95 protein-coding genes, 17 tRNA genes and 2 rRNA genes (1 of these 114 cut by a window edge) are annotated in these 98800 nt (G+C 39.7%); 85 read left to right on the top strand and 29 right to left on the bottom strand.

Going from position 1 to position 98800, the window contains the following annotated elements:
- The first annotated feature begins 2 nt into the window (after window positions 1-2).
- The 19 genes from MHH44_RS18245 (at window position 3) to nagB (ending at window position 5836) form a co-directional block, all read left to right on the top strand.
- A 23S ribosomal RNA gene (locus MHH44_RS18245) occupies window positions 3-2931 on the top strand.
- Window positions 2932-3051: 120 nt separating this feature from the next.
- A 5S ribosomal RNA gene (gene rrf, locus MHH44_RS18240) occupies window positions 3052-3167 on the top strand.
- Window positions 3168-3181: 14 nt separating this feature from the next.
- Window positions 3182-3257, top strand: a tRNA-Asn gene (locus MHH44_RS18235).
- A gap of 9 nt (window positions 3258-3266) precedes the next feature.
- Window positions 3267-3358 (top strand) — tRNA-Ser (locus tag MHH44_RS18230).
- A 17-nt stretch (window positions 3359-3375) separates the two neighbouring features.
- Window positions 3376-3450: transfer RNA gene (locus MHH44_RS18225), tRNA-Glu, on the top strand.
- Window positions 3451-3477: 27 nt separating this feature from the next.
- Window positions 3478-3553 (top strand) — tRNA-Val (locus MHH44_RS18220).
- 18 nt (window positions 3554-3571) lie between these two features.
- Window positions 3572-3646 (top strand) — tRNA-Met (locus MHH44_RS18215).
- Between the two features lie 3 nt (window positions 3647-3649).
- Window positions 3650-3725 (top strand) — tRNA-Asp (locus MHH44_RS18210).
- A gap of 22 nt (window positions 3726-3747) precedes the next feature.
- A tRNA-Phe gene (locus MHH44_RS18205) sits at window positions 3748-3823 on the top strand.
- A gap of 7 nt (window positions 3824-3830) precedes the next feature.
- Window positions 3831-3906 (top strand) — tRNA-Thr (locus MHH44_RS18200).
- Between the two features lie 6 nt (window positions 3907-3912).
- Window positions 3913-3996: transfer RNA gene (locus tag MHH44_RS18195), tRNA-Tyr, on the top strand.
- A gap of 10 nt (window positions 3997-4006) precedes the next feature.
- A tRNA-Trp gene (locus MHH44_RS18190) sits at window positions 4007-4080 on the top strand.
- A gap of 32 nt (window positions 4081-4112) precedes the next feature.
- Window positions 4113-4188 (top strand) — tRNA-His (locus MHH44_RS18185).
- A 39-nt stretch (window positions 4189-4227) separates the two neighbouring features.
- Window positions 4228-4303: transfer RNA gene (locus MHH44_RS18180), tRNA-His, on the top strand.
- 23 nt (window positions 4304-4326) lie between these two features.
- Window positions 4327-4401, top strand: a tRNA-Gln gene (locus MHH44_RS18175).
- A gap of 12 nt (window positions 4402-4413) precedes the next feature.
- Window positions 4414-4488, top strand: a tRNA-Gly gene (locus MHH44_RS18170).
- 5 nt (window positions 4489-4493) lie between these two features.
- Window positions 4494-4567 (top strand) — tRNA-Cys (locus tag MHH44_RS18165).
- A 44-nt stretch (window positions 4568-4611) separates the two neighbouring features.
- Window positions 4612-4692: transfer RNA gene (locus MHH44_RS18160), tRNA-Leu, on the top strand.
- 412 nt (window positions 4693-5104) lie between these two features.
- Entirely contained in the window at window positions 5105-5836 is a 732-nt protein-coding gene (nagB, locus tag MHH44_RS18155) for a glucosamine-6-phosphate deaminase (RefSeq protein ID WP_008406509.1), read from the top strand.
- Between the two features lie 30 nt (window positions 5837-5866).
- Here nagB and MHH44_RS18150 read toward each other — a convergent pair whose 3' ends face one another.
- Window positions 5867-6745 carry a DMT family transporter gene (locus MHH44_RS18150; RefSeq protein WP_008406508.1) on the bottom strand — a complete coding sequence of 293 codons (879 nt, stop codon included), beginning with the start codon at window positions 6743-6745 and terminating at the stop codon, window positions 5867-5869.
- Window positions 6746-6872: 127 nt separating this feature from the next.
- Between MHH44_RS18150 and MHH44_RS18145 the strand changes: the two genes are divergently transcribed.
- Complete coding sequence (locus MHH44_RS18145) at window positions 6873-7784, top strand: S66 peptidase family protein (protein ID WP_008406507.1); 912 nt, start codon at window positions 6873-6875, stop codon at window positions 7782-7784.
- Between the two features lie 234 nt (window positions 7785-8018).
- On the opposite strand, the gene MHH44_RS18140 is transcribed toward MHH44_RS18145, so the two are convergent.
- Both MHH44_RS18140 and MHH44_RS18135 read right to left on the bottom strand, forming a co-directional pair.
- Complete coding sequence (locus MHH44_RS18140) at window positions 8019-8528, bottom strand: DIP1984 family protein (protein ID WP_339263219.1); 510 nt, start codon at window positions 8526-8528, stop codon at window positions 8019-8021.
- 13 nt (window positions 8529-8541) lie between these two features.
- Window positions 8542-9231: a B3/B4 domain-containing protein gene (locus MHH44_RS18135; RefSeq protein WP_340799278.1), complete on the bottom strand. Its 690-nt coding sequence runs from the start codon at window positions 9229-9231 to the stop codon at window positions 8542-8544.
- A gap of 99 nt (window positions 9232-9330) precedes the next feature.
- Between MHH44_RS18135 and queG the strand changes: the two genes are divergently transcribed.
- Together queG and trmL are read left to right on the top strand one after the other, a co-directional pair.
- The gene (gene queG / locus MHH44_RS18130) at window positions 9331-10464 is read left to right on the top strand and encodes a tRNA epoxyqueuosine(34) reductase QueG (protein ID WP_340799277.1); all 1134 of its coding nucleotides are present in this window, start codon (window positions 9331-9333) and stop codon (window positions 10462-10464) included.
- A 16-nt stretch (window positions 10465-10480) separates the two neighbouring features.
- Complete coding sequence (gene trmL, locus MHH44_RS18125; protein ID WP_251690440.1) at window positions 10481-10954, top strand: tRNA (uridine(34)/cytosine(34)/5-carboxymethylaminomethyluridine(34)-2'-O)-methyltransferase TrmL; 474 nt, start codon at window positions 10481-10483, stop codon at window positions 10952-10954.
- Between the two features lie 38 nt (window positions 10955-10992).
- Here the strand turns inward: trmL and MHH44_RS18120 are convergent, their stop codons facing one another.
- Both MHH44_RS18120 and MHH44_RS18115 read right to left on the bottom strand, forming a co-directional pair.
- A complete protein-coding gene (locus tag MHH44_RS18120) occupies window positions 10993-11760 on the bottom strand; it encodes a sporulation protein (RefSeq protein WP_340799276.1) in 768 nt (255 codons plus the stop codon).
- Between the two features lie 113 nt (window positions 11761-11873).
- Window positions 11874-12761, bottom strand: a complete 888-nt coding sequence (locus MHH44_RS18115) for a VOC family protein (protein WP_340799275.1) — start codon at window positions 12759-12761, stop codon at window positions 11874-11876.
- A 368-nt stretch (window positions 12762-13129) separates the two neighbouring features.
- Between MHH44_RS18115 and MHH44_RS18110 the strand changes: the two genes are divergently transcribed.
- Window positions 13130-13306, top strand: coding sequence for a hypothetical protein (locus MHH44_RS18110; RefSeq protein WP_008406499.1), 177 nt, complete (start codon window positions 13130-13132; stop codon window positions 13304-13306).
- Window positions 13307-13641: 335 nt separating this feature from the next.
- On the opposite strand, the gene MHH44_RS18105 is transcribed toward MHH44_RS18110, so the two are convergent.
- Window positions 13642-15255 carry a long-chain fatty acid--CoA ligase gene (locus MHH44_RS18105; protein WP_340799274.1) on the bottom strand — a complete coding sequence of 538 codons (1614 nt, stop codon included), beginning with the start codon at window positions 15253-15255 and terminating at the stop codon, window positions 13642-13644.
- A 189-nt stretch (window positions 15256-15444) separates the two neighbouring features.
- Here MHH44_RS18105 and MHH44_RS18100 point away from each other — a divergent pair, with 189 nt between their 5' ends.
- Entirely contained in the window at window positions 15445-16275 is an 831-nt protein-coding gene (locus MHH44_RS18100) for an aldo/keto reductase (RefSeq protein ID WP_340799273.1), read from the top strand.
- Window positions 16276-16304: 29 nt separating this feature from the next.
- Window positions 16305-16853, top strand: a complete 549-nt coding sequence (locus MHH44_RS18095; RefSeq protein ID WP_340799272.1) for an acyl dehydratase — start codon at window positions 16305-16307, stop codon at window positions 16851-16853.
- Between the two features lie 40 nt (window positions 16854-16893).
- Here the strand turns inward: MHH44_RS18095 and MHH44_RS18090 are convergent, their stop codons facing one another.
- Genes MHH44_RS18090 through MHH44_RS18080 form a run of 3 tightly spaced genes read right to left on the bottom strand, consistent with a single transcriptional unit; the run spans window position 16894 to window position 18678 of the window.
- Window positions 16894-17727, bottom strand: a complete 834-nt coding sequence (locus MHH44_RS18090; protein ID WP_008406495.1) for an RluA family pseudouridine synthase — start codon at window positions 17725-17727, stop codon at window positions 16894-16896.
- 56 nt (window positions 17728-17783) lie between these two features.
- Window positions 17784-18251 (bottom strand): thioredoxin family protein, encoded by a 468-nt coding sequence (locus MHH44_RS18085; protein WP_008406494.1) that lies wholly within the window; start codon window positions 18249-18251, stop codon window positions 17784-17786.
- A 1-nt stretch (window position 18252) separates the two neighbouring features.
- Window positions 18253-18678: a disulfide oxidoreductase gene (locus tag MHH44_RS18080; protein ID WP_008406493.1), complete on the bottom strand. Its 426-nt coding sequence runs from the start codon at window positions 18676-18678 to the stop codon at window positions 18253-18255.
- A 153-nt stretch (window positions 18679-18831) separates the two neighbouring features.
- Here MHH44_RS18080 and MHH44_RS18075 point away from each other — a divergent pair, with 153 nt between their 5' ends.
- From MHH44_RS18075 to MHH44_RS18060, 4 genes are all read left to right on the top strand, one after another.
- Window positions 18832-20373, top strand: a complete 1542-nt coding sequence (locus MHH44_RS18075; RefSeq protein WP_008406492.1) for a bifunctional GNAT family N-acetyltransferase/carbon-nitrogen hydrolase family protein — start codon at window positions 18832-18834, stop codon at window positions 20371-20373.
- A gap of 133 nt (window positions 20374-20506) precedes the next feature.
- Window positions 20507-21619 carry a GAF domain-containing sensor histidine kinase gene (locus MHH44_RS18070; protein WP_008406491.1) on the top strand — a complete coding sequence of 371 codons (1113 nt, stop codon included), beginning with the start codon at window positions 20507-20509 and terminating at the stop codon, window positions 21617-21619.
- Between the two features lie 11 nt (window positions 21620-21630).
- Window positions 21631-22278, top strand: coding sequence for a response regulator transcription factor (locus tag MHH44_RS18065; protein ID WP_008406490.1), 648 nt, complete (start codon window positions 21631-21633; stop codon window positions 22276-22278).
- A gap of 106 nt (window positions 22279-22384) precedes the next feature.
- Window positions 22385-23739, top strand: a protein-coding gene (locus MHH44_RS18060; RefSeq protein ID WP_221712469.1) for an IS3 family transposase whose coding sequence is annotated in 2 segments (ribosomal slippage) — window positions 22385-22838 and window positions 22838-23739 — 1356 coding nt in all. Because the reading frame shifts where the segments join, the coding sequence is not laid out codon by codon here.
- 62 nt (window positions 23740-23801) lie between these two features.
- Here MHH44_RS18060 and MHH44_RS18055 read toward each other — a convergent pair.
- Window positions 23802-25112: a hemolysin family protein gene (locus tag MHH44_RS18055; protein WP_173364530.1), complete on the bottom strand. Its 1311-nt coding sequence runs from the start codon at window positions 25110-25112 to the stop codon at window positions 23802-23804.
- Between the two features lie 437 nt (window positions 25113-25549).
- On the bottom strand, window positions 25550-25759 hold the full coding sequence (locus MHH44_RS18050; protein WP_008406488.1) for a YheE family protein: 210 nt from the start codon (window positions 25757-25759) through the stop codon (window positions 25550-25552).
- A gap of 108 nt (window positions 25760-25867) precedes the next feature.
- Between MHH44_RS18050 and MHH44_RS18045 the strand changes: the two genes are divergently transcribed.
- The 6 genes from MHH44_RS18045 (at window position 25868) to MHH44_RS18020 (ending at window position 30949) form a co-directional block, all read left to right on the top strand.
- Entirely contained in the window at window positions 25868-27013 is a 1146-nt protein-coding gene (locus tag MHH44_RS18045; RefSeq protein WP_340799271.1) for a DUF445 domain-containing protein, read from the top strand.
- A gap of 22 nt (window positions 27014-27035) precedes the next feature.
- Entirely contained in the window at window positions 27036-27380 is a 345-nt protein-coding gene (locus tag MHH44_RS18040) for a YlbF family regulator (protein ID WP_008406486.1), read from the top strand.
- A gap of 165 nt (window positions 27381-27545) precedes the next feature.
- Window positions 27546-29048, top strand: coding sequence for a coproporphyrinogen III oxidase (locus tag MHH44_RS18035; protein ID WP_014822733.1), 1503 nt, complete (start codon window positions 27546-27548; stop codon window positions 29046-29048).
- Between the two features lie 260 nt (window positions 29049-29308).
- The gene (locus tag MHH44_RS18030; RefSeq protein WP_008406484.1) at window positions 29309-29554 is read left to right on the top strand and encodes a DUF3006 domain-containing protein; all 246 of its coding nucleotides are present in this window, start codon (window positions 29309-29311) and stop codon (window positions 29552-29554) included.
- 125 nt (window positions 29555-29679) lie between these two features.
- Window positions 29680-30468 (top strand): HAD family hydrolase, encoded by a 789-nt coding sequence (locus tag MHH44_RS18025; RefSeq protein ID WP_340799270.1) that lies wholly within the window; start codon window positions 29680-29682, stop codon window positions 30466-30468.
- Window positions 30469-30574: 106 nt separating this feature from the next.
- Window positions 30575-30949, top strand: coding sequence for a DNA polymerase III subunit delta (locus MHH44_RS18020; RefSeq protein WP_340799269.1), 375 nt, complete (start codon window positions 30575-30577; stop codon window positions 30947-30949).
- Between the two features lie 38 nt (window positions 30950-30987).
- On the opposite strand, the gene MHH44_RS18015 is transcribed toward MHH44_RS18020, so the two are convergent.
- Both MHH44_RS18015 and serA read right to left on the bottom strand, forming a co-directional pair.
- Window positions 30988-32250 carry a polysaccharide deacetylase family protein gene (locus tag MHH44_RS18015; protein ID WP_340799268.1) on the bottom strand — a complete coding sequence of 421 codons (1263 nt, stop codon included), beginning with the start codon at window positions 32248-32250 and terminating at the stop codon, window positions 30988-30990.
- 224 nt (window positions 32251-32474) lie between these two features.
- The gene (serA, locus tag MHH44_RS18010; RefSeq protein WP_008406480.1) at window positions 32475-34100 is read right to left on the bottom strand and encodes a phosphoglycerate dehydrogenase; all 1626 of its coding nucleotides are present in this window, start codon (window positions 34098-34100) and stop codon (window positions 32475-32477) included.
- A 695-nt stretch (window positions 34101-34795) separates the two neighbouring features.
- Between serA and MHH44_RS18005 the strand changes: the two genes are divergently transcribed.
- From MHH44_RS18005 to MHH44_RS17995, 3 genes are all read left to right on the top strand, one after another.
- On the top strand, window positions 34796-36481 hold the full coding sequence (locus MHH44_RS18005; protein WP_340799267.1) for an FAD-binding dehydrogenase: 1686 nt from the start codon (window positions 34796-34798) through the stop codon (window positions 36479-36481).
- Window positions 36482-36548: 67 nt separating this feature from the next.
- The gene (locus tag MHH44_RS18000; protein ID WP_008406477.1) at window positions 36549-37331 is read left to right on the top strand and encodes an enoyl-CoA hydratase; all 783 of its coding nucleotides are present in this window, start codon (window positions 36549-36551) and stop codon (window positions 37329-37331) included.
- 127 nt (window positions 37332-37458) lie between these two features.
- Window positions 37459-38628, top strand: coding sequence for a hypothetical protein (locus MHH44_RS17995; RefSeq protein WP_008406476.1), 1170 nt, complete (start codon window positions 37459-37461; stop codon window positions 38626-38628).
- A 135-nt stretch (window positions 38629-38763) separates the two neighbouring features.
- Here MHH44_RS17995 and MHH44_RS17990 read toward each other — a convergent pair whose 3' ends face one another.
- Window positions 38764-38949, bottom strand: coding sequence for a YhzD family protein (locus tag MHH44_RS17990; protein ID WP_008406474.1), 186 nt, complete (start codon window positions 38947-38949; stop codon window positions 38764-38766).
- 281 nt (window positions 38950-39230) lie between these two features.
- Between MHH44_RS17990 and yhaM the strand changes: the two genes are divergently transcribed.
- On the top strand, window positions 39231-40166 hold the full coding sequence (gene yhaM, locus MHH44_RS17985; RefSeq protein ID WP_008406472.1) for a 3'-5' exoribonuclease YhaM: 936 nt from the start codon (window positions 39231-39233) through the stop codon (window positions 40164-40166).
- 192 nt (window positions 40167-40358) lie between these two features.
- On the opposite strand, the gene serC is transcribed toward yhaM, so the two are convergent.
- Window positions 40359-41456, bottom strand: a complete 1098-nt coding sequence (gene serC / locus MHH44_RS17980) for a 3-phosphoserine/phosphohydroxythreonine transaminase (RefSeq protein ID WP_014822741.1) — start codon at window positions 41454-41456, stop codon at window positions 40359-40361.
- 250 nt (window positions 41457-41706) lie between these two features.
- Here serC and MHH44_RS17975 point away from each other — a divergent pair, with 250 nt between their 5' ends.
- Window positions 41707-42042, top strand: a complete 336-nt coding sequence (locus tag MHH44_RS17975; protein ID WP_008406469.1) for a zinc ribbon domain-containing protein YjdM — start codon at window positions 41707-41709, stop codon at window positions 42040-42042.
- 195 nt (window positions 42043-42237) lie between these two features.
- On the opposite strand, the gene MHH44_RS17970 is transcribed toward MHH44_RS17975, so the two are convergent.
- On the bottom strand, window positions 42238-43086 hold the full coding sequence (locus MHH44_RS17970; RefSeq protein ID WP_008406468.1) for a peptidylprolyl isomerase: 849 nt from the start codon (window positions 43084-43086) through the stop codon (window positions 42238-42240).
- 147 nt (window positions 43087-43233) lie between these two features.
- On the opposite strand from MHH44_RS17970, the gene MHH44_RS17965 reads away from it, so the two are divergent.
- Entirely contained in the window at window positions 43234-43344 is a 111-nt protein-coding gene (locus MHH44_RS17965; protein ID WP_008406467.1) for a YjcZ family sporulation protein, read from the top strand.
- 96 nt (window positions 43345-43440) lie between these two features.
- Here MHH44_RS17965 and MHH44_RS17960 read toward each other — a convergent pair whose 3' ends face one another.
- From MHH44_RS17960 to MHH44_RS17940, 5 genes are all read right to left on the bottom strand, one after another.
- The gene (locus MHH44_RS17960) at window positions 43441-43626 is read right to left on the bottom strand and encodes a hypothetical protein (RefSeq protein ID WP_008406465.1); all 186 of its coding nucleotides are present in this window, start codon (window positions 43624-43626) and stop codon (window positions 43441-43443) included.
- Between the two features lie 33 nt (window positions 43627-43659).
- On the bottom strand, window positions 43660-44199 hold the full coding sequence (locus tag MHH44_RS17955) for a DUF3267 domain-containing protein (RefSeq protein WP_008406463.1): 540 nt from the start codon (window positions 44197-44199) through the stop codon (window positions 43660-43662).
- A 139-nt stretch (window positions 44200-44338) separates the two neighbouring features.
- The gene (locus MHH44_RS17950; protein WP_173364531.1) at window positions 44339-44902 is read right to left on the bottom strand and encodes an HTH-type transcriptional regulator Hpr; all 564 of its coding nucleotides are present in this window, start codon (window positions 44900-44902) and stop codon (window positions 44339-44341) included.
- A 184-nt stretch (window positions 44903-45086) separates the two neighbouring features.
- Entirely contained in the window at window positions 45087-45455 is a 369-nt protein-coding gene (locus MHH44_RS17945) for a YtxH domain-containing protein (RefSeq protein WP_008406460.1), read from the bottom strand.
- 180 nt (window positions 45456-45635) lie between these two features.
- Window positions 45636-46055 carry an HIT family protein gene (locus MHH44_RS17940; RefSeq protein ID WP_008406458.1) on the bottom strand — a complete coding sequence of 140 codons (420 nt, stop codon included), beginning with the start codon at window positions 46053-46055 and terminating at the stop codon, window positions 45636-45638.
- A 396-nt stretch (window positions 46056-46451) separates the two neighbouring features.
- Here MHH44_RS17940 and MHH44_RS17935 point away from each other — a divergent pair, with 396 nt between their 5' ends.
- Together MHH44_RS17935 and MHH44_RS17930 are read left to right on the top strand one after the other, a co-directional pair.
- On the top strand, window positions 46452-47201 hold the full coding sequence (locus MHH44_RS17935) for an ABC transporter ATP-binding protein (RefSeq protein ID WP_340799266.1): 750 nt from the start codon (window positions 46452-46454) through the stop codon (window positions 47199-47201).
- A complete protein-coding gene (locus tag MHH44_RS17930) occupies window positions 47185-48363 on the top strand; it encodes an ABC transporter permease (protein WP_340799265.1) in 1179 nt (392 codons plus the stop codon). Before MHH44_RS17935 ends, MHH44_RS17930 begins: the two co-directional genes overlap by 17 nt.
- 55 nt (window positions 48364-48418) lie before the next feature.
- Here MHH44_RS17930 and MHH44_RS17925 read toward each other — a convergent pair whose 3' ends face one another.
- Both MHH44_RS17925 and MHH44_RS17920 read right to left on the bottom strand, forming a co-directional pair.
- A complete protein-coding gene (locus tag MHH44_RS17925) occupies window positions 48419-49729 on the bottom strand; it encodes an SLC13 family permease (RefSeq protein ID WP_340799264.1) in 1311 nt (436 codons plus the stop codon).
- A gap of 11 nt (window positions 49730-49740) precedes the next feature.
- The gene (locus MHH44_RS17920) at window positions 49741-50961 is read right to left on the bottom strand and encodes a CaiB/BaiF CoA transferase family protein (protein ID WP_065216711.1); all 1221 of its coding nucleotides are present in this window, start codon (window positions 50959-50961) and stop codon (window positions 49741-49743) included.
- 347 nt (window positions 50962-51308) lie between these two features.
- Between MHH44_RS17920 and yyaC the strand changes: the two genes are divergently transcribed.
- The 3 genes from yyaC to MHH44_RS17905 all read left to right on the top strand — a co-directional run bounded on the left by yyaC (window position 51309) and on the right by MHH44_RS17905 (window position 54228).
- On the top strand, window positions 51309-51887 hold the full coding sequence (gene yyaC, locus MHH44_RS17915; protein WP_082990860.1) for a spore protease YyaC: 579 nt from the start codon (window positions 51309-51311) through the stop codon (window positions 51885-51887).
- Window positions 51888-52042: 155 nt separating this feature from the next.
- Complete coding sequence (locus MHH44_RS17910) at window positions 52043-52708, top strand: GntR family transcriptional regulator (protein ID WP_340799263.1); 666 nt, start codon at window positions 52043-52045, stop codon at window positions 52706-52708.
- A 536-nt stretch (window positions 52709-53244) separates the two neighbouring features.
- Window positions 53245-54228 carry a quinone oxidoreductase family protein gene (locus MHH44_RS17905; protein ID WP_340799262.1) on the top strand — a complete coding sequence of 328 codons (984 nt, stop codon included), beginning with the start codon at window positions 53245-53247 and terminating at the stop codon, window positions 54226-54228.
- Window positions 54229-54313: 85 nt separating this feature from the next.
- Here the strand turns inward: MHH44_RS17905 and MHH44_RS17900 are convergent, their stop codons facing one another.
- The 3 genes from MHH44_RS17900 to MHH44_RS17890 all read right to left on the bottom strand — a co-directional run bounded on the left by MHH44_RS17900 (window position 54314) and on the right by MHH44_RS17890 (window position 56015).
- Window positions 54314-54841 (bottom strand): chromate transporter, encoded by a 528-nt coding sequence (locus MHH44_RS17900; protein ID WP_340799261.1) that lies wholly within the window; start codon window positions 54839-54841, stop codon window positions 54314-54316.
- Entirely contained in the window at window positions 54838-55389 is a 552-nt protein-coding gene (locus MHH44_RS17895) for a chromate transporter (RefSeq protein ID WP_340799260.1), read from the bottom strand. The genes MHH44_RS17900 and MHH44_RS17895 overlap by 4 nt, the downstream gene beginning before the upstream one ends.
- Window positions 55390-55508: 119 nt before the next feature.
- Window positions 55509-56015, bottom strand: a complete 507-nt coding sequence (locus MHH44_RS17890; protein ID WP_065216716.1) for a Target of RNAIII-activating protein — start codon at window positions 56013-56015, stop codon at window positions 55509-55511.
- A 211-nt stretch (window positions 56016-56226) separates the two neighbouring features.
- On the opposite strand from MHH44_RS17890, the gene hemE reads away from it, so the two are divergent.
- The 6 genes from hemE to MHH44_RS17860 all read left to right on the top strand — a co-directional run bounded on the left by hemE (window position 56227) and on the right by MHH44_RS17860 (window position 63563).
- The gene (gene hemE, locus MHH44_RS17885) at window positions 56227-57279 is read left to right on the top strand and encodes a uroporphyrinogen decarboxylase (protein ID WP_008406449.1); all 1053 of its coding nucleotides are present in this window, start codon (window positions 56227-56229) and stop codon (window positions 57277-57279) included.
- Window positions 57280-57564: 285 nt separating this feature from the next.
- The gene (gene hemH / locus MHH44_RS17880) at window positions 57565-58497 is read left to right on the top strand and encodes a ferrochelatase (protein ID WP_008406448.1); all 933 of its coding nucleotides are present in this window, start codon (window positions 57565-57567) and stop codon (window positions 58495-58497) included.
- Window positions 58498-58509: 12 nt separating this feature from the next.
- Window positions 58510-59943 (top strand): protoporphyrinogen oxidase, encoded by a 1434-nt coding sequence (gene hemY / locus MHH44_RS17875; RefSeq protein WP_008406446.1) that lies wholly within the window; start codon window positions 58510-58512, stop codon window positions 59941-59943.
- 203 nt (window positions 59944-60146) lie between these two features.
- Window positions 60147-60626, top strand: a complete 480-nt coding sequence (locus MHH44_RS17870; protein ID WP_340799259.1) for a FixH family protein — start codon at window positions 60147-60149, stop codon at window positions 60624-60626.
- 85 nt (window positions 60627-60711) lie between these two features.
- Window positions 60712-61287 carry a TetR/AcrR family transcriptional regulator gene (locus MHH44_RS17865; protein WP_014822752.1) on the top strand — a complete coding sequence of 192 codons (576 nt, stop codon included), beginning with the start codon at window positions 60712-60714 and terminating at the stop codon, window positions 61285-61287.
- An 89-nt stretch (window positions 61288-61376) separates the two neighbouring features.
- On the top strand, window positions 61377-63563 hold the full coding sequence (locus MHH44_RS17860; RefSeq protein ID WP_340799258.1) for a YhgE/Pip domain-containing protein: 2187 nt from the start codon (window positions 61377-61379) through the stop codon (window positions 63561-63563).
- 302 nt (window positions 63564-63865) lie between these two features.
- On the opposite strand, the gene yhfH is transcribed toward MHH44_RS17860, so the two are convergent.
- Window positions 63866-63991 carry a protein YhfH gene (gene yhfH, locus MHH44_RS17855; RefSeq protein ID WP_008406441.1) on the bottom strand — a complete coding sequence of 42 codons (126 nt, stop codon included), beginning with the start codon at window positions 63989-63991 and terminating at the stop codon, window positions 63866-63868.
- Between the two features lie 139 nt (window positions 63992-64130).
- On the opposite strand from yhfH, the gene MHH44_RS17850 reads away from it, so the two are divergent.
- The 7 genes from MHH44_RS17850 to MHH44_RS17820 all read left to right on the top strand — a co-directional run bounded on the left by MHH44_RS17850 (window position 64131) and on the right by MHH44_RS17820 (window position 74079).
- Window positions 64131-65123 carry a lipoate--protein ligase gene (locus MHH44_RS17850; RefSeq protein ID WP_008406440.1) on the top strand — a complete coding sequence of 331 codons (993 nt, stop codon included), beginning with the start codon at window positions 64131-64133 and terminating at the stop codon, window positions 65121-65123.
- A gap of 157 nt (window positions 65124-65280) precedes the next feature.
- Complete coding sequence (locus MHH44_RS17845) at window positions 65281-65985, top strand: response regulator transcription factor (RefSeq protein ID WP_340799257.1); 705 nt, start codon at window positions 65281-65283, stop codon at window positions 65983-65985.
- Window positions 65985-66968 (top strand): sensor histidine kinase, encoded by a 984-nt coding sequence (locus tag MHH44_RS17840; protein ID WP_340799256.1) that lies wholly within the window; start codon window positions 65985-65987, stop codon window positions 66966-66968. Before MHH44_RS17845 ends, MHH44_RS17840 begins: the two co-directional genes overlap by 1 nt.
- 48 nt (window positions 66969-67016) lie before the next feature.
- Entirely contained in the window at window positions 67017-67790 is a 774-nt protein-coding gene (locus MHH44_RS17835; RefSeq protein ID WP_014822755.1) for an ABC transporter ATP-binding protein, read from the top strand.
- Window positions 67762-69696, top strand: coding sequence for an FtsX-like permease family protein (locus tag MHH44_RS17830; RefSeq protein ID WP_014822756.1), 1935 nt, complete (start codon window positions 67762-67764; stop codon window positions 69694-69696). Before MHH44_RS17835 ends, MHH44_RS17830 begins: the two co-directional genes overlap by 29 nt.
- Window positions 69697-69834: 138 nt before the next feature.
- Complete coding sequence (locus tag MHH44_RS17825; protein ID WP_008406433.1) at window positions 69835-71385, top strand: fatty acid--CoA ligase family protein; 1551 nt, start codon at window positions 69835-69837, stop codon at window positions 71383-71385.
- Window positions 71386-72105: 720 nt separating this feature from the next.
- Complete coding sequence (locus MHH44_RS17820; protein WP_340799255.1) at window positions 72106-74079, top strand: S9 family peptidase; 1974 nt, start codon at window positions 72106-72108, stop codon at window positions 74077-74079.
- Between the two features lie 50 nt (window positions 74080-74129).
- On the opposite strand, the gene MHH44_RS17815 is transcribed toward MHH44_RS17820, so the two are convergent.
- Window positions 74130-74906, bottom strand: a complete 777-nt coding sequence (locus MHH44_RS17815; protein ID WP_014822759.1) for an enoyl-CoA hydratase-related protein — start codon at window positions 74904-74906, stop codon at window positions 74130-74132.
- A gap of 119 nt (window positions 74907-75025) precedes the next feature.
- On the opposite strand from MHH44_RS17815, the gene MHH44_RS17810 reads away from it, so the two are divergent.
- The 21 genes from MHH44_RS17810 (at window position 75026) to MHH44_RS17710 (ending at window position 94056) form a co-directional block, all read left to right on the top strand.
- Window positions 75026-76264: an EAL and HDOD domain-containing protein gene (locus MHH44_RS17810; protein WP_340799254.1), complete on the top strand. Its 1239-nt coding sequence runs from the start codon at window positions 75026-75028 to the stop codon at window positions 76262-76264.
- Window positions 76265-76381: 117 nt separating this feature from the next.
- On the top strand, window positions 76382-77236 hold the full coding sequence (locus MHH44_RS17805; protein ID WP_008406428.1) for a YitT family protein: 855 nt from the start codon (window positions 76382-76384) through the stop codon (window positions 77234-77236).
- A gap of 51 nt (window positions 77237-77287) precedes the next feature.
- The gene (cccB, locus tag MHH44_RS17800) at window positions 77288-77599 is read left to right on the top strand and encodes a cytochrome c551 (protein ID WP_014822762.1); all 312 of its coding nucleotides are present in this window, start codon (window positions 77288-77290) and stop codon (window positions 77597-77599) included.
- A gap of 172 nt (window positions 77600-77771) precedes the next feature.
- On the top strand, window positions 77772-78710 hold the full coding sequence (gene hprK / locus MHH44_RS17795; protein WP_008406426.1) for an HPr(Ser) kinase/phosphatase: 939 nt from the start codon (window positions 77772-77774) through the stop codon (window positions 78708-78710).
- Window positions 78711-78733: 23 nt separating this feature from the next.
- A complete protein-coding gene (gene lgt / locus MHH44_RS17790) occupies window positions 78734-79615 on the top strand; it encodes a prolipoprotein diacylglyceryl transferase (RefSeq protein WP_065216724.1) in 882 nt (293 codons plus the stop codon).
- A 183-nt stretch (window positions 79616-79798) separates the two neighbouring features.
- Window positions 79799-80440, top strand: coding sequence for a pyrophosphatase PpaX (gene ppaX, locus MHH44_RS17785; protein ID WP_340799253.1), 642 nt, complete (start codon window positions 79799-79801; stop codon window positions 80438-80440).
- A gap of 2 nt (window positions 80441-80442) precedes the next feature.
- On the top strand, window positions 80443-80973 hold the full coding sequence (locus MHH44_RS17780) for an acyltransferase (RefSeq protein WP_008406423.1): 531 nt from the start codon (window positions 80443-80445) through the stop codon (window positions 80971-80973).
- A 608-nt stretch (window positions 80974-81581) separates the two neighbouring features.
- The gene (locus tag MHH44_RS17775) at window positions 81582-82742 is read left to right on the top strand and encodes an ATP phosphoribosyltransferase regulatory subunit (RefSeq protein WP_340735698.1); all 1161 of its coding nucleotides are present in this window, start codon (window positions 81582-81584) and stop codon (window positions 82740-82742) included.
- 4 nt (window positions 82743-82746) lie between these two features.
- Entirely contained in the window at window positions 82747-83370 is a 624-nt protein-coding gene (gene hisG / locus MHH44_RS17770; protein ID WP_008406420.1) for an ATP phosphoribosyltransferase, read from the top strand.
- A 14-nt stretch (window positions 83371-83384) separates the two neighbouring features.
- Complete coding sequence (hisD, locus tag MHH44_RS17765; RefSeq protein WP_340799252.1) at window positions 83385-84665, top strand: histidinol dehydrogenase; 1281 nt, start codon at window positions 83385-83387, stop codon at window positions 84663-84665.
- On the top strand, window positions 84665-85258 hold the full coding sequence (gene hisB, locus MHH44_RS17760) for an imidazoleglycerol-phosphate dehydratase HisB (protein WP_008406417.1): 594 nt from the start codon (window positions 84665-84667) through the stop codon (window positions 85256-85258). The genes hisD and hisB overlap by 1 nt, the downstream gene beginning before the upstream one ends.
- Window positions 85255-85875 (top strand): imidazole glycerol phosphate synthase subunit HisH, encoded by a 621-nt coding sequence (gene hisH / locus MHH44_RS17755; protein WP_340799251.1) that lies wholly within the window; start codon window positions 85255-85257, stop codon window positions 85873-85875. Before hisB ends, hisH begins: the two co-directional genes overlap by 4 nt.
- A complete protein-coding gene (gene hisF, locus MHH44_RS17750) occupies window positions 85869-86627 on the top strand; it encodes an imidazole glycerol phosphate synthase subunit HisF (RefSeq protein ID WP_065216730.1) in 759 nt (252 codons plus the stop codon). Before hisH ends, hisF begins: the two co-directional genes overlap by 7 nt.
- Entirely contained in the window at window positions 86624-87241 is a 618-nt protein-coding gene (gene hisIE, locus MHH44_RS17745) for a bifunctional phosphoribosyl-AMP cyclohydrolase/phosphoribosyl-ATP diphosphatase HisIE (RefSeq protein ID WP_008406412.1), read from the top strand. Before hisF ends, hisIE begins: the two co-directional genes overlap by 4 nt.
- Window positions 87242-87426: 185 nt before the next feature.
- Entirely contained in the window at window positions 87427-88953 is a 1527-nt protein-coding gene (locus MHH44_RS17740) for a tetratricopeptide repeat protein (RefSeq protein WP_340799250.1), read from the top strand.
- Window positions 88954-89029: 76 nt separating this feature from the next.
- Window positions 89030-89974: a thioredoxin-disulfide reductase gene (gene trxB, locus MHH44_RS17735; protein ID WP_008406407.1), complete on the top strand. Its 945-nt coding sequence runs from the start codon at window positions 89030-89032 to the stop codon at window positions 89972-89974.
- 329 nt (window positions 89975-90303) lie between these two features.
- A complete protein-coding gene (locus MHH44_RS17730; RefSeq protein WP_008406405.1) occupies window positions 90304-90774 on the top strand; it encodes an 8-oxo-dGTP diphosphatase in 471 nt (156 codons plus the stop codon).
- Window positions 90775-90788: 14 nt separating this feature from the next.
- A complete protein-coding gene (gene rapZ / locus MHH44_RS17725; RefSeq protein WP_008406403.1) occupies window positions 90789-91670 on the top strand; it encodes an RNase adapter RapZ in 882 nt (293 codons plus the stop codon).
- A gap of 4 nt (window positions 91671-91674) precedes the next feature.
- Window positions 91675-92652: a gluconeogenesis factor YvcK family protein gene (locus MHH44_RS17720; RefSeq protein ID WP_008406401.1), complete on the top strand. Its 978-nt coding sequence runs from the start codon at window positions 91675-91677 to the stop codon at window positions 92650-92652.
- 50 nt (window positions 92653-92702) lie between these two features.
- Complete coding sequence (gene whiA, locus MHH44_RS17715) at window positions 92703-93644, top strand: DNA-binding protein WhiA (protein WP_008406400.1); 942 nt, start codon at window positions 92703-92705, stop codon at window positions 93642-93644.
- Window positions 93645-93798: 154 nt separating this feature from the next.
- Window positions 93799-94056, top strand: a complete 258-nt coding sequence (locus MHH44_RS17710; RefSeq protein ID WP_008406398.1) for an HPr family phosphocarrier protein — start codon at window positions 93799-93801, stop codon at window positions 94054-94056.
- 282 nt (window positions 94057-94338) lie between these two features.
- Here the strand turns inward: MHH44_RS17710 and clpP are convergent, their stop codons facing one another.
- Window positions 94339-94929, bottom strand: a complete 591-nt coding sequence (clpP, locus tag MHH44_RS17705; RefSeq protein WP_008406397.1) for an ATP-dependent Clp endopeptidase proteolytic subunit ClpP — start codon at window positions 94927-94929, stop codon at window positions 94339-94341.
- Window positions 94930-95113: 184 nt separating this feature from the next.
- On the opposite strand from clpP, the gene MHH44_RS17700 reads away from it, so the two are divergent.
- The 5 genes from MHH44_RS17700 to MHH44_RS17680 form a co-directional block, all read left to right on the top strand.
- Window positions 95114-95185: transfer RNA gene (locus MHH44_RS17700), tRNA-Arg, on the top strand.
- A 743-nt stretch (window positions 95186-95928) separates the two neighbouring features.
- The gene (locus tag MHH44_RS17695; protein WP_065216733.1) at window positions 95929-96708 is read left to right on the top strand and encodes a basic amino acid ABC transporter substrate-binding protein; all 780 of its coding nucleotides are present in this window, start codon (window positions 95929-95931) and stop codon (window positions 96706-96708) included.
- Between the two features lie 30 nt (window positions 96709-96738).
- A complete protein-coding gene (locus MHH44_RS17690) occupies window positions 96739-97440 on the top strand; it encodes an amino acid ABC transporter permease (protein WP_008406394.1) in 702 nt (233 codons plus the stop codon).
- A complete protein-coding gene (locus MHH44_RS17685; RefSeq protein WP_008406392.1) occupies window positions 97441-98163 on the top strand; it encodes an amino acid ABC transporter ATP-binding protein in 723 nt (240 codons plus the stop codon). It begins immediately after the preceding gene.
- A gap of 202 nt (window positions 98164-98365) precedes the next feature.
- Window positions 98366-98800, top strand: partial view of a basic amino acid ABC transporter substrate-binding protein gene (locus MHH44_RS17680; protein ID WP_340799249.1) — the 5' portion only. The gene runs 360 nt beyond the window's last position; the window shows 435 of its 795 coding nt (coding positions 1-435); it begins with the start codon at window positions 98366-98368; its stop codon lies beyond the right edge, outside the window.

Genomic DNA, 98800 nt, shown 5'->3' with positions numbered 1-98800 from the left:
TTGGTTAAGTTAATAAGGGCGCACGGTGGATGCCTTGGCACTAGGAGTCGATGAAGGACGGCACTAACACCGATATGCCTCGGGGAGCTGTAAGTAAGCTTTGATCCGGGGATTTCCGAATGGGGGAACCCACTATCTTTAATCGGATAGTATCTTCACGTGAATTCATAGCGTGTTGAAGACAGACGCAGGGAACTGAAACATCTAAGTACCTGCAGGAACAGAAAGAAAATTCGATTCCCTGAGTAGCGGCGAGCGAAACGGGAAGAGCCCAAACCAAAGAGCTTGCTCTTTGGGGTTGTAGGACACTCTATACGGAGTTACAAAAGAATGAATTAGACGAAGCGACTTGGAAAGGTCCGCGAAACAAGGTAAAAGCCCTGTAGTCAAAAGTTCATTCCCTCCAGAGTGGATCCTGAGTACGGCGGAACACGTGAAATTCCGTCGGAATCCGGGAGGACCATCTCCCAAGGCTAAATACTACCTAGTGACCGATAGTGAACCAGTACCGTGAGGGAAAGGTGAAAAGCACCCCGGAAGGGGAGTGAAATAGATCCTGAAACCGTGTGCCTACAAGTAGTTAGAGCCCGTTAATGGGTGATAGCGTGCCTTTTGTAGAATGAACCGGCGAGTTACGATTACGTGCGAGGTTAAGTTGAGAAGACGGAGCCGCAGCGAAAGCGAGTCTGAATAGGGCGAATTAGTACGTGGTCGTAGACCCGAAACCAGGTGATCTACCCATGTCCAGGGTGAAGGTGAGGTAACACTCACTGGAGGCCCGAACCCACGCACGTTGAAAAGTGCGGGGATGAGGTGTGGGTAGCGGAGAAATTCCAATCGAACCTGGAGATAGCTGGTTCTCTCCGAAATAGCTTTAGGGCTAGCCTCGTGATTGAGAATACCGGAGGTAGAGCACTGTTTGGACTAGGGGGGCATCTCGCTTTACCGAATTCAGACAAACTCCGAATGCCGGATATTTATACACGGGAGTCAGACTGCGAGTGATAAGATCCGTAGTCAAGAGGGAAACAGCCCAGACCACCAGCTAAGGTCCCCAAGTAATCGTTAAGTGGAAAAGGATGTGGCGTTGCTTAGACAACCAGGATGTTGGCTTAGAAGCAGCCATCATTTAAAGAGTGCGTAATAGCTCACTGGTCGAGTGACGCTGCGCCGAAAATGTATCGGGGCTAAACGATTCACCGAAGCTGTGGATGCATACTTAGAGTATGCGTGGTAGGAGAGCGTTCTAACAGCGTTGAAGTCAGACCGGAAGGACTGGTGGAGCGGTTAGAAGTGAGAATGCCGGTATGAGTAGCGAAACATGGGTGAGAATCCCATGCACCGTATGACTAAGGTTTCCTGAGGAAGGCTCGTCCGCTCAGGGTTAGTCGGGACCTAAGCCGAGGCCGATAGGCGTAGGCGATGGACAACAGGTTGATATTCCTGTACCACCTCCTCACCGTTTGAGAAATGGGGGGACGCAGTAGGATAGGGTAAGCACGCCGTTGGTTGCGCGTGTTCAAGCAGTAAGGCGTGTATGTAGGCAAATCCGCATACTTTAACGTTGAGCTGTGATGACGAGCTCGTATGAGCGAAGTTCCTGATTTCACACTGCCAAGAAAAGCCTCTATCGAGGTGAGAGGTGCCCGTACCGCAAACCGACACAGGTAGTCGAGGAGAGAATCCTAAGGTGTGCGAGAGAACTCTCGTTAAGGAACTCGGCAAAATGACCCCGTAACTTCGGGAGAAGGGGTGCTTCTTTGGGTGCATAGCCTAGAGAAGCCGCAGTGAATAGGCCCAGGCGACTGTTTAGCAAAAACACAGGTCTCTGCAAAACCGTAAGGTGACGTATAGGGGCTGACGCCTGCCCGGTGCTGGAAGGTTAAGAGGAGCGGTTAGCGCAAGCGAAGCTGTGAATTGAAGCCCCAGTAAACGGCGGCCGTAACTATAACGGTCCTAAGGTAGCGAAATTCCTTGTCGGGTAAGTTCCGACCCGCACGAAAGGCGTAACGATCTGGGCACTGTCTCAACGAGAGACTCGGTGAAATTATAGTACCTGTGAAGATGCAGGTTACCCGCGACAGGACGGAAAGACCCCGTGGAGCTTTACTGTAGCCTGATATTGAATTTTGGTACAACTTGTACAGGATAGGTAGGAGCCAGAGATCTCGGAGCGCCAGCTTCGAAGGAGGCGTCGGTGGGATACTACCCTGGTTGTATTGAACTTCTAACCCATGCCCCTTAGCGGGGTAGGAGACAGTGTCAGGCGGACAGTTTGACTGGGGCGGTCGCCTCCTAAAGAGTAACGGAGGCGCCCAAAGGTTCCCTCAGAATGGTTGGAAATCATTCGTAGAGTGTAAAGGCATAAGGGAGCTTGACTGCGAGACCTACAAGTCGAGCAGGGTCGAAAGACGGGCTTAGTGATCCGGTGGTTCCGCATGGAAGGGCCATCGCTCAACGGATAAAAGCTACCCCGGGGATAACAGGCTTATCTCCCCCAAGAGTCCACATCGACGGGGAGGTTTGGCACCTCGATGTCGGCTCATCGCATCCTGGGGCTGTAGTCGGTCCCAAGGGTTGGGCTGTTCGCCCATTAAAGCGGTACGCGAGCTGGGTTCAGAACGTCGTGAGACAGTTCGGTCCCTATCCGTCGTGGGCGTAGGAAATTTGAGAGGAGCTGTCCTTAGTACGAGAGGACCGGGATGGACATACCGCTGGTGTACCAGTTGTCTTGCCAAAGGCATCGCTGGGTAGCTATGTATGGACGGGATAAGTGCTGAAAGCATCTAAGCATGAAGCCCCCCTCAAGATGAGATTTCCCATTACGCAAGTAAGTAAGACCCCTGAAAGACGATCAGGTAGATAGGTTCGAGGTGGAAGTGCGGTGACGCATGCAGCTGACGAATACTAATCGGTCGAGGACTTAACCACATTTTATTGCTCAATTCAATGAAACGTTTATCCAGTTTTGAAAGAATGAAAAATTATTATATAAATACTTGACAAATAAGAAAAGTATGATACAATAAATAATGTCTTTCGATTAAATAGTCTAGTGATGATGGCAAAGAGGTCACACCCGTTCCCATACCGAACACGGAAGTTAAGCTCTTTAGCGCCGATGGTAGTTGGGGGCTTCCCCCTGTGAGAGTAGGACGTCGCTAGGCTGTTATAGAATTATTCCGAAGTAGCTCAGTTGGTAGAGCATCCGGCTGTTAACCGGCAGGTCGCAGGTTCGAGTCCTGCCTTCGGAGCCATTAAATCTTGGAGAGTTGTCCGAGTGGCCGAAGGAGCACGATTGGAAATCGTGTATGCGGGTAACCCTGCATCAAGGGTTCAAATCCCTTACTCTCCGCCAGGCTTAATTTATAAAGAGGCCCGTTGGTCAAGTGGTTAAGACACCGCCCTTTCACGGCGGTAACACGGGTTCGAATCCCGTACGGGTCACCAAAAGATACATAAGTAGTATCCAGCATTGGAGGATTAGCTCAGCTGGGAGAGCACCTGCCTTACAAGCAGGGGGTCGGCGGTTCGAGCCCGTCATCCTCCACCATTAAACAAATAGTATTATCGCGGGGTGGAGCAGTGGTAGCTCGTCGGGCTCATAACCCGAAGGTCGCAGGTTCAAGTCCTGCCCCCGCAACCAAATGGTCCCGTGGTGTAGCGGTTAACATGCCTGCCTGTCACGCAGGAGATCGCCGGTTCGATCCCGGTCGGGACCGCCATTTTTTTAAAAAATTAATTTGTGGGTTTGTAGCTCAGTTGGTAGAGCATTAGATTGAAGCTCTAAGTGTCGGCGGTTCGATTCCGTCCAAACCCACCATATTTTTGCCGGTGTAGCTCAGTTGGTAGAGCAACTGACTTGTAATCAGTAGGTCGAGGGTTCGACTCCTTTCGCCGGCACCATTACCTGGAGGGGTAGCGAAGTGGCTAAACGCGGCGGACTGTAAATCCGCTCCTTAGGGTTCGGCGGTTCGAATCCGTCCCCCTCCACCATCCTTTTGATAGGGGCATAGTTTAAAGGTAGAACTACGGTCTCCAAAACCGTCAGTGTGGGTTCGATTCCTACTGCCCCTGCCAAATAACTTAAAAATACTTAAAATAATATAGTGGCGGTTGTGGCGAAGTGGTTAACGCACCTGATTGTGGTTCAGGCATTCGTGGGTTCGATTCCCATCAGTCGCCCCATTTTTATTTAGGTTTAAGTGTTAAAATTATAATATAGTGGCGGTTGTGGCGAAGTGGTTAACGCACCTGATTGTGGTTCAGGCATTCGTGGGTTCGATTCCCATCAGTCGCCCCATTCTATATCATAATTTAAATATTTGGGGTATAGCCAAGCGGTAAGGCAACGGATTTTGATTCCGTCATGCCCTGGTTCGAATCCAGGTACCCCAGCCATTTTTTTATTTTGCGGAAGTAGTTCAGTGGTAGAACACCACCTTGCCAAGGTGGGGGTCGCGAGTTCGAACCTCGTCTTCCGCTCCAAATATGGCGGCATAGCCAAGTGGTAAGGCACAGGTCTGCAACACCTTTATCACCGGTTCAAATCCGGTTGCCGCCTCCATATTTTATTTAATCGGAGAAACCGATTTTTTTTTACCTTATTTTGCCGAGTTGGTGGAATGGCAGACACGACGGACTCAAAATCCGTTGCCGCGAGGCGTGTGGGTTCAAGTCCCACACTCGGTATCTGAAAAAAAGACTTCACAGTTCATACTGTGAGGTCTTTTTTTATTTTTATAATCGATATATAAAGTCCCATAATCTTTTTAGAGAGCATAGAATAGATTATAGAATCCGACTTCAACAGTGGTATTTATAAGTGAAATTAGGAAAGAATAGATTCATCGATTCTTTTATATGATAATGAGAAAAATAAAGTCTGCGTACGGAATATTGGGAAATTAGTATGGGAGAATATCATATTATATACAAAGGAAATTAGTATGTTTTCCAGAAAATCCTGCACGTTTTTTCTGGCGTATTAAAATTATTTACTATAAAATTAACATAGTGATGTTAGGAATGAATTTTAAAAAAACGCATTTTATTTAAGTGATATAAATTATGGAATATAGCGAGGAAGTAGGGAATTAAACAAATGAATGTAGCAACAAATTTTAAGTGGATTGAAGCGGCAAACTATGGTGAGTTGAGTAAAATTGCTGCAACAATTTTTATAGATCAATTAAAAAAGGATAGTTCAACGGTATTTGGAATGGCTACAGGAGGTACCCCGGAAGGCTTTTATAAAAAGCTTGTAGCTGCGTATAAGGCAGGCGAAGTATCTTTTAAACAAGCCAAGTCTTTCAACTTGGATGAATATATCGGTATTAATCCGGCAAATGAAGCGAGCTACCATTATTATATGGACTATAACCTGTTTAATCATATCGATATGAAACGGGAAAATATTTATTTACCAGCTGGTAATAAGTCGAATTTAGAAAAAGCTGCCGCTGAATATGATGCATTGATTAATGCGGCGGGAAATATTGATATACAGCTTTTAGGAATTGGTGTAAATGGACATATCGGTTTTAATGAACCTGGAACTCCTTTTGATTTAGGTACAAATATTGTAGAGCTTGCACAGTCTACACGTGAAGCGAATCAAGTCTATTTTGATTCAATTGATGATGTGCCGACACATGCCATTACAATGGGAATCAAAACGATTTTAAGTTCTAAAAAGATTGTATTATTAATTTCAGGTGCATCAAAACAGGAGGCATTTGAACGTTTACGCAGCGGTGTCGTAACAGAAGATTTCCCTGCGAGCGCACTGCACAACCATCCAGATGTGACGGTTATTTATACAGATGTAAAATAAGGTAAAGGAGTGCATACATTGTGCACTCCATTATTTGATCGATGAAATAAATACTCCTGTAATTACCGCAATGCCTCCGATTACTTGAGCGATGAGGAGTTGCTCATTTAAAAACAGTACAGCAAAGATTGTGGCAAATAGAGGAATGAAGTTTAAATAGATTCCTGCTTTGTTTGCTCCTAATGAGACAACGCCATTGTTCCAGCTTAAAAAGGCAACTATCGAAGCAATGATCCCTACATAAAAAATCGCCCCAATTGTCGAAGCGTTCCATACGATTGCTTGTGATGTTGTTAGTAGTTCATATACTGCGAACGGAAGTAACATAATAGCTCCGATTGCAATCGTCACTAAAAACGTTGAATAACCCGGCAGCTTACCTGCGTACTTTTTAATGAGTAATGAATAGAAACTCCAGCACACTACCGCAATCAAAACGATTAAGTCCCCTTTGTTGAATGAAAATGAAAGCAGGCTTTGTAATGAGCCTCCGGATATAATAAAGAGCACTCCGGCTAAAGAAAGCAGTGTGCCGATCATTTGGAACTTCGTTAACCGTTCTTTTAAAAAGATAAAGCTCAGTATGTATATAATAATCGGTGTTGATGAATTCATTAAAGATGCATTAATGGATGTTGTATCATGCAAGCCGATGTAGACGAGTGTATTGAATGCGGCAACTCCTGTTATTGCTAAAATGATGACAGCACCCCAATGCTGTTTCAGCGCAGGCCATTCTTTTTTCGTCCGGTTGTAAGCGATTGGGAAAAATACTAGAAAGGCGACAATCCAACGTAAAAAGGCAAGTGTAATCGGAGGAATATCTCCTGAAACAGCTCGTCCAATTACAAAGTTGCCACCCCACAATAAAGTAGCCAAAATGAGCAGTAGCTGTGGTGGAAATTTCATTATTGAGCATCTCCTTATATTGGAAATTGATTTTATCTATTATAGGGACAACCACATGGAATTTGCAATGCGCTTTACATAAAACGCTATGATACAATAACGACAGAAGCAAAAGGAGGTCATTGGCATGAAAATTCGACCAGCAAGGTTACAGCATGGCGATACAGTAGGATTAGTTAATTTAAGTAGTCCGCTTAATATAGAATCATTAGGGGATAAATTAGCGTTTTTAGAGGAATTAGGTTTAAAGTATAAGCTTGGTAATACGGTACAGGCATACGAAGGCTATTTGGCAGGTTCCGACGAGGAGCGGATTAAAGACTTCCACCAAATGATTGTTGATCCGGAAGTGAAGGCAGTCTTTTTAGTGAAGGGCGGCTACGGAATCTCAAGAATCATCGATAAGATAAGCTATCCATTAATCGAGGACAATCCGAAAATAATTTGGGGCTTTTCCGATGTGACGACTTTACATACACAAGTAAACGAGTTTGCAAATTTAGTGACATTCCATGGTCCGATGCTGTCTAGTCCAAAAGGGGAACTGGACCCTCTTTCTAAAAAAATGTTCCAGCAGCTATTCCAGCCGATTGAAATTCAGTATACAGAAAGCATTTCACCTCTTACGACAATTATACCGGGAGCTGTACGCGGCGAATTGACAGGCGGAAATTTAAACCGTATTGTCAGCACACTTGGAACTAAATTTGAAATTGATGTGCGCAATAAAATTTTACTACTTGAAGATTTAGGTGAAACAATTGAGCAAATTGATTTAATGCTGAATCAGCTGCGTCTTTCAAGAAAGCTGGAGCTTGCAGCAGGCTTTGTAATAGCAGACTTTAATATGCCGGATGATACATACAGCTATGAAGATGTGCTGAAGGTAATAGAAGGGTATTTGAAGCCGTTTAACAAACCGGCAGTAGCAGGGTTTAAAATTGGCCACTGCGAGCCTAATATTGCGATTCCATTAGGTGTGGACGTATTATTAGATGCAGATGAAAAGACATTAAGCATTTTACCGGGTGTAGAGTAGGATTTAGCTGAAATAAAAAGCAAAGACACCTTTTCACGTGTAAGTGAGCAGGTGTCTTTTAATAACGGGCGAGCAAAAATACTCAATTACGATTGTGTTAGCTTTTACTATAGTTGGTTATGTGTGAAAGGTAACAGTGTAAACGGTAAAGGGTCATCGGTTTGACCATTAGTTGGGGATGCCGAAGCAAAAATCGCCCGTTATTACCTAGTTTGGAGTCTCACCGCCCTAGGTTTAGAAATAGTTACTGTCATCAAATTCAATTTCAACTTGATAGTTTTTGGCATTAATTAAATTGGAAAGGCGATGTGCTTCCTTTTCAAGCTCATTTGCACGGTTTCGGTATGTCATTGGATCATACAATGCTACACGGTAAAGTATGGCATCACCGGAATTATGGTAGAAAGCCTCTTTTTCCTCAGAACCAAGGTTTTTGCAAAATTGTGCTTCTGCACGTAATTGACTCGCAAGTTCAATCGCCTCTACAATAGGCATTTCCTCATCTTTAAACACAATAGTATTGTCGATATTAGCCCGGTAGATCAGGGCATCAAGTTTACGTGAATCATAACGAAGCTCTTTTAACTCGGCTTCAAGCATTTCGAGTGTATAATCAGGTGTTTTCGGCTGTTCGCCTTTTTCAATGATAGCATGTGTTAATGAATGCACTTGTATTGTTCGTTCCTGGATTCTTTTCGTAATGATACTTTTTAGTTTTACTGCCTCAGCTAAGTTTATAGTCAAACGATTTCACTCCTTAAATATGAACTTTTGGATTTTCCCTTGAAAGAATATGTACTTCATATTCGCCACCGCTAATTTGTGTAAACATGTTTCCTGCACTGCCTAGTATTTCAGCAGCTTCCTTTCCACTGAGGGAAGGGCGTAAATAAAAGATTTGCAGCGCATTTGTCGTAGCTTCTGTCACTGCCGTTCTTTTTGAATCAACAAAGGGGCTGCCGAATGGACCGGTTGCATCTTTGGCGTGGATGATGTTATCCAATGAATTAAAGCGTCCATTAATTCCTTCATAGCCTGTCGATGCATTGCCGACATTGATTTCCACATTACCATCAATACTTTCTGCATCATAAATGCCAACAGGAATTTCGTATTGCAGGGAGAAGAAGTTATTTAAATCAACAGCCGAATGGAACGGTGCTAAATATTGCTGTTTGGCGATACGGCGCATTAAGCTTTCCGCAGAGTGACGGTACCGGTTCGGGTCCCCGCCAAAAGCCTTCCAAAGCTGGCGCCACTCTTTAATACCAGGACGTTCTGTCACAGGTGTTTCCTGTAATTCCAAATATAGATTTTCCTGATAAAGTTGTGTGCGACCTTTAATCATTTGAGGAGATTCTTCAACGATAATTTTGCTATAATGGATAAGGCCAATTTTTAATTGCTCATTGACAGAAAAAAGAGCTTCATTTATTGAAATATTCATGAGAACACCTTCTTACATTGTTTTTAATGGGAGAAATACTAAAATATGTAATACGAAATAAGTTTATAATTATTGTATCATTTGAAAGGAGTATGTGAAATGAAAGTTCATCAACTTCAAGAAGATTTAGTGAAATACGCAGCATCTATTGGTGTTGATAAAATCGGATTTACGACCGCTGCTCCGTTTCATGAATTGAAAAACCGTCTGCGTCGTCAGCAACAATTAGCATACCAATCAGGCTTTGAAGAAGCAAATATAGAGCTGCGTACAGAGCCTTTAAAATTATTAGATGAAGCAGAAAGTATTATTGCGATCGCGATTGCCTATCCTTCACGCATGCAAGATGCCCCGCAAGGAAAAAAAGGGGAGCGCCGCGGTATTTTTTGCCGTGCTTCATGGGGGATTGACTATCATACAGCTGTTCGTGAACGTCTGCAGCTCATTGAAGCATGGCTGCATGAACGTGTGCCAAATGTAAAGGTGAAATCGATGGTCGATACTGGGGAACTAGTAGATCGTGCAGTTGCAGAACGGGCAGGTATCGGTTGGAGCGCAAAAAATTGTTCGATCATTACACCGGAGTTTGGTTCGTACGTCTATTTAGGCGAGATCATCACAAATATCCCGTTTGCCCCTGACACACCGATGGAGGATGAATGCGGAGACTGTACATTATGTATTGATGTATGTCCAACTGGAGCGATCGTTGCACCTGGGCAGCTGAATTCACAGCGATGCATTGCCTTTTTAACTCAAACGAAAGGATTTTTGCCCGATGAATTTCGTGCCAAAATCGGAAACCGGTTGTATGGTTGTGATACATGCCAGACAGTGTGTCCGAAAAATAAAGGAAAGCTAAACTGGATTCATGATGAATTCACGCCGGATCCTGAAATCGCAAAACCGTTACTTCAGCCGCTTTTATCGATTTCCAATAAGGAATTTAAAGCAAAGTTTGGACATGTATCCGGCTCATGGCGCGGCAAAAAGCCGATTCAGCGCAATGCCATTTTAGCGCTTGCCCACTTTAAAGAAGAAGCGGCAATGCCTGACTTAGTTCAAGTATTGCAAGAAGATGAACGCCCTGTATTAAGAGGGACGGCTGCATGGGCAATCGGAAAAATTGGAACAGATGGGGCAGAGGACATTTTATTGGCTGCCAGAAAAACAGAGCAGGATGAAGAAGTGCTGGCCGAGATTGAAAAAGGGCTGGCAATGTTAAATCATTAAGAGAGAAGGATCAGAAGTGCCAAACCATATTGTATTATATCAACCAGAAATCCCAGCAAATACAGGCAACATTGCCCGCACTTGTGCTGGAACGAATACATCATTACATTTAATCCGTCCATTAGGTTTTTCAACAGATGACAAAATGTTAAAGCGTGCTGGATTGGATTATTGGGAACATGTGAATGTCGTATACCATGATTCTTTAGAAGATTTTATCGAGTACAGTAAAGATGGCGATGTTTATTTAATTGAAACATATAGTGATGAGCCATTTACGACACATGATTTCAGAAATTCAGAACGTGACCTGTACTTTATGTTCGGAAGAGAAACGACAGGCTTGCCGAAAGAATTTGCAAAAGAACGTGCCGATATGTGTCTGCGCATACCGCAAAGCGACCATATCCGCTCCCTGAATTTATCAAATACAGCGGCAATTGTGATTTACGAAGTACTAAGACAACAAAACTATCCAGGTTTAAAATAAAACAAGGCAAGAAGCGACTGATGCTTCTTGCCTTGTTATTATTTCTTCTTCGTTTTTATCACTTGCTCAAGCTTTGCCTGGATATTGTCGTGTTCGGATAATGTGAGGCGGATGAAGCTTTCATCCATATCGAATGCTTCGGATAAAAAACCTCCAAGTCCGCGTGCACGTCGATCTACCTGCAATAAAATTTCGACTGAGTTTGGTGATTGATGTAAAAAGACAACTTCAAGTTCGTCTAGATACCGGCGATACGTGTTGTTTGTCGGTGTAAACTCAAATTCCTGGACAATCGGTGTTTGGCGGCGTAAATAAGAAGGGGCTTGTTCGTTATCTACTTTACGCAACCGGAAACCCATGTTTTGAATCGCTGTTAACACACCATTCGCAAGACGAGTCGGCTGAATCTCGATAAAGTCTTTATCTTTAGGGTCTACCGCATTTTTAATATCTAAGCCGGTTTGAATCCATACACGCGAGTTGCCCGTCGTTACCGGAACAACAGGGGGCAGGGCGAATGAAAATGGGATTTGGCGTTTTTCTTCTGCCTGAATTGTAAATGGCTCATTTAATTTGTATTTGTGCAGCACCGCTACATCTTTAATCTTTTTATCATCAATTTCGCGGATAAAGTTTGTATGAAGTGTTAGATAGATTGCATCAACCTGCTGTTCCGTGCTACCCCCGATGATTTCGACAACACCTGAAATATTTTCATTTAACGTGTAAGTTGATTTGTGCAATTTTGTATCAACTTTTGCAGCTCCTATACCAACACTTGCTAAAACTTTATTAAATAGTGACAAATGAATTCCTCCGTTAATTGTAATTAATTATGTATACGTTGGATAGAAAAGAAAGTTTCAAAAAAGAGCCCGAAAAATTTTTCGGGCTCGTGCTTTAGGTTATTTTCATCGCCTTATTCACCATCTAATGTAAAGATGATGCGTAAACCGTTTGGATCCACTGTTGAGAATAGCTGAGTACCCCCGTGTGCTGGTGCTTCTGCAAAGTTTTCAACGATGAAGCCGTTAGTTGTCAGGCTTTGTTTTACTTCTTCTGCATACTGCGCATTTTTTAACACGACCGTAAAGGATTTTAAACCGACCATATCGTTTGTTGGAGCATGGCCGTTGTTGCTGTTCCAAGTATTTAAGCCGAAATGGTGATGATATTTACCTGTTGATACGAACAGCGCCTGTGCACCGTAACGAGTCACGACATTATAATCCAATACATTTGTATAAAACTGCTCCGATTTGTCCAGATTTACTACGGATAAGTGTACATGCCCCATAACAGTGTCAGCAGGCAAGCCGTTCCAATTGCCGTCTGCAGCTGCTAAAATCGGCTGGAAATTCAGCTGTTCTGTCACCATATGGACTTGTTCGTCCTGATTCCAAGTCCATTCCGATTCATGACGGTCGATATAAATTTCAATACCATTTCCATCTGGATCGTTTAAGTAAAGTGCTTCTGAAACATCATGATCTGCTGCCCCAATACGAACATTCAGATTAATAAAATGCTGTACGATGTTTCCTAAGTCCTTGCGAGAGGGTAATAGTAATGCTAAGTGGTATAAACCTGCAAAGCCTTGTTTAAGTGGCTGAGCATTTTGTACTTCGACTAGTGATACTAAGCTTGTTTGTCCGTCTGCTGTCAAGTATGCTTCCGTTTCTGTTTGCTGTAATACTTTAAAGCCGATAACTGTTGTGTAGTATTCGATCGAACGTACTAAGTCAGAAACTTTTAATTGAACATGAGCAGGATAAAGATTTGGTTTTTTATGAAAATGTGTAGCCATAATATATGATCTCCCTTGATGGTTATTTTTTATAATCAACTTACTTTATGTAACTAATATAAAATATGCAACAATAAAAGTCAAATGAAAAAGACAACCGCTAATTAACGATTGTCCTTTACTGGAAAGCTAGTGGAATTATCTTTCTTTTGAGAATGGTTTGCTATCATAGCCAGCTGTGAAAATAGCGATTAAAAATGATATGCTGACACCAAGAATTAAAAGTAATTTCATGGAAGAATCCTCCTCATGTTTTAATTATCTCTTTTTTCAGTATAGCATAAATTATTTGAATGAATACTTTATTTATGACAGAAATCAGTCAAAATTGGAAAAAAATAATACTAAATTAATTTGGAGGGATTTATATGAAAAGAGAAGAAATCGTTAATGGAAATATGGCTAATACGATGGATGAGCTGAAAATTCTCGGGAAGCAAATGGAGAACTTGCGAGACGGTGGACAATTGGAAGAAGCGGAACGCATTTCAGATCCGCAGCAGTTTGATGATGAAGAGGATGAACAGCAGGAAGAGGGAAAATAAAAAAGTTAGTTTGGGACATAATCCAAAGACGCCACTTTTCTCAAAGAAAAGTGGCGTCTTTTTGCTATGCATAATAATTGATTTCCATTCCGGAACGCTTTCCGCGGGCAAGGCCTGAGCCTGTAGTCTCAGGCGTCGGTGCTCCTGCCGCTTCGCTTTCGTCGCAAAATAAATTTTGCTCATCCCGCAGGAAGCTTGCTTGTAGCGAAAGGCGTAGCCGTCAGCTAATGTTTTCACAGTGCGAAAGGTGAAACCGTCAGCACGAACACTCGCCCTTCATTTCAATCAATTTTATAAAATATCCGTTTCTTACTAAGATTTTATACTTTTTCTAGTTAAATTTGAACCTCGTAGTCTTTTAATTGTTCCCGCAAAGTTGCTTTTAGAAATTTGCCGACAGAAGTTTTTGGGATTTCGTTTAAAAATACAACATCATCCGGAAGCCACCACTTTGCAAACTCCAGTTCAATTGACTCGATGAGCTCTTCTTTAGATGCCGTTGCACCTTCTTTTAAAACGACACATGCCAACGGACGCTCCTGCCACTTTGGATGGGGGACCGCAATTACGGCTGCTTCGAATACAGCAGGATGTGACATGAGGGCATTTTCAAGATCAACGGACGAAATCCATTCACCGCCCGATTTAATAAGGTCCTTTGTGCGGTCGGTAATTTTGATATAGCCTTCTTTTGTATATACCGCAATGTCACCTGTATAAAGCCAGCCATCTCGGAATGCTTCTTTTGTCCGCTCATCATTATAATATTCTGAGGCAATCCATGGACCGCGGACACGTAGTTCACCCATTGTTTTGCCATCCCATGGAACCGGACCGTTTTCGTTCACGACCTCTGTTTCAATTAGCGAAACCGTCAATCCTTGGGATACACGAATGTTTAACTGTTCATCATCTGTATAGTCGTTCATCTCACTTATAAGATGCGACATACTTACAAGCGGTGAAGTTTCCGTCATACCGTAAGCGTTGATATACGGAACACCGAGTTTTTCATTGTAAGCTTGAATTAAACCTTTCGGGGAAGCGGAACCACCCGAAATGATTAAACGGACAGAAGAGAGATCGCGGGGCTGTTTTTCCTGTTCGGAAAGTGCACCAAGCCAAATTGTTGGAACACCAGCTGTAATCGTTACTCTCTCTTGTTCAATCAGATCCAAAACTAAGCCAGGTGTCATCATCGGTCCCGGTAAAATAATATTTGAGCCGAAATTCAATGCAGCAAACGGGAAGCCCCATGCATTTGCATGGAACATCGGTACAATCGGCAGGGCAGTATCGCTTTCTTTAATGGCAAAGGATTCAGCAAGACCTAGTGCCAAGCTATGCAGTACGATGCTTCGATGTGTATAAACGACACCTTTTGGCATACCCGTCGTTGCTGAAGTGTAGCACATCCCAGCCGGCAAATTTTCATCCAGATCTGTCGGAAACTCGAAATTTTCATCCGCTTCCTGAAGAAGCTGTTCATAGCTATATACATTCGGAAAACTGGATTGTGGAGCGCTCAATTCATCCCCCATGACAATAATATGCTTGACCGTTTTCAAGTGGCCTAGTGCAGGCTCGACTAATGGGAATAAGTCGCTATCAATCAATAAAATTTCATCTTCGGCATGATTAATAATATAAACAATATGTTCTGGGGCAAGTCGGATGTTAATCGTGTGTAAAACTGCACCACTGCTCGGAATCGCAAAATACGCTTCGAGATGACGATGATGATTCCAGGCAAATGTACCGACTTTTGTGCCGCGCTTCATCCCAAGCTTTGTTAGGGCATCCGCTAATCGATGTGTTCTTTTTACATAGTCATTGAATGTAATACGATGTGTCTTAGTGGGGCTTGTACGTGAGATAATTTGTTTGTTCGGGAAATACCGTTGTGCACGCTTCAAAAATCCAGTCAAAACTAGTTGTGTATCCATCATAGTTTTTCAGCTCCTCCAAGAGAATATATTATAATATATACTCCTGTATCTGGAAGATTATTCTGGTAATGGGAATATAGTAGATAATAAGTTTACTGGCCAGTAAGCATTAACAATTGATAGCGATTAATAAACGGCAAATAATTAGAATGTTATAATAAGTACAATCAAATTTAAGAGGTGAACAAAATGAATTTACACTCAACGAAAAAATTAGCCAATGGCGCAGAAATGCCTTATTTAGGATTAGGCGTTTATAAAATGACAGACCGTGATGAAACACTTGAGGCGATTGAAACAGCGCTTGATCTAGGTTACCGTGCAATCGACACAGCAGCGCTTTATTACAATGAAGAAGAAGTAGGGGAAGCCATTCGCCATTCTTCTGTACCGCGCGAGGATCTCTTTGTTACAACAAAAGTTTGGAATAGCGACCAAGGCTATGACAATACTTTACGTGCATTCGAAACATCATTGAAAAAGCTTGATATGGATTATGTGGATCTTTATTTAACACATTGGCCGGTCGAACATAAATATGTAGATACGTACCGTGCAATTGAACGCTTGTATGATGAAAAACTCATCCGTGTAACGGGAGTATCAAACCATCATGAACATCATTTAAAGACAATTTTGGCAACTTGCAACGTCGCGCCAATGGTTAACCAAATCGAAGCCCACCCGTATTTAACCCAAGAACCACTACGTGCATTTTGTGAACAGCAGCAAATTGCGGTAACAGCATGGTCACCGCTTGGACGCGGAAAAGTTTTAAACGATGAAACGATTATTCGTATTGCAGATGAATATAATGTATCACCAGCTCAAATCATCTTACGTTGGCATTTGCAAAACGATGTCATCATTATTCCGAAATCTGTTACAGCTTCACGCATAAAAGAAAATAGTGAACTATATCATTTCGAATTAACGAATGAAACGATGCAGCAGTTAAATGCATTGAACCGTAATGAACGTTTTGGACAAAATCCTGATAATTTCAAGTTTGATTTCTAACATCGTTTTTACTTAGGGGGAGTGAAACTGTGTTTAAAAACTTTTCACCGAGTTTGTTTTTCTCGATGGCTGCAGTAACGATTGTAGTTCTTGCACCTTTTATTATGATTTTCCATCCGATTTTTCAGATGGAGTTTTTCCAGTATAATAACACAGCCGCTACGTTTATTCCGAATCCAATTAATTTAAGACTAGTTCTGGTGGCGTGTTTTGTTGCGATAGTGATGCTGTGGATTTTAGCGTACAGGCGTAATATAAAAGTTTATTTGATTGGACTATTACTCTTTATATTGAGTGTTGGCATTGGGTACTTATCGACTCAAAATTATTTGTTGATTAGCCAGGAACAATTGGAGCGACATCATTTATTTGAGGAACAACAATATCGGTGGGAAGATTTCGATGAAGTTGTTTATGAATATGTAGTAGGCAGTAACAAGGGAGATATCACATTTACAACAAAAACAGGGGATCAGTTTGTCATTAAAGAAAAAGAATTGCACTCAACCGGTAGAAGCTTGATTTATCAATTTTCAAGAGCGAATGAAGTAACTTATATTGAGCGTGAAAAAAGATAGGAAAAAGGGCGTCCGTATTTTAATTACGAACGCCTCTTTTTTAGTTATCTTTCACGATGATCTGCTCGTCTAAAAACGGGTGCATAAATGCTAGCTGAATGGCGTGCAATGCATAATCACCTGACGCGGTTTCACGTGCACCGTACATTGTATCACCAACAATCGGGTGGCCCAGATGCGCCATATGCACACGAATCTGGTGTGTACGTCCTGTCTCAAGAACAACATGGACAACACAAGTACCTTTATAGCGATTCACTACCTCGTAATGTGTCACTGCATGCTGGCCGGTAGGTGATACGACACGGCGAGTATTATGATGGCGGTCTTTACCAATACCAGCGTTGATCGTACCGCTGTCTGTACGAAGGTTGCCCTGAACTTCTGCGGCATACGTACGCACGATTGTTTTTTCTTCGATCATACGGTCGAAAATAGACTTTGCAACCGGATGCTTTGCGACAAGCAGTAAGCCGTTTGTTCCTTGATCTAAACGGTGAACATGCTCCGCATAATGCCCGCCGTTATCCATAATATAACGCATGACATGATTCATGCATGTGTCGTTGTCAGTTGGCTCGTTTGGATGTGTCGCCATTCCTTTAGGCTTTGAAACAATAAGGCAGTGCTCGTCTTCATAGCGGATTTTTACATCGCAGCTGTCCGTTGGAGTATAGTTCGAAGCGGGAATATCAAATGCAAATTCGATTTTTGTCCCTTTTTCAAACGGCTCCTTCCACATAATGGGCTCTCCATCAATTGTTACTGCTTTAGCCATACGTAATTCGTGAACTAGCTTTTTGCCTAACCGCCATTTATCGCGCAGCAGGTCTTCTACGGTTTGTCCGTTTTCGTGAATGATATATGTGAACATTAATTTTCCTCCAAATGAAAAATCGTGCTCGTAAAGAACACGATTTAAATATAGTCTTATTTTAACACAACATCGTTAAAGAATTGACGCGTTGTTTCATCTGGTGCGTCACCTTCCAGACGGGCAACCTCTTTGCCGTCTTCGAAGTAGATAAGTGTTGGTGTTGATGTAATATTATAAGTATTCCATTCATCAAACTCAAGAATGTTTAATTGATCGACTTGAACATCAAGTTCGTCGGCAATCGGCATAAGTTTTGGAGTGTAGTTTTGGCAGTGAGAACATTCTGGACTGAAGAAATAGCCGACAACGCCTTCACCTGACTCGATTTTTTCTGCCAATGCATCTGGTAAAATGATATTTTGATAGTTTTCATCGTCCAATAAGTCGATTGTTGATTGTTTTAAGTTGTCTGTACCGTACGGATTGTTTTCTAGTTTTTCATTGTTTTTCATGTTTGTCAGGACGATAATTGCTGCGAATAATAACACAATTACTGCACCGACAATCGCTAACTTCTTCAAATTATTTCTCCCCCTTTAAAACTTTTAACATATAAAAACTAACTGCCGCAATAATAATAAAGGCAGTAAGCGCCAAAAATGGGATCGTAATGAAGCCCAGCCAGTTAATATACTGACCTGTACATGCTACACGACCACAAGCAGGTGCTGCATCTTGCATAAAAACTAACTTCTGTAGACTATAATGGTATAAAGATGTTGCCGCGCCAATTGTAGAAAAAACGGCTGTTGTTAATGCAATTTTCGCATTTTTCTGGATGTAGGCAATCGTTGAAATCAGCACAATAGGGTACATTAAAATGCGCTGGTACCAGCATAATGTACATGGTTCGTATCCTCGTATTTCAGAAAAATACAATGATCCGAGCGTTGCTGTCAACGATACAACCCAAATAATGAGCAAGGCATTTTCAAGTTTTTTGGACATAGTGCTACCTCGATATTCAAAATTTAACTTCTATCAGCAGAAGTTTTTCATATTTATTCTCATTGATTATAGTTTGAATTCGAGAAAAAGTAAATTACTACGTTTATTGATCGCTATTAAAAGGAAAGTCTATATATGGAGGGGGAGTTTTGCATGACAGATTCATTAGATATGTCCAAATTTGAAAAACCTATGATAATAAGAAATATGACTACAGAGGATATTGACTCGATACTAGAGATACAGCGTATATGTTTTCCGGGTATGGAGCCGTGGGAACGAGCGCATTTATACAGCCATTTAACGATTTTCCCTGAAGGACAAATGGTAGCCGAGCTTGATGGGAAGGTAATTGGTTCCTGCTCGAGCCTGCGCATTAACTTCGATGAATACGATGACCGTCATACATGGAATGATATTACCGACAATGGTTTTATTACTAATCACAATCCAGATGGCTATAATTTGTATGGTATTGAAGTAATGGTACACCCGGAATACCGCCGTATGAAGGTCGGTCAAAGACTATACGAGGCGCGGAAAGATCTGGCGCGAACACTTAATTTGAAATCTATCATTATTGGCGGCCGTATTCCAAACTATCATGTCCATTCGGATGAGATGAGTCCACGTGATTATGTGGATGCGGTAAGTCGCCATAAAATATATGATCCGGTGCTGACATTCCAAATGATGAACGGCTTTATTTTAATGCGTATTAATCCAAACTATTTACCGGATGATACAGCTTCAGGCAAGTATGCGACATTAATGGAATGGAACAACGTCGATTACCGACCGCTGTCCAAGCGTCATTTCAAGACAAGTTATCCAGTGCGTATTTGTGTTGTTCAATATATGATGCGCGCGATTGATTCCTTTGAGGACTTTGCGAAGCAGTGTGAATACTTTGTTGATGTCGGGTCTGATGCAGGCTCGGATTTTGTTGTCTTTCCGGAAATTTTTACGACACAGCTCATGAGTTTCTTAAATGATAAATCACCGTCTCAGGCTGTTCGTAAATTGACGAAATATACACCTGAATATATCGAACTGTTTACAAGTCTGGCGGTCCGCTACAATGTGAACATTATTGGTGGTTCGCATTTCGTTGAGGAAGAAGATGAGGAGATTTACAATATCGCCTATTTATTCAGACGTGACGGAACGATTGAAAAACAATATAAAATTCACATTACACCAAATGAACGTAAGTGGTGGGGAATCAGTAACGGCGATAAGGTCCGTGTATTTGATACCGACTGCGGCAAGATTGCCATTCAGATTTGCTATGATATCGAGTTTCCGGAACTTGCGCGTATTGCAACAGATATGGGCGCGAATATTATTTTCACACCGTTTTGTACAGAAGATCGTCATGGCTATTTACGCGTGCGCTATTGTGCACAGGCACGTGCGATCGAAAACCAGATCTACACGGTTATTTCCGGAACGGTGGGCAACTTGCCTGAAACGGAAAACATGGATATCCAATACGCACAATCGGCCATTTTTGCACCGAGCGATTTTGAATTTGCACGTGATGGAATCGTCGGAGAGACGAGTCCAAACTTGGAAATGGTACTGATCGGGGATGTCGATCTTGAAATATTGCGCCGACAACGCCAAGACGGTACTGTTAAGCATCTTAAAGACAGACGCCATGACGTATACCGCGTGGAATATTTAAAATAACGTAAAGGGAAATTCTGCTATTGTAAACGATAGCAGAATTTTTTCATTCAAAAGTATGAGAGGGATAGCGGTGCGTACTATTTAATTGAAATGGTATGATAGAGAAAAGTGAAGTAGCAAAGGAAGAGCCAGTATGACAAAAGACCAATCTAATATTGCCATTTTAAAAGAAATTGCTGAGCTGTTAAACGAGGAAACAGAGATGATTCCGATGCTAAAGGGTGCGCTGTCGAAATTTTTAAGCGGGACAAAATTCGAAACGGGCTGGATTTTCTTTATCGATGAAAAAGGGAAATCGGAGCTTGTCGTGAAGCAGGATCTGCCGGATGCGCTGAACTATAACGAGTGCCACTATTTAAAGAAGGGCGGATGCTGGTGTGTATCACGGTTCCGCAATGAAGAGTTAAAAAAAGCTTCGAATATTATTGAATGTCAGCGCATCGAAAGTGCCATCGCAGCAAATGTAGGTGATCATAACGAAATTACCCATCATGCGACTGTACCATTGCAATCAGGTCAGGAACGCTTCGGGTTGCTCAATGTCGCTTCAAGAAATACGGTGCGCTTTTCTGATGAGGAGCTAGATTTACTTGAATCGGTTGCCTTTCAGATGGGTTCTGCGATTAAACGTATTTACCTGACAAATGAACAGCAGGAAATTGCACTTGTTCAGGAACGTAACCGGTTAGCACGCGATTTGCATGACTCTGTCAACCAGCTGCTCTTTTCGGTAACACTGACAGCCCGTGCAGGAGTTGAGATGAGTGATGAGCAGGATATTAAAGAAACGTTTAAAGATATTCAAGAGCTTACACAGGAAGCTTTGACGGAAATGCGTGCACTCATTTGGCAGCTCCGTCCAAAAGGGTTGGAAAGCGGACTGATCGAAGCGATTAAAGTGTATGCAGAAATGCTGAACCTGAAATTAACGGTCAATGTTTCGGGGGTCATTCAATTCCCGTCAAGAGTAGAGGAAACGCTTTTCCGGATTACTCAAGAAGCATTGAATAATGTACGGAAACATGCAGGTGTAAAGAATGTGGAAATATATATAAATGTGACCGCTACCGATGTATTACTCGTTGTAAACGATGCAGGCCATGGTTTTAATGTGGAGGCACATCGCCGCATACCATCAATTGGCATGCAATCAATTATTGACCGGGCACATGCAGTTGGAGGAACCGCGGATTGGGTAAGTAAAATAGGAAAAGGAACAGAATTACTTGTCCGTTTACCATACTAGGGGGGGATTTGATGATACGGGTACTAATAGCAGATGACCATCATGTAGTAAGACGAGGGTTATTATTCTTTTTAAAAACCCAAAAGGATATCGAAGTTGTAGGGGAAGCGAAAAACGGATTAGAGGCAGTAGAGCTTGTTGAACAACTTTCTCCCGATATTGTTTTAATGGACCTCGTCATGCCTGAGATGGACGGCATCCAGGCAACTAAAAAAATAAAAAAGAATTGGCCGCATATTAAAGTACTGATGCTGACAAGCTTTTCGGATAAAGACCATGTGCTTCCGGCAATTGATGCAGGGGCTTCAGGCTACCAGCTAAAAGATATCGAACCGGATGATCTAGTTGAATCGATCCGGCAAATTATGCGCGGTGAAAATACGATCCATCCGGATGCGACTTCGCAATTGGAAGAAGGGCTGCGTGAAGATGAGAATAAGCCCCATATTTTAAATCCACTGACACCTAGGGAACAGGATGTATTGGCGGAACTGACAAAGGGCAAGAGCAACAGGGAGATCGCTTCTTCGTTATATGTAACGGAAAAAACGGTTAAAACCCATATATCGAATATTTTTGCGAAGCTTCATGTACAGGACCGTACTCAGGCGGCTTTATATGCAGTAAAGCATAATTTGACTGAGACGAACGAAAGCTAAATAAGGGTAAATAAATAACCGAATTAAAAACCACACTTTTCCTACTGGAGAATGAACTGCACCCCAATTGTTAGACACATCTAACAATTGGAGGTGCAGTTTTTCTATGGCTAAATTTAGTCCTGAGGAAAAGCTCGAGGCAGTGAATCGAGCTTTGAAAGGTAATGAGAGTTATCTTTCAATCGCAAAGTCGATAGGTACGGATAATAAATCAATTCATATATGGGTCAAACAATATGAACATAATGGTGCAGACGCCTTTATAAAACGATATACAAATTACTCAGCGCAGTTTAAACTAGACGTACTAAATTATATGATTGAATACGGTACGTCCTTAAATGAAACAGCGGCTATCTTTGGTATAGCAGCACCATCATCCATACTTCAATGGCGAAAACAGTTTGAAACTAAAGGATTCGATGCCCTTCAATCAAAGAAAAAGGGGCGTACATCCATGAAAAAAGAAACGAACAAACATTCAAAACTAACACCAGTAGAAGGCTCACCTGAAGCGCTTCAAGCGGAAATCAATCGTCTACGTATGGAAAATGAGTATTTAAAAAAGTTGAACGCCTTAGTTCAAACCAAGGAAAAATCACCAAAGAAGACAAAGTAAAAGTCGTCTATGAATTAAGGCATAAATACTCGGTGAAAGCGCTTGTGGCATTCGCAGGCATTCCACGTAGTACGTACTATGATTTAGTGAAGAAGATGGATCGCCAAGATACAGATGCCGAGTTAAAGGCCGAAATTCAAGAAATTTATAACGAACACGAAGGTCGTTATGGTTATCGACGTATTCGTGATGAGCTAGCAAATCGTGGGCAAAAAGTGAATCATAAAAAGGTTCAACGTATCATGAAAGAATTAGGTTTAAAGTGCTTAGTGCGTATGAAGAAATACAAATCATATAAAGGTACAGTCGGTAAGATTGCGCCTAATATATTGGATCGGAACTTTATAGCAGAAGGACCGAATGAAAAATGGGTTACAGATATTACGGAGTTTAAGCTGTTTGATCAAAAGCTCTATTTATCGCCTGTTTTAGACTTATTTAATGGCGAAATTATTACGTACACAATTGGTCATAGACCAACATATTCGCTTGTATCAGAAATGTTGGATAAGGCACTAGAGAGGTTGCCAGAGGAACATCAATTACTGATGCATTCAGATCAAGGTTGGCATTACCAAATGAACCAATATCGCCACGTTCTTGAATCAAGAGGTATTGTGCAAAGTATGTCACGTAAGGGAAACTGTTATGACAACTCTGTCATGGAGAATTTCTTCGGTATCATGAAGTCAGAATTCCTCTACTTAAAGGAATTTGAAAGTGTCGAACATTTTAAAATGGAACTTGAAAAATATATAACGTATTACAACACAAAACGTTTAAAGGCAAAATTAAAACTGAGTCCGGTAGAATACCGAACTCAGTTTACCCAAGCAGCCTAAACGAAATAACCGTGTCTAACTTATAGGGGTCACTTCAGAAAAAGTGTGGTTTTTTGTATCAATTATAGAATTTCCTCGTCTGTCGTTTCAGATGGTGGAAGTTTTGTTACTTCAATATACAAAATGTGGTGACCGTCCAGCTCAGTTACTTTGAACTGATAACCTTCTGATTCAATTATATCGCCTTCTTGAACATCAAAGCGTTGAGTCATGAACCATCCGCCGATTGTATCGATATCTTCATCTTCAATTGTTGTACCTAAAATATCATTCATTTCCTGCAATAACATTTTAGAGTCAAAGATGTAGTGGTCTTCAGCGATTTCCTGAATTTCCGGAATTTCATCTTCATCGAATTCATCTTGAATATCACCGATAATTTCCTCGATAATATCTTCAATTGTTACTAAACCGGAAGTACCGCCGTATTCATCCATTAAAATTGCGAGGTGAATACGTTCATTTTGTATTTTTAATAATAAATCACTGACAGGAATTGTTTCGATTACTCGAATAACCGGTTGCATATAATCATCAACAAGCTTATCGCCATTTGCAGCATCTTTAATATAAGCTGTTAATAAATGCTTCATGTTAACAAGGCCGATGACATGGTCTTTATCACCATCTGTAACCGGATAACGTGTATATTGTTCAATGCCCATTACTTCAAATACTTCGCGAATCGTTTGACCTCTTTCAATACTGATAATTTCAGTTCGAGGTACCATTATCTCCTTCGCTATTCGATCAGAAAACTCAAAAATACTATTAACATATTCGTATTCAGAGTGGTTAATTTCCCCACCTTTAAAGCTGTCTGATAAAATCATGCGAAGCTCTTCTTCAGAGTGTGCTTCTTCAGATTCAGAAATCATTTTTAAGCCGAAAAGCCCAGTTAATCCACGTGCCGATCCGTTTAAAGCACGGATGAATGGGTACATGATGTTATGGAACAGAATTAAAAATCCAGATAGATTTAATGTTACGGCTTCTGCTTTCTGAATAGCGAGAGTTTTTGGTGCTAATTCCCCTACGACAACGTGTATGAACGTTACGAGTGAGAAGGCAACAATAAATGAAAGAACAGTTGTGACATTACCGCTTAAGTTAAAGAACTCAAATATTGGATGAAGAATAATTTCGAAAGTCGGTTCTCCGAGCCATCCGAGTCCTAATGCCGTAATTGTAATTCCGAGCTGACAAGCAGATAAATACTCATCAAGGTTTGAAATTACTTTTTTTGCCCGGATTGCAGATTTATTTCCTTCTGCAACGAGCTGATCAATTTTTGTCGTTCTTACTTTAACTATTGCAAACTCAGTTGCAACGAAAAATGCCGTAGCGGCAATTAAGATAGCAAATGCTATCAACCTAATGGTTAGTTCGATTCCTATGTCTACGTCCAACTATATTCCCTATCTGCGGCGCAAATGAGCGTGGCAAATAAAGAGTACACCTCCTAAAAAAATTTTAATACTACAATCATAAAATATTTGCGTAAAAAAAACAATTTTCCAATTTGAAATTTGAGGAAAAAAATATTGGAGTGAAATTGGAATAGCCATTCGATAATTGAATTTTAATATTGAAGGAATAAATAATTAGTAGATGAGCGTAAATTGATAGAAAATTGAAATTACAATAGATTTATGATACTGTGAAATGGTAGATAATGATAATTTAATAGGCAGGAAAATTAGCAAACGCCAGCAATAATTTCCTGCAGCCAGCTATTAAATTATGATTAACTCGAAACGCGCATAAAAATGGGAGCATCGAAAATTCGATTGCTCCCATTTCTTTTTATTTATTCATAAACGTGAAAGAGCATTAACTCGTGAATCATTTTCTCAAGCTGTTCTTTCTGTTCTTCAGCAGGGCTTTCCCCAAAGAATTTGATGCTTCCGTCTTTATAATATTCAGCTACATAACGTTTCTGCTCATAGAAAAAGCGGATGGACCACCCCGGAATTTGACTGTTTTCAAATAATGGCTTATAGCTAAAATGTTGAATCATGAAACTTCCCTCCCATTTTTATCGTACAAGAAAGTAGTACATTGTTGCAATTTTTCTTTTTTGAAATTAATAATAGAACATAGACATGATGAAGAAAGAGTGAGCAAAATGGGAGAATTTATTTCGCTAATATTCCTGCTGGGTGTTGTAGGGGCTGTCGTTGGTGCAGCGACGAACTATATGGCAATCAAAATGCTGTTTAGACCTTATAAGCCAATCTACTTTAAAAAATGGAAGTTGCCATTAACACCGGGTCTGATCCCAAAACGCCGCGAGGATTTGGCTATTCAGTTAGGGAAAACCGTTACAGAATATTTACTGACACCTGAAACAATTAAGAAAAAATTTTTATCAAAGGAAATACGTGAAAATGTATTAACCTTTGCGCAAAATAAAGTGACGCAAGAAATATTTACAAATGAAAAAACGATTAATGACTGGATTCGTTTGGCAGGATTCACACAATTACCGCAAACAGTCGAAGGGAAAGTGGATGAACTTATTCACGTGCAGTTCCATAAAGTAAAAAATACGTTATCTACAAAAGCCATTCGTGAACTATTACCGAATGATTTGGAGCCTGTATTGGACCAGAAAATCGATGAGGCAGTCGTACAGATTTTGCAAAAGGGTGAAGATTATTTTCTGTCGCCGGAAGGTACGATGACAATCAAAAATATGCTGGATGACTTCTTGTCGACAAAAGGTTCATTTGGCGGCATGATCCAGATGTTTTTAGGAGACTCCACATCACTCGTTGATAAAGTACAGCGTGAACTTATAAAGTTTTTAAAAGCTCCAGGAACAGCTGCACTTTTAAATCGGATTTTCATAACAGAATGGGAAAAAATTAAAAATCGCCCGGCAATGGACTTTATGAATGATGTAAACTTTGATACGATTGAAACGAGTATCCAAAGCTATGCAAAAAATGCATTGGCATTGGAGGCACGCCTGGATAAAGCGATTAATGACTATTGGCCACAAGGAAAAGACTGGGCTACAAATGATCTGCTCCCTAAAATGATGGATAAAACATTTATTGCAGCAGAAGGAAAAATCGAAGACGTACTGAAGCGACTGAATTTAGCGGAAGTCGTTCGAGAGCAAGTAGATTCTTTCCCTATCGCCAAATTAGAAGAGCTTGTACTAGGTATTATTAGTAAAGAGCTGAAATTAATCACATGGCTGGGCGGCATTATTGGTGGTCTTGTCGGGATCATTCAAGCGTTAATCGTCTTTTTGACGAACTAAAAAGAGAAAGTAGGAATATTACATGATTAATATTTATGAAGATATTAATAAACTTGAAGCAACATTCCGCAAGACTGATGAGTTTCAAAATTTAAAGAACGCAGTGGAAACTGTACGTGCAGATGAGGAAGCTAAAGTATTATTCACAAACTTCCGCGATGTTCAATTAAAGATGCAGGACAAACAAAATGCTGGTGAAGAAATTACAGAAGAAGAGTATGTATTTTTACAAAAAACAGCACAGTTAGCTCAGCAAAATCCAAAAATTATTGGTATGCTGGAAGCGGAGATGGCTTTAAGTGCAGTAATTCAAGAAATTAACCGTATTATCACACAGCCAATCCAAGCAATGTACGACGGACTATAAGATTCAGGGGTCACACTATGTGTGGCTCCTTTTTATTTTGAGGATAATGAGGGCAATATCCCAATTAAATTTACTAACAATAAACATGTTTTTTTTCTTCTACCTTAATATTTGTTACAATGAGATAGATTTTTTATTTAATATCATAAGAAGGTAGAGAATAACATGAAAACGATTCATATTAATGAGCAATTCAAAGAAGACTGGACACGTGTTCTTAATCATATAGCCAATTTATTTTACGAGGATTCCGTTATTCAAATCGAGCAGGACGGTTCGGATATGTCGATTGAGTTTAACAAGTCTATCGATGAAAATTTTACGATTTCCACATTTGCCAAGCTTATCGTCGAGGGCCAAGAATATACAAGCGACTATTCGATTAAGTATTCGACAGAAGGAACGGAAAAAGAGCAAAACATCCGCATGAAGCGGGCACTGTCACATGTCATGCTTGATGTACTTGAACAATATTCCGGTATGACTCAGCAGTGGGGGATTTTAACAGGAGTACGTCCGACTAAGCTTTATCATAAATATCGTAAAGAAGGTATGAACGATGAACAGATTGCCGCTGTACTGAAAGAGGACTACCGTATTTCAGATCAGAAAATCGCATTGATGAAGGCAATTGTTGAGCGTCAACTTACGGTTATTCCGGATTTGGACGAGCTTGGAAAAGAAATTTCTATTTATATTGGGGTTCCGTTTTGCCCGACAATGTGTGCTTATTGTACATTCCCGGCCTATGCGATCCAGTCAAATCGTAAGGCGGGTCGTGTAGAAAAATTTATCGATGGCCTGCATATCGAGTTGCGTGAAATGGGCAAATGGCTGACGGAAAAGAATATGCGCATTACTTCGATTTACTGGGGCGGGGGAACACCGACTTCAATCGAGGCACATGAAATGGATGCATTATATAAAACAATGTTTGATGCTTTCCCGAATCCAGAGTCCATTCGAGAAATTACTGTAGAAGCAGGGCGACCAGATACAATTACACCGGAAAAAATAGAAGTGCTGAAAAAATGGGGCATTGACCGTATTTCTGTAAATCCGCAAAGTTATACACAAGAAACATTGAAAGCAATCGGACGCCACCATACTGTAGAAGAAACGGTCGAGAAGTTTTGGCTATCACGCAATTCCGGTATGAATAATATCAATATGGATTTGATTATCGGCTTGCCCAACGAAGGTATCGAAGAATTCGAGCATTCATTAGCGGAATCGGCAAAAATGCAGCCTGAAAGTTTAACGGTGCATACACTTAGCTTTAAGCGAGCATCAGAAATGACGCGAAACAAAGATAAATATAAAGTAGCGGACCGTGATACAGTAGGGAAAATGATGCAGATGGCAACAGACTGGACAGCTGAAAACGGCTATGTTCCATATTACTTGTACCGCCAGAAAAATATTTTAGGAAACTTGGAAAACGTCGGCTATTGTAAACCGGAAGAAGAATCGATCTACAATATTGTCATTATGGAAGAAGTGCAAACAATTTTAGGTATCGGCTGCGGGGCTTCTTCAAAGTTCGTACATCCAACGACCGGCAAAATTACACAGTTCCATAATCCGAAAGATCCAGCAGCATATATCCTGACATTTGAAGAATCGATCGCCAAGAAAATCGCCATTTTAGATGAGCTTTATTCTTAATCGTTAGTCTTCAAACATCACCAAATAGCACAGCCAAACAATTGGTATGTGCTATTTGACTTTTTTTGTGAAGAAGATTTTTATATCAGATTAAATGGGCAGGTATGGTCACCCGCATGCGGAAGTAATCGATATATGGCAACATGTAAATAGTGAAATATTAGTACTGCCGAAGCGGGAACGATTGTGATCAAAGCAGATAGGGTAACATATGAAATAGATGCACAGTCAATTAGTCAATGCGAAAGGGGAAGGTGTAAATGAACTACAATAAATACACGCTAGACCGATTTGATGGGGAATACGCGATTTTTTTAAAACGCTCAAACGAAACGGAGCAGCTCCTGATCCATCATGCTGAAATTCCATCAGAGCTAAAAGAAGGCGATATTGTAAGTATTCAGGACGATGGTTTCGACTATAAGATTGAATTATTGAGAGAAGAAACGGCAAACCAAAAACAGCGTGTCAATAATCTGTTGCAGCAATTACGAAATAAAGAATAAAAGTGCTTCTCATTCTAAATTGAAGTTAACCTCGAAAAGTTTGAAAAGTCAAAAAAGTATCGGAAATTTTACGCTTTAGTATGGTAAAATATATGGGTACATATATTAATTTTAGGAGCGTAACAATGGCTATCAAAACAATTATTTTCGATTTGGATGATACATTATTATTCGATCAACTTTCGGTAAAAACTGCATTTGAAAAAACATGTGACTATGCTGCGACTAAGACAAGCGTCAACTCTCAGCAATTGGAAGAGGCGGTTAGATCAGCGGCACGCAGTCTTTATGAAAGTTACCCTACATATGACTACACAGTCTTAATCGGCATTAACCCATTTGAAGGTCTTTGGGGGACGTTTGATGATCCGACACCACAATTTCAGCAGATGAAAGAAATTGTGCCTGCTTATCGGACTGAGGCTTGGACAAAAGGTTTAGCGGCAGTCGGAATTGAAGATGCAACATTAGGCGCAGAGCTAGGGGAGCGTTTCGTAGAGGAACGTAAAAAAGCACCGTTTTTCTATGACGATACATTTGCGGTATTGGATGAATTAAAAGGGAAATACGAGCTTGTTTTATTAACGAACGGTGCACCGAGCTTACAAAATTTAAAGTTGGAGATTACGCCGGAGATTGTACCTTATTTTGACCATATCATTATTTCAGGTGATTTTGGTAAGGGGAAACCGGATGCTTCTATTTTTGAATTTGTAATGGAAAAAGCACAGGTTACTAAAGATGAAGCGATAATGGTCGGCGATAATTTAATGACCGATATTTTAGGCTCGTCGCGTGTCGGTATGCGCAATGTATGGATTAACCGCGAAAGTAAGCCGCACAATCCGGATATTGTCCCGACATATGAAGTAACTTCGCTTACAGAATTTTTACAGTTAGTGAAAACATTATAAACTAGCAGACGCACTTTAATTAAGTGCGTCTTTTGTATTAAATGAATGAATTTTCTAAAAATTCATGCTATAATAAGTGTATGAAAGGGATGAAAGAGGTTTTTTTATGGTAAATAATAATACTTGTCGCTGTGAAAACTGCGGCCGCACAAACAACTTAGTTCAGATCAATCGGGTTACGATTGACCATCATACAGCATACCTTTGTTTGGCATGTGAACATGTGCTTCATTTACCTGAAAACAAAAAACGATTTTTCAGCCTTGTACGCAGCAAAAACAGAAAACAGGCCAATCCTGAGATGCAAAGAATACACCGTATACTGTCTGCATTTATTGCAGTTGGTGTCTTATTTTTTGTTGCGATTTCAGCATTAGGGGTAGCGCAAAGCACGGAACTTGTCACATTGCCACTTTTTGAAGCTGACTCCATTCTAATAAATGAGCACTTAAGCTTTTTACAATTAAAAGAATATCAATAAGTTAGGGACCTGTTGAAACATTCACCAGGTCCTTTTATTTATTTCCCTAACAGTTCGGAGACGGTCACAAATTCATAGCCTTGTTTTTGGAGTGTAGCGAGAATCTCATCCAATGCATCGGCAGTCGTCTGGTGAATATCATGCATTAATACGATACTGCCATTTTTTGCACCTTCTTTTACTGCAAGTACCGTTTTTTTCGAGTCACGATGCTTCCAGTCAAGTGTATCAATTGTCCACAGCACATTCGGAACATTTAATTGGTCAGTAATCGTTTCGTCATAGCTTCCATATGGCGGGCGGAAGACGGTTGCCCGTTGACCGATAGTCGATTTAATAATTGCATCGGTTGACTGGATTTGCAGTTTTATATCCTCTGGTTGCAATGTTGTCAGTTTTTCATGATTAAATGTATGATTGCCAATTTCATGCCCTGCGTTATAGACCGCTTTTAAAATTTCAGGATGTTCCTTCACCTCTTGCCCCACAACAAAAAATGTTGCCTTTGCATCGTATTTTTCTAGTGTTTTTAAAATTTGTTTTGTCACTTTTGGATGGGGTCCATCATCGAAGGTTAAGGCGATTTTCTTATCGGTTGCTGGTTTAGGAGTGACTGGTTTTACCGGTTTTTCTTTTTCGACAGGCGGTGTAATCAGTCCATTTGTCAGCACATAGCCTGATAATTTATCCGTTGTGACAAATGCCCAGCCTTTTAAATTTGTGAGCATTGTAACAGGGCTGTTTTTACGTAACACACCGATTTCCTGACTCGAAGAACTAGCGATTTCCCTTACAACTAAATCGGCTGAACTTTTGACGATCATTGCTTTTGAAACAGGTTTTACAAGAGCCTGCTGATTTACAAAGCCCGCAAGCTTTCCGTATTTTACGAAAACAAAGTCGGCTGTTGCAGACCCGTAAAGCTCTACAATTGTATTTAAATGGAGTTTTCCTTTAATTTCGCTCTGTAGATTATTCGTCACACGCACAAGTGGCTCTTCTTTCGCTTGTACGAGCATATATTGAGGGGATGCAGACTTTAAATATTCACTTGGAATATAGCCGATCACCGTTTTGTATTGGATTTCAGTCCATCCGTCCGCTTCTGAAAGTACGATAACGGGCGTTGCTTTTGACAAAGTAATCAATTTTTTTTGTAACGTCTCATCGAACACTTCGGTCTCTTTTGTTGTAATTTTAATTGTGGCAGAAGGGGCTGCTGCATGAACACGCTCGTTATTTACTAGAGAAACACCAATGATACAGAAAACAATTAATAAAAAATAAAGTATTTTTCTCAACTAAACTCTCCTTTTAGTTAAAAGTGAGCGAATAGAGTGAACTGTTGATGGGAATCGGGTAGGGTTCTTCACTTTCGCCAAGTTTTATGTAAGATTTTATCCGATCGAAGTTTCAAATAATAAGAGATAAAATCGTCCTTTAAACTTATGTATGCGAATAGAAAATATGTTAAAACAAAAAACTACTGCTGAACGAAATTTCCGTTCAGCAGTAGCGGAAATAATTAAAGTGTGATGGCTTTTACTTCATCGATATTTTCAAGTTGTGCTACAAAAATTAAATCTTCTGTTGTTACTTCGTTATCAACGACAAGCATCATGACTGCAGAGCCGCCAATTTGATCGCGACCTACTTGCATTGTTGCGATATTAATATCTTTTTCAGCCAACTTAGTAGCAACACGGCCGATTGAACCCGGCTTATCTTGGTTTTTAATGTAAAGCAGGTTGCCGTTTGGAATGACATCAACTACGAAGCCTTCTACTTTAACGATACGGGCACCAAGACCATTTAATAACGTACCAGCTACTGTATGTGTTTCTGTTTCTGTTACGATTTCAACCGTGATTAAATTTGTGAAGCCTTTAGCAGTTGTTGTTTTATGTTCATTAATTTGAATGCCGATACGCTCAGCCAAGTATCGTGCGTTTACGTCATTTACGTGAGAACCGTGGTTCGTTGAAAGCAGTCCTTTAATGGCATTTGCTGTTAATGGACGTACATCAAAGTTTGCAACTTCACCAGCATAAGAAATATTTAATTGTTTGATGCTTTCTTCAGTAACTTGGATTAAAAACTTACCAAGCTTTTCAGCTAATGCGAAGAACGGCTCTACTTCAGCAAGCTTTTCTTTCGGAATAGATGGCATATTTACTGGATTTGTTACAGTACCTGTTTTAAAGAATTTAATAATATCATTTGATACATCGACTGCTACTGATTCTTGTGCTTCTACTGTAGATGCACCTAAGTGAGGTGTTGCAATCACCTGTGGCAAAGTTAATAGTTTATGGTCTGTTGCAGGCTCTTGTACGAATACATCAAGTGCGGCACCTGCTACTTTGCCTTCAACAATCGCATCGTATAGATCATCTTCGTTAATGATTCCGCCGCGAGCACAGTTGATAATACGTACACCGTCTTTCATAATGGCAAAACGTTCTTTGTTAATGATATTACGTGTTTCAGGTAAAAGTGGTGTATGAACCGTTACAAAGTCTGCTGCTGCACATACTTCGTCGACAGTACCTTTTGTAATACCTAATTCTTTTGCACGTTCTTCAGTTAAAAATGGGTCATAGGCAATTACGTCCATACGTTGACCTTTTGCACGGTAAGCCACTTCGGCACCGATACGGCCCATTCCGATAACACCTAATGTTTTGTTTTTAAGTTCAACCCCAACATAAGACTTACGATCCCATTTTCCATTTTTTAATGTATTGAATGCTTGTGGTATAAAGCGGGCAAGAGATGTCATCATTGCAATTGTATGCTCAGCCGCAGAGTTCGTGTTCCCGTCTGGAGCGTTTACAACAATAATTCCGTGTTCTGTTGCGGCATTTAAATCGATGTTATCAACACCGACACCGGCACGCCCGATTAATTTCAGGTTTTTCGCTGCTTCAATGACTTCGCGTGTAACCGTTGTTTGAGAGCGGACAAGTAATACATCCACATCCGCAATACGAGCGATTAATTGTTCAGGTGCCAGCCCTGTATCAACAATGATATTTAAATCTAATTCTGTTTCTTGACGAAGCGGAAAAATACCGTCATCACTTAATGGATCTGCAATAAATACGTTAATTGTTTTTGTCGCCTTTTCGATTAATTGTGTCGCTGTCATAATAATCTCTCCTTAAAATTCACTATTATTTTTAAAAATCTATACAAAAAAAGCCTTCCGTCCCTTACGAATAACGTAAGGGGCGAAAGGCATTCAATAAACAAATCGCGGTACCACCCTTATTCGTTGCCGACTAATAGAAAAAATAGTCATACAACCTTATCAATATGCGTAACGTGCATGGGACGGAATAACTTACTTGGGGTTTTCGGCTATTCTATTCAAGAGTGGAACGTATTTAGTGTATACACTGGTTCACACCGACCACCAGCTCTCTTTGCTATACAAAACTAAACAGTATGTCTCTATCACAATAGTTTGTCGTTTTTAAATTTGATAACATCATAAACCCGATTGTTCATCTTTGTCAACGAAATTTTCAAAATTAATAAATAATTAGTGAATTAATCAGCTAATATACGGTCGTTTTACGAACTATTTTTAAATTTATCAATATTAATGTTCGTAATTTGCAGAAAGTATGAAAGCGCTAACGATATTGATTTAAAGGGATTTGTTTGAATTTACAGAAAAATTACGATTCACCGTATTCATCGGAAAATAACGATTTTACTATTTCGCAAAAATTTTGCCTTAATTTAAATTTTCGATGCTTTAAAGAAAAATTATTAGAAGGGGAAATAAAAAATAACACGAAATTGTATAACAGGTGCACTGACAAAGGGGGAGTAGAAATGCATTATGATGCAATTGTTATCGGAGCAGGGCTGGCAGGATTAACTGCAGTTTGTCAGCTTATAGATACGCAAAAAAAGGTATTGCTTGTTGATCAGGAGCCCGAAAATTCAATCGGGGGTCAGGCATATTGGTCATTTGGGGGACTATTTTTAGTAGATACCCCTGAACAGAGGAGGTTAGGTATAAAAGACAGTAAGGAGCTCGCATGGCAAGATTGGCGCGGCTCTGCTGGATTCGACCGATTAGAGGATGAGGATTACTGGGCATATGAATGGGCAAAGGCCTATGTAGATTTTGCAGCGGGGGAAAAATATCAATGGCTAAAATCACAGGGCATTCAATTTTTCCCGGTTGTCGGCTGGGCGGAGCGTGGGGGTGCTTTAGCAGGCGGGCATGGGAATTCGGTTCCACGGTTTCATATCGTTTGGGGTACTGGGCCAGCAATTGTAGAAGCTTTTGCGAGTAAAGTATTACAAGCTTCGGAAAGCGGTCTAATCGATTACTTACCGCGCCACCAAGTAACGGATTTATTGACGGAGGATGGGGCGGTAACTGGTATTCAAGGAAATATTTTAGAAAACTGTATCATTCGCCGCGGGGAAGAAAGTTCCAGAGAAGTCATTGGCACATTTGAATATACGGCAGATGCAGTCGTAGTGGCTAGCGGTGGAATCGGAGCAAATTTAGAACTTGTCAAAGAAAATTGGCCATCACGATTAGGACTGCCACCAAAAAATATGGTGTCTGGCGTACCTGCATTTGTCGACGGGAAAATGCTCGAAATTACCGAACGAGCAGGCGGGCGGATCGTCAATCGAGACCGTATGTGGCATTATACGGAAGGCTTAAAAAACTGGGATCCAATATGGAAAAACCATGGAATACGTATATTGCCCGGACCGTCATCGATGTGGTTTGATGCAAGAGGAGACCGATTTAAAGCTCCAAATTTTCCTGGATTTGATACACTCAGCACACTCGAAGCAATCCAAAAAACCGGTTATGATTATTCCTGGTTTATTTTGACGGAAAAAATAATCGAAAAAGAATTTGCATTATCCGGTTCTGAGCAAAATATGGATTTGACAAATAAAAGTATAAAGGACGTGCTGAAGCGTGTTTTACCTGGGCCGCCTAAAGCTGTTCAGGCATTCAAAGAAAACGGGGAAGACTTTGTCATTGCAGATAGTTTAAAAGATTTAGTCGATGGTATGAACAAACTGGCAGGCAATGACATGCTTGATTTTATGCACATTAAAGAGCAAATCTTGGCGCGCGACCGTGAAATCGAAAATCCCTTTTCAAAAGATGCACAAATCAATGCATTGCATGGAGCGAGAAACTATATAGGGGATAAATTGATTCGTGCTGCCTCACCACATAAAATCTTGGACCCGAAAGCCGGGCCGTTAATTGCGGTACGTTTAAATATCCTTACACGAAAAACGTTAGGAGGATTACAAACCAACTTAAACGGGCAAGTACTTAATGATGAGGGCAACCCTGTTCAAGGCCTCTTTGCAGCAGGGGAAGTCAGTGGCTTTGGCGGGGGCGGCGTACACGGTTACCGTTCATTGGAAGGAACATTTTTAGGCGGTTGCTTATTTACAGGAATGAAGGTCGGTAAATATTTAGGCACTTTAAAGCCTGTACCGAACAAAGCGAAAGCGATAGAAGTATGAAAAATAAAGGAGATATGAAGGCATTTGTCGAAATGAATGATTATTCATAAATAAGGGGTGTATACAATTGAACTTTGAAACAATTAACTTGGAAATTGCGGAGCGAAAAGCAACATTAACATTAAATCGCCCGAATGCTATGAATGCAATGGATTTTACGATGATGCGAGAGCTGGCGGATTGCTTTGAAGCGCTACATAATGAAAAGGATGTTCAAATTCTTATCATTAGAGGAGAAGGGAGAGTCTTCTCAGCGGGTGGCGATGTTAAAATGATGGTATCATCAGACGACTTTTCTGATTTTGGAACGATTATGGAAGACATTTCACGTTTAGTGAAGGCTTACTATACACTTCCGATGATTACGATTGCACAAATTCATGGTGCTGCAGCTGGTTTAGGCTTCAGCCTGGCACTAGGAAGCGATATCATTGTTGCGGAGCAATCGAGTAAATTAGCGATGAACTTTATTGGAATCGGTTTGGTTCCGGACGGTGCTGGACACTTCTTTATGAAGGAACGTCTAGGGACACCAAAAGCGAAGCAAATGATTTGGGAAGGAAAAGTGTTAAACGGGAATGAAGCGTTAGCATTAGGACTCATTGATTATAACGTGGAAGATGGTCAGGCATCTGTAACAGTGGACCAACTTGTAGGTAAGCTGCTGGCATCACCGATTTTGGCGATGATTGAAACAAAGCAGATTTTGCATAATTCGAATTTGCCTCATTTAGAGAAAGTTTTGGAAGGCGAATCAGCAGGGCAAGTGAAAATGCGCCAAACACAGGACCATTTAGAAGGAATTCAGGCATTTGTCGGAAAGAGAATGCCGCAATTTGAAGGGAAATAGATACATGTCGGAGGAAGCTAGTGAAACATCGCTGGCTCCTCCTTTTTTATTGGGCAATAAAATATTTACTGTACAACATTACCGAATGCTTATATGATAGTGAAAGACGAAAAATGGAGGTACCTTCATGGACCAAATTTGGCTATCAAATAACCGGCGACAAATTGTGCACAATGTGTATTGTCCCAATATAAATGATGCGATTGCAATTTGCGAAATTGAACTAAAACAGCTAGATCAGGAACAGAGTAATTATTTGGAAGTGCCTTTTGAGCAATACCATGAAATACATGCACATTTTAATAATAGCGATATTATTAAACAAGGTGCTTTCACATATGAGCAAGTCCGTCATATATTAGATGCTGGTAATATCCACAATCTAGTAATTGATGAAAGAGGTTGTATCGATTTTAAGAAAGAAATAATCGGAATGAGTACCGCAATTTCTTTCGCCCAAAGTAAATGGAATGGCGCAGAACGAAGTACCGCAGTTGAAAATGCAGTTCTGACAGGTCTAACAGTAATAGGAGAACCGTTTGCTGAAGAAATAATCGAAAAGCAAATCGATAACCTGAATATTGTGGACCATATTGAGCTGGATGAAGGTATTGCTAGTGCAGTAAAGAAAAACGGTGCAAAAGCAGTAGTGAAGAGGATGGCTAGTACGGCGACGAAAAAGGCGATGTACAGCTCTGTGATCGCTAAAAAAGCCATCACATTACTAAATGCAAATGTTGTAACAGGAGCCATCGTAACAGGTGTCATGTCGAGCGTCGATATTATCCGTGCGATTAAAAATCAGATGTCTCCTGCACAACTATTTAAAAATATTTCCAAAACAGCTGCAAGTGTTGCAGGGAGTATTATTGGTTTAATCGTTGGCGGAGGAATCGGCTTATCGATTCCAAATGTTAGTACAACGGTCATCAGTTTAATAGGCGGGATCATCGGTCTTATTATAGGGAGTATATTGACGACAACTCTTGTCAAAAAAGTACTTGATCTATTTATAAAAGATGATGCTGTTAAAATGCTGGAAATTTTTAATGAGGAGCTTGTCAATTTAGTAGAGCAATATTTATTAAATGAAAAAGAGCTTCAACTAGTGTTAAGCGATTTTAATGAAATGTATAATATGCAGGAAGAGTTTCGGAAGATGTATGCAACAGAGGATCGTGTTGCCTATGCTAGAACTATGATCGAAAAGGAATTGAATCGTATCGTTCGGCTGCGCATGTATTTGCAAGTGCCAACAAATGAAGAACTATATGAGGCAATAAAACGTTTAGTATAAAAAAGAGGTGCCCTGAATTTCAGGGCACCTCTTTTTTACCCCAAATTAACGGGGAGTAATTTAGTTTTCTAGATAGCACAGCGGCAGAGGAAGGACCCCCACCGCACGGATTGAAGTTATACTTTATGTACGTTTTTAAACGTGGAATAAAATTAATTTACCAGATGAATTTACTAGTCGGTGAGTTTTTTCAGCAATACCTTTTTCTTCGATTTGCTTTTGACCTTCGATTTTTGCTGCGTCATCGTTTGCGAAATTCCACACTTCATCAAATAATGTTTCCCCAGTTTTTTCAAATGCAGTAAAACGATAATTCTCCATTTAAACCACCCTTTATAAGCAAGATAATATAATTATACTAGAAATTTTCCGATAATTCACGAAACAGCTAACATATTTCGAGAAATATTTGCAGTTTATGAACGGTTCATGAACATTTTAATCCTTCAATATTTACCCGAATCTTTATTTTGTTAAACGCTATTTTGCGAAAAAATTTAGCATTCGTTAGCGGGAGTCGCAATTGATAGTCTTTTAATCGGTAAATAACGCATATACATGTTACAATAAATTGTAATAGAGTTATAAAGGGGCGATTACTTGTGAATGGAATTACAAAACTCCAACCTGGTGAACAAGTGGACCAATATTTATTGATTAAAGAAGCAAAAAAAGGTGTAACGACTGTCGGCAAGCCTTTTATGTCACTAATTTTACAGGATCGTAGCGGCGATATTGAAGCCAAGCTATGGGATACAAACGAGGAACATGAAAATTTATACCGGGCACAGGTAATTGTTAAAGTTGGGGGAGAGATTCACGACTACCGTGGAAAAAACCAACTTCGTGTGAAACAAATCCGACCTGCACGTGAAGAGGAAGGCGTTCAAATCAGCGATCTTTTGCCGACGTCTGCGGTGCCAAAGGAACAATTATTTGAAGAGCTGACACAGTACTTCTTTCAAATTCAAAATCCGAATATCTCGCGTATTACACGCAATCTTACAAAAAAATATCAAGACCAAATTCTGATTTACCCTGCAGCAACTAAAAATCACCATGACTATGCATCAGGCTTACTTGACCATGTTGTATCGATGCTCAAATTAAGTGAGGCGATTTGTGATCTATATCCTACATTAAACCGTGATTTATTGTATGCTGGGGTTATTTTACATGATATCGGTAAGGTCATTGAGCTGAGCGGTCCAGTAGGTACAATGTATACGGTGGAAGGCAACCTGCTTGGTCATATATCCATTATGGTCAATGAAATTGGTCAAGCTGCCAATGAGCTGAAAATCGAAGGAGAAGAAGTGATGCTGCTTAAGCATTTAGTATTGTCACATCACGGTAAAGAAGAGTGGGGCAGCCCGAAAAAGCCTATGATTCAAGAAGCGGAAATTTTACATTATATTGATAATATTGATGCGAAGATGAATATGCTGACTCGTGCCCTTGATAAAACAAAACCTGGTGAATTTACAGAGCGTCTATTCCCGTTAGATAACCGCTCATTCTACAAGCCGACGATTTAAGCTGCCTCGGTTCCATCCTGTGGCTCACGTTTTGTGACCAACTGGTTTTTGTGACCCCGGTCCGAAGAAAAGCGTCCTCCGTAACGGAGAACAACATCTACAAGACAGATATAAAAACAAGGCCGTTCAATTTTACTCAGAGTAAATTTGAACGGCCTTTAATTATGGGGAGGATTATTTTGGCTTTAATTGTTATTGATTATCCTGCTGAAATTTTACCATGAAATCAGCTAGGGCTTTACATGTTTCAAGTGGGACCGCATTGTAAGTAGAAGCGCGGCAGCCTCCTACAGAGCGGTGACCATTCAAACCGACAAACCCGGCTGTTTTTGCTTCAGCAAGGAATTTCTTCTCCAGCTCTTCATCTGCTACACGGAACGTAATGTTCATCAATGAACGAGAATCTTCAGTTGCATGCCCGTAATAGAAACCATTGGAATTGTCGATCACATCATAAATATACTTCGCCTTTTCTTCATTACGCTGCTCGATTGCTTCTAAGCCACCTTCAGCTTTCACCCATTTCAATACTTCACCTAACATATAAATTCCGAAAGTAGGAGGGGTATTGTACAGCGAGTTATTTTTAGAATGTGTTGCGTATTTCAACATTGTCGGGATATTTGAATTTGCTTTTTCAAGAAACTCTTTGCGGATGATGACTACCGTTACACCTGAAGGTCCTAGGTTTTTCTGTGCACCCGCATAAATCATGGCAAAATTTGATACATCAATTTTCTTCGATAAAATATCAGAAGACATGTCTGCAATTAATGGAAGATCCCCAGTAGTCGGGAACGTTTTCCATTGAGTACCAAAAATTGTATTGTTCGATGTTAAGTGAAGGTATGCAGCCTCTTCATCGATTTGGATCTCCGATAGAGCAGGGATATTTTTGTAGTTATTGCTTTTTGAGCTTGCTGCCTCTACAGGTGTCCCGAATAACTTCGCTTCTGCAAAGGCTTTTTCTGACCATGCCCCTGTTTGGATATAACTTGCCTTCTGTCCTTCTTTTAAGAAGTTCATTGGAATCATTGAAAATTGTAGGCTTGCTCCGCCTTGTAAAAATAGTACTTCATAGTTTTCAGGGATATCATATAACTCGCGTAAATTTGCTATCGCTTCATTATGTACTCCTTCAAATTCAGCACTACGGTGACTTAATTCCATTACAGACATACCAGTACCTTTAAAATCTACTAGTTCTGCCTGTGCTTTTTGTAAAACTTCCAATGGTAATGCCGATGGACCAGCATTAAAGTTAAATGCGCGTTTTGTCGTTACTGTCAATGCAATCACTCCTGAATTTTAATATTAGAATATATAAATTGATAATATACCCTTTCGGAACAAATATGTGAAAATTCTTGAAATTATTTTTCTAATAAACATAAAAGAGAAGAACCTATAGAAAATTTATAGATTTTTGTCACTAAGGAAATAGGAATGTTCGTGTTTAGAGCCATTTACTTGTATAACCTTGTTTAAAATAAGGATCTGTGCGAGTATAGAGGGGATGATAGACAGGGGGTATATAAAAATGGAACAATTACCGAAATGCCCGGAATGCGGGTCTGAGTATACGTATGAAGATGGTCAGAATTATGTGTGCCCGGAATGTGCACATGAATGGTCTCAATCGGAGGAAACAGTGGAAGAAGGATTAGTCGTGCGCGATGCAAACGGCAATCTGTTAGCTGATGGGGATACCGTAACAGTTGTTAAGGATTTAAAAGTAAAGGGAAGCTCCTCTACATTAAAAATCGGAACACGTGTTAAAAACATTCGACTTGTAGAAGGCGACCACAATATTGATTGTAAAATTGACGGTTTCGGTGCAATGAAGCTGAAATCGGAATTCGTAAAGAAAAACTAAAAAATGCGAGGCCCATTTGTGGGTCTCGCATTTTGTCCCGTATTAACGGGTAGTAAATCTCGCGCCTCTAAACTTAAGCAAGGCGAAAATGTCAGGCGGGAGATCGACTCCCCGTAAAAGCCCGATTGGATCAACTAACAAATCCGTGGGGATGAAGAACCCCACGGATTGAATTTTCACTTTATATATCAACGATTATTCAGCTTTAATGCCTGAAAATGCGTCTTTTAAATCTTTGTCTTTTACTTTTACATCGGCTTCTTTAATTAACTCTGCCATTTTTGTGTTCCAATCAGCTTTTGTAGCTGCAATTGATTCACGGATTTCTTCTTTTTTGTCTTCAAGTTTACCGTAATCTTTAACATCACGTTTCTCAGTCACTTGAATGATGTGGAAACCGTGCTCAGATTGTACAGGCTCACTGATTTCATCGATTTCCAATGCATATGCAGCATCGTTGAATTCAGGCACCATTGTACCAACTGTAAACCAACCTAAATCTCCGCCTTTTGCACCAGAACCTGGGTCAGTTGAGAATTCTTTTGCTAATTTCGCAAAATCTTCACCGGCATCTAATTTAGCTTTGATTTCTTTTGCAGTCTCTTCATCTTCCACTAAAATGTGACGAGCGTTTAATTCTTGAGATGCTTGGTTATAGTACTTTTCGATTTCCTCGTCTGTTACTTCAACATCTTTTAATGCTTTTTCTTGTAACAATGTGAATCGAATATTTGTTTTTAACGTTTCTTCCGTTAAATTGCTTTGTGCTAAAACAGCTTCATAGCTTTCACCATACTGCTCTTTTACACCTTTTAATTCTTCTTCGATTTCCTCATCTGTTACTTTATATTTATCGTTTAAAATCTGTTCAACTACTACTTGTTGCAGTAATTGATCACCAGCGATGTCCTTCATTGAATTATAAAATTCTTCTTGAGTGATATCGCCAACGCTTGTTGATACTACAACTTCATCGCCTGGATTACTGCATGCAGCTAAACCGATTGAAGCAGCAACTGTTAATGCAAAAATGGTCTTTTTCATTTGAATACGCTCCTAACTTAACTTTAATGCAATTGTAACTATAACATAAACGATTTAAAAACAAAATGGTTGCATGTGTATAGTGCCTAAGTTTTGTAACAACAGGCGCATACGATATTGAGAGAAAGAGAGAAGGGAGGTGTCAATATGGGTGGCGGAGGTTACAATGGCGGCGGCTCAGGCTATGGCTCTGGCTTTGCTCTATTAGTTGTATTGTTTATCTTATTGATTATTGTAGGTGCAGCTTTCATCTACTAAGAAAGCAAGGTGTGTTAAAAGTCTTTACGGCTTTTAACACACCTTTTCCAATTATCGAAGTAAATATGGATAAAATCTATTAACATAAAAAATTTTTTAAACGGCTAGCAGTACTTCGACATACATGCTCACAAGTAAAATCGTAATTAGTACATTAATCGTACGGAAAATTTTTGGTTGTTTTTCTTCTGGAATTTCACGTCGACTGCATAATGCGGCAGTCATTCGATTTATTTGGAATAAGTATATTACTGAGAATAAGATTACAATAAGTAGTAACAAATTTATTCCTCCCCTCTAAAGCATCATTAAAACCTAAATATCAATAGGAACTAAAATTTCATAACCTCTTGGTGTTTCTTCAATTATAGCATTGTTTGGTGCATACATTAAATTTTTCACATATAAAAAATCCATTAGACAAATACAAGAGTGAAAAGCGAGCAAACCACTAAAATAATGCGCATATTCAGGGAAATAAATGCCCCCCGCAATCAATGCTGAATTAATAACAATAAAAGGTGTCACAAGTGCGAAAATATAAGATTTTTTCGGAATACCGTTTTGCAGGCGCATCCGGACAACTGGCATGAAATGTTGAATCTTAAAACGAATGACCAGTGATTTTCTATGCTGAAGAAGAGCGAAATAATGTAATAATTTGTGCATAGGATAAATAAAAGGTATTACTAATAAAACTAACCATAAATGGCGATCGATATGCTTACCGTTAAAATTAAAACTAAATGCAATATATGAAAAGCAAAATACAAGGACGAAAAGAGTGATTGCCAATAGTACAAGTCTTCCCGTACCGTATTCGCGCTCAATGTTGATCGTTTTCCAACAATGCATGTGAGCCCTCCTAAAACATTATGGAAAAGGATGTATTATGCTTTTCCATTAACGAAACAATATTAAACATAAAACTAACTATAATCAATAAAAAAAGAAATGTCATCAATTAAAATTGGCGACATTTCTTCTACAAATTTTATGAAGTTGTTGTGATTGATGGCTTTCCCTTGTCATCAATTGTTTCTTTGAAGTTAAAGAATGAACGTTCGAATATTTCGATGAAATCATCCCCGTAAATATTTCGGATAACGGCCATTACATCTAAAAACTCAGGGAATCTACCGTATAGTTCTTTTAATGGCAATGCACCTGTTAAAATCGTATGTTCTGTATCGTGATAATGATCATACATACGTAAAATGAGTTCTGCGCCTTTATCAGTTAACTCCACATATGTATTACGTTTGTCTTCATCACGTTTTGAGAAAGTAAGTAATCCACGTTCTTCTAATTTTTTTGAAAAGTTGAAAGCGGTAGATACATGCATGACACCAAATTTAGCTACATCTGAAATGGAAGCACCTTTCAAATGATATGAAATCCATAAAATATGATGTTCATTAATATTTAAATCAAAAGGTTTAATCCATGTTTGCCAATCTTTTTCGATAGCTTTCCATAGTGCTTTCGAAAGTTGTGCGACTCTTTGGCTAAATAACATAGCCTCTCTTTGCGAGTATAAATCTTCTGTCAAAGCAATCACCTTCTTCTTTCATTTAACATTTTAAAATTATTATAGCAATAAAAGAAAAGAGTTTAAAGTTAGAAAAATGGAATAATTCAACATTGGTTGATTTATGCTATAAAAAGATAAATTTGGGATTGAATTGACTATTTTTGTTATTTTAGATGGTTCTAAAGTTATAGTGATGAATTTGTATTCATTACTCGTTATTTCTAGTTGAAGGGATATTTTTCTCGATTTCACTTATAGAATTCTGTAATTTCTCTATTTCTTGTTTTAAGTTTATTGCTTCCGGTTCTATCTGAGTTTTGAAATTTGCGAAATTATCCTTTAATTCATTTACTATACTAGGCATACTATTTTGGACTTCTGCCTTTAAAGTTGTGATCGATTGCTTTACATTATTTAGTTCGTATTGAACATCTTGAAGTTTGGATTTGACGTTTTTCGTATTTTCCAACAGGTTTTGTCGTAAAGCCGTCCCGGATTGTGGTGCTGTAAATAAAATGACAGCTGCACCGCTAACGATACCTGTTGTAATACCTAGTAAAAATGATTTTGCTTTCATATTGTTAACCTCGCTTTATTTATATTTGTTATCCAAATCTTTTTCCAAATCCATCTTCCGATAAACATTGGAAAGATTGTGGGAAAATGTACTAAAAGAAAAACCAGCATTTTCACTTATGAAAAAGATGCTGGCCATCGTCTCCTCATACAATTATGTAGACATAACTGAGTGGAGCAATTATAAGTGTGATTTAATTTCCTCAGAAAGTGTTGAAAGCACATCTGGCGGGAATTCCTGTGAACGACCATTCCAGTTGACCACTAGTCCATCTTTTTCGTCATAGCGCGGAACGAGATGCAGGTGGTAATGGAAAACGGTTTGACCTGCTTCAGCACCATTATTATTAATCGTATTCATACCAGCCGGGTTAAAAGCAGCTTTAATGGCATTAGCAACTTTTGGGGCAGCAGCATATAAATTACGTGCCACATCTTCAGACATTTCAAATAGATCTTTACAATGTGTTTTCGGAATTAATAGTGTATGGCCCTTTGTCAACGGGGCAATGTCCATGAAGGCAAAAGTATGCTCATCCTCATAAACCTTAATACTTGGAATTTCACCGGCAATTATTTTGCAAAATAAGCAATCACTCATCTTATTTATCGCTCCTTTTTTATTTTTGATTTTCACCATAAGAAGTTAGAAAATAATGTTATTGTAAGTTGAAAGGCATACAGTGGGTCAGAATCCGTCGGAAAGTGTGCGCCCGCAATGAACATCAACTGTACAACCCCAATTTATGGTGAACATACTATTATTTTTCTTTATTCTATCATAGATTATTTGGAAAACTACTTTCTTATATGAAAGAATTACTTTTAAAACCGTGTTAACGGGTCCTTTAAAGCGTGGCGGCGGAGGCAGCATTTCCCGGAAAAAATCCCCGCTGAATGAAGTTTCACTTTATGTTCTTTGAATTGAGTGTTGCATTCAGTGTTCAATTTTATTCGCTTTTGATAAACTAAATTTTAGAAAAGAGGAGTGACGACTGTGACAATTTTACAACTGCAAAATGTAACAGGTGGTTATACGAGAAAACCTGTGATTCAAGATCTATCATTTGAAATTAACAAAGGAGAGCTCGTTGGATTAATCGGCTTAAACGGTGCGGGGAAAAGTACGACGATCAAGCATATTATTGGCACGCTCTTACCACGCTCTGGTGAAATCCGTTTAAACGGTGTGACGTTAAAAGAGAATATGGACAAGTACCGGTCAAGCTTCTCTTATATTCCGGAAACACCCGTACTATATGAAGAATTAACATTAAAAGAACATTTACAATTAACGGCAATGGCATATGGTTTAGATGAAAAAACATTGAATGAGCGTTCTGAAGTTTTATTGAAGGAATTCCGTATGGAGAAGCGATTAAATTGGTTTCCGTCGCACTTTTCAAAGGGGATGCGCCAGAAGGTAATGATTATGTGCGCATTTTTAGTCGATCCAAGTCTGTATATTATCGATGAGCCGTTTGTCGGTTTAGACCCGCTCGGCATCCAGTCATTGCTTGACCAAATGGACGATAAAAAACGTGCAGGTGCATCGATTTTAATGTCGACACATATTTTATCGACTGCAGAAAAACATTGTGACCGCATCATCTTACTTCATGAAGGACGTGTTCGTGCACAAGGAACAATGAATGATTTGCGCAAAGCGTTCAATATGCCGACTGCGACACTGGATGATTTGTATATTGCAATGACAAAGGAGCAGGACAATGAACAGCATGCATAGTGTATGGGCTAAGCGCTTCGAGCATTACATCGGCGAAGTGATGAAGTATATGCGCTTCGTCTTTACAGGGCATATTGCGATTGTCCTTGTCTTTATCGCAGGGGCAGGGGGATATCAGTATAGTGAATGGCTGAAGGTCGTGCAGCCTGATTTTCCGGCAGAATGGCTCATTGCCCTTGTGATCGGGTTCTTAGTTGCATTAAGTAGACCTGTCACATTGCTGAAAGAACCCGATCAAGTATACTTATTGCCGCTAGAAAGCCAAATGCCGAACTATTTCAAAAAGGCGATGAACTGGACGTTTTGGTCACAGCTATTGTTGCCGGTCGTTCTGTATATTATAACGATTCCGTTATTGAAAGAAGTTACGACACTTAGCGTAGCTGAAATTTGGCTGACAGCTCTATTTATCGCGGTGCTGAAATTTATTAATGTGCGCGCCGAATTCAATTACCGTTATGCAAATCGTGGGAATGCCGTACTAATGGACCGTTTCGTACGGGCAATTGTGTCTATTATCGGAATTCAAATGACATTGGCAGACGGTTTGATTGGCATCGTATTTCTCGTTATGATGGCTTATTATACAGTTACATTGAAGAAAAAAGTGCAGGATAATCCAGTACCTTACGAACATTTCATTAAGCTCGAGCAAAACCGAATGATGCGTTTTTACCGCTTTGCCAACTACTTCACAGATGTTCCGCATTTAAAGGGCTCTGTAAAACGTCGTGCTTGGTTGGATATTGCCTATAAAGCGATCAGCTATAAAAAGGAAAACACGCAAGCCTATTTAATTTACCGTACGTTTATCCGTACAGACGACCATTTTTATTTATGGGTGCGATTAACAGCAATTTCAGCTGTTGTAGCCATATTTATTACAATTCCGTTTGTAACTTGGATTGTTGTCGGTGCTCTGGCATTTGCGACAACGCTTCAGCTTAAGTATGCACTTATGTCAGCAGGGGATTTCCGAATGGACATGCTTTACCCGATTCCCCGTGATACGAGAAAGCAGGCTGTTGCAAAACTGCTTCGTCAATTGAGCATTGTACAGGCTATTATTATGACACTGTGTGCAGTAATGCAGCCACAGTTTTATTTCATTCCGGTTGTCATTATTGCAGTCAGTGAACTGACGATGAGAATGTCAAAATAAAAAATTGTCCACCTTCGATACGAGGTGGACAATTTTTTATTTTAATTATTAAATTTTACCCCCAAGGTACTCCGATTACAACGAATAGTAACCAAGCTGCAAGCGGACCAATTACAATGAAAATACCAGACATTACTAATAGTTTACGGAAGAATGAGCGTTCTTCGCTTGGCTTACAGTTTGATAAAAGTAATGCACCATTAGTGGAGAATGGGCTTAAATCTACTATACTTGAAGAAATTGCAATTGCAGCTACTACACCTGTTGAAGAAATAGTTGGATCTTCCAAAATAGGTGTTACTAAAGGAATAATGGCAGCTAGGAATCCGGTTGTTGAAGCAAAAGACGAAATAATACCACCTGTATAAGAAGCTACTAGTGATGCAACATATGAATTGTTTAAACCGGAAATTAAGTCAGTCATATAGTCGATAGAACCGATAGCATCAAGAACGCCTACATACGTAACGATACCTGTTACCATCAAAATTACTGGCCAAGGAATGGCTTTAACAACTTCTGTTTGTAAAGAAGGACGCATGAACGCTAAAATTAAACCGATTGTAAATGCAGAGAAGCCCATATGAAATTCTAAGAATAATGCCATATAAATTAATACGCCAATACCAATTAAAGTAGCCGCTTTATACCAATCTAATTTTACATTTTCAAAAATATTCTCTTCCTCATCAAATTCCTCATCAGATGCATATGCAGCAGCAGTGCGAAGTTGTGCATCAGAAACATTTTTTGAACTTAACTTGAAGTTTTTAATACCACCTAAAACAACAAACACGATTAAACCTACTACAAAGCAGAATAATAAAACGTTAACCATTAGAATTACAGGTTCATGCGGTAAACCGCGAGTTTCTAAAACGCCTTTAACAATAAGGCCGAATAAGTTTAAAGGTGAGAATGCGCCAGCTGTTAACCCTACGATTAACAAGGTTCCCATCATTAGTGCATTAATTTTAAATTTATAGGCTAGACGTAAAACTAAAGGAGCTAAAATTGAAGCTAATGCTACAACAGATGTTCCAAGCGCAGCTAGTGTTGTGCCTAGGAAGAAAACTACCCATGGAATTAACCCTAAGTTTCCTCTTACTAACTTTAACCCCCAACTTGCGATTAAATCGATTGTCCCATTTTTTTGAACAATGGAGAACATAAACGTAATTCCAGTTAATAATACAAATAAATCTGCCGGGAAGACACCAAGGACAGCTTTAGTTTCCATGCCAGAAACAAGAACGCCAATAACAAAAGCAGCTACAAAACCGAGAACACCAATATTTACTGGGAAGATTGAACCAATGATGAACATACCGACTAAAAAGATAATAGCGAATAATTCCAAACTCATATTAATTCCTCCTAACTAATTTGTTTTTTGTACTGTGGTTGAGTAGTGCTTGAGACGTTATTTCTATATAGTCTTTCTATTTCATCCAACGTATAGCCAATTTCCTCAAGTATTTCGGTAGAGTGTTGACCAAGCAATGGTGGGGGAGAGGTTATTTCTCCAGGCGTATCTGAAAGTTTGATTGGAATGCCTGTTAATTTTAAATCGCCAATTGTTGGGTGAGGAACGGATTGTACCATTTCTCGATCATGGACATGTTCGTCTTGATAGAGTTCCTCTAAGTTATAAATAGGTCCTGCCGGAATTCCATGTGATTCAAATATATCAATCCACTCTTTAGAAGTTTTCGATTTAAATTTCTCTTGTAATATAGCAATAAGTTCAGTTCGATTACGAACCCGATCATTATTTGTTTTATAGTTAGGGTGGTTGATTAAGTGTTTTAAATTTAAAAAACTACACATTTTTTCCCAAAGTGAATCGTTTCCTACTCCGATATTAAAGTAACCGTCTGCGGACTCAAAAGCTTGGTAAGGTACGATTGATTGATGGGCGTTTCCTAATGGTTTTGGATTTTCCCCTGTAGCTAAAAATCCGGTTGCCAAAAATGTTTGCCAACTAATCATTGTATCCAGTAAGGAAGCGTCCACCCATTGACCTTTACCAGTTTGGTTGCGACTATTCAATGCTAGTAAAATACCAATAATGGCCCACATTCCAGAGCCTATATCTGCTACGGAAAAACCTGCTTTTACTGGGGCACGGCCATCTTCACCAGTAACTGACATTAAGCCCCCCATTCCTTGAGCGATAACATCATAACCAGGTTTTTTTGAATAACGCCCAGTTTGGCCAAAGCCTGATATAGATGCTAATATTACTTTAGGATTAACTTCTTTCAACACTTCGTAACCAAGACCGAATTTTTCCATTTGCCCTGGTCTGAAATTTTCTACGACAACATCTGCATTTTTTAATAATTTGATAAATATTTCTTTTCCTTCAGGAGATTTTAAATTAAGGACTAAACTTCTTTTATTCCGGTTAACACTCAAATAGTATGCGCTTTCATTCTCGAGAAATGGAGGACCCCATTTTCTCGTATCGTCTCCTTCAGTGGATTCGATTTTAATAATATCTGCTCCCATATCACCTAGAAGCATGGTACAGTATGGTCCGCTTAATATTCTTGTTAAATCTAGCACTCTTATTCCTTCTAGTGGTTTTGTCATACTCATCCTCCTTAATCATTGAAAATGTTGTTGTTGAGGATGTTACAATAAACAGAATTTTCTGTCAAATGTTAAATTTATTCTCGTTTATTCTTTAATTTTGTTTTATGGATTGCGACGTTTTAGCTATAGTGAAAAAAGATTACTTTATATAAAGGGTTAAGTATATCCAATAAGTAGAAAAGAATGGGGACGTATTAAGCGGATGTTTTATTGATAAAATGTATTTGCAGGTCAGAATAGGGAAAATTTTAACTTTAAAAATAATTTTTTCTACATTTAGTGGCTACTCAAAAAAACATAAAAAATTTTTTTCACCTTAAAAACTTTGAAATGAGGATTTTAATATGGAGCACGGAAAAGAGCAAAGGTCAGAGGAACTTATCGAAAGTAACTTGGAAAATTATGAACATTTAGATGATGTGAAAGAAATGCTGATTGAAATGTTCCTAAAACATGAACAAGACCAAATCATTTTTATTTGTATTGGAACCGATCAATCAACTGGAGATTCATTTGGCCCTTTTGTTGGTAAGTATTTAACTGAATCAGAATTTTCCTTTCCTGTGTATGGTACGATAGAACATCCGGTAGATGCACTTAACTTAAAACAAGTTCTGGAAATGGTAAAAATAAAATATGATAATCCAATTATTGTCGCCATTGATGCAAGTGTTGCCAACGAAAGGCATATTGGAAAAATCTTTTTTAAACAAGGCGCATTACGTCCGGGAAAGTATGCAATGAAAATTTTACCCCTTGTCGGAGATTATCATTTATCAGCTGTAGTAAATGTTCGGGATTCAATCATCAGATTAAAAAAATTACACGAGACGCGATTACATTTTATCTTGCAATTATCCTTGAAAGTGGCCTCTCTTATTCTAGAAGCGAATTATTTAGCAAAAACAATCAATGACAAGTAGAGAAAACTACTTGTCATTTTTGATTTTTTTGAAGAGGAACGCCGTATTAAATACAATAAAAGTGAATTTTAAAGAAAATTTTGAATTATTTGTTGTAAAATCTAAAAATGTATAATAGTATATTGTATACAGTATACAGTTTGGTGGTGTTCATAGTGAGAGATTATTTTAAATCAGATCAATACAATCCTTTAGCTAATTCCATTGCGCAGCAGTTATTTGAACAAATCTTATTGGGTGAATTAAAACCGAACGAAAAGATTGTAGAGACGACTTATGCAGAAAAGTTTAATTTAAGCAGATCGCCTGTCCGTGAAGCTTTTTATTTATTGGGTACGGAAGGAATAATTGATCGTATTCCTCGAAAAGGAGCATATGTAAGAGAATATAGCGAAATTGAAATACAAGACTTGCTGGATGTACGTAATCAGATGGAGTATATGGCTGCTGAGAAAATCGAAAATCCTAGTAGCAATGAAAAACTTTTAGAAAAAATGAAAACGATTACAGAACAGATGGCTGTGTGTAAAGACATTATCGAGTATACGCATTTAAATTTCGCCTTTCACAGCATTTTGATTGAGTTTTCAGGAAGCACCATTATTCGAGATGTATACGATAAAATCAGCCTACGTTTAATGCGAATACAAGCCATTCATTTTGAATTGAGCGAATCGTTAGCAAAGTCAATTTCAGAACATCAAGAACTATATGAAGCACTGAAAGTCGGAGATATGGAGCTTTTTAAACAATTATTACGTGCCCATACAGGCGGCGTTATTATCAATTTACGCAAATACAAATCAGGTGCTTTTATATAAAGGGAAAGATGCATTTTTCAAAGGCGATTATGGCGTAATATGTTAAAAAATTGAGGAATGACAGTTAGGACCTGTAACTAAAACCCTTAATAAATACATACTTACAATTTGTTTTTCAATTAATCAATAGTTAACGATTGCAGAGGTTGTACAATATTATTCCGGATTTAAGCTGAAGCCGAACAACCGGCTATTTTCGATTTAATGACTTGGCTTTATTGTATATAAATTAATATAGTAGAAATAATTATTTAATAATAAAATTTCGAATTCCTTAGAAACAAAACTGGATAGCCAAATTGAGTGAAAGAGTGATTGAAGTTTTATACTGCTTGACTTCATAAAGAATCATTCTTCAGTATTTCTCATCCATACTCACATGGCCCCCAACTATGTAAAGTTCATGTTCAGTTGTTGAGTTTTGTTACTAGTTGAATACTGCTATAGGCAGTGGTAGTAACCTTTTTGTGTATAGGCTGTGCTGAAAATTAGCACAGCCAACTTATAAATTATTTAGAAAAGGTAGGAGGGGTTTGTTGAAAGCGATATTAATAGATGAATTCGGAGATACAGATGTTTTAAAAGTTAAAACAGTCGAAAAACCTGTACCAAATGACAATGAAGTACTAATTAAAGTGATTTCAACGAGTGTTAATTTTGCGGATATTAAAACTCGAATTGGAAAATATCATGCAGCAGGCCCCCCACCATTAATTATAGGTTTAGAAATTTTAGGGATAGTTGAGGAAATCGGTTCGCAAGTTCAACATACAAATGTTGGAGATTATGTTATTGCATTTCCTAAAAAAGGTTCATATGCCGAATACACAGTAGCAGATGCCATGTTAACATATCCAATTCCTGCTCAACATTACAGGAAATTTCATGGAGCCCCACTCGTAGCATTCACAGCGTACTATTTAATAAAAAGAGTAGCGCGCTTTGAAAAAAACGAATCAATAGTTATCCATGGAGCTGCAGGGGGAGTAGGAACAACAGCTATTCAAATTGCAAAATGTTTAGGTGCTAAATATGTAATAGGTACAGTAAGTAGAAGAAGTAAAGTACAGGAGGCCCTGAAAGCAGGAGCAGATTATGTTGTTGTTTTGAACGAGGAGAATGCAACTGGTAAAATTATGAAATATACGAACGGAAATGGAGTTGACATTATACTTGACTCAATTGCAGGTGAAGTTACTGAAAACTCCTTCGACTATTTAAAAAAATACGGAAGGCTTGTAATATTCGGTGATTCAAGTGGAACACCAGCAAATATAAAATCACATTTATTACATTCTAGCTGTCGATCTGTTTTAGGCTATAGTATTGGGTCAATGCGTAATGATCAACCACAATTATTGATGGAAGTCTCAAAAGAGGTAATTTCGTTAATCGCTGAAGATAAAGTGAAAATCCATATTGGCGCAGAGTTTCAACTTGAGCATGCACCACAAGCTCATCAATTCATGGAAAGTAGAAATGCTTTAGGAAAAATAATTATTCATATTAATGAAGTTTAAAAAAGGCTAATGCTAATCCCCTCTTAATTGTTAAGTGGGGATTAGCTTTTTTTAGCCGTTCAATAATGAAATAAATCAAATTTAATTATAATATAAATCCGCCAATTAATAATCCGGCGGCGATTACTATAATAGAAGGAACTTTGAATTTTTCTAGAGCAATATAGCTGCCGACAATCATTAAAATCGTTGGAATTAATTTATTTGATTCATAGGAAGACTTGGCGAAATCGAATGTTAATGTAATTAATAATACGGCAATTGCAGGTAATACAAAGCTTGATAACCGCATTACTTTAGGCGAATCTCTATATTTTTGTAGAAGATTCAAAAGTGTGATCATCAAAATCAGGGTAGGGGCTACTGTCGCAAATAACGCTATAATACTCCCTAAAATACCACCAACTTCAAAGCCGATATAACCCGCCATCTTCGTTGCGATAGGACCGGGCAATGAATTTGCCAAAGCAAGAAACTCACTGAATTCACTTTGCGTCATCCACTCATACCTGTCTACCACTTCATGTTCAATTAACGGGATTGAAGCAGGCCCGCCTCCATATGCCAAAAGGTTCGGTATTAAAAATGCAATAAAAAGCTCCCAAAATATCATTGTTCTTTTCCTCCTTTATTGGGCAATGCCAACGCCAATATTAAGAGGGAACCAATGATAATCCCAGGGTGGAGATCGAATACAACAATTGTTATAAAACTGAACACGAAAATAATTGCGCTGATTTTTAGACCTAAAGCTTTATGCGATTTCTTTAAAAAGTCAAATGCATAAATCCCCATCATCACTGTCACAATGGGTATGACGCCATTAGACATGTTGTTGATAAAGTCAGAGTTACTGAATTGGTTTAATGAATTTAATAATAAAATAATTAAAAGTACAGTAGGCATAACCGAAGCAAACAGAGCGTTAATTAATCCGAGAAAACCCCCTATCCGGTAACCAATATAGCCTGCCATCTTTGTCGCAATTGGACCAGGCAATGTGTTTCCAATCGATAACACATCAGAAAAATCATCATCTGTCATAAGTTTATATTTTCCAACCACTTCTTTATGAAGCAATGGAATGATTGTCGGACCTCCCCCGAATCCAAGAATTCCTGAAACAAAGAAAGCTTTAAACAACTGAATTTGTATTTTCACATAATAACCGCCTTTTGTTTAGTGAGAAGCAGAATAGTTCGGAAAACGAAATATTTAAATATGTATTATTTTATATAAAAATGCTACGAAACACAATCGTAGCATTTTTTATAAAAGCATTATTCTTTTGAAGCTGCACTATATGTCGTAATATAGGATGATGAGTTAAACATCGACTGTAACACTTGTGTCGTGCCTTCAAAGATAGGGGCAAATGAAGTCTTATACTCATTGCTGCCTTTCCAAACTTCATAAGAAGCAGGCCCGCCCCATTGAATAATAAATAAATAGGTTTCTGCTTTAATCGGACGCAGTAAACGATAGGCAATTACAGCGTCATTGGAGTTCAAAGCAGGGATGACATCGAGAGCTTTTTTCTCGAAAACCGGGCGCTCATCTGACATAATGGGCATATTGAAAAAAGTATAATAGCCCTTTTGTGTAAACTGTCCATCTTGAGCAATGACTTCAAATTTGCGGGGTACTGCGAAAATAGATTTGTTCTCTGTTTCATGCAACACCACTGAATTACCATTTCCGTGTAATAAAATTAAAGGGTGCTGTGGGTTTTTTGCAATTAAATTTTCCATATAGTCAGGTGTTCCTGAAGTTACATATAAATTCATATGACTGACCTCCTTTACACTATTATTTCCATTTATAAAGATGTTCAAGCCATTTGTCAAAAAGTTCTGTAGCAGAAGAGACAAATTTATGACATTTATTCAAGAAATCTATACAAATATTTATGAAAAGTTTATAGTCGATGATGGATATCAATGACGTTTTTAAGGTATAGAATAAAAAAGAATTTACTTTAAGGGGTAGAAATCAAAAATGATGAAATTTAATGACACATTATTACGTGCTGCTCGCGGTGAGCAAGTAGAACATACACCAGTTTGGTTTATGCGCCAGGCAGGCCGTTCACAGCCAGAATATCGTGAAATAAAAGAAAAATATTCATTAGAAGAGATTACAATGCAGCCGGAGTTATGTGCTTATGTAACGCATTTACCTGTTGAGCAATACAATGTAGATGCAGCGATTCTTTATAAAGATATCGTTACCCCTTTACCAGGAATGGGAATTGATGTAAAAATAAAAGCAGGGATTGGTCCGGTTATTTCAAATCCGATCCGTTCAGCTGCTGATGTGGAAAACTTACGTGAGTTCAATGCACAGGAGCATACACCTTACGTGTTAGAGACAATTAAAATGTTAACAACAGAACAGTTAAATGTTCCGTTAATCGGTTTTGGCGGTGCGCCGTTTACGCTAGCGAGCTATATGATTGAAGGCGGCCCAAGCAAAAACTACGCTAAAACTAAATCATTCATGGTTTCGCAGCCAAAAGCATGGTTTGCTTTAATGGAAAAACTGGCTGATATGATTATTGTGGATATTACAGCACAAGTAGAAGCCGGTGCAAAAGCAATCCAAATTTTCGATTCTTGGGTTGGAGCATTGAATGTTGAAGATTACCGTATTTTTATCAAACCGACGATGACACGCATTTTTGCTGAATTGCGCGCATTGAATGTGCCGTTAATCCAGTTTGGTGTAGGTGCATCGCATTTAGTAAATGAATGGCATGACCTGCCAGTCGATGTAGTAGGGTTGGACTGGCGTTTACCGATTCGTGAAGCAGAAGCACGCGGCGTAACAAAAGCGGTACAAGGGAACTTGGATCCTACATTATTACTGGCAGACTGGAACGTAATCGAAGCACGAGCGAAAGATATTGTCGATCAAGGTTTAGCGCATACAGGCGGACATATTTTCAACTTAGGCCACGGCGTCTTCCCGGAAGTAGATCCAGCTGTATTAAAACGACTAACTACATTTGTACACGAATACAGCCGCGAACAAATTGCAAAACGTTCATAATACAAATACTAATATAAATATGATTATTCACCGATGAAGGTGAGAAAACTAGATAGATGAAAAGTTGATTGGAATGGAGGGGAGGCGACTCCAGCGGGAACAGCAAAATTTATTTTGCGACGAAAGCGAAGTGGCAGGAGCACCGACGCCTGAGACGTTCGTGTAAGGCCATGCCCGCGGAAAGCGTCCGACCCGGAATGTAAATCAACCCCTTATTAAGATGAAGAATCTTTAATAACTTACTAAAAAAGAAACGTGTTAAAAAACATGCAGAGGTGAACTTACATGAAAGAAGTACGCGGTTTATTAGTGATGGCTTATGGTACGCCATATAAAGAAGAAGATATTGAACGTTATTACACACATATTCGTCATGGCCGTAAACCAAGCCAGGAACATTTGGACGATTTAACTGAACGTTACCGTGCAATCGGCGGTATTTCTCCGCTTGCGAAAATGACGGAAGCACAAGCCCATGCATTATGTGCGCGTTTAAACGAAGTGCAGGACGAAGTGGAATATAAAGTATTTATCGGCTTAAAGCATATTGAACCATTCGTTGAAGATGCAGTAGAAGCAATGGTGAAAGAAGGTATTACTGAAGCAGTATCGATCGTTTTAGCACCACACTTCTCAACTTTCTCAATTAAATCGTACAATGGACGAGCGAAAGAAGCAGCTGAAAAGTTAGGTGGTACGTTAAATATTACTTCTGTTGAAGCATGGTATGACGAACCGAAGTTTATTGAATTCTGGAAAGATGCCGTGAATGGCGAGCTGGCAAAAATGACAGAAGAAGAGCGCGCAAATGCTTGCTTAATCGTATCAAACCACTCATTGCCGGAAAAAATTAAACTTGCAGGCGATCCGTATGAAGAACAGTTAGTTGAAACAGCACGTTTAATTGAAGAGGCTTCTGATATTGTAAACGTTGAAGTAGGCTGGCAGTCAGCTGGACAAACACCCGAGCCTTGGCTAGGACCGGATGTACAGGATTTAACAAAGGAATTATTTGAGCAAAAAGGTTATAAAGCATTCATCTATACACCAGTAGGATTTGTTACAGAGCATTTAGAAGTGCTCTATGATAATGATATTGAGTGTAAAGTTGTATGTGACGAAATCGGTGCAAGCTATTATCGCCCGACAATGCCAAATACACATCCTTTATTCATTGATGCAATGGTAGATGCTATCAATAAAAAATTAGCGGAATAGTAGAGAGTGATGATGAGGGTGACTTTAAAAAGGAAGAAGGTTGTTATCGTTGGCGGTGGGATCACTGGTTTAACGACGGCATACTATTTACAGCAAAAAACGAAGGCGCATAATTTACCGATAGATATCGTGTTGATCGAAGCGTCACTACGTTTAGGTGGTAAAATCCATACTGTACGTCAAAATGGATATATTATCGAACGTGGGCCTGAATCGTTTTTTGATACAGGTAGCAGTGTCCGAAAGTTGGCACGTGATTTAAATATCGAACATGAGATGATTCAAAATAATTATGGTCGAACATTTATCGCAGTTGGTAGCAAGTTACACCAAATTCCGAGTAATATTCTGCTCGGAGGGTCACCTAAAATCCTCCCGTTTATGACATCGAATGTTCTATCTTTAATGGGGAAATTCCGTGCAGCAGGAGATTTGTTGTTGCCGAAATTACCGCATGCTGCAGACGAACCGATTAGTGAATTTTTCAATCGTCGCTTTGGTAAAGAAGTGGTCGAAAATTTAGTTGAGCCGGTGTTGGCGGGTACTTTTGCAGGTGATGTCGACCATCTTAGCATGCAATCGATGTTCCCGCAGTTTTATCAGTTGGAAAAAGAATATCGCAGCTTATTGCTCGGTATGAAAAAAACCGGAAAAGGTATTTACGCACTCGTGGATACTCCAGGTGAACTACATTACGAATCATTTGAAAATGGATTGGAATCCTTAATTGAATCATTGGAAAAAGCTTTAACCGATGTAACGATTTTAAAAGGATTGAAAGTGAATTCCATTGAAAAAAATAATGATGATACCCATCTTGTAGAATTGAATGATGGAACGTCGATTCAAGCAGATAAAATCGTCGTGACGACACCGTTTAATGTAACGAAAAAAATCTTCCCGGACTCAACGACAATGCTGAAAGTTCCGGATATGAATTATGCCACAATTGCCACGGTTACGATGGCATTTGAAAAAGGTTCAATGCAGAAATATGAAGATGCACTTAACTTCTTCGTTTCACGCAATAGTCATTTTGCAATTACAAGCTGCACGTGGAGTCACCGGAAATGGGATAATGTGTCACCGGATGGCCAGGAACTCCTTAGAGTGTACATTGGCCGTGTAGGGGACGAATCGATTGTAGAGCTGCCCGACAGTGAAATTGAAAAAATTGTATTGCAAGATTTAGAGCGGGCAGTGGGATTGAATGCCCAGCCGCTACTGACAACAGTTGCCCGCTGGAAAGAAGCAATGCCTCAATATACAATTGGTCATGAATTGCGCATGTCTACTATGAAAGAACAATTTTATCAAGAGTTTCCGAATGTCTTGTTAACAGGAAGCTCCTATGAGGGAATTAGTATTCCGGACTGTGTATTGCAAGGGAGAAATACTGCCGAGCAATTACTCAGCCAGTTTGCAGAGTCAAAAGTAGCAATGTAATAATTCAATAGACTAATTGAACAGAATGCTGTATTAAAGGTGAACGCTTTTAGTGCAGCATTTTTATTTGGATAATTTTTCAATGGTTCACAAATTTATCTTAATTATCCTATGCATCTGTACGTATTTTTTAGTACGCTAGTAAGGATGGGGAAAGATTGCATTAAAATACATAATAGTTAACAAGGATGGGAGATTTAATGATGAAAAAATGGTTTTACAGTTTAGTAGCAGTCCCTTTTTTATTGGCAGCATGTGGCGATGACCCCGAAGTGGAAACACTTGATACTGCCGAGGTGCCGGCAATCGTCGAAGTGGATATTCAAACAGCAGAACAGTTAAACGTAGGGGAAACGATACAGCTATCGGCACGTGTTACTCAAGAAGAAGAAGCGGTAAATGATGCGAAAGAAGTGAAGTTTGAAGTATGGGAATCAGGACTTCGTGATGAAGGGGAGATGCTGGACGGAGAACTGACAGAAGACGGAATCTATGTCGCTGACTATACATTTGACCATGATGGCGTATATTATATGTTTGCCCATACGACGGCGCGCGGAATGCACGTGATGCCCAAACAGGAGCTAATTGTTGGCAACCCTGATATGAGCAAAGTGCTGGAAGATACAAGCTCTAATTCGATGGAACATGACGAAGAAAAAGAAGAAGATCATAATCATTAAATATTGCAATATGAGAAGAACGGTGTATAATAGTGACTGGATGACCGAAGTGGTCTTTTGGTCACTTTTTTGAGGAGGTGGATTTATGGATCGTCGACATGAAATTTTAATAGCTGCTACAAAATCCTTTACATTATTTGGCTATAAAGCAACAACGATTGAACAAGTTGCAAAAATTGCAAATGTAGGAAAAGGGACTATTTATACTTTTTTTAAAAATAAAGAAGAGCTGTTTCAGGAAGTTGTATTCCATTTAATCGGTGAAATGAAACGCGAAACAGATCAGCTAATCGATGTAAATGCGAGCTTTATGCAAAATGCCCATACAGCATTAATGAAAATGCTGCAGTTCCGTGAACGTCATTTACTGTTTGCCAAACTAATAGATGAGGAAAGAGCACTGGGCACTCCTGAAGTACAGCAAATGCTGTTGAAAATCGAGTCGGAAATCATTTCATACGTCTCGATGCGCATTCGTAACGGCATTGCAAAAGATGAGGTCATTGAATGTAATCCTGAGCATGTAGCCTTTTTATTGTTTAAATCGTATTTGGCTTTTATTGTAGACTGGCAGTTGACACATAATGAACCACTCAACGAACAAGAAATTCTGACATTATTCAGCGAAACCATTTTCCGTGGTTTGGCAAAGAAAAAGTAGTAGTCACTTCCTAGTGAAGTGGTTTCTTTTTACCATGAAATGACCAAATGACGATATTGGTCATATAGTTTTATAAGGAGGAAATTAGTGTGATAAAAGCAGAATGGCTGAAGATTTTTAAAACAAAGAAAATGCTTATTTCAGTTATTGCCGTTCTTTTTGTTCCTGTTATGTACAGCGGGATGTTCTTATGGGCATTTTGGGATCCATATGCCAATTTAAAGGATTTGCCGGTTGCCGTTGTCAATGAAGACAAAGGTGCTGTGATGGATGAGGAAACAATGGAGCTCGGTCAAACATTGGTCGATAAGCTGATAGATAGCGAGCAATTCAGGTTTGAGGAAGTTGATGCAAAGGAAGCGGACCAAAAATTAAAGGATCAAAAATATTATATCTTAATTAAAATTCCGGAAAACTTCTCAGAGCATGCAACTACATTATTAGATGATGAACCACAAAAATTGGTTATTGATTATATTCCAAATGAAGGCTTCAACTTTTTAGGTGCACAAATTGGTGAAACTGCAATGGATCGTATTAAAGCGGAAGTAAATACGCAAGTTTCAGCAACATATGCCGAAAAATTATTTGATTCCATTACACAGCTTGGTGACGGTTTTACCGAGGCAGCAGATGGAGCAGGGGAACTGGATGAAGGTGCCGCGAAACTGGCGGCTGGCGCTGATGAGCTGAAAGGCTATTTAGAACAATTGGCATCAAGCTCTGTTCAATTATCTGATGGTACTGACGCTTTAGTTGCTGGTGCTAAAAATGCTGCGAAAGGTGCTTCCGATCTGGCGGCAGGAGTAGCAAAAATTGCGGATGGCAGCGGCCAACTCGAAGCAGGAGCAAAATCTGCAGCAGATGGCGCCAATAAATTGCAGCAAGGTATTGAAAGCTATACTGATGGTGTTGCACAAGTAGCAAACGGACAAAAGGACCTTACATCCGGTCAGGCGAGCTTAGCTGAAAACCTGAAATTATTAACACAAGGTACAGCGAATATCGATGACAAAGTAAAAGCGCTCGCAGATGGTTCAGCTAATGTAGCCGGCGGTATGGATCAATTGGCGGGTCAACTGGAAGCGATATTACCTATGTTGCCTGAAGAAAATCAAGCAGCATTAAAAGCCGCACTAGGGCAGCTGCAAGAAGGCAGTAAACAAGTAAGTGGCGGTTTAAGTCAGCTGCATGCAGGAACAAATGGATTGGACGATAAAATCGCGGCAATCAGTGAAGGTGCAAGTAAATTAAATGCAGGGCAACAACAAGTAACTTCAGGTGTTGCACAATTGCAGCAAAATTCAGCACAGCTAATAGAGGGTGCCAATTCATTAGCACAAGGCAATACGACAATCGCCGGAAAACTAAATGAACTAACGGCAGGTGCATCAAGTGCGGCAACTGGCGCCAACACATTAGCACAAGGTTTGAACACATTAGTGGATGGTTCGAATAAATTATATGACGGTACGAGCATGTTGGCAGAAAAGTCAGGTGAGTTAGCACAAGGTTCTACTACTTTAGCGGATGGTACGAAAGAGTTGAAGGATGGTACGACAACTTTATCTGAAAAGTTAACGGAAGCTGGCGAAAAAGCCGCTGTAAATCCGACTGAAGATACGTACAATATGGTCGGTTCTCCAGTGGAAGTCGAAAAAGATTCAGTAAACCATGTACCGAATTATGGTACAGGTTTTGCACCATACTTTATTTCTTTAGGATTATTCGTTGGGGCATTATTAATTTCGATTGTATTCCCATTTGTTGAACCAGCCGTTATCCCGAAAAACAGTGCAAGCTGGTTTGTAAGTAAAGTAACTGTATTAATCGGTGTTGGATTGGTGCAATCATTTATAACGATTGCAATTGTCGTTTGGGGGCTTGGACTTGAGGTAAATAATATGCCGCAGTTCATTCTGACAACAATTATAACTAGCTTTACATTTTTAGCTATGGTTCAATTGCTTGTGTCTGTGTTTGGTGATCCAGGACGATTTATTGCCATCGTCGTGTTGATTCTTCAATTAACAACAAGTGCAGGGACATTCCCGATTGAGCTAGTACCAGAGCAATTGCATTTCTTCAATAAAATTTTACCGATGACATTCTCTGTACAAGGCTTCAAAGCAGCCATTTCAACTGGTGATACATCATTCCTAATGTTCAACTGGTCGATTTTAGGTGCAGTTATGATATCATGCTTAGCAATCACGTTCGGTTACTTTGCATTGCTTTATAAAAAACGTTATTCAAAACAACATACAGAACTATAAAATGAAAAAGCATGGATCCGGGTTTTCCCCCTGAATCCATGCTTTTTTATACAGAAAAAACCGAGGCATTGAGCAATCTCGTTCGCGTTCTGTGCGCTTCTATACAGATGCCGTTATTCAAAAGTACAGGAAGCTTAATCTTTATAGTTGTAACCATAAAAAAACGATTCGCTATTTAGCGAATCGTATTTTTTATTGTAAACATTGAGCGGGGTTTACAATAAAAATGTAAGCTATTATAGGTTCATCCTAGTCCTAAGATGAAGGTTGTCAGTAATACGAATTAAACAGTGTGTAAAGAATTAAAGAGAGTTACATTTATCACAATTGTTGCTGTAGCACTCGCTTTGTTCTTCGATTTTATCACCGCATTGAACGCAAATTTTATCAGGTAAATTCTTGAAAAATTCCACTACGTTTTCTAACATTGTGCATGCCTCCTTTAAGTTTCTGTTATACTACTTCTGTTTATATATTGTATTGTATTATAACAGATTTAATTCGTCAACACAAAATGCCTAATTTAAGTTAAAATATAAATGGACGATTTTTGAAGGAGTGAGCCTCTTGTATTTTATCGATAATAAAGGAATTACAGATCCGCGTATTAACCTGGCAATAGAAGAGTATATACTGAAAAACATGGATATCGAAAAGGATGATTTTTTACTGTTTTATATTAATCAGCCTTCGATTATCATCGGAAAAAATCAAAACACGATCGAAGAAATCAACACAGATTACGTTGAAGAAAATGGAATCCTTGTCGTACGTCGCCTTTCCGGCGGTGGTGCAGTTTACCATGATTTGAACAATCTGAATTTCAGCTTCCTGACAAAGGATGACGGCAACAGCTTCAGCAACTATAAAAAATTCACCCAGCCTGTTGTTGATGCACTTGCAAAACTGGGGGTTAATTCAGAGCTTTCAGGCCGTAATGATATTTTGGCTGAAGGGAAAAAGGTTTCGGGCAATGCCCAATATTCAACGCGCGGCCGCATGTTCAGTCATGGGACACTAATGTTCAATCTGGATATTGATGCTGTCGTGAACTCACTTAAAGTAAAGCAGGACAAGATCGAATCAAAAGGAATTAAATCAGTTCGCTCGCGTGTTGCGAACATCATTGATTTCCTTCCAGAAAAAATTACAGTAGAAGAGTTCCGTATGGAAATTTTAAAATCTATTTTCGGTGGCGAGGAAAATATTCAATATTACGAGCTTACCGAAGAAGATTGGGAAAACATCCATGAAATTTCAAAAAACCGTTACCAGTTATGGGAGTGGAATTACGGAAAATCACCGCGCTTTAACATTCAAAAAACGAAGCGTTACCCTTCAGGAAGCCTGGATATTCGCTTAGAAGTGAATAAAGGTGTTATTGAAGAGGCGAAAATTTTCGGAGATTTCTTTGGTGTCGGTGATGTAGATGAGGTCGCGCAATTATTGGTCGGGACGAAATATGACCGTGCCGCAATTGCAGAAAAGCTGAAAGATATTGAAATCCCGGTATACTTTGGCGGGATCACGGAAGAGGATTTCCTTCATCTAATTTACTAGCAGCTGCTGTCAATCATCATGAACGTAATAGAGAGTATGAAAAGGGAGGCTCCTGTTTTCGGGAGCCCCCTTTTTTTGATACAATGGAACAATATGAACAAATCACTTATGTAGGGATAATTTAGTTTTAAAACCTATTGAAAAGGAGGTCATTCAGATGGAAAAACATCGAATTTTCATCGTTGAGGATGATCCTAAAATAGCTGCACTACTCGCAGACACATTGAGAAAATACCAATACGAAGTCGAAACGATTAAAGACTTTGATTCATTAATGGAACAATGCTTAGCGTTTTCGCCTCATATAATTTTACTGGATATTAATTTACCTTCCTATGATGGGTACTATTGGTGCCGTGAGTTGAGACAATTTACGAAATGTCCGATTTTATTTATTTCGGCTCGCTCGGGTGAAATGGATCAAATATTTGCATTGGAAAACGGTGGAGATGACTTTATTACAAAGCCGTTTAACTATGAAATTGTACTTGCTAAAATTCGCAGCCATTTGCGTCGTACATATGGAGAATATTCTGCAAGACAGGAAGAGCGGAAAATTGTACAAGGACAGTTAACATTGTATTTGGAACGGATGGAACTTCAATTGAAGGAGCTCATCGTTCCGCTTCAAAAGAAAGAATGTGTTATTTTAGGATTATTAATGGGACAAGCGCCAAAAGTCGTATCACGTGAACAGCTGTTGGAGGAATTGTGGGATGATCAGGCATTTGTTGATGAAAACACGTTAAATGTAAATATGACGCGTGTTCGGAAGAAGCTGGCCGATTATGGCATTTCATCTGTTATTGAAACAGTGCGCGGAGCAGGGTATCGCTTTTTATTGAGCTCGGAGGAAATGTAATGGCGGTCAAATTATTTGTGAAGGAGCATCTTTCCTACCTGATTTTTCAAATCGTCCTAACATTATTTTTACTTTCTTTGTTTTGGCTAGATGGATTTCGCAGTGTCACGACCGCCATTTATGCGATAGCGATCAGCCTTCTGTTAATCGTCTCATTTTTAGTCGTGCGCTATATGTTGAGACGCCGTTATTTGGCGAAGATTTCCACGTTGCCGCAAACGATGGAAGATGCGCTTCAAAAGAATGCGAAAACAACGGAATATATGGAGACAGAGCGTTATTTGCATGAGCTGTACAAATTGTATCAGCATGAAGTACAGGCGCTTTATGCGACCCAGTCCAGACAATATAAGTTTATGAACCAGTGGGTACATCAGATGAAAACACCGGTCTCGGTTTTGGAGCTTTTGCTGCAGCAGGAAGAAGAGCTTGATAAAAAAAGTGTGCAGGAAGAAGTCGAACGTTTGAAGCGCGGTCTTGAAATGGTTTTAGTGAATGCACGTTTGGAAAACTTTTCGGATGATATGCAAATCGGAAAAGTACCGCTGAAATCGGCGATTATGTCTAATGTGAATGACAATAAACGTCTGTTTATCGCCAACCGGGTATTTCCGGAAGTGAAGATTGATGAGGATTTAATCGTAATGAGCGATATAAAATGGCTGAACTTCTTAATTGGACAGTTCATTACAAATGCAGTGAAATATACATTTGAGCCGAATAAGAAATTGTATATTACGGCGGTGCAAAAAGAACAGCATGTCCATTTATTCATTCGTGATGAAGGAGTCGGCATTCCTAAATCTGATTTACCCCGTGTAATGAAGCCATTCTTTACCGGTGAAAACGGCCGGAAAACTGGAGAATCTACCGGCATGGGACTCTATATCGCAAAGGAGATTTGTGATAAGCTCGGACACCAGCTTTTGATTACATCGGAAGTTGGGAAAGGTACACAAATTGAAGTGATTTTTCAGTCATGAGGTATTACTATTGACTGAAAGAAACAGACTTGGTTAAAAGGAGTTACTATGTCTATTTTACAAATACAAGATGCAACTAAAGTATATGAAGGAAAAGTAACGAAGCGAGCGCTCAACCAGCTAAGTTTTGAAGTGGAAAAGGGTGAGTTTGTCGCAATTATGGGTCCATCCGGCAGCGGAAAAACGACGTTGTTGAATATGGTATCCATGATTGATACGCTGACATCCGGCGAAATTATCTTTAACGGGATGAAACCGCAAAAGCTTAATAGTGAGGAACTTGCTTATTTCAGACGCCGTCAGCTCGGTTTCGTCTTTCAGGACTTTAATTTGCTGCCGACATTGACGGTCGAGGAGAATGTTATTTTGCCGCTGACAATTGATGAACAGCCGATATCTGTCATGGAGGAACGTCTGCAATCTTTAAGTGAGCTGCTCGATTTAACGTCAATTTTAATGAAACGACCGTATGAAATTTCAGGGGGACAAGCCCAAAGAACAGCTATTGCACGTGCACTAATCCACCATCCGATGCTCGTTTTAGCCGATGAGCCGACAGGAAATCTGGATTCGAATGCATCACGTGAAGTGTTGGAGCTTCTGGCAAGAATGAATAAAGAAAACGATACGACGATTTTGATGGTGACACATGATCCCATTGCGGCGAGTTATTGCGATCGAGTTATTTTTATTAAAGACGGCGAGTTTTTCAATGAAATTTATACAGACGATCGTCGCCAAACATTTTTCCAGCGCATTTTAAATGTATTAAGTTTATTAGGGGGACATGTAGGTGACTTTTCTTCAATTCGCTTACCGTAACGTTTTCCGGAATTTCCGTAACTATGCCGCCTTTTTTATGGCCAGCTTTTTTAGTGTTTTTGTGTTCTTTATTTATTCGATGCTCATGTTCCATCCTGAAATCGAACGCGGTTTTTTAGGGGAAGTATCGATAGCCGGAATGGTTTTTGCTGAAATCGTTCTTGTGCTGTTTTCATGGTTTTTTATTTTTTACTCGATGCGTGCCTTTTTGGAAGCGCGCTCTAAAGAGTTTGCGATATTGCTTCATCTTGGCATGGACCGGAATCAGCTTGGAAAACTGATCATCATCGAAACAATGACAATTGGCATTTTCTCCTGTATTTCCGGTATTGTGTTCGGATTTGCATTTTCGAAATTTTTCTTTATGATTGTCCGTGAAATTTTAAACTTAAATGCATTGCCGCTCTATTTATCATGGGAGCCGTTTGTGCTGACATTATTCGTTTATTTAAGCGCATTTGTTGTCATCTCGACGTTGAGTACCCTGTTTACTCCGGACATTAAAATACGGAACTTTATAAGAGGCCCGAAGTTTGTCGATGCTGCTGTGACCTATTCAAAACGTAATGCCATTTTAGGAATTATCCTTATTTTATGCGGATACGGTCTTGCACTTATTACAACGAAGTCTTCTATTTTTTCGTATACATTATTGATCCCTGTTTTCGTGACATTGGGAACTTATTATTTCTTTACGGATACAACGCTTTATATTATTGACCGGTTGAAGGGGCGAAAGCAGTTTTACTGGAAAAAGGCACGCATGCTGGCGATTGCTGAACAAGTGCAGATTTTACGTTTCAACTCACGCATGTTTTTCATTGTGACACTCGTCTCGACACTTGCCTTTTTAACGGTCGGTGTTTTATCAGCGATGTCTTCCTATACATCACAATATGACAAGATCAATCCAATCGGTCTCCTCTATAAAGGGGAAATGGATAATCCTTATGAAATTGAACATATTTTATCCGTCATTGATGAGCTTGAATTTAATGGAATCAGTTATCATATGACACGCTTTACGGTCATGCGCCAAACATCATCGTATACATCGAATCCGGTGGAAGTTTTCCGGGAAACAGATATTAACCATCTGCTGTTTTCGTATAAATACCCGCTTGTGAATTTAAAAAGCGGGGAAGCAATGTTCATCCCTTATTCGGAAGATTCGATTGAAAAGCTGGAGAAAACGGAAGTAAAGACGGTGCTAAAGGAAAATAATGTGGACCTGACGATTAACAGTGTATACCCGAAAATGTTTTTCCCGACGGCTATTATTAGCAGCAACTCCATTATCATTAGTGATGAAGACTTTGAAAAACTGACAAATGAGTTTGAAATGTCGCCATATGTTGAGCCTGGCTATCATTTATTTACATTTGATATCCCTAACTGGACCGAAACGGAAAATATCGGAATCGATATTCAGCAGATGGTCGCCCGCGATTATCTGATCAACAAAGAATATACGTTACCGTTTTATTTTGAAAATGCCGGATTAAATTATTCTTATATATTAGCTACGTATTCTTTATTAACACTCATCGGTATATTAGTAGTAGCTGTATTTCTACTTGCGTCCGGAAGTTTCGTTTATTTCAAAATCTATGCCAACTTGGACCGTGAGAAAAAACAGTTTGATATGCTCGTTAAAGTAGGGTTGAGCGGAAAAGAACTGAAACGTCTTATTACGAGAAATTTAATGATTCAATTTTTCCTGCCGTGGGGTTTAGCCTTTGTACATAGTGCATTTGCGTTCTATGTTGTGCAAACCGTATTGAATGATGTAATGAATTTATCGATTGTAAAAGAGGTCGTATTTTCATTTACAATGTTTGCCCTTATTCAAATTGTTTACTTTTTCTTAATTCGCTGGCGTTATATTTCACATGTGCGCGGATGAGTTTAAATAGAGAAAAAATGATTTTAGTACAATATTTGTGAATAATCGAGATTTCCGTATTGTTTTATTAATATACTTATTCTATAATGCTAATAGAGTGAATATTTTTTCATTTTACGCAATAGGGGGATGGGTGTATTGAATTTAGTTGAAAAGGTAAGACAACAAGCTTTCGAACAACCAGAAAAAACAGCGTACTACTTTTTAGGTAAAGGCACATCTTACGGTGAATTGGAGCAATCTGTTGCACGATTTGCAGCTGCTTTGGAAGATTTAGGTGTAAAAAAAGGCGATCATATCGCGTTTCTATTAGGTAATACACCGCATTTCATCATCAGTTTATACGCGTCAATGCGTATTGGTGCTGTGGCAATTCCGATTAATCCAATCTATACAGCAGATGAAATTTCATACATCATACAAAATGGTGATGTAAAAGTTGTTATCGCACTTGATTTACTATTACCGCTTGTGGAGGCAGGGGTGCATAGATTCCCACAAGTAGAGCAATATATCATTTGCGAAACGACTGAAGACATCGGTGAAAAGTATGCCGCGCTTTCAGATGGGGCGAAAGAAAAAACGAAGCTGTTTTCACAAGTATTAGCAACAACAGCACGTACAACGGATCCAGTAGAAGTAGCGCCTGATGATACGGCGATAATTTTATATACTTCCGGTACGACGGGTCATCCGAAAGGTGCCATGCTGACACATAATAATTTATTCTCAAATGCAAGAGATATTGGCGATTACTTAAAAATGACATCAGAAGATCGTATTGTGGCAACATTGCCGGTTTTCCACGTCTTTGCATTAACGGTCGTTGTCAATTCACCGTTAACACGAGGTGCGACGATCTTATTAGCGCCACGCTTTAGTCCGGGAGAAATTTTCGAGTTAATTTCGACGTATAAAGCAACAGTATTTGCGGGTGTTCCGACAATGTACAATTTCCTTTATCAATATGACAAAGCGAATGTTGCTGCATTCTCAACAATTCGTTTAGCGATTTCAGGTGGTGCTTCATTACCTGTATCATTGCTACATAACTTTGAGCAAAAGTTCAATGTACGAATTTCTGAAGGATACGGATTATCTGAAGCTTCACCTGTTACTTGTTTCAACCCTACAGACCGTGAGCGTAAACCAGGCTCAATCGGACAATCGATCAGCAATGTTGAAAATAAAGTGGTCGATGAAAATGGGGATGAAGTGGGCGTTGGGGAAGTAGGCGAGCTGATCGTACGCGGACCGAATGTCATGAAAGGCTATTACAACATGCCGGAAGAAACTGCTGTAGCGATTCGCGACGGCTGGTTATATACAGGTGACTTGGCAAGAAAAGACGAGGAAGGTTACTTCTACATCGTCGACCGCAAAAAGGATATGATAATTGTAGGCGGTTACAATGTTTACCCACGTGAAGTAGAAGAAGTATTGTTCTCACATGAAGGGATTGTGGAAGCGGCAGTAGTAGGCTTCCCGGATCTGGACTTTGGTGAAGCGGTACATGCCTATGTTGTTTTGAAGGATCCTTCATTAACAGTAGAAGCAATTCGCGAATTTTGTGCAGACCGTATTGTGAAATACAAAGTACCGACTGTCATCGAAATTTTGGACGAGCTGCCAAAAAACACAACAGGTAAGATTCTGCGCCGTTCTTTAAAAGAAATAGCAAGAACATAATATTCCAGCACCTGCCATGCTTTGTGGCGGGTGTTTTTTAAAATAGGAAAGAAAAAAGTACCGGTGGGTATTGGCGGGCTAAGCACAAAAGTCACCAAGCCATGTTGCACATGTCTTTGCGACTTTTCTTCGTGCTTTGTGAAACGCCCGCCAATCATAAAGTTCCGGTGTTTCAATCGTTGCTTATATCGGGAGGCGCTGTGCATTCGCAAGGCGCCTTACGTACTCATAGGGATATGCCTTCTTTTTAAGGAAGGGAAATTATTTTTTTACCGTTTCAAGGGCTATTGATTTTATAAAGAAAGATGAACTTTGTGCGTAGAACCGGAAAAAATGTGCTTCTGCGGTTGCCGCACCAAGTTGCGACCATCCTCGGCGCAAATAAAAATAGTGCATCATGAGGCATGCACTATTTTTATTGCCTACCACTGTAAGCGCCGACTATAGAGCGTAACGGTTTAGAGCCGGACACTATTGATTTGGCGGGAGTCCCAAGCCGAAATGCGGGTGCTCCTGTCGCTACGCTTTCGTCGCAAAGCCTAACTCGCATAAAACGGAATGCGAGTTAGGCTTCTCCGCCCAAAATAAACCGGAACTAAATAAGAAGCTCTATGAGAAGAGGACTTAAACTTTTATTCTTATATATTTATATTTTGAAATTTCAAATAAAAGATGGTACATTGTTATTACGGAAATCGAAATAAATGAAGAGGTGTTTTAATGACAAAGTATATGACAAAAGAAAGCTTATTCGAAATTCAATCCATTGCAAATCCGGTACTTGCGCCAAATGAGCAAGAGGCGGTATTTATTCGTACACATATTAATGAAAAAGAGAATAATTACAATGCCCATCTGTTCCACATTGACCTGGAATCAGGGGAAATAACGCAATGGACTTACGGTAATGAACGTGTCTCAAGCCCACAGTGGTCAACAGACGGCAAACAAGTCGCATTTTTAGTGAAACGCAATGAAAAACAGCAACTATACATATTAAACCGTCGTGGCGGGGAAGCACAGGAAATTACGACACTTCCAAATGGCGTCAATTCATTTTTATGGAGTCCTTGTGGCGAGAAAGTTTGGATCACAAGCACAGTTAAAAAAGGGTTGGACATTACGAAAGAGGAAGAAAAAGAAGATACGAAATTCCCGAAAGCCTATGTCGTCGACAAAATGAAATACAAAGCAGATAGTGTCGGGTTATTGAAGCAGGACCGCTATTCACAAATTGCTGCTGTAGACTTGGCATCAAAAGAAGTGAATACTTTTACAGAAGGAAATTATTCACATAGTCTACAAGGCATTTCACATGACGGGAAAACATTGGTGATCGGTGTGAATCGTGAAGAAAATACGGATAATGTATTCCGTACACCGCTTTACCTAGTAGATGTAGATACGAAAGAAGAAACGGTACTAATTGAGGAAGATGGCTACTTTGGTGGTGCTGAGTTTTCATTTGATGACCGTTATATTGCATTTGGCGGTTCGGATCATACATTCAGAAATGCAACACATGGCCATGTCTATATTTATGATACAGAAACGAAAACAACACAACAGCTGACAGAGATGCTGGACTTGCCGGTTGGTGATTATGGTGTTGCAGACATTCAGCAAGGTGTATCGACTCCATCTGTAATGTGGACGGAAAACAATGATTTGTATTTCCAAGTATCTACACAAGGGGATATTCGCTTATATTATGCAACGTTAGAGGGCGCACTTTATCCTGCGTCACCTGAAAATGAGCATGTATATGGCTATGCAATCTTTAAAAACGGCAACCGTGCATTATTGACGGTGTCCAATGGAACATTCCCTGGGGAGTTGTTTGACTTTGATATTACAACAGGTGAGCGCAAGCAGTTAACAACATTTAACGAAAAGTTTTTAAATGAGACTACGCTGTCAGAACCGGAAGCGATTTCGTATACATCAAAAGACGGTTTGACTGTACATGGCTGGATTATGAAGCCTGCACAGTATACAGAAGGAGAAAAATATCCATTAATTGTTGAAGTACACGGCGGACCGCATACTTTATATGCGAATACGTTTTTCCATGAGATGCAGCTATTGGCGGCGAAAGGGTATGGTGTGCTTTATGTGAACCCACGAGGCAGTCATGGCTACAGTCAGGAATTTGTTGATGGTGTGCGCGGTAACTATGGTGATGGAGACTACGAAGATATAATGGCTGGTGTTGATTATGCACTCGAAAATTATTCATGGATTGATGAGTCACGTTTAGGGATTACTGGCGGAAGCTATGGCGGCTTTATGACGAACTGGGTTGTTGGTCATACGAACCGCTTTAAAGCAGCTGTTACCCAACGTTCAATCTCAAATTGGATCAGCTTCTACGGCGTATCGGATATCGGTTATTATTTCTCGGAATGGCAAATGCTCGCAGATATGAATGATGTGGAAAAACTGTGGCACCATTCACCATTAAAATATGCGGCTAATGTGGAAACACCGCTGCTTATTTTACACAGTGAACGTGATTTCCGCTGCCCGATTGAGCAGGCTGAGCAACTTTATATTACGCTTAAGAGCATGGGCAAAGAGGTCGGTTTCGTCCGTTTCCCTGAATGTGACCACAACTTATCACGTACAGGTATCCCGAACTTACGATTAGAACGACTTGAGCAAATTACAGGCTGGTTTGAGAAATATTTATAAAATACAAACAGGGTGTCCCATTGGCGGGCACCCTGTTTATATGAGTGGGTTTATCTACCTTTAAACTGAGGTGGCCTTTTTTCAGCAAAGGCATTCAGAGCTTCAATGCGGTCTTCGGTTGGAATCGTCAGTTCATAGGCTTTTCGTTCAATTTGAAGACCTGTTTGAATATCTGTTTTCATCCCTTGTTTTACAGCAAATTTAGCCTGCTGGATCGCAATCGGCGCATTTCTTAAAATAAGTGCGGCAAAGTCGGCCGTCACTTCATGTAAACTTTCGACCGGTGCCACTTTTGTAACAACCCCATAGTCAAGTGCTTCATGCGCAGTCATCCGCTTTGCTGTCAAAATAAGCTCCAATGCTTTCGCTTCACCGATTAAGCGCGGCAGTCGCTGTGTTCCGCCTGCACCCGGGATGATGCCTAAGCCTGTTTCCGTTAAGCCAAGTGAAACTGTATCAGCAGCGATACGGAAATCACAGGCAAGTGCAAGCTCAAGTCCACCGCCGAAGGCATAGCCGTTTAGTACACAAATCGTCGGTTGTGGTAATTGCTCAATAAGCGTAAATACTTCCCCGAATCGATTTAAGTTGCGTTTTACAAGTGTATCCGGCAATGTTTTACGTTCTTTTAAGTCCGCACCAACTGAAAAGGCTTTATCACCGGAACCTGTAATAATGACAAGACGAATGTCAGGGTGGATTTGAATGGATTCCATGACATTGCGTAATTGTTCCAGCATTTCATAATTAAAGGCGTTTAACATATCGGGGCGATCAAGTGTTACATATGCAATAAAGTCCTTTTGCTCATATTTTACAGTGTTCACATTTACTGCCTCCTTGAATTTTGTTAATCTAGTTTTATAGTACATTGGAAGATTGTAAAATAACAGCAATTTCCATAATAAATAGAGAGAAAATAAACGAGTATTGGGGAAATTACAAAATGGAAGTATTTGTTGGGCGACAACCTATATTTAACAAACATGAAGAAATCGTAGCATATGAGTTGTTGTATCGAAATAATTACACCAACCAGTTTCCGAATATTGATGCAGATAAAGCAACCGTTGAGCTGATCATCAATTCATTTCTTTCGATTGGCATTAAGGAGCTGGCCAATGGAAAGCCATCTTTCATTAACTTTACGGAAAACCTGATTATGCAGGATTCAATAGACGTTATTGAACCCGAACAAATTGTCATTGAAATATTGGAAAATATTCCGATTACAATGGAATTGATCGAACGGCTCAAACAATTAAAAAATGCGGGAAATAAAATTGCGCTTGATGATTTTGTCATTAATGATGAAGTTTTGATCTATGATGAACTCTTTCCGCAAATCGATTATATAAAAATCGATTTTTTACATAGTGGTGAACATGAGAGAACTGCAATTGAAAATACAATTAAATCGAAATTTCCTCATATTAAGCTATTGGCAGAAAAAGTAGAGACGCGTGAGCAGTATAATATTGCTAAACAATCGGGCTATTCTTTATTTCAAGGCTATTTTTTTGAAAAGCCGCAAATACTGACAGCGACAGACATACCGGCAAATCTGTTTCAATATTTTCAGATTATCTCGTTGTTGCGGGATGATGAGGCCAATATCGATGTATTGGCGAATCATATTGAACGAGAAATTTCATTATCGTACCGGTTGCTCAAATTAATCAATGGTTCATCAAGACGTTCGAAAACGAAAGTCCGCTCGATTAAACAGGCTATATTATTACTAGGTTTAACGGAGTTGCGGAGATGGATTTATTTACTGGCGATGCGGGAATCGGACGTGAATCGAAATAATGATGTGTTTCAGGAGTTAATGTATGCATCGTTGTTCAGAGCAAAAGTCTGTGAAAAAGTTGCACGTCGTAACTACAAAAAGAATTTCTCGGAATATTTTTTAGTTGGTCTGTTTTCATTGATTGATTCTTTATTAAAACGGCCTATGAATGCAATTGTTTCGCAGTTGCCGCTATCGGAAACGATTTTGGAAACAATCTCAGGTGAACATACGGAAATGACGCCGTATTTACAATTTGGGACGGCTTTAAGCAAATTGGACTGGGAAAGTATTATTCCATTATCTCGTAAATTAAACATACCGGTCGAAGGGCTATTGCCGATGTATGAAGAAGTGAAAGCATGGGTAGATGAGGCACTAATAATCCAATAAAAAGTAATAAAGAAGGCGTCCTTTTGTAGGGCGCTTTTCCTTTAGTTTGATGAAGTTCTCATTTTATGTAGGATTTGTTATAATTCAATGGAATTTACAAAAGAAGCGAGGATTTGTATGACATATAGCTCACAGACTTCACTGAAAAACAGTGTAATGGAATATGTATTTGTCATTGTTGGCGCAGCAATTATTGCGTTTGGCTTTAATGTGTTTCTATTTCCAAACCAAGTCGCATCCGGCGGAGTAAGCGGGATCAGTACGATCTTGCATGGAATGTTCGGATGGAATGCCGGGATTGTTCAATATGCATTCAATATTCCTTTATTTATAGCTGGCGTGCTTGTATTAGGAAAAAAATTCGGGATTAAATCCTTTATTGGTACAATCACCCTTCCTTTTTTCGTTATATTAACGGAGAGCTGGGATCCTTGGACGCTGAATCCATTATTAGGGGCTATTTTTGGCGGGATTGTTGTCGGTTTAGGGATAGGTCTTGTTTTTAAAGGGAATGCTTCAACTGGTGGTACGGATTTGCTTGCCCAAATTATTACGAAGTATACAGGCTTAACATTAGGGACAAGCGTACTGTTAATCGATGGCCTCATTGCGGTAAGTGCAGCAATTGTGTTTGACCTTGAAAAAGGATTGTATGCGTTAATCGGCCTATATGTCACGACAAAAACGATTGATATTGTGCAGCTAGGTTTTAGCCAATCGAAAATGGTTTACATTATTACACAAAAAGAAACGGATGTGCGCGATGCGATTTATAAAGAGATCAATCGCGGGATTACAAGGCTTCCGGCATTTGGCGGGTATACAGGTGAGGAGCGCCCGGTTTTAATGGTCGTTGTTTATCAAACAGAGTTCACAAGGTTGAAACAAGTATTGAAAACCGTTGATCCTCAAGCATTTGTCATCGTTTCGGACGCCTATGAAGTGCTAGGCGAAGGTTTCAAAAAAGTATAAGTTTGTTATAATCAGTAGTGGAATAAAAGTTCATTTTTGGAGGGGTTCAGAATGAAAAAGAGTTTACTTACATTAGTTTTCGGTTCAGCAATTTTCCTTGCTGCATGCGGTGGAGATGATTCGGCTTCAAACGGCGAAACAGCTGAAATCGACGGGAAAAGTGTTGTTCAGCAATCATGCGCAACATGCCATGGCGGTCAATTACAAGGCGGCAATGCGCCAGCGTTGAATCAATTAGGGGCAAAATATTCGGAAGAAGAGATTTTGGATATTATTTTAAATGGTAAAGACCGTATGCCTGGTGGAATTGTTAAAGGCGAAAAGGCGGAAGCAGCTGCAGAGTATTTATCAACATTAAAGTAATGTGTACATAAAAAAGATGGAGCTTTTTTTGCTTCATCTTTTTTTACCTTTTCAGCGAATTGCTAAATAATGTGATTGATAATTTAAAAAACTAAGCGCGTTATATATTGGAAATGGGATAGACATGATAAAATACAGTGGAGATGCTAGAAGATAGGAGCGTACCAAATTTATGATTCAAGTAATTGCGAAAGATGTTATGGAAAAGTTTAATTTGGAGCTAGTCAGTGGGGAAGCCGGAGTTGGGCGATACATAACGACGAGTGATATATCCCGCCCAGGTTTGGAAATGGCCGGCTATTTTACACATTATCCAGCTGATCGTGTTCAGCTGTTAGGTAAAACAGAGCTCTCATTTTTCGAAATGTTGCCTGAAGAGGAAAAAAGAAGCCGGATGAAGCAGCTTTGTTCGGATGAAACACCAGCGATTATTATTTCGCGCGATTTGGACGTGCCTCAGGAACTGATTGATGCATCGAATGAAAATCATGTCCCTGTGCTCGTGACAAAGCTGACGACAACTAGATTTTCAAGCCGGTTAACGAACTTTTTGGAAAGCAAGCTTGCGCCAACAACTGCCATTCATGGCGTACTCGTTGATGTTTATGGAATTGGTGTACTTATCATTGGTAAAAGTGGTGTCGGGAAAAGTGAGACGGCACTCGAGCTTGTGAAAAAAGGGCATCGGTTAGTGGCAGATGATAGTGTGGAAATTCGTCAGGAAGGCGAAAACATGCTTGTTGGATTCCCGCCTCCATTATTGGAACATCTGCTGGAAATTCGCGGTATCGGCATTATCGATATTATGACATTGTTCGGTGCAAGTGCGGTGCGTCCTTACAAGCGGATTACTTTGATAATAGAGCTTGAAAATTGGGATCCGGATAAGTTTTATGATCGTCTAGGTTTGGATGAGGAGAAAATGAAAATTATTGATTCAGAAGTAACGAAGCTGACAATTCCAGTACAGCCAGGTCGAAATGTATCAGTAATTATCGAAGTAGCTGCGATGAATTACCGTCTGAAGAAAATGGGAGTCAATGCAGCTGAGGAATTTTCACGTCGTCTGGACGATATGCTTGTTCCAAATGATGAAATAGACGATTATTAATATGTAGTTGAAGGGAGAAGTTTATGGTTACAAATTTATTAGCAATTAATCCGGTGGCATTCCACTTAGGACCAATACCGGTGAACTGGTACGGAATCATTATCGGGCTCGGTATTGTCGTTGCCTATTTTCTCGCACAAAAAGAGTCGGTCCGCCGTGGATTAGATCCTGAGTTTTTCGCCGATCTGCTCATTTGGGCGATTCCGATTTCCATTCTTTCAGCCCGCGTGTATTACGTTGTGATGAAGTGGGACTACTATAGTCAACATCCGGGTAGTATCATTCAAATTTGGAATGGCGGTATTGCGATCCATGGTGCATTAATCGGTGCGTTTATTACAGCATACATATTTACGAAAAAGCGTAAAGTGAGCTTCTTGAAACTGGCCGATATTGCGGCACCAAGTATTCTCGTTGGTCAAATTATTGGGCGATGGGGCAATTTCGTGAATCAGGAAGCTTATGGCGGCCCTGTATCACGAGAATTTTTGGAAGGTTTGTTTTTACCGAATTGGCTGATCGAACAAATGTACATTAGCGAAGATGGGAACTATGTACATCCGACTTTCTTGTATGAATCATTATGGAATGTAGTCGGTTTAGTCATTTTGCTGTTTGCCCGCAAATTAAACTGGCGACGCGGCGAAATGTTTTTCTTCTATTTAATCTGGTATTCAATCGGACGTTTCTACATCGAAGGCTTACGTACAGATAGCTTATACTTAGTGGGCGATTTGCGCTCTGCTCAAGTTGTTTCGATCATCGGTATTACAGTCGGTATTATTGCCATTGTTTATCGCCGTATGAAAGTAAAACCGGTTATCCACTATTTAGATGAGGAAAAACCTGCTGCGACGAAAAAGAAAAATAATACTACTAATAAAATGAAGAGCAAGAAAAAATAATTCTGCTGTGAAGTTAAATAAGTAGAACGAAAAATATTAAAGCTGGTTGATTGGAATAGAGGGAGGCGACACCTGCAGAAAGCGTCCTTCCTTGAAATCAACCCCCTTTAATAGGGAAAATAAATATTCTTAACACCGTTTGCATTAGTGCGAGCGGTTTTTTAAAAGGGAGCATTCTTCAGTATGAAAACGAAAGCATTGCTGTTTGATTTTGACGGCACATTATTAAATACAAACGATTTAATCATCCAGACATTCATGTATATTTTTGACGAAAAATTTCCCGGGCAATATTCGACAGAAGACTGCCTAAGATTCATTGGTCCGTCATTAAAACAGACGTTTGACGAATTAACACCTGGTGAAACCGATGTTATGATCGGGAAATATAAAGAGTGGAACGCCATCAACCATGACCGTTTAGTAACAAGCTATGATGCAGTAGTCGAAACATTGGAAGAGCTCCATAAATTAGGGGTCAAAATGGCGATTGTTTCAACGAAGAGCAGAGAAAGTCTTGCTCGTGGTTTAAAAGTACTTTGTGCGGAACAGTTCTTTGATGTTATTGTCGGGTTAGATGACGTGAAGCATGTGAAACCACATCCGGAACCGGTTCTGTTAGCATTGCAAAAGCTAGGTATTGAAAAAGAGGAAGCGATTATGATTGGCGACAATTCACATGATATTGAGGGCGGACAAAATGCAGGTGTGCGAACAGCGGGGGTTGCGTGGTCTGCCAAAGGTGTCGATTATTTAATGTCCTATGAGCCAACCTATATGCTTCATCATATGCGTGATTTATTGGAAATTGTGAAAGGGGAGTAGGCATGCGCAGAACAGAACGCTACAAAGTTCAAGGTGCGAATTCATTATGGAAAGTTTATAATACCGTTTCCTTTTGGAAAGTAATGAAATGTTTTATTGTTATTCAAATTGGACGGGTTACTCCAGTTATGGCCTGGAAAAACTGGCTGTACCGCTCGTTTTTAAAAATGAAAATCGGCAAGCAGACATCCTTGGCATTGATGGTAATGCCTGATTCCATGTTTCCAGAACGCATTTCAGTTGGTGATAATTCGATCATTGGGTTTAATACGACCATTTTAGCACATGAATATTTAATCGAAGAATACCGATTAGGTGATGTCGAAATTGGCAGCAATGTGATGGTTGGTGCAAACTCAACCATTTTACCAGGTGTGAAAATTGGAGACGGTGCAATCGTTTCTGCCGCGACATTGGTTCATAAAGACGTACCAGCTGGCGCAATGGCAGGCGGCAACCCGATGCGCATTATTTTTACCGCGGAACAAATGGCAGAACGAAAAATGAATGACAAGCCAGTTTGGCATAATTGAATGCAGAATGAGGTTGGGACAGAAGTAGAAATACCGTTTATTAAGAAGAAAACCCTTATTAAGAAATGGATATTTTATAAAATTGATTGGAATGAAGGGCGAGTGTAGCTGACGGCTATGCCTTTCGCTACAAGCAAGCTTCCTGCGGGAATAGCAAAATTTTTTTGCGATAAAGCGAAGCGCCAGGAGCACCGACGCCTGAGACTTAGGAACAAAAGCTAAGAGCGCCACGTCCTGTGGCAACGCTTTTGTGACCAACATCGTGTTGGCCCCACACCACGCCCGCGGAAAGCATCCCGGAATGGAAATCAATTTTTAACGCTCAGAAAAAATGCTATTTTTCTTTTCAAAGAAAAGTAGCATTTTTTGGTTATTTGCTTACGCTCATTTTTTTATGTCTTTTCCACCAGAAAACTTAAATTGCCAAAATATGATGTATAATATAAAAATATATCAGAAAATTAAATTAACTAAATATTTGTATGAATCCATTGACTACAAACATAAGTAGCAGTAAAATACTTTCATACACTAGTGATTTAACACTCTAGTATACTAAAGTGTAGTATACAGACTTTTACCAAGTATAAAAATTAGGATGTGTGAAAATGTCATCGATTAAAATGTTTGAAAAGCCACTTGGAATGCGTGATACATTACCGGAAATCTATGAAAAACTAGAATTAATCCGCTCGACAGGACGAGCACTGCTGCGTGAACGCGGCTATGAATTAATTAAAACACCATCTGTAGAATATTATGATACGGTCGGGAAAGCATCTGCAATTTCCGATGCCCGACTTTTTAAATTAGTGGACAGCCAAGGGAATACGCTTGTACTAAGACCTGATATGACAACACCGATTGCCCGTGTTGCGACTTCGAAATTACTGAAAGAAAAAATTCCGCAACGTCTTGCCTATTTTGCCAATGTATTCCGTGCGCAGCAGCGTGAAGGGGGACGCCCGGCTGAATTTGATCAAATGGGAATCGAACTGATCGGCGACAATTCTGTGTATGCTGATGCGGAAGTGATCATGACGGCAATCGATTTAGTAAAGGCGTATCAAATTACAGATTTCAAAGTAACAATTGGACATGCAGGTGTATTGAGCTGCATTTTAAAGGACTATACAGAAAGTGATGCACAAGCAGATGATTTAAATGATCTTCTCGTTCAACGAAATTTTGTCGGGTTTGAAGAAGCCGTATTGGCATTTGATTTACCGAAAACAAAATCCGATGCGCTGTTAGCCTATATTGCAGATGCAATCAGCCTACCTTCTATTGAAGCAATTGAAAAATATGTGCGCAAAAATGATGCGCTGGAATATATGCGAAACTTGGCAAGAATTTTGGATGCTGCCGGTTATGAAGAGTACATCGCATTTGATTTTACATTATCAAGCCATATGAGTTATTACACAGGAATGTTATTTGAAGTGTTTGCTTCAGGCAGTGGGTTCCCGTTAGGAAATGGCGGACGTTATGACGGCTTAATGCAGCACTTTGGCTCACAAGTTGGGGCAACAGGCTTTGGTTTACGCGTTGACCGTGTCTTTGAAGCAATGCCAAAAATCAAAGTTGAAAAAGATGAAGTACTTGTATTGTTCACGGCAGAGCGTTTTGCTGAAGCACTGGAGGCAGTACAACAGTTGCGCGCACAAGGAAAGCAAGTGACATTCCAATCCTATGAAGGCATCGAAAATATCGAGGCATTAAAAGCACACTTTAAAATAATTAATGAATACAATAGCAGGGAGGCGTAAACAAATGACACAGCTAACAATTGCGATGCCAAAAGGCCGTATTTTTGAAGAAGCTTATGAAATGTTGCTTGAGGCTGGCTTTAACCTTCCTGAAGAAGTGGAAATGTCGCGTAAACTCATGATTGAAATACCTGAGGAAAACATCAGCTTTATTTTAGCGAAACCGATGGACGTACCGGTTTATGTTGAGCATGGGGTGGCAGATATCGGAATTGCGGGTAAAGATGTATTACTGGAGCAACGCCGAACTGTCCATGAGCTGCTCGATTTAAAAATTAGCGAATGCTATATTGCTTCAGCGGGTTTGCCGAATACAACAATTAACGAGATTGCGCCGCGCATTGCGACGAAATATCCGAATATTGCGATGAAGTATTATAAAGGAATCGGCGAGCAGGTTGAGATTATTGAGCTGAACGGATCGATTGAACTGGCACCGATGATCGGTCTTGCGGATCGTATTGTCGACATCGTTTCAACGGGACGTACATTGAAGGAAAATGGCTTAGTGGAATATGAACATATTGCCGAAGTTTCATCCCGTTTAATCGCCAATCCTGTAAGCTATCGCATGAAAAGTGACCGCATTCAAGATTTAGTGACACGCTTGAAAAAATGTGTGAAATAAGAGGGGCCAATGAGATGAAAATAACAATTTTGGATAACGATATTTCTTTAAAACGCCAACTCGAGCAAGGCAATGAACAACAGCTGCAAACGGTACGTGAAGTCATTCAGGATGTACGTACGAAAGGTGATGCGGCGATTAAATATTATAGTGAAAAATGGGACGGTTTTGCGCCTGAAAACTTACGCGTAGCCGAATGTGAAATCATCGAAGCGGTTAAAAGTTTTGATCCGCAATTATACGGCGATTTACAAGAAGCAGCAGATAATATTTATCGTTATCATAATAAACAGAAACGTACGGGGTTCCAGTTGCCGTTAGAAGACGGTTCGTATTTAGGGCAACGAATTACACCGCTTGATGCAGTAGGGTTATATGTACCTGGCGGATCAGCAGCTTATCCATCTTCTGTATTAATGAATGTCATCCCGGCACAAGTTGCGGGAGTGAAACGCATTGTCATTACTTCACCTGCAGGAAATGACGGGAAATTGCCGGACGCTGTACTTGTTGCGGCCCATATTTTAGGTGTGACGGAAATTTATAAAGTAGGCGGTGCACAGGCGATTGCAGCACTAGCATACGGAACGGAAACGATTGCCCCTGTCGATAAAATTACAGGTCCGGGAAATATATTCGTAGCATTGGCAAAGCGTGAAGTATTCGGTGAGGTGGCGATTGATATGATTGCCGGTCCATCTGAAATTTGTATTTTAGCAGATGAAAGTGCCTATGCCGATGAAATTGCTGCAGATCTTCTATCACAGGCAGAGCATGACACATTAGCATGTGCTGTACTGATCACAACAAGTGATGATTTGGCAGATGCAGTGGCAGATCAAGTCGAGATTCAATTGTCAAAATTACCGCGACAGGCGATTGCACGAAAATCGATTGAAAACTTCGGTCATATTTACGTAGCAGAATCTATTAAAGATGCGGTACGTGCTGTCAATTCATTGGCACCTGAACATTTGGAAGTCATTACAGAAAATGCTGAAAAGGTTTCGGGAATGATTACGCATGCGGGTGCGATTTTTATCGGCCGCTATAGTTCGGAGCCGGTAGGGGATTACTTTGCAGGCACGAACCACGTATTACCGACAAACTCAACAGCGCGCTTTGCAAGTGGCTTAAATGTCGATGATTTTATTAAACGCACGAGCGTTGTTTATTATAGCGAAAAAACTTGGCAACAAAATGCGCCGAAGATTGCGCGTCTTGCACGACTGGAAGGGTTGGAAGGACATGCAAGAGCGGTAGAATCGCGCGGCTGGGATAAAGGAGAAGAATAATGACACGTTTTTCAAAAATCGAACGCGATACAAATGAAACAAAAATTAAAGTAGAGCTCAACTTGGACGGTACAGGTCAAGCCGACATTAAAACAGGTGTTGGCTTTATGGACCATATGCTCGATTTATTTATAAAGCATGGATTGTTTGACGGCAAAATACTGGCGGATGGGGATACTTGGATTGATGATCACCATACGACAGAAGATATCGGAATTGTGTTAGGACAAGCATTCCGTGAAGCGTTAGGCGATAAAAAAGGAATTAAACGCTACGGTACTGCATTTGTACCGATGGATGACGCGTTAGCGCAAGTTGTCGTTGACTGCTCAAACCGTCCGCATTTGGAATACCGCGTTACACCGGAGCTCAATGCGAAAGTAGGGAACTTTGATACAGAGCTCGTCCATGAATTTTTATGGAAGTTTGCACTGGAAGCCCGCATTAACCTGCATGTCATCGTTCCTTATGGCCATAATACACACCATATTATTGAAGCGATTTTTAAAGCAACGGCACGTGCATTGGATGCAGCGGTAGAAATCGATCCACGTGTAAAAGGTGTGCCATCAACAAAGGGGCTGTTAACGTGAAAATAGGTGTAATTGATTATGGAATGGGCAATCTGTTTAGTGTCGAGCAGGCATTAAAGCGATTGGATGTACAAGTAATTGTTTCAAGTAATATTGAACAGCTGGAAGCGGCGGATGCTTATGTACTGCCGGGTGTAGGTGCATTTCCGGATGCGATGAAGCGCCTGGAAGAAACAGGGTTCATCGATTTCATTAAAACGACGAAAAAGCCGCTGCTTGGCATTTGCCTTGGGATGCAGCTATTGTTTGAAGAAAGTGATGAAGTGGAGCAAACGAAAGGTCTTGGTATTTTCAAAGGACGTATTCAGCGCTTTACTGATGTTACCCGTATTCCGCATATGGGCTGGAATGAGCTGAAATTAAAGCAAACACCAGAATGGTTAGATAAAGAAGACTTGCCGCAAGAACGCCATGTCTACTTTGTTCACTCGTATTATGCGAGCGGCATCGATGAGATGGAGCTGATCGCCTCAGCTGATTATGAGCACGTACAAGTACCGGGCATCGTGGCAAAAGATAATTTTACAGGTATGCAGTTCCATCCAGAAAAGTCAGGGCCGTTTGGTGTGTATTTATTGACGGCTTGGACACAGGGAGTGAAAGAGGGCGTATGTTAACAAAACGAATTATTCCATGTCTTGATGTTAAAGAAGGACGAGTTGTAAAAGGGGTACAGTTTGTAGAATTGCGTGATGCAGGAGATCCTGTCGAGTTAGCTAAATTTTATGATGAGCAAGGCGCCGATGAGCTCGTATTTCTCGATATTTCCGCTTCACATGAAGGGCGGGAAACGATGGTCGATGTTGTCCGTCAAACGGCAGCAACATTGGCGATTCCGTTTACAGTAGGCGGTGGAATCCGAACGATCGATGATATGAAACGTATTTTACGTGCGGGTGCCGATAAAGTATCGGTCAACACATCTGCACTGGAACGCCCGCAGCTCATAAAAGAAGGTGCGGATTACTTCGGTGCACAATGTATCGTTTGTGCAATCGATGCGAGGTACAGCGAAGAAGACGGCACATGGATGGTATATACTCATGGCGGCCGCAATAAAACGACATGGACAGCAGTCGATTGGGCGAAAGAAGCGGTACGACTAGGTGCCGGAGAAATTCTTCTTACATCGATGAATCAAGACGGCGAGAAATCCGGCTTTGACCTGGAATTAACGAAAGCGGTACGTGATGCGGTAACTGTACCTGTCATCGCTAGCGGCGGAGCAGGGAATGCGGAACACTTCCGTGCAGTATTGCAAGATGTTGATACAGATGCCGCATTGGCAGCGAGTATTTTCCACTATAAAGAAACAAGCGTAGCAGAAGTGAAAAGCTACTTAAAAGAAAAAGGGGTTCGTGTACGATGAACGTAAAATTTAATGATCAAGGCTTAATTACAGCCGTAGTACAAGATGCACAGTCAAAAGAAGTATTAACAGTAGCTTATATGAACGAAGAGTCACTCCAAAAAACGATTGAAACGAATGAAACATGGTTCTATTCACGTTCTCGTCAGGAGCTTTGGCATAAAGGGGAAACGAGCGGCAACACGCAAAAAGTAGTTTCGATTAAAACAGACTGTGACAAGGATGCGCTCGTTATTGAAGTGATTCCAGCTGGCCCGGCTTGTCATAACGGAACGACTTCATGCTTTACTGAAAGCTTGGTAGAAAACGAACGTCCAGGTTCTGTCGCGATTCTTCCGCAGCTAGTAGAAGTGATTAAACAGCGTGAAATCGATATGCCTGAAGGGGCGTACACAACATATTTATTCGATAAAGGAATCGATAAAATCTGTAAAAAAGTCGGCGAAGAAGCTACAGAAGTTGTAATCGGTGCGAAAAACCGTGACGCAGAAGAAGTGAAATGGGAATCGGCAGATCTTCTTTATCACTTATTAGTTCTTCTTCAAGAGCAAAAAGTCGATGTTTATGAAGTGCTGGATGTATTGCAAAAACGCCATGAAGGAAAGAAGCAGTAACTACTGGAAAAATAACACCGCTTTGTCAGCCGTGTTTTTAGTACATATGTGCCGGATATGCTATAATAGTTAGAATTGATTAAGGGACCACACCTGTGCGTTCCTTATTTCTTTGTTTACAAACAAATGACCTGCGTATTTGATGATATAGAATGTATTGAACGGAATGACTCGGAGGAATATTATTGGAAAATAAACGTTTAAAAACAAAAGTTACTAATGTCGTGTCGTTTGTTCCGAATGGTGATTATTATTACAATAAAGCTTTAAAGGCAATTGAACGAGACGAAATGGATAAAGCATATAAATTTATTAAGCGCGCGGCGGATTTAAGTCCGGATGACGCGCATGTGTTATTACAGTACGGAATTCTTGAAATGGAACTGCAAAATTTCGAGCATGCATATGAGTTGATTCACACAGCCTATAGTTTAGAGCCGAATGAATCCGAAATCATCTTTATGATGGCGGAAGTGTCAGGCTGTATGGGTCATATTGCTGATGCCCAAAAATACGCAGCCCAATATTTAGAAATGGAACCTAATGGCACATATACGGAAGACGCCTCCGAAATATTGGAGTTTGTCGATTATGTGGGCGAAGATTTGGATGACATGGATGAATTTGATGGGGCGAAGCATGTGGCACAGGAAAAAGCCCGCCGCCATATGGAGCAGGGCGATTTTAAAACAGCAATCGAAATGCTGGAGCAAATCATTGAAGAGTATCCAGACCTTTGGAATGCGTATAATAATCTGGCGTTAGCCTATTTTTATGTCGGTGAGGCAGAACAGGCACGCGCACTTCTATATCGAGTGCTGCGTGAAAACCAAGGCAATCTTCACGCACTTTGCAACTTGGCTGTCTTTGCATATTACGAAAAAAGCAGTGAAGAGCTGAATGAACTGGTCGGTTTATTGAAGAAAATCCAACCGTTCGATTGGGAAAACCGTTATAAGCTCGGTGCGACATTTGCGTTAATCGGGCAGTATGAAGAAGCCTATAAATGGCTGCGCTCTATGAGTAAGAAAGGTTATGATGGAGAGCCTGGCTTTTATTTCTGGCTTGCCCAGTCAGCCTACTTCTCAGGACATGAAACGATTGCTAAAGAAGCTTGGAAAATGCTCATACAGTTGGATCCATCAAAAGAAGGGATGGAACCGTGGGCAAATGGTGAAGGCTCTATTTTACGAAATTCCGCGGAAAATCATCGTGACTTCATCATTCGTCAACTAACAGATGAGCACCAGTCAAGCCGATTATTTGGCATGTTTTTATTGAAGCGTTCGGCACATAAACAGGAAATTGTCGCGCACCCTTCTATTTTAAATGTCTCAAATTTTACGGCTATCGAAAAACTTTGCCTGGCATATGCACTGGACTATGACTTCAGTAACGGCAGCAAGGAAGAAAAGCAATTCCTGCGTTTTATGGAAGTAGCTGAGCAGATTACAGAAGTAAATGATTCGATTTCTTTAGAGGTCGCGCAAGTGTTAAGTACATGGTTTGCACTTGGGGAAATTGCATTCGAACAAGGCTATTCGTTTAAAAACAGCGCGGCTCTGGCTGCTGCTGTTGAATATTCATTCCATGTAGCGCTGGAAAACAAAGTGACGAAAAAAGCAGTAGCGGGCAAATATAATATTTCAACTGCAACATTATCGAAATACAATGATGAATTATATGAATTTGTACCGTCGGACTTTGAATAGGCAGTATATTTGTATTTATACAAGCAATCTTATACGATGAAAATATAGAAAAGGTATACGCAAGAGGAGGATCTTCATGTCAGAAGAAAAAATTTATGATGTAGTCATTATCGGAGCAGGTCCAGCAGGTATGACTGCTGCGGTATATGCATCGCGCGCCAACTTATCAACATTAATGATTGAACGTGGGATTCCCGGCGGACAAATGGCTAATACAGAAGCAGTGGAAAACTATCCAGGCTTTGATACAATTTTAGGGCCGGAATTATCGACAAAAATGTTTGAGCATGCGAAAAAATTCGGTGCTGAATATGCATACGGTGATGTAAATGAAATCATCGATGGTGAAGAATATAAAATTATCGTTTCTGGTAAAAAACAATATAAAACACGCACGATTATTATTACAACAGGTGCGGAATACAAAAAACTAGGCGTTCCTGGCGAAACAGAGCTTGGCGGCCGCGGTGTAAGTTACTGTGCTGTATGTGATGGCGCATTCTTCAAACAAAAGAAACTGATCGTAATCGGCGGGGGCGACTCTGCAGTTGAAGAAGGTATTTACTTAACACGTTTTGCGGATAAAGTAACAATCGTACACCGTCGCGATAAACTTCGCGCACAAAAGATTATTCAGGACCGTGCATTTGCCAATGAAAAAATTGACTTCATCTGGAACACAACAGTAAAAGAAATTCATGAAGTTGACGGTAAAGTAGGGAAAGTGACATTAGTTTCAACAGTTGACGGCACTGAAACGGAAGAGGCTGCAGATGGCGTATTCGTATATGTAGGCATGCTTCCATTAACATCGCCATTTGCTTCTTTGAATATTTTAAATGAAGCAGGCTATATTGTAACAAACGAGAAAATGGAAACATCAATTCCGGGTATTTATGCAGCGGGCGATGTTCGTGATAAAATGCTGCGTCAAATTGTAACAGCTACAGGTGACGGCAGTATTGCAGCACAATCAGCGCAACATTACGTGGAAGAAATAAAAGAAAAGATAAATCAATAATTCTTTAATATAAATGTAATCATATCGTTACAAAATAAGGGTATACTAAAAGTGGAATTTGTTTTAACCCCCTTATTTTTTATCCTAAGGTTGTTTCAAGCGTGCTTACGCTGAAGCAACCTCTTTTTTTGTGGCTTTCCGGCACAAATGTTGACTTTATAAATGAAACGCTTGCTTTTACGGAATGCATAGGACAAGGTATAATAGAAATAAGCTTTAGAAAAACACAATTCGCTGCATATAGCGAAATTGTGTCTTTACTTATGTGGAATTCGTGAAATATTAGTTATTCACTTATCCCATTAAATGAAAAAGTTGAGGTGTTGTGTATGCAACGTATTACAAATTTACTCGCTATTAAAGATGGTCAAGTGTTACTGCTGCAAAAACCGAGAAGAGGCTGGTTTGTGGCACCCGGTGGGAAAATGGAGCCAGGAGAATCCATCTATGACTCCGCTATACGCGAATTTCAGGAAGAGACGAATCTAACACCAAAAGACGTTCATTTAAAAGGTGTATACACAATGGTTATCAAAAATGGAGATACAGTCGTCGATGAGTGGATGCTGTACACATTTATCGCAACTGATGTTGAAGGAACACCATTTGTCGAAACGCGGGAAGGCATTTTAAGCTGGTATGAAATTGAACGTTTAAAGGATCTTCCGATGGCGGCAGGTGACCGTACGAATTTATTATTTGCAGCATTAAATCAAGGTACGCAATATGGTACATTTGAATATACAGAGGATTTTGAGCTAATCAGCGAAAAAATTCAAAACTCGACGGAACAAAACTAGAGGAGATGAAATAAGTGGCTAGTTCGAGCTATACACATGAGTTAGTGATTATTACAGGAATGTCAGGGGCGGGCAAAACGGTTGCAGTTCAAAGTTTTGAGGATCTAGGTTATTACTGTGTAGATAACTTACCTCCGGAGCTTTTAACTACTTTTTTAGCGCTAATGAAGGATTCCGAAAAAAAGATTTCACGTATGGCAGTTGTTATGGATTTACGTGGGAGAGAATTTTTTGGCTCATTGATCGAATCGCTCGACGCACTACTGGACGAAGAAGATATTTTACTCCGTATTTTATTTTTGGAATCCGATGATGCCACATTAGTTCGGCGCTATAAAGAATCACGCCGATCACATCCGCTTGCACCTCAGGGATTACCGCTGGAAGGGATTCAAATGGAGCGCGAACTGCTCTCTGAAGTAAAAGGGCGTGCCAAATCGATCGTCAATACTTCCCAGTTAAAACCACGGGAATTACGTGAACGTATCGCCCAGGAATTCAGCAATATGAGCAGTCCTACGTTTTCGTTAAACATTATGTCATTTGGATTTAAGCATGGGCTGCCGATTGATGCAGATTTAGTATTCGATGTTCGCTTTTTGAAAAATCCTTACTATGTTGAAGAATTGCGACATAAAACAGGGCTACAAACAGAAGTATCCTCTTACGTACTAGCAACAGAAGAAACACAACAGCTAATTGCCAAACTGACTGACTTGTTCACATTCATGATTCCTCATTACCGTAATGAAGGCAAATCACAGCTTGTCATCGCTTTCGGCTGTACGGGCGGGCAACATCGCTCCGTTACACTTGCTGAATACTTCGGGAAGCTATTGGCAAAAAATGATCAAGTCATCGTTACACATAGAGATATCAATCATAGGAAGGATTGATGAGATGAAAAAAAAGAGAACAAGAATCGTCGTAATTGGCGGGGGGACAGGCCTTTCTACAATATTACGCGGTTTAAAGCAACATCCTTTTGATATTACAGCCATCGTTACGGTTGCAGATGACGGTGGCTCTTCCGGACGTTTGCGGGATGACTATGATATCCCGCCGCCCGGAGATGTGCGAAATGTAATTGCCGCCCTTTCTGATGTAGAGCCGTTAGTGGAGCAGATGTTTCAATATCGCTTTTCCCAATCAAACGATTTAGGCGGACATTCGCTCGGGAATTTGATGTTGACCGCTTTAACGGAAATTACAGGTGATTTTAACCATGCGATTGCTGAGATGAGCAAAGTACTCAATGTGCACGGAAAGGTTATCCCGGCAGCCAATAAAAAGGTTACATTACATGCCGAATTATCGGATGGGTCGGACATTATCGGCGAGTCGAAAATTCCATCAGGCCATGCACCGATTAAACGGGTATACTTGGAGCCTAGTAACCTCAAACCATTACCTGCTGCAGTTCATGCGATTGAACGAGCAGATTTTATTTTGATTGGACCTGGCAGCCTTTATACGAGCATCATTCCGAATTTATTGGTTAAAGGAATTGGGCAGGCGGTTATTCGTGCGAAAGGCGAAAAGATCTATATTGCGAATTTAATGACACAGCAAGGTGAAACGAGAAGCTTTACTGCCTCACAGCATATAGAAGCAATCCATGAGCATGTGGGAGAAGCATTTATCGAATCGGTACTGATCAATGAAAAGGAGCTACCTCCTTCGATTTACGAAAATTATCGGGAGGAAAATGCTGAGCCTGTTAAGTTTGATATTGAAAGACTGCAAGAAATGGGCATTAATATCATTCCAAAAGAGATTGCGCTTATTGAAAATGGAACAGTACGTCATGATGCGGTAAATCTCGCTGAATGGCTTTTTGAATATACAGTAAAGAAAAGACAAACGATGCAAGAATAGTAGTATGAAACAAACACTACATAGGTTGCTAGGAAAGGGGGAGCGAATCCATGTCATTTGCATCTGAAACAAAGAAAGAACTGACGCAAGTAGAAGCTGGTGATAGTAGTTTAAAGGCAGAAGTATCTGCTCTTATACGGATGAACGGTTCGTTAAGTTTTGCGAATCGCCAATTAAGCTTAGACGTACAAACAGAAAATGCGGCAATCGCACGTCGGCTTTATACAATTGTAAAAAAGCTTTATCCATATAATGTAGAGTTGCTTGTTCGAAAGAAGATGCGTCTTAAAAAGAACAATGTGTATATATGCCGTGTACGGGAAGGTGCGCGGGAAATTCTTGCGGATTTAGAAATTGTCTCAAATTCATTTGAGTTTAATCATACAATCGCCAAATCAATCATACCGAAAGAAAATGAACGCCGTGCCTATTTACGTGGAGCCTTTTTGGCAGGAGGCTCGGTAAACAATCCGGAAACCTCTTCCTACCATTTGGAGATTTATTCTTTATATAAGGAGCACGGGGAAGCGTTGGCAGAGCTCATGAACCGCTATGATCTAAATGCGAAAACAATTGAACGGAAAAAAGGCTTTGTCACGTATTTAAAAGAAGCTGAGAAGATTTCGGATTTTATGAATTTAGTCGGTGCTGTTCAGGCGATGCTGAAGTTTGAAGATGTTCGGATTATTAGAGATATGCGGAACAGTGTAAACCGTATCGTAAACTGTGAAACGGCCAACTTAAATAAAACAATTGGCGCGGCATTGAGGCAAGTGGAAAATATCCGCTATATCGATAATGCGGTAGGGCTTGATCAGCTGCCGGAAAAACTGAGGGAAATTGCACGTCTTCGTGTAGAATATCAGGACGTGACATTAAAAGAGCTCGGTGAAATGGTTTCAACTGGCGTTGTCAGTAAATCAGGTGTCAATCATCGTCTGCGCAAAATCGATGAAATCGCGGATGCGCTCCGTCGTGGAGAGAATATTTAAATCCACTTGCGCTTATGGAGCACATACGTCATGGCGTAATAGAAAAAATTGGTAACGATTTCATAAAAGATGTTTCCAATTGTTGTTCTTTTCGGACAATTTCGTTAAGATAAACATAGAAGCGATGAACGGTTGTGAAAGGGAGTATTTCAAGATGATTGAAAAACAAGTAGAAGTAAAGTTAAAATCGGGCTTACAAGCAAGACAGGCGGCTTTGTTCGTCCAAGAGGCGAATCGTTATAAAGCGGACGTCTATTTACAAAAGGATACGAAAAAAGTGAATGCGAAGTCGATCATGGGCATTATGAGCCTTGCCGTTGCAAAAGGCACGGTTGTCACATTATGGGCAGACGGCCATGACGAAGAAAAAGCAATCAACGCATTACAACTACTTATTGAAAAAGCGGATTAAGGCAAAAGGATAAAGCGCCCGTTCAACTCCGCTAGCCATTGGAGGGCCCGATGCAAAAGTAAACGCTCCACCACTTTTGCATGAGGGACCGAAATGGCCAAGGAGTTGGCGCTTTATCCTGGACGTGGACAAACATATTATTTAAGTGTTAAACAAAATGCGATAACGAATTTTATTTACAAGACAAAAGCACAGCCAGTTCAGTTTACATGAACGGCTGTGCTTATTTTTTAAAATACAAAAAAGCATACAAGACGAATCCTGTATGCTTGAATGAATCGATTATTTTAATTGGTTACGCTCATAAATTTTATCGATAAGACCGTATTCCAATGCTTGCTCTGCAGACATGAAGTTGTCACGATCTGTGTCGCGTGCTAACGTTTCGTAATCTTGGCCACTGTTTTCAGCCATGATGCGGTTTAGTTTTTCACGTAAGTGTAAAATACGTTTTGCAGCGATTTCGATTTCTGTTGCTTGACCTTGTGCACCGCCAAGTGGTTGGTGAATCATTACTTCTGCGTTTGGTAAAGAAACACGTTTGCCTTTTGCACCAGCAGAAAGCAGGAATGCACCCATTGATGCAGCCATACCGATACAGATTGTTGATACATCAGGTTTGATGAAGTTCATCGTATCGTAGATCGCCATACCTGAAGTGATAGAGCCACCTGGTGAGTTGATATATAGGTAGATATCTTTATCTGGATCTTCAGCTTCTAAAAATAATAGCTGTGCTACGATTGAGTTCGCAACATTGTCGTCAATCCCACTACCTAATAAAATGATGCGGTCTTTAAGTAAACGTGAATAAATGTCATATGCACGCTCGCCGCGGTTTGTTTGTTCAATAACTGTAGGAATTAAGTTCATTGAAAAATCCTCCCTTTGTTAAAGCTTATATTCGATTACTTTTGCTGAAAATGACAAATATTTCAGCTGTAAACCTATCATACACGTATTAGTCAGTTATGGTCAAATATAAACTCTGATTTTTACAGTTGAAAATAAGGTGTTCCATCTGTATAATGAAAAAAGTTGCACATATTATTTATATGTCCTCGTGGTGTAATGGATAACACTTCAGATTCCGGTTCTGAGGCTGGGGGTTCGATTCCCTCCGAGGGCGCTTTCTTTTTAAAGATTATTACTGATCTATATAGAGTTAAAATAATCTTTCTCTTCCATTTTTCTACAGTTTATTTTTGGCGCTACACTATAAATTTCCTAAACCATTCTAATTTAAACGCTCTTCCTATAAAAAATAAAATTCTTTATTAAAAATCACAATTTATACTTGAATTATATGTGAAAAATTAGTACATTATTAAATGTTGTGTTTTCACAAAACTAGTTAGATAGACTATATTATCATGTCCTTTAGGGGGCACCATTTTACTGTTTTAATATACGTTTCAATATCAATTGCAAAAAATCATCTGAGGTTTTTTTGCAATAGAGAATGAAGTTTTATTAGGATAAAAAGAATCACTGTACCGGTTCTTTTTATCCTTCATTCGTTCTCTACCTAAAAATAATAATTCAAGGCTGCATGAGAGGGAATTCCTCTTGTGCAGTCTTTTTTATTTTAGTTAAAAATTACCTATCAGATTAACATATATTATGAAAAACAGGGAATATATGTAATGGTACGAGAATCCTTTTGAAGAGGGGAATACAATAATGGAATAGTAATAGAGTGAATAAATATTAAATTATATGCAAATATACCGTTAATTTTGTTATAATAATTCATCATAATGCAATAATAATCAATTTTTTAAAAATTAAATGTTGTATATTAATTGCGGAATTAATATAATTGAACATGTTATTAACAAAAAAACTACTACATCCAGGAGGATATTCATAATGAGTACTAGAAAACTATTTAAATGGGCAGCACCTTTAGCTGCAGCTTCAATGATTTTAACAGCATGTGGAGCGGACGAATCGACATCTACAGGGGATAAAGAATATAAGAAAATTGTTGCAGGTACGGAAGCTACATATGCACCATTTGAATACTTAGATGATAAAGGAAATGTTGTCGGCTTAGATTCAGAGATTTTAGCAGCGATCGGCGAAGAGATGGGTATTGAAACAGAAGTGAAAAATGTAGGCTGGGACTCAATGATGAGCCAAGTAACAACTGGCGAAGTGGATATGGGTGCAGCGGCTATTACAATTACAGATGAGCGTAAAGAATCATATGACTTTACAGATCCTTACTATGAAGCAACTTTACTGATCGTGACAAAAGAAGGTTCGACAGTTGCATCGCTGGAAGATATTAAAGACAAAAAAATTGCAGTACAGATTAATACAACAGGCCACATCGCAGCACAGGAACTTCAGGGTGTTGCAAGCTCGAAGATTTTAGCATATGAAAACTTCTCTGTTGCGTTAACGGAAGTGCTGACAGGTGCAGCTGATGCCGCAATCGGTGATAATGCAGTTATTTTAGATTACCTTGAAAACAATCCTGATTCAGGCTTAAGAGCGGTAGAGGATACTTCATTTGAGAAAGACTACTTCGGTTTTATGGTGAAAAAGGGCAACAAAGAGCTATTGGATATTTTAAATGAAGGTCTTCAAAAAATTAAAGACAATGGCAAGTTAGCTGAGATTACAGGTACGGAAATCGAATAAGCTACATTTTAATTTATTGGAGGGTTTCAGATGGATTTTTTTGATTTTTTCCGTTGGGATATAATCTGGAACTACCGTGAACTATATGCAAAAGGACTTTGGGCGACTATTGTTTTAACAGCATGTGGTTATATTGGTGGTATCATATTCGGTCTAGTTTTAGGATTAGGCCAGGTTTCAACAAAAAAATGGATTTACTGGCCGGCTAAAATTTATGTCGACGTATTCCGTGGTACGCCAATGCTCGTACAATTATTATTAATTCACTTAGCTGTTATTCCAACTATTTTTGGAACATCGCAAGGTTGGTGGGTATCGGGTATTGTCGGTCTGATTTTAAACAGTGCCGCATACAATGCAGAAATTTTCCGTGCAGGGATCCAGTCGATCGACAAAGGGCAAATGGAAGCTGCAAGGTCATTAGGGTTAACACAGGGCCAGGCGATGCGCAAAGTTATTTTACCGCAGGCGTTCCGTCGTATGATTCCGCCATTAGGGAATGAATTTATCGCATTGTTAAAGGATTCTTCACTTGTAACGGTAATCGCCGGGGCCGAGATTTTATATGTAAGTAAAGTAGTAGCCGGAACGTATCAGCGTTTCTGGGAGCCTTATTTATTCGCAGCGTTCCTATACCTTGTATTGACGTATGCTGTAACGAAGCTTATTGCATTTATCGAAAAACGAGTTGATATTAATTACAACCCACGTAAGAAAAAGGAGCGCGCGTAAATGATTAAAGTAGAAAACTTACACAAGCATTTTGGCAAGCTCGAAGTGTTAAAAGGAATCGATTATGAAGTACATGAAAAGGAAGTAGTTTGTGTCATCGGGCCATCTGGTTCTGGGAAATCAACGTTTCTTCGCTGCATGAATTTGCTGGAGGAAGTAACGGATGGTGCGATTTATATTCAAGGTGTCAAAATCAATGATCCGAAAACAAACATTAACGATATCCGTACAGAAGTGGGGATGGTGTTCCAACAGTTCAACCTATTCCCGCATATGTCGGTCATCGATAATATTACAATGGCGCCAATGCAAATTCGCCAACTGAACAAAGCCGATGCCGAAAAATTGGCACTCGAGCTATTGGATAAGGTCGGTTTGCGTGAAAAAGCAGATAACTATCCGCAGCAATTATCAGGCGGTCAGCAGCAGCGTGTCGCGATTGCCCGCGCATTAGCGATGAAGCCGAAAGTAATGCTGTTTGATGAACCAACGTCAGCCCTTGACCCCGAAATGGTAAAAGAGGTTTTGGAAGTAATGAAAAACCTTGCTAAAGAAGGCATGACAATGGTTGTCGTAACACATGAAATGGGCTTCGCACGTGAAGTAGGTGACCGTGTCCTGTTTATGGATGGCGGCTATATCGTGGAGCAGGGCCACCCGGATGAAGTATTCGGTAACCCGCAAAACGAACGGACAAAAGCCTTTTTAGGAAAAGTACTATAAACATTGGGAAACTATCTTCTATTATGATGAGTAGTAGAAGGTAGTTTTTATATTTAGTAGGATTCACAGTTGTTTGGAATGAAAGGGAGGCGACTCCTTAGGAAAACTTTTATATCCTAAACTATCAGAAGATTTAGAATTAAATATTGTGTGGCTCTACTAAAAAATGTATAATCTTAACAAAAATAGAGGGGGGTTTATAATGTTCAAAACGAAGAAGTTTTTCATAACGATGCTGCTAATGGCATTAACAATCATTTTAGCCGCATGTGGTACAGCGGATGATGAAACATCAGGAAGCGCAACATCCGGAGAAGGTGGCGGTAAAAAGCTGTTAGTAGGAACGGAAGCAACATTTGCCCCATTTGAATCAATGAATGACAAAGGTGAAATTGTTGGAATCGATGTAGATATTATGAACGCAATCGGTGAAGAAATCGGTTCAGAAGTAGAATTCCGAAATGTCGGTTGGGAGCCGGTATTCCAGCAAATTACGAACGGTGAACTGGACTTAGGTGCATCTGGTATTACCATTACAGATGAGCGTAAAGAGACGTATGATTTCACAGATCCATATTATGAAGCATCATTAATGATTGTTGTGAAAGAAGATTCACCAATCAAAACATTGGATGAA

It is taken from the genome of Solibacillus sp. FSL K6-1126, from assembly GCF_038003445.1.
Lineage (GTDB): Bacteria > Bacillota > Bacilli > Bacillales_A > Planococcaceae > Solibacillus > Solibacillus silvestris.
This window is presented reverse-complemented; position numbering and strand designations above follow the sequence as displayed.

Excerpts from the sequence above, each read along its gene's own strand:
- nagB (WP_008406509.1), top strand. The coding sequence starts at position 5,105 with ATGAATGTAGCAACAAATTTTAAGTGGATTGAAGCGGCAAACTATGGT.
- MHH44_RS18150 (WP_008406508.1), bottom strand. The coding sequence starts at position 6,745 with ATGAAATTTCCACCACAGCTACTGCTCATTTTGGCTACTTTATTGTGG.
- MHH44_RS18145 (WP_008406507.1), top strand. The coding sequence starts at position 6,873 with ATGAAAATTCGACCAGCAAGGTTACAGCATGGCGATACAGTAGGATTA.
- MHH44_RS18135 (WP_340799278.1), bottom strand. The coding sequence starts at position 9,231 with ATGAATATTTCAATAAATGAAGCTCTTTTTTCTGTCAATGAGCAATTA.
- queG (WP_340799277.1), top strand. The coding sequence starts at position 9,331 with ATGAAAGTTCATCAACTTCAAGAAGATTTAGTGAAATACGCAGCATCT.
- MHH44_RS18115 (WP_340799275.1), bottom strand. The coding sequence starts at position 12,761 with ATGGCTACACATTTTCATAAAAAACCAAATCTTTATCCTGCTCATGTT.
- MHH44_RS18110 (WP_008406499.1), top strand. The coding sequence starts at position 13,130 with ATGAAAAGAGAAGAAATCGTTAATGGAAATATGGCTAATACGATGGAT.
- MHH44_RS18105 (WP_340799274.1), bottom strand. The coding sequence starts at position 15,255 with ATGATGGATACACAACTAGTTTTGACTGGATTTTTGAAGCGTGCACAA.
- MHH44_RS18100 (WP_340799273.1), top strand. The coding sequence starts at position 15,445 with ATGAATTTACACTCAACGAAAAAATTAGCCAATGGCGCAGAAATGCCT.
- MHH44_RS18090 (WP_008406495.1), bottom strand. The coding sequence starts at position 17,727 with ATGTTCACATATATCATTCACGAAAACGGACAAACCGTAGAAGACCTG.
- MHH44_RS18080 (WP_008406493.1), bottom strand. The coding sequence starts at position 18,678 with ATGTCCAAAAAACTTGAAAATGCCTTGCTCATTATTTGGGTTGTATCG.
- MHH44_RS18075 (WP_008406492.1), top strand. The coding sequence starts at position 18,832 with ATGACAGATTCATTAGATATGTCCAAATTTGAAAAACCTATGATAATA.
- MHH44_RS18070 (WP_008406491.1), top strand. The coding sequence starts at position 20,507 with ATGACAAAAGACCAATCTAATATTGCCATTTTAAAAGAAATTGCTGAG.
- MHH44_RS18065 (WP_008406490.1), top strand. The coding sequence starts at position 21,631 with ATGATACGGGTACTAATAGCAGATGACCATCATGTAGTAAGACGAGGG.
- MHH44_RS18050 (WP_008406488.1), bottom strand. The coding sequence starts at position 25,759 with ATGATTCAACATTTTAGCTATAAGCCATTATTTGAAAACAGTCAAATT.
- MHH44_RS18045 (WP_340799271.1), top strand. The coding sequence starts at position 25,868 with ATGGGAGAATTTATTTCGCTAATATTCCTGCTGGGTGTTGTAGGGGCT.
- MHH44_RS18040 (WP_008406486.1), top strand. The coding sequence starts at position 27,036 with ATGATTAATATTTATGAAGATATTAATAAACTTGAAGCAACATTCCGC.
- MHH44_RS18035 (WP_014822733.1), top strand. The coding sequence starts at position 27,546 with ATGAAAACGATTCATATTAATGAGCAATTCAAAGAAGACTGGACACGT.
- MHH44_RS18030 (WP_008406484.1), top strand. The coding sequence starts at position 29,309 with ATGAACTACAATAAATACACGCTAGACCGATTTGATGGGGAATACGCG.
- MHH44_RS18025 (WP_340799270.1), top strand. The coding sequence starts at position 29,680 with ATGGCTATCAAAACAATTATTTTCGATTTGGATGATACATTATTATTC.
- MHH44_RS18020 (WP_340799269.1), top strand. The coding sequence starts at position 30,575 with ATGGTAAATAATAATACTTGTCGCTGTGAAAACTGCGGCCGCACAAAC.
- serA (WP_008406480.1), bottom strand. The coding sequence starts at position 34,100 with ATGACAGCGACACAATTAATCGAAAAGGCGACAAAAACAATTAACGTA.
- MHH44_RS18005 (WP_340799267.1), top strand. The coding sequence starts at position 34,796 with ATGCATTATGATGCAATTGTTATCGGAGCAGGGCTGGCAGGATTAACT.
- MHH44_RS17995 (WP_008406476.1), top strand. The coding sequence starts at position 37,459 with ATGGACCAAATTTGGCTATCAAATAACCGGCGACAAATTGTGCACAAT.
- MHH44_RS17990 (WP_008406474.1), bottom strand. The coding sequence starts at position 38,949 with ATGGAGAATTATCGTTTTACTGCATTTGAAAAAACTGGGGAAACATTA.
- MHH44_RS17975 (WP_008406469.1), top strand. The coding sequence starts at position 41,707 with ATGGAACAATTACCGAAATGCCCGGAATGCGGGTCTGAGTATACGTAT.
- MHH44_RS17970 (WP_008406468.1), bottom strand. The coding sequence starts at position 43,086 with ATGAAAAAGACCATTTTTGCATTAACAGTTGCTGCTTCAATCGGTTTA.
- MHH44_RS17965 (WP_008406467.1), top strand. The coding sequence starts at position 43,234 with ATGGGTGGCGGAGGTTACAATGGCGGCGGCTCAGGCTATGGCTCTGGC.
- MHH44_RS17955 (WP_008406463.1), bottom strand. The coding sequence starts at position 44,199 with ATGCATTGTTGGAAAACGATCAACATTGAGCGCGAATACGGTACGGGA.
- MHH44_RS17945 (WP_008406460.1), bottom strand. The coding sequence starts at position 45,455 with ATGAAAGCAAAATCATTTTTACTAGGTATTACAACAGGTATCGTTAGC.
- MHH44_RS17940 (WP_008406458.1), bottom strand. The coding sequence starts at position 46,055 with ATGAGTGATTGCTTATTTTGCAAAATAATTGCCGGTGAAATTCCAAGT.
- MHH44_RS17930 (WP_340799265.1), top strand. The coding sequence starts at position 47,185 with ATGAACAGCATGCATAGTGTATGGGCTAAGCGCTTCGAGCATTACATC.
- MHH44_RS17925 (WP_340799264.1), bottom strand. The coding sequence starts at position 49,729 with ATGAGTTTGGAATTATTCGCTATTATCTTTTTAGTCGGTATGTTCATC.
- MHH44_RS17920 (WP_065216711.1), bottom strand. The coding sequence starts at position 50,961 with ATGACAAAACCACTAGAAGGAATAAGAGTGCTAGATTTAACAAGAATA.
- yyaC (WP_082990860.1), top strand. The coding sequence starts at position 51,309 with ATGGAGCACGGAAAAGAGCAAAGGTCAGAGGAACTTATCGAAAGTAAC.
- MHH44_RS17900 (WP_340799261.1), bottom strand. The coding sequence starts at position 54,841 with ATGATATTTTGGGAGCTTTTTATTGCATTTTTAATACCGAACCTTTTG.
- MHH44_RS17890 (WP_065216716.1), bottom strand. The coding sequence starts at position 56,015 with ATGAATTTATATGTAACTTCAGGAACACCTGACTATATGGAAAATTTA.
- hemE (WP_008406449.1), top strand. The coding sequence starts at position 56,227 with ATGATGAAATTTAATGACACATTATTACGTGCTGCTCGCGGTGAGCAA.
- hemH (WP_008406448.1), top strand. The coding sequence starts at position 57,565 with ATGAAAGAAGTACGCGGTTTATTAGTGATGGCTTATGGTACGCCATAT.
- hemY (WP_008406446.1), top strand. The coding sequence starts at position 58,510 with ATGAGGGTGACTTTAAAAAGGAAGAAGGTTGTTATCGTTGGCGGTGGG.
- MHH44_RS17870 (WP_340799259.1), top strand. The coding sequence starts at position 60,147 with ATGAAAAAATGGTTTTACAGTTTAGTAGCAGTCCCTTTTTTATTGGCA.
- MHH44_RS17865 (WP_014822752.1), top strand. The coding sequence starts at position 60,712 with ATGGATCGTCGACATGAAATTTTAATAGCTGCTACAAAATCCTTTACA.
- yhfH (WP_008406441.1), bottom strand. The coding sequence starts at position 63,991 with ATGTTAGAAAACGTAGTGGAATTTTTCAAGAATTTACCTGATAAAATT.
- MHH44_RS17845 (WP_340799257.1), top strand. The coding sequence starts at position 65,281 with ATGGAAAAACATCGAATTTTCATCGTTGAGGATGATCCTAAAATAGCT.
- MHH44_RS17840 (WP_340799256.1), top strand. The coding sequence starts at position 65,985 with ATGGCGGTCAAATTATTTGTGAAGGAGCATCTTTCCTACCTGATTTTT.
- MHH44_RS17835 (WP_014822755.1), top strand. The coding sequence starts at position 67,017 with ATGTCTATTTTACAAATACAAGATGCAACTAAAGTATATGAAGGAAAA.
- MHH44_RS17820 (WP_340799255.1), top strand. The coding sequence starts at position 72,106 with ATGACAAAGTATATGACAAAAGAAAGCTTATTCGAAATTCAATCCATT.
- MHH44_RS17810 (WP_340799254.1), top strand. The coding sequence starts at position 75,026 with ATGGAAGTATTTGTTGGGCGACAACCTATATTTAACAAACATGAAGAA.
- MHH44_RS17805 (WP_008406428.1), top strand. The coding sequence starts at position 76,382 with ATGACATATAGCTCACAGACTTCACTGAAAAACAGTGTAATGGAATAT.
- cccB (WP_014822762.1), top strand. The coding sequence starts at position 77,288 with ATGAAAAAGAGTTTACTTACATTAGTTTTCGGTTCAGCAATTTTCCTT.
- hprK (WP_008406426.1), top strand. The coding sequence starts at position 77,772 with ATGATTCAAGTAATTGCGAAAGATGTTATGGAAAAGTTTAATTTGGAG.
- lgt (WP_065216724.1), top strand. The coding sequence starts at position 78,734 with ATGGTTACAAATTTATTAGCAATTAATCCGGTGGCATTCCACTTAGGA.
- ppaX (WP_340799253.1), top strand. The coding sequence starts at position 79,799 with ATGAAAACGAAAGCATTGCTGTTTGATTTTGACGGCACATTATTAAAT.
- MHH44_RS17780 (WP_008406423.1), top strand. The coding sequence starts at position 80,443 with ATGCGCAGAACAGAACGCTACAAAGTTCAAGGTGCGAATTCATTATGG.
- MHH44_RS17775 (WP_340735698.1), top strand. The coding sequence starts at position 81,582 with ATGTCATCGATTAAAATGTTTGAAAAGCCACTTGGAATGCGTGATACA.
- hisG (WP_008406420.1), top strand. The coding sequence starts at position 82,747 with ATGACACAGCTAACAATTGCGATGCCAAAAGGCCGTATTTTTGAAGAA.
- hisD (WP_340799252.1), top strand. The coding sequence starts at position 83,385 with ATGAAAATAACAATTTTGGATAACGATATTTCTTTAAAACGCCAACTC.
- hisB (WP_008406417.1), top strand. The coding sequence starts at position 84,665 with ATGACACGTTTTTCAAAAATCGAACGCGATACAAATGAAACAAAAATT.
- hisF (WP_065216730.1), top strand. The coding sequence starts at position 85,869 with ATGTTAACAAAACGAATTATTCCATGTCTTGATGTTAAAGAAGGACGA.
- hisIE (WP_008406412.1), top strand. The coding sequence starts at position 86,624 with ATGAACGTAAAATTTAATGATCAAGGCTTAATTACAGCCGTAGTACAA.
- trxB (WP_008406407.1), top strand. The coding sequence starts at position 89,030 with ATGTCAGAAGAAAAAATTTATGATGTAGTCATTATCGGAGCAGGTCCA.
- MHH44_RS17730 (WP_008406405.1), top strand. The coding sequence starts at position 90,304 with ATGCAACGTATTACAAATTTACTCGCTATTAAAGATGGTCAAGTGTTA.
- MHH44_RS17720 (WP_008406401.1), top strand. The coding sequence starts at position 91,675 with ATGAAAAAAAAGAGAACAAGAATCGTCGTAATTGGCGGGGGGACAGGC.
- whiA (WP_008406400.1), top strand. The coding sequence starts at position 92,703 with ATGTCATTTGCATCTGAAACAAAGAAAGAACTGACGCAAGTAGAAGCT.
- MHH44_RS17710 (WP_008406398.1), top strand. The coding sequence starts at position 93,799 with ATGATTGAAAAACAAGTAGAAGTAAAGTTAAAATCGGGCTTACAAGCA.
- clpP (WP_008406397.1), bottom strand. The coding sequence starts at position 94,929 with ATGAACTTAATTCCTACAGTTATTGAACAAACAAACCGCGGCGAGCGT.
- MHH44_RS17695 (WP_065216733.1), top strand. The coding sequence starts at position 95,929 with ATGAGTACTAGAAAACTATTTAAATGGGCAGCACCTTTAGCTGCAGCT.
- MHH44_RS17690 (WP_008406394.1), top strand. The coding sequence starts at position 96,739 with ATGGATTTTTTTGATTTTTTCCGTTGGGATATAATCTGGAACTACCGT.
- MHH44_RS17685 (WP_008406392.1), top strand. The coding sequence starts at position 97,441 with ATGATTAAAGTAGAAAACTTACACAAGCATTTTGGCAAGCTCGAAGTG.